68 protein-coding genes (1 of these 68 running past the window's edge) are annotated in these 115,343 nt (G+C 35.7%); 42 read left to right on the forward strand and 26 right to left on the reverse strand.

Annotation, left to right across the window (positions count from 1 at the left end):
• Positions 1-17 precede the first annotated feature (17 nt).
• The 3 genes from IC221_RS10005 to fucP all read right to left on the reverse strand — a co-directional run bounded on the left by IC221_RS10005 (position 18) and on the right by fucP (position 2,435).
• Positions 18-365: a hypothetical protein gene (locus tag IC221_RS10005; protein ID WP_188168839.1), complete on the reverse strand. Its 348-nt coding sequence runs from the start codon at positions 363-365 to the stop codon at positions 18-20.
• A 115-nt stretch (positions 366-480) separates the two neighbouring features.
• A complete protein-coding gene (locus IC221_RS10010; RefSeq protein ID WP_188168840.1) occupies positions 481-1,035 on the reverse strand; it encodes a sugar O-acetyltransferase in 555 nt (184 codons plus the stop codon).
• A 29-nt stretch (positions 1,036-1,064) separates the two neighbouring features.
• Complete coding sequence (gene fucP / locus IC221_RS10015) at positions 1,065-2,435, reverse strand: L-fucose:H+ symporter permease (protein ID WP_188168841.1); 1,371 nt, start codon at positions 2,433-2,435, stop codon at positions 1,065-1,067.
• 443 nt (positions 2,436-2,878) lie between these two features.
• Here fucP and IC221_RS10020 point away from each other — a divergent pair, with 443 nt between their 5' ends.
• Entirely contained in the window at positions 2,879-3,259 is a 381-nt protein-coding gene (locus IC221_RS10020; protein ID WP_188168842.1) for a hypothetical protein, read from the forward strand.
• A gap of 261 nt (positions 3,260-3,520) precedes the next feature.
• Entirely contained in the window at positions 3,521-4,423 is a 903-nt protein-coding gene (locus IC221_RS10025; RefSeq protein WP_188168843.1) for an Rpn family recombination-promoting nuclease/putative transposase, read from the forward strand.
• A gap of 134 nt (positions 4,424-4,557) precedes the next feature.
• On the opposite strand, the gene IC221_RS10030 is transcribed toward IC221_RS10025, so the two are convergent.
• Positions 4,558-4,776 (reverse strand): bestrophin family ion channel, encoded by a 219-nt coding sequence (locus IC221_RS10030; RefSeq protein WP_188168928.1) that lies wholly within the window; start codon positions 4,774-4,776, stop codon positions 4,558-4,560.
• A gap of 136 nt (positions 4,777-4,912) precedes the next feature.
• Positions 4,913-9,028 carry a response regulator gene (locus tag IC221_RS10035; RefSeq protein WP_188168844.1) on the reverse strand — a complete coding sequence of 1,372 codons (4,116 nt, stop codon included), beginning with the start codon at positions 9,026-9,028 and terminating at the stop codon, positions 4,913-4,915.
• Between the two features lie 370 nt (positions 9,029-9,398).
• On the opposite strand from IC221_RS10035, the gene IC221_RS10040 reads away from it, so the two are divergent.
• From IC221_RS10040 to IC221_RS10080, 9 genes are all read left to right on the forward strand, one after another.
• Positions 9,399-12,332, forward strand: coding sequence for a TonB-dependent receptor (locus IC221_RS10040; RefSeq protein WP_188168845.1), 2,934 nt, complete (start codon positions 9,399-9,401; stop codon positions 12,330-12,332).
• Between the two features lie 16 nt (positions 12,333-12,348).
• Positions 12,349-13,776 (forward strand): RagB/SusD family nutrient uptake outer membrane protein, encoded by a 1,428-nt coding sequence (locus tag IC221_RS10045; protein ID WP_188168846.1) that lies wholly within the window; start codon positions 12,349-12,351, stop codon positions 13,774-13,776.
• A gap of 339 nt (positions 13,777-14,115) precedes the next feature.
• Positions 14,116-16,161 (forward strand): family 16 glycosylhydrolase, encoded by a 2,046-nt coding sequence (locus tag IC221_RS10050; protein ID WP_188168847.1) that lies wholly within the window; start codon positions 14,116-14,118, stop codon positions 16,159-16,161.
• A gap of 382 nt (positions 16,162-16,543) precedes the next feature.
• Positions 16,544-18,019 carry a right-handed parallel beta-helix repeat-containing protein gene (locus IC221_RS10055; RefSeq protein ID WP_188168848.1) on the forward strand — a complete coding sequence of 492 codons (1,476 nt, stop codon included), beginning with the start codon at positions 16,544-16,546 and terminating at the stop codon, positions 18,017-18,019.
• Between the two features lie 521 nt (positions 18,020-18,540).
• A complete protein-coding gene (locus IC221_RS10060; protein WP_188168849.1) occupies positions 18,541-21,834 on the forward strand; it encodes a VCBS repeat-containing protein in 3,294 nt (1,097 codons plus the stop codon).
• Between the two features lie 95 nt (positions 21,835-21,929).
• Positions 21,930-24,011 (forward strand): thioredoxin domain-containing protein, encoded by a 2,082-nt coding sequence (locus IC221_RS10065; RefSeq protein ID WP_188168850.1) that lies wholly within the window; start codon positions 21,930-21,932, stop codon positions 24,009-24,011.
• Positions 24,012-24,287: 276 nt separating this feature from the next.
• Positions 24,288-25,475: a glycoside hydrolase family 105 protein gene (locus IC221_RS10070; RefSeq protein ID WP_188168851.1), complete on the forward strand. Its 1,188-nt coding sequence runs from the start codon at positions 24,288-24,290 to the stop codon at positions 25,473-25,475.
• A gap of 55 nt (positions 25,476-25,530) precedes the next feature.
• Complete coding sequence (locus IC221_RS10075) at positions 25,531-26,715, forward strand: glycoside hydrolase family 105 protein (RefSeq protein ID WP_188168852.1); 1,185 nt, start codon at positions 25,531-25,533, stop codon at positions 26,713-26,715.
• A gap of 346 nt (positions 26,716-27,061) precedes the next feature.
• Positions 27,062-28,609 carry a sulfatase gene (locus IC221_RS10080; RefSeq protein ID WP_188168853.1) on the forward strand — a complete coding sequence of 516 codons (1,548 nt, stop codon included), beginning with the start codon at positions 27,062-27,064 and terminating at the stop codon, positions 28,607-28,609.
• A 630-nt stretch (positions 28,610-29,239) separates the two neighbouring features.
• Here the strand turns inward: IC221_RS10080 and IC221_RS10085 are convergent.
• The 7 genes from IC221_RS10085 to IC221_RS10115 all read right to left on the reverse strand — a co-directional run bounded on the left by IC221_RS10085 (position 29,240) and on the right by IC221_RS10115 (position 40,620).
• Positions 29,240-30,169 (reverse strand): bestrophin family protein, encoded by a 930-nt coding sequence (locus IC221_RS10085; protein ID WP_188168854.1) that lies wholly within the window; start codon positions 30,167-30,169, stop codon positions 29,240-29,242.
• Between the two features lie 3 nt (positions 30,170-30,172).
• Positions 30,173-31,834: a response regulator gene (locus IC221_RS10090; RefSeq protein ID WP_188168855.1), complete on the reverse strand. Its 1,662-nt coding sequence runs from the start codon at positions 31,832-31,834 to the stop codon at positions 30,173-30,175.
• A 3-nt stretch (positions 31,835-31,837) separates the two neighbouring features.
• A complete protein-coding gene (locus IC221_RS10095) occupies positions 31,838-33,229 on the reverse strand; it encodes an ATP-binding protein (protein ID WP_188168856.1) in 1,392 nt (463 codons plus the stop codon).
• A gap of 594 nt (positions 33,230-33,823) precedes the next feature.
• Positions 33,824-35,683 (reverse strand): sulfatase-like hydrolase/transferase, encoded by a 1,860-nt coding sequence (locus IC221_RS10100; RefSeq protein WP_188168857.1) that lies wholly within the window; start codon positions 35,681-35,683, stop codon positions 33,824-33,826.
• 595 nt (positions 35,684-36,278) lie between these two features.
• A complete protein-coding gene (locus IC221_RS10105; protein WP_188168858.1) occupies positions 36,279-38,585 on the reverse strand; it encodes an FdhF/YdeP family oxidoreductase in 2,307 nt (768 codons plus the stop codon).
• Between the two features lie 105 nt (positions 38,586-38,690).
• Positions 38,691-39,506, reverse strand: a complete 816-nt coding sequence (locus IC221_RS10110; RefSeq protein WP_188168859.1) for an alpha/beta hydrolase family protein — start codon at positions 39,504-39,506, stop codon at positions 38,691-38,693.
• Positions 39,499-40,620: a Zn-dependent alcohol dehydrogenase gene (locus tag IC221_RS10115; RefSeq protein ID WP_188168860.1), complete on the reverse strand. Its 1,122-nt coding sequence runs from the start codon at positions 40,618-40,620 to the stop codon at positions 39,499-39,501. Before IC221_RS10115 ends, IC221_RS10110 begins: the two co-directional genes overlap by 8 nt.
• A 164-nt stretch (positions 40,621-40,784) precedes the next feature.
• Here IC221_RS10115 and IC221_RS10120 point away from each other — a divergent pair, with 164 nt between their 5' ends.
• Positions 40,785-41,627 (forward strand): AraC family transcriptional regulator, encoded by an 843-nt coding sequence (locus tag IC221_RS10120; RefSeq protein WP_188168861.1) that lies wholly within the window; start codon positions 40,785-40,787, stop codon positions 41,625-41,627.
• Positions 41,628-41,709: 82 nt separating this feature from the next.
• Here IC221_RS10120 and IC221_RS10125 read toward each other — a convergent pair whose 3' ends face one another.
• On the reverse strand, positions 41,710-43,623 hold the full coding sequence (locus IC221_RS10125; RefSeq protein ID WP_188168862.1) for an arylsulfatase: 1,914 nt from the start codon (positions 43,621-43,623) through the stop codon (positions 41,710-41,712).
• Between the two features lie 412 nt (positions 43,624-44,035).
• On the opposite strand from IC221_RS10125, the gene IC221_RS10130 reads away from it, so the two are divergent.
• The 4 genes from IC221_RS10130 to IC221_RS10145 all read left to right on the forward strand — a co-directional run bounded on the left by IC221_RS10130 (position 44,036) and on the right by IC221_RS10145 (position 48,780).
• A complete protein-coding gene (locus IC221_RS10130) occupies positions 44,036-45,652 on the forward strand; it encodes a calcineurin-like phosphoesterase family protein (RefSeq protein WP_188168863.1) in 1,617 nt (538 codons plus the stop codon).
• Positions 45,653-45,970: 318 nt separating this feature from the next.
• On the forward strand, positions 45,971-47,149 hold the full coding sequence (locus IC221_RS10135) for a cytochrome P450 (protein ID WP_188168864.1): 1,179 nt from the start codon (positions 45,971-45,973) through the stop codon (positions 47,147-47,149).
• A 71-nt stretch (positions 47,150-47,220) separates the two neighbouring features.
• Positions 47,221-47,529, forward strand: coding sequence for a 2Fe-2S iron-sulfur cluster-binding protein (locus tag IC221_RS10140; protein ID WP_044210859.1), 309 nt, complete (start codon positions 47,221-47,223; stop codon positions 47,527-47,529).
• Positions 47,530-48,780: an NAD(P)/FAD-dependent oxidoreductase gene (locus IC221_RS10145; RefSeq protein ID WP_188168865.1), complete on the forward strand. Its 1,251-nt coding sequence runs from the start codon at positions 47,530-47,532 to the stop codon at positions 48,778-48,780.
• Positions 48,781-48,880: 100 nt separating this feature from the next.
• Here IC221_RS10145 and IC221_RS10150 read toward each other — a convergent pair whose 3' ends face one another.
• The 11 genes from IC221_RS10150 to IC221_RS10200 all read right to left on the reverse strand — a co-directional run bounded on the left by IC221_RS10150 (position 48,881) and on the right by IC221_RS10200 (position 64,346).
• Positions 48,881-50,626 (reverse strand): hypothetical protein, encoded by a 1,746-nt coding sequence (locus tag IC221_RS10150; RefSeq protein WP_188168866.1) that lies wholly within the window; start codon positions 50,624-50,626, stop codon positions 48,881-48,883.
• On the reverse strand, positions 50,623-52,404 hold the full coding sequence (locus tag IC221_RS10155; protein WP_188168867.1) for an ATP-binding protein: 1,782 nt from the start codon (positions 52,402-52,404) through the stop codon (positions 50,623-50,625). Before IC221_RS10155 ends, IC221_RS10150 begins: the two co-directional genes overlap by 4 nt.
• A 295-nt stretch (positions 52,405-52,699) precedes the next feature.
• Entirely contained in the window at positions 52,700-53,566 is an 867-nt protein-coding gene (locus IC221_RS10160) for an RnfABCDGE type electron transport complex subunit B (protein WP_188168868.1), read from the reverse strand.
• A gap of 522 nt (positions 53,567-54,088) precedes the next feature.
• Positions 54,089-54,946, reverse strand: coding sequence for a ferredoxin-NADP reductase (locus tag IC221_RS10165; protein WP_188168869.1), 858 nt, complete (start codon positions 54,944-54,946; stop codon positions 54,089-54,091).
• A gap of 18 nt (positions 54,947-54,964) precedes the next feature.
• Positions 54,965-55,159: a hypothetical protein gene (locus IC221_RS10170; RefSeq protein WP_156152505.1), complete on the reverse strand. Its 195-nt coding sequence runs from the start codon at positions 55,157-55,159 to the stop codon at positions 54,965-54,967.
• Positions 55,160-55,163: 4 nt separating this feature from the next.
• Positions 55,164-55,745 carry an electron transport complex protein RnfA gene (locus IC221_RS10175; RefSeq protein ID WP_188168870.1) on the reverse strand — a complete coding sequence of 194 codons (582 nt, stop codon included), beginning with the start codon at positions 55,743-55,745 and terminating at the stop codon, positions 55,164-55,166.
• A complete protein-coding gene (rsxE, locus tag IC221_RS10180; RefSeq protein ID WP_188168871.1) occupies positions 55,742-56,380 on the reverse strand; it encodes an electron transport complex subunit RsxE in 639 nt (212 codons plus the stop codon). Before rsxE ends, IC221_RS10175 begins: the two co-directional genes overlap by 4 nt.
• 2 nt (positions 56,381-56,382) lie before the next feature.
• Complete coding sequence (locus IC221_RS10185) at positions 56,383-57,066, reverse strand: FMN-binding protein (protein ID WP_188168872.1); 684 nt, start codon at positions 57,064-57,066, stop codon at positions 56,383-56,385.
• Positions 57,063-58,079 (reverse strand): RnfABCDGE type electron transport complex subunit D, encoded by a 1,017-nt coding sequence (locus tag IC221_RS10190; protein WP_188168873.1) that lies wholly within the window; start codon positions 58,077-58,079, stop codon positions 57,063-57,065. Before IC221_RS10190 ends, IC221_RS10185 begins: the two co-directional genes overlap by 4 nt.
• Complete coding sequence (rsxC, locus tag IC221_RS10195; protein WP_223241351.1) at positions 58,072-59,415, reverse strand: electron transport complex subunit RsxC; 1,344 nt, start codon at positions 59,413-59,415, stop codon at positions 58,072-58,074. Before rsxC ends, IC221_RS10190 begins: the two co-directional genes overlap by 8 nt.
• 17 nt (positions 59,416-59,432) lie before the next feature.
• On the reverse strand, positions 59,433-64,346 hold the full coding sequence (locus IC221_RS10200; RefSeq protein WP_223241352.1) for a 2-oxoacid:acceptor oxidoreductase family protein: 4,914 nt from the start codon (positions 64,344-64,346) through the stop codon (positions 59,433-59,435).
• An 869-nt stretch (positions 64,347-65,215) separates the two neighbouring features.
• Between IC221_RS10200 and IC221_RS10205 the strand changes: the two genes are divergently transcribed.
• The 3 genes from IC221_RS10205 (at position 65,216) to IC221_RS10215 (ending at position 67,060) form a co-directional block, all read left to right on the forward strand.
• The gene (locus tag IC221_RS10205; RefSeq protein WP_188168875.1) at positions 65,216-65,662 is read left to right on the forward strand and encodes a hypothetical protein; all 447 of its coding nucleotides are present in this window, start codon (positions 65,216-65,218) and stop codon (positions 65,660-65,662) included.
• Positions 65,663-66,156: 494 nt separating this feature from the next.
• Entirely contained in the window at positions 66,157-66,594 is a 438-nt protein-coding gene (locus IC221_RS10210) for a GNAT family N-acetyltransferase (protein WP_188168876.1), read from the forward strand.
• A 217-nt stretch (positions 66,595-66,811) separates the two neighbouring features.
• Complete coding sequence (locus IC221_RS10215) at positions 66,812-67,060, forward strand: hypothetical protein (protein WP_044210836.1); 249 nt, start codon at positions 66,812-66,814, stop codon at positions 67,058-67,060.
• Between the two features lie 20 nt (positions 67,061-67,080).
• Here the strand turns inward: IC221_RS10215 and IC221_RS10220 are convergent, their stop codons facing one another.
• On the reverse strand, positions 67,081-67,992 hold the full coding sequence (locus tag IC221_RS10220; protein ID WP_188168877.1) for a family 16 glycosylhydrolase: 912 nt from the start codon (positions 67,990-67,992) through the stop codon (positions 67,081-67,083).
• 195 nt (positions 67,993-68,187) lie between these two features.
• On the opposite strand from IC221_RS10220, the gene IC221_RS10225 reads away from it, so the two are divergent.
• From IC221_RS10225 to IC221_RS10310, 18 genes are all read left to right on the forward strand, one after another.
• Positions 68,188-72,303, forward strand: coding sequence for an ATP-binding protein (locus IC221_RS10225; protein ID WP_188168878.1), 4,116 nt, complete (start codon positions 68,188-68,190; stop codon positions 72,301-72,303).
• A gap of 494 nt (positions 72,304-72,797) precedes the next feature.
• Positions 72,798-73,637 (forward strand): AraC family transcriptional regulator, encoded by an 840-nt coding sequence (locus IC221_RS10230; protein WP_188168879.1) that lies wholly within the window; start codon positions 72,798-72,800, stop codon positions 73,635-73,637.
• Between the two features lie 130 nt (positions 73,638-73,767).
• Positions 73,768-75,174 (forward strand): sulfatase, encoded by a 1,407-nt coding sequence (locus tag IC221_RS10235; protein ID WP_188168880.1) that lies wholly within the window; start codon positions 73,768-73,770, stop codon positions 75,172-75,174.
• The gene (locus tag IC221_RS10240) at positions 75,158-76,657 is read left to right on the forward strand and encodes a family 16 glycosylhydrolase (protein ID WP_188168881.1); all 1,500 of its coding nucleotides are present in this window, start codon (positions 75,158-75,160) and stop codon (positions 76,655-76,657) included. The genes IC221_RS10235 and IC221_RS10240 overlap by 17 nt, the downstream gene beginning before the upstream one ends.
• 93 nt (positions 76,658-76,750) lie before the next feature.
• Positions 76,751-79,996: a glycoside hydrolase family 2 TIM barrel-domain containing protein gene (locus IC221_RS10245; RefSeq protein WP_188168882.1), complete on the forward strand. Its 3,246-nt coding sequence runs from the start codon at positions 76,751-76,753 to the stop codon at positions 79,994-79,996.
• A gap of 859 nt (positions 79,997-80,855) precedes the next feature.
• Positions 80,856-83,942: a TonB-dependent receptor gene (locus IC221_RS10250; RefSeq protein ID WP_188168883.1), complete on the forward strand. Its 3,087-nt coding sequence runs from the start codon at positions 80,856-80,858 to the stop codon at positions 83,940-83,942.
• Between the two features lie 17 nt (positions 83,943-83,959).
• Positions 83,960-85,678, forward strand: a complete 1,719-nt coding sequence (locus IC221_RS10255; protein ID WP_188168884.1) for a RagB/SusD family nutrient uptake outer membrane protein — start codon at positions 83,960-83,962, stop codon at positions 85,676-85,678.
• Positions 85,679-85,699: 21 nt separating this feature from the next.
• Positions 85,700-87,304 carry a hypothetical protein gene (locus IC221_RS10260; RefSeq protein ID WP_188168885.1) on the forward strand — a complete coding sequence of 535 codons (1,605 nt, stop codon included), beginning with the start codon at positions 85,700-85,702 and terminating at the stop codon, positions 87,302-87,304.
• Between the two features lie 374 nt (positions 87,305-87,678).
• Entirely contained in the window at positions 87,679-88,098 is a 420-nt protein-coding gene (locus IC221_RS10265) for an NPCBM/NEW2 domain-containing protein (protein WP_188168886.1), read from the forward strand.
• Positions 88,092-88,709, forward strand: coding sequence for an NPCBM/NEW2 domain-containing protein (locus IC221_RS10270; RefSeq protein ID WP_188168887.1), 618 nt, complete (start codon positions 88,092-88,094; stop codon positions 88,707-88,709). The genes IC221_RS10265 and IC221_RS10270 overlap by 7 nt, the downstream gene beginning before the upstream one ends.
• Before the next feature lie 1,091 nt (positions 88,710-89,800).
• The gene (locus IC221_RS10275; RefSeq protein WP_188168888.1) at positions 89,801-95,995 is read left to right on the forward strand and encodes an NPCBM/NEW2 domain-containing protein; all 6,195 of its coding nucleotides are present in this window, start codon (positions 89,801-89,803) and stop codon (positions 95,993-95,995) included.
• A gap of 390 nt (positions 95,996-96,385) precedes the next feature.
• Positions 96,386-98,692 carry a family 16 glycosylhydrolase gene (locus IC221_RS10280; protein ID WP_188168889.1) on the forward strand — a complete coding sequence of 769 codons (2,307 nt, stop codon included), beginning with the start codon at positions 96,386-96,388 and terminating at the stop codon, positions 98,690-98,692.
• 695 nt (positions 98,693-99,387) lie between these two features.
• Complete coding sequence (locus IC221_RS10285) at positions 99,388-101,415, forward strand: glycoside hydrolase family 127 protein (protein ID WP_188168890.1); 2,028 nt, start codon at positions 99,388-99,390, stop codon at positions 101,413-101,415.
• 63 nt (positions 101,416-101,478) lie between these two features.
• Positions 101,479-102,537, forward strand: a complete 1,059-nt coding sequence (locus IC221_RS10290) for an L-rhamnose/proton symporter RhaT (RefSeq protein ID WP_188168891.1) — start codon at positions 101,479-101,481, stop codon at positions 102,535-102,537.
• A gap of 12 nt (positions 102,538-102,549) precedes the next feature.
• Positions 102,550-103,710, forward strand: coding sequence for a mandelate racemase/muconate lactonizing enzyme family protein (locus tag IC221_RS10295; RefSeq protein ID WP_188168892.1), 1,161 nt, complete (start codon positions 102,550-102,552; stop codon positions 103,708-103,710).
• On the forward strand, positions 103,667-105,130 hold the full coding sequence (locus IC221_RS10300) for an aldehyde dehydrogenase family protein (protein WP_188168893.1): 1,464 nt from the start codon (positions 103,667-103,669) through the stop codon (positions 105,128-105,130). Before IC221_RS10295 ends, IC221_RS10300 begins: the two co-directional genes overlap by 44 nt.
• 2 nt (positions 105,131-105,132) lie before the next feature.
• Positions 105,133-106,092, forward strand: coding sequence for a 2-dehydro-3-deoxygalactonokinase (locus IC221_RS10305; protein ID WP_188168894.1), 960 nt, complete (start codon positions 105,133-105,135; stop codon positions 106,090-106,092).
• Positions 106,085-106,717: a bifunctional 4-hydroxy-2-oxoglutarate aldolase/2-dehydro-3-deoxy-phosphogluconate aldolase gene (locus IC221_RS10310; RefSeq protein WP_367397763.1), complete on the forward strand. Its 633-nt coding sequence runs from the start codon at positions 106,085-106,087 to the stop codon at positions 106,715-106,717. Before IC221_RS10305 ends, IC221_RS10310 begins: the two co-directional genes overlap by 8 nt.
• Before the next feature lie 639 nt (positions 106,718-107,356).
• On the opposite strand, the gene IC221_RS10315 is transcribed toward IC221_RS10310, so the two are convergent.
• Positions 107,357-110,596, reverse strand: coding sequence for a glycoside hydrolase family 2 TIM barrel-domain containing protein (locus IC221_RS10315; RefSeq protein ID WP_188168896.1), 3,240 nt, complete (start codon positions 110,594-110,596; stop codon positions 107,357-107,359).
• A gap of 744 nt (positions 110,597-111,340) precedes the next feature.
• Between IC221_RS10315 and IC221_RS10320 the strand changes: the two genes are divergently transcribed.
• From IC221_RS10320 to IC221_RS10340, 5 genes are all read left to right on the forward strand, one after another.
• Entirely contained in the window at positions 111,341-112,255 is a 915-nt protein-coding gene (locus tag IC221_RS10320; protein ID WP_188168897.1) for an oxidoreductase, read from the forward strand.
• 97 nt (positions 112,256-112,352) lie between these two features.
• Positions 112,353-113,174, forward strand: a complete 822-nt coding sequence (locus IC221_RS10325; RefSeq protein ID WP_188168898.1) for an oxidoreductase — start codon at positions 112,353-112,355, stop codon at positions 113,172-113,174.
• A 207-nt stretch (positions 113,175-113,381) separates the two neighbouring features.
• A complete protein-coding gene (locus IC221_RS10330; protein ID WP_188168899.1) occupies positions 113,382-113,885 on the forward strand; it encodes a hypothetical protein in 504 nt (167 codons plus the stop codon).
• Between the two features lie 10 nt (positions 113,886-113,895).
• Positions 113,896-114,801 (forward strand): AraC family transcriptional regulator, encoded by a 906-nt coding sequence (locus IC221_RS10335; protein ID WP_188168900.1) that lies wholly within the window; start codon positions 113,896-113,898, stop codon positions 114,799-114,801.
• A 213-nt stretch (positions 114,802-115,014) separates the two neighbouring features.
• A protein-coding gene (locus tag IC221_RS10340; RefSeq protein WP_188168901.1) for a DUF1269 domain-containing protein crosses the window boundary here: on the forward strand, positions 115,015-115,343 show its 5' portion. The gene runs 469 nt beyond the window's last position; only the first 329 of its 798 coding nucleotides appear in the window; the start codon lies at positions 115,015-115,017; its stop codon lies off the right edge, out of view.

Genomic DNA, 115,343 nt, shown 5'->3' on the forward strand with positions numbered 1-115,343 from the left:
GTTGACTACTTATGGCTTCAGTATCGAGCAAGTGCTTTTAAAAAAGACGCGTATTCCTCTGACATACGTGTTCCCTTAGCAACTAATTTCCAATCTCTTGAGAGCTTCAAGTGGTTATCTTTCTCAGCCCATCTGCGTCGCTTCACTATTAACTTCACCTTTTTACCCCGAATAGGAAAATCCTCTATAGTCTTAGGGTTATGAAAGCCTCGCTTTTGTAAGTTCAAATGTGAATACTCTACAGGAGGTATATCTTTTTCTTTTAAATAAATTTGTAGTTCTGTTGAACTGTTTGTGTAGTCTTCTATTTCGAAGTAATCTAACATCCCTTCAGGGAAAAACAAGGCTAATAAATCGTCATTCATAGCCGTGCAAAGGTAACAATATTATGGTTTTTGCCCACTTTTTGTTGTTGATCCATATGTATGAGCATGTTTGAATTTTGGATATTAACATGCTCATATGTTATTGTATATAGGATTATTTTAATTTCTTAATTACTCTAGCAGGGCTTCCCACTGCAACTACATTTGGCGGTAAATCTTTGGTGACAACACTATTTGCACCAACTGTTGTACCTTCTCCAATTGTCACTCCGGGCATGACTGTTACACCGGCACCAAGCCAACAATTTTTCTTAATGGTGATTTCTCCCGACCTTCCTAAATGTGGTCGAGTCAGTGGATCCGTGGAATGTGTATCGCCTATGAGATGAACACCCGGTCCTAGCATCACACCATCTTCTAAAGTTACTATTAAGGAGTCTAAAATAAGACAATTGAAGTTCATCGAAACATTTTTTCCACAGTGAATATTAAAGCCATAATCACAGTAAAAACCTGGTTCAATGGCAATACCTTCCTTTACGCTTCCGAATAACTTTTTTAAAAGTTGTACTTTTTGATCCTGTTGTGTTATGCTCAATTTATTAAATTCTTCACAAAGCAAACGGGCATCGTATCGTTGTTTTAGTAATTCCGGATCGTTGAAACAATACAACTCACCACTAAGCATTTTTTCTCTTTCTGTTTTCATTTTAATTGAGGTTTTAATTAGACTAAACTTTATTCTTGAGCTTCTTTTGGTAATTCACCTGTAGCGTCAAATTTTGGTTCATGAATTTTTTGGAGTCGATAACCATAGATAGTAATGACCATAAAACATAGGAGGACTAAAATAAAGGAAGCATTGACGGCGGGAATGCCCCATAATTGTCCTGTGGTATTTCCAATATCTATTAATTTACCTTGTAATGGAGGAAGAAGTGAACCACCTCCGATCACTACTATCATTCCAGCTGAAGCAATTTTTGAATCCGACTTCATACCTGTTAAGGCAGAACCGAAGATGGTAGGCCACATCATAGAAAGGCATCCCGAAATACCGATAAAACTATAAATTCCCCATCTGCCATCTATAAATATGAGCGAAAGCGTAAAACCAATTGCAGTTAGAGCTACAATTTTTAAAAGTTGACCTGATTTGATGTAGTTCAATAAATAAGTAAATAGAAAACGGCAGATACCAAAAGTGATCATAGCATAAATATTATATTGTAAAGCAATTTGCTCTGCTTCTTTTTCGGTCATTCCCTCGTTCATAAATACCCGTACACCATAATGAATAATAAAGGTCCAGCACATCACTTCAGCACCAACATAACAGAACTGAGCCACTACACCTTCCTTGAATCTCGGATTGGCTTTTAACCTTTTAAGCGTAGCCTTAATGTCTAGAGGAGTTTTGCTGTCAAAATGATGAGGCATTTTACTTAAATAGTAAATAACGATGAGTACTACTAATAATCCACCTATGAAAATATAGGGAGAACTTACCACATCTAAATCTGATAATTGGATGCTTTTAAATTGTTCAGGGTTGGTTTCAAACAATACTTTACGAGTAGCCGTATCTACATCGTTGAGTTTTACTTGGATATAATTTTTTGCCGTAAACATTCCGATCAACGAACCAATAGGATAGAAGGATTGAGCGAGGTTTAAACGTTGTGTTGCTTTTCTTGCATCTCCCATGGATAAAATATACGGGCCAGCACTGGTTTCCAGAAAAGATAATCCACAAGTCATGATAAAATAGGAAATGAGGAAAGGATAGAAATCAGCAATCCACGCCGATGGAATAAACAAAAGAGCACCTGAAGCATAAAGTCCTAACCCCAGCATTATACCTGATTTATAAGAGTGTTTTCTGATAAAAATGGCAGCAGGTATTGCTATTGCACAGTAACCTCCATAAAAGCAGAATTGAATCAACGCTCCTTCAAAATTACTGATCAAAAAGATTCTTGAAAACGCGGCGACTAATGGATTGGTAATGTCTGCCGCAAATCCCCACATTGGGAATAAAATAGTCACTAATAGAAATGGAAATATTAATTCTCTAGGAATTAAAGTCTCCTTTTTTTGATTGTTCATAAGGTTTTAAAATTTATTATTGAGTTCAGTTTTTAGTAGCATTGATAAAAAGCGAGTCAGAAATAACTTACCCAAAGGGATAATTTTTTCCATCTCATACATTCTATAAATGCTCCGAGTCACCTTACAATATTAGTAGTAACAGGAGAGATACGAATAGGAAAATTTAAGGATTAAAAGGGTAATAAAAAAGGTGAATTATTTTACACCCTGTATAGTATTTAATATTTCATCTTTAATTATGTATAACAAAATATAAAATTATTTCTTACCTTCGTACAGTTACAAATTATACTTTAAACTGTATGTTTGTTAGTGATTGTCTACTCATTAGGGTATTGTGAATCATAAGTTTTTTTGACTAAAACATAATCTACAATTACTATCCCTTCGGTATGAAATTAAATCGATGGATGTAGTGATTACAACAACAATAAATTAATATGAAAATTATTGGAAATAAATTGAAAAAAGCTGTTTTAATCTATACGGTAATTATTGTAGGAATTTTTGCTGTTATTTTTATTTACAAGTTTGATAATAGTATTAATAATGCAATAGAGGCTAATTATAAAAATGATGGTTTGACAATAAATTTACCTATGTATCCTAAGTTTAAATGGGAAGATAATAATAACAAAAGAGTTATAGTACAATACTATATTAGTGATGGTAATTCAAAATTTTTAAATACTTATTTTCTTGAGATGGAAGATAATCATTGGAGAATTAAATCGATTAACTCTGATTTAATGAAATTAACTTTTAATTCAACAATTGACCTAACATTTGATGACTTTTGGAACGAAAATAATAATGACTAATCTCCTCCGTTATTTCCCCACTGTTCTGGGTGTTAAGCACTAGCGTCACCCAGAACTATAGTAATTGAATAAGTTTTCAACTTATAACCCATATGAAAACTTCTTGGGCAAAAATAGAAATGTTTAGCGATATACTTTTTGTATTAGATTTTGGGTAGGTATTAGAATGCTGTAAGAAAATAGTCAACTATAATTTTCTGATTTAAAACCATAATTATTCTTTTTCTCTTCTTATTTTTGAGGTAAATAAATAGATACAATATGGCCACGTCAAAATATATCAATCCATTTACCGATTTTGGTTTTAAAAAGCTCTTTGGAGAAGAAGACAATAAAGATATCCTTATTGACTTCTTAAATACCGTTTTGCCTGAAGAAGATAAAGTATTTGATTTGACGTATAAATCCACTGAAAAACTATCCGCTCATCAGACGGATAGGAAAGCCATTTTTGATTTGTATTGTGAAAATGAGAAAGGAGAGAAGTTTATCGTGGAGTTACAGCGTGCCCATCAAACCTTTTTCAAAGACCGAACAATTTACTATTCCACTTTTCCCATTCAAGAACAAGCCACCAAAGGTCAACCTGATGGAAAAGGTTGGAAATACGAACTAAAAGCAGTCTATGTGATTAGTTTGATGGATTTCAAATTTGACTTATCAGAAGATTTCCATCATGTGGTAGAATTGAAAAACCAACGTAACGAAATTTTTTACGATAAGTTAAAATTTATCTACCTAGAACTACCAAAATTCAAAAAGTCAGAAAGTGAATTATCGAACCATTTCGATAAATGGATCTACATCTTAAACCGACTAGAAAGTTTTACCGAAGCCCCTGCATTTTACCAAGAGTATATCTTCAAAAAAGTATTTTCTATTACCGAATTTACAGCATTAGACAAAGCAGACCAACTGAGGTATGAAGAGGACTTGAAAATTTTCAGAGATTACTTGAATACGTTAGATACGGCAGTTGAAAAAGGGAGAAAGCAAGGTAAAGAGGAAGGGTTGAAGGAAGGTATGAGAGCAGGAGAGCGAAAGAAAGCGATTGAAACTGCCTCTAACCTCTTAAAACTAGGTTTAGAAGTAGAGCAAATATCAAGAGTAACAGGTTTAAGTATTGACGATGTTGATAAACTGAATAAAAATGATCTAAGCTAGATATTATTTTTCCCTTTCTTAAGGGAGACTTTTAAAATTTAAAAAAGAAAGGAAGAGACAGTACTTAAACCACACTCCTTCCTTCCTAAACTAAAGTTTAAAAGACTTTCTCATACAAGTATCTTCTAGCATTTTTAAGCTTTTTCTTCATCCAACTCAAAAATTTCAAAAACATTGTTTTGAATACTTTTGGCCATATCTCCTGTCGGTAAATTATTACAATCCAGACCAAAAGGGTCTTCAATTTCTTCACCCATGAGTTCAATCCCAATAAAGGCAAACATCACTAACATGACTACCGGAATAGCAAAATAACCCATTTGTGATGTAAGTGCGATGGGATGGGTAATGATAAAGTATAAGTATGAATAAGTTACATTTCAAACTATTTTAGTTATCAACAGACACCCCCACAATCAAAAAGTAGGAGAAAATGTAATTGTTACACCTCAATCCATGATAACCTGAAGAACTTCTTCAGTAATGTCATTAAGAAGCTTCACCGCTGTTTAATGGCACTTCTTTGTTTTTCGCTCGATATTCAGAAGGGGAAATATGATGCACTTTCTTAAAACTTGTTCTGAAGTATTTCAAATCATTATACCCCACTTGATATGCGATATCAGAGATACTTTTATTGGTTTTCAATAATAAGTAGCTCGATTTTTTAATGCGAATATTTCTGATGTAAGCAGTAATTGTTAAACCGGTGAGTGCTTTTAATTTCCTATAGAAGGTTGATTGACTCATTGGGAAACTTTCTTCTATCTGTTTTTTTATTAAATCAGAATCAATGATATTTTCTTCAATGATACGTTGTAATTCATACAAGAATTCTTCATTTTCATCCTTAAGGTCTTCTTCTGGAATAGAAACGATAAACTCGTTACTATAATACTTTTTGAGCTTATCTCTTTTCTCGAAACAGTTGTTAATTTTGGTCTTTAAGATTTGAGCATTGAATGGTTTCTTAATATAATCATCGGCACCCAACTTTAGACCTTGTACTTGAGACTCTTCGTCTGTTTTTGCAGTTAAGAAAATCATTGGAATATGAGAATAATCAAAGTTTTTTTGTAGCTTTTTACAAAGTTCAATACCATCCATTTCAGGCATCATCACATCGGATAAGATAAGGTCGATATCGTTTTTTTGGATGACTTCTATGGCTTCAATACCATTTTGTGATTTATAGATATTGTAATCTTCCACAAGAGTGTCGTACAAGTAATTGATCAAATCAGTGTTATCCTCCACTATGAGAATATTTTTTTGATCTTCTTTCATCGCCACCTCATTAACTGGGGTCTCAGCATCAATATTCTCATTAGACAAATCAATCTTATTAGTCTCTGCTTTTGAAATTACTATGTTGTTCTTATTCTTTTCCATTTGCTGGTAGAATAAATCATCTTTTGGGAAAGAAATTTTAAACGAACTCCCTACACCTTCTGTACTCTCAACTTTCATTTCACCACCATGATAATTCAGTAGTTTAGAAACCAATGATAATCCAATACCTGCTCCTGTATTTTTGATATTATTATTGACTTGGTAAAATCTGTTTGTGATTTTCTCTATAGAATCTTTAGAGATCCCAATGCCTTGATCAGAAACGATAATACAGTAATGATCATCCTCTTGAAAGAAAGTCACTTTTATGGTACTTTCAACCTTACTAAACTTTTGTGCATTCGTAAGCAAGTTATATAAAATCATCTCAATGATGGAAGGGTCATAGTAGACATTAAGTGATTTTGTACTGGTATTGAATTCAAAATTATAATCTGGCGTATTTTTATTATTGAACTCGTTGGTTATTTGTTCACATAGTTGAACAATATTACCCTTGGATAATTGTACCTTAATGGTTTCACTTTCAATCTTTCTAAAGCTGATCAGTTGCTCAGATAAGTACATTAAGCTTTTGACATTTCTTCGCATAAGATCCACTCTATCTATAATACTCTTATCTAAGTTTTGTTTTCGTGAAATATCTTCTAATGGAGCTGAAATCAAGGTTAATGGAGTTCTAAGTTCATGTGATATATTAGTAAAAAACTCCAACTTCAGTTTTGTTAGCTCATTGCCTTTTTCACGTGTTACCTTCTCATACTTTAAGCGTTCCCTCAAGTTGTTATGTGTAAGAAGGGCATTGATAATGATATAGATGACTGAAAATAAAGCTATGAAATAAACAACCTTAGCAAAGGTAGTCTGCCAAATAGTGGGTTTCACTTTTATATTAATATCTCTCAGAATTGTAGATTCATTGATTTTCTTAATTTGTAGTTGATGTGCACCAGGTGTTAAATCATTGATAATAATTGAATTATTTCGTCTAAGTGGTACCCAATTTTTACCATCTACATTTGTAGTATACTCGTATTTTGCGTTTTGATTATTAAAATAGTCAAGATTAGAAAAGTCTATGATGACGGTATGTAAACTACTGTTTAGAGTAATGTTTGTTGCAGTGGTAATATTTTCATCGATCACTATATCACCATCATATTTCTCTCCAATTCTGATAGGAATTCCCTTAGCATCTAAGATGTTTGTAAGTACTAAGTTTTCTTTTTGAGTTGGTGTTTCAAAATTATCAGGATTAAAAAAAGAAAGCCCATTATTACCACCTACCACAGCATAATTATCCTTTTTTATAAAGCAGTTGGTAGAAATATGTTCATTGAGGAAGAAGGTAGGTTCATTGAAAATTATATTTTCTTTGGTTTTAAAATCATACTTATTCACTCCTTCATTTGTACCAATCCAAAGAAAGTTAGTATCTGGTTCAGCATATAAGAAGTTGATAATATTGGAAGAGATACCGTTAGCTGTTGTTAAAAAAGACTCGAATTCTTCTGTTTTAATATTGAAAGAATAAACACCTCTATTGGTTCCAAGTAATAATTGGTCATCAGAAATCTCTATAACAGAATTAATATAAGTAGTCGTAATGGTCTTGATATAAGAAAAGTCTTTTCCTATTTCATACAGTCCGGTATTTGATCCAATATAAATTCTACCATCCGATAATATCTCTAATGATTTGATGGCATTGATTTCACTTGCTATATGACCAGGGAATAATTTTTTATGATCAACAATATCTTGAATTTCTCCTTTATTGTTCGTTGTTATTTTTACGATTCCCTTTCTTTGGGTACAAATAATAAAGGTATTTTTATCAATTTCTTTAATGATGGATATTTTTTTGGCTTTCAAAGGGATTCTCTCAATAAAGTTTTTATTGATATTTTTATACTCATCAATTTTTAAACGATAAAGTCCATTGTCATAATCACAAACCCAAAGATAATTTCGACTATCCAAATGAAGATCCCTAATGTTGGAAACTTTGCTGTAGGGGTAAGGTAAATTCTTGATTCTACTCACGGATTTATCATAGGCATTGACAATATTGATTCCTCCTAATTCTAAACCTACAAAGAAAATATTTCCAGTGGGTTCAATACTTAAAACCCTATTCTTACTAAGAGAGTTTTTATCTAAAAAGTCATGGTGAATATTCCAAATATCAGAGGGAATAGGACGAATTGCATTTATTCCCCCATTTTGTGTTCCTACCCAAATTATTCCAGATTTGGAAGCATATAGGTCTAGAATGATATTATCTTGTAATCCATCAGGTTTGGAAGGATTACTTTTAATATGTCCAATTACCTTATCATTTTCAATGACATAAATGCCATATCCCCATGTCCCAGCCCATAACCTTCCACTTTGATCTATAATTAGAGAGTAGACATCATTTGGAGAAAAGAAATTACTTTTTGAGGGGTTCTCTTCAAATAAGATTTGTTTTACTTTGATTTGTAAACGATCGGAAAGGTCAATTTTGATAATACCGTCTTTCCAAGTAGAACACCAAAACACAAGATTTTTCTTATCAAACTTGATTCTCCTCACATCTAAAGTTTTAAAATCAATTGGTAAGTCGTGTTCAATATCAAATTGTCGCTGAGTCTTTGAGACAGGGTCATAAATTACAATTCCATTTTTATCTCTAGCGATCCAAAATTTACCATCAGGCCCCACTGCAACTTCGTTGAGTTTTCCAGGGATATAATGATTTTCGAATTGACCATTCCCAATGTGTTTATTGATGTAGCTCAGCTTAGATAGAACCCATAGAGATCCATCATGCTCAAAATACTGACTGAACCTTTTACCTAGTAAAGTTGATGTACTATCTAGGGATGGAGAGTAGTAATGTTTGGATGACTTCTTTCTGTAATTATAACTTGTAATGTGGTTTGTACTTCCACTCCATATATTACCGTTTTTATCTGTAAATAACGATAAGGTAGGATTATAGTTAATTGGTTTGTTGTCATAATCAAAAGATTCAAAGTTATTACCGTCATATTTGGAGATACCACTTTTACTCCCGACCCAAAGCATACCAAATTCATCTTCTGTTAAAGATTCTACTCTGTAATCAGCAATCCCATTTGTATTATTAAAATTTTCAATTTGATAATTAAATTCATTTAGTTCGAGTTCCTGCCCTATTGAAAAGAAAGGACAAAGCAGTAAATAAATAGAAGCAAGTGTAAAGATTTTCGTAACCTCGTTCATTCCTCTGTATAATCTTTAATATTCATTTCAATTTCCTATATGCAAAGTAAAGGAATTAGGAGTAAAAAGGTTCAAATGACGAAAAATTACCCTCCTAAAGACTAAAACACCCCCATTTTAACACATCTACTTAAATATTTGTTAACTGTATAAGCTACATTTAACGGAATACTCCTCATGAATTATTTTAAGGTTTCATAACTTTGTAACATAAAGTTTAGATAAAAGGCCTTTATTCTTTTACTTTTCTTAACAATAACTAATCAGCTTATATATAGAGTTGTTTAATTATTCTCTCAAAATCAAACTTTGTAATTGTATGAAAGGAAATGGTTTAAGACAAAGTTTACTTCTGAAAGTAACTTTGTTTATGACAGTCTATCTAGCAAGTATGGCTGCATATGCACAGGTAAGGGTGACTGGTAAAGTAACCTCATCTGAAGATGGACAGCCTGTAATTGGTGTCAATGTAATGTTAAAAGGTACTACAAACCATGGAACGGTAACGAACTTTGAAGGTGTTTTTAATCTTGAAGTTCCATCAGAAGAAAGCGAATTAATTTTTTCATCTATTGGCTTTGTCACTGTAACAAGAACGGCAGGATCTTCTCCTATTAATGTAGTGTTAGATACAGATGCTCAAGCCTTAGAAGAGGTTGTGGTTGTAGGTTATGGAGGAGCTGCTAAAAAATCGGACATCACTGGTGCGATGACAGTAGTGAGTGCTAAAGATTTTGATAAGCAACCTATGATCAATGTGGATCAAGCATTACAAGGTAGAACAACGGGTGTACAAATCACTCAAAATTCAGGTTCTCCTGGTGGTGGATTAAAAATCAGAGTAAGGGGTGCAAACTCTATTACAGGTAGTAATGATCCTCTTGTAGTAGTTGATGGCCTGATTGGTGTAGATATCAATAGTGTAAACCCTTCTGATATCGAAACGATCAACGTATTGAAAGATGCGAGTGCGAGTGCTATTTATGGTAACAGAGCTTCTAATGGTGTAATTCTAATTACAACTAAGAAAGGTAAATCAGGTAAAGCAACAATTGAATTTGGCACTTTCGTAAGTGTGGGTGAGTTGGCGAATAAATTTGATGTTTTATCAGCAAGAGAATATGCAGAGCAAGCCAATGCCAAAGCAATTGGTGGAGGTGGTGAAGCATTATTTACCGAAGAAAGAATTAATGAATTGGTAGAAACATCAGTTGACTATCAAGATGAAGTATTTAGACAAGCAGTAACACAAAATTATCAACTATCAATTAGAGGCGGAAATGAGAATACAAACTACTTTATTTCAGGTAATTACTTAGATCAAGATGGAATTATAATCAATAGTAATTTCAAAAGATACAACTTAAGAACGAATGTAAATTCAAAATTAAGTGAGCGACTTTCATCTGCATTAAATGTCAATTTTATGCGTACTGAAGGTCAAAATAACTTTGATAGAGGTTCTCAAGATGTTGATGTCGTGAAAGGTAGTGTGACATTTGATCCATTAACTCCGGTTAGGGACGAGTTTGGAGCTTATAATGTCTTTTCAAATTCAGGAGCAGGAACAATTCTTAAAAACCCTGTTTTTGTAGCTAACGAATACTTAAATGTAAGAACCGAAAATACATTACAGAGTAGTATCAACTTCGATTATCAAATCATGGAAGGATTGACATTCTCTCTTAATGGTGGTTTAGAATATTCTAGTGTGTTGTCAAAAGGCTTTAGTCCAGAAGATGAAGTAAATCCATTAAACTCGGCAAGTCAAAATAATGATCATTTACTGAGATGGCAGAACAATTTGAGGTTGAGATACAATAAGTCATTTGGAAAGCACAACATTGATGGTATGTTGATTTATGAGCAAAGACAAACGACATTCAATCAAACTTGGGCAAGTGGTACTGGTTTAACTTCTTCGGGTTTAGGTTTTGATAATATCGGTTCATCAGACATTCAAAGAGTAGGATCGAGTTATTCAAGAAGATCATTACGATCAGGTATCGGTAGAGCTGTTTACAACTATGATGAAAGATACTTAGTAACTGCTTCTGCTCGTTTGGATCAAAGTAGTGTATTCCCTAATGAGTCAACAGGTATTTTCCCTTCATTTGCATTAGGTTGGAATATCTCTAACGAATCATTCTTCTCGTTAGACGCTGTTAATAATTTAAGATTAAGAGGTGGCTGGGGTGTTACAGGTAACGAACAGATCCCTACTCGTGCAGCCTTTAATTTCTTAAACGTAGGTACACCTTGGAATCCTAATGGTGGAGCTGTACCAACAGCTACGGTTGGACCTTCTCGTACAGCAGCTAACCCTAACCTTACTTGGGAGAAAACGATACAAACTAATATTGGTGTTGATGTTGGGTTATGGAGTGATTTAGTTCGTCTTTCTGTTGAAGTATACAGCAAAAGAACAGAAGATCTTCTATTACAAACGATCTTGCCAGGTTACACAGGTGTAGGTACGCAATATGTAAATGCAGGTATTGTGGATAACAATGGTTATGAAATTGATTTAGGGATCAACCCAATTAGCACTGATAAAGTGAACTGGGATGTCAACTTTAACTTCTCTCAAAACAAAAACGAAGTAGTAGAATTGGTAGACGGTTTAGAAACGCTATTCTCTAATGTGACGATTGACCAGGTAAACCCTACGATAGTACAAGTAGGTCAGCCTATCGGATCTTTTTATGGATACCAATACCAAGGGGTAGATAGAGAAACAGGAAATGCAATCTATTATGAAAACGAAGATAATGATGATGACCGTGTAATTATTGGTAATCCTTTTCCTGATTTTATCTTCGGTATAAACAACACAGTGACTTTTGGTAATTTTGATTTCAACTTATTCATCCAAGGTGTTCAAGGTGTAGATGTATATAACCGTTTAGCAATGATTTCATTGGGAAGAACTGGTAATGCTCCATATGCCACGAGTAAAGAGGTCTTGAACTCTTGGACACCAGAGCAACCAGATAATGCTTTGCCTTCACAAAACGCTACGAATACGAGACAAGTATCATCAGAGTTTATTGAAGACGCTTCATTTATTCGTATTAAAAACGTAGCACTTGGTTATACATTACCTTCCGTATTATCTGAGAAAGTAAGTTTATCAAAAGTAAGATTTAATGTAAGTGTTCAAAACTTATTGACGTTCACAAGTTATTCAGGATTTGACCCAGAAGTAAGTGCAAACAATTCAGACGATAAGCTAGCGGGTATTGATAATGGTATTACACCTAATCCTAGAGTTTTCTCTTTTGGTTTAAACGCGACATTCTAAATTAAAAATGAATAAAATGAATTTATTTAAAGGATATAGAAAGGCTGTACTTTCAGCTATCTTACTAGGTTCAACAACATTTTCATGTGTACAGCTAGAAGATGATACAGTGGGGACATTAAGTGCTGATAACTTCTACAATAACGAAGCGGACGTACAGAAAGCTGTTTTAGCTACTTATGCTCCACTAGGAGATAGAGTGTTTTCAAACAGTGAAAGATATACTCACTTATGGGGAGGTGATGATAGAACTGCAGTGACGGGTTCAAATAAAGCATTGTTCTTAGAGTATGATCAATTTGATCCTTCTTCTACCAACTGGATGCAGAATAGTACTTGGAAGACGTTTTGGCAAATTGTTTCAGCAGCCAATGCAGTATTAGATAATGAGGATAAGATTAGAAACAATATTCCTCAGGAAGAAGTAGCAAATAGATTAATTGCGGAAGCAAGATATAATAGAGCATTAGCTTATTTTGAACTTGTAAGAGGTTGGGGTAGAATTCCTTTATTAAAATCAAATAATGGAATTACAGGCGCTGAGTCAAGATCAGAGTTTCCAGAAATCTACGATTTAATTATTTCTGATCTAGAATTTGCGAAAGATAAATTACCTAGTGACCGTCCTGCAGATGGAATTTATAGAGCCACTACTTGGACTGCACATGCTTTATTAGCCAATGTCTATTTAACTTCAGCTGGATTCCCATTAAAGAATACAGCCAATTACGCTAAAGCGGCTGAAGCGGCTAAATATGTGATGGATAATGGTGGTTTTGCTATCGATTCTTACGAAAATATTAATAGCAGACCAGAAAATAATTTAATGGCTCAAGGAAATACTGAAGTAATTATTGCTTTCCCTGCTGATGATGCTTTAGGCTGGAACAATGGTAATTTCAATGGACCTGCCATTGACTGGGAAGATAAGAATGTGGAATGGGCTTTCTTCGAGAGTTTTCCAGAAGGAGCTAGAAAAGAAAACACATTTGATTATGATCCTGCAGAACCGGACGTAAGACCAAAATATGGTAGAGATAACAAGAAGTTTGGTGAAACGTGGTTCTTAAAAGGTGATATACACTATTTAAGATATGCAGAGTTATTATTGATCTATGCTGAAGCTCAAATCATGGCTACAGGTAATACTTCAGATCAAAGTGCGATTAATGCCCTGAATGAAGTGAAAACAAGAGCAGGTGTGCCAACGGTAGCAAGTGCTACGCAAGAAGACGTTTTCTGGGAAAGAGGTTGGGAAACTGCCGGAGAATGGTCTAGATGGCATGATATGGTTCGTTTACAATTGATCGAAGAAGTACATGCTTTGAGAGATCCTAGAGATAATGAATTAACACCACTTTTAGGAGTAATTGATGAGGAAAACCCTTTTGCTCCAATTCCAGCGGATGATGTAAACCTAAATCCAAATTTAGGAGACGAATAATGTAAACTAACAAACACTTTACCTAGGTTTTACCGAAGCGTTTTGGAAGGCGATATGGTAAAGCTTAGGTGAAAAATGAGAGACATTGTAAACTGAGTTTTTGATGGTTTATGGTATTTAGAAATTAATACTGAACTAAAAGACATTATTGCTTAACATTTATACCAATGGTTTTTCTACCATTTATTTGGTAGTTCTTCCATTGGACTTTAATGGAAAGTTATAATTCGAGACTTTAAAAAACTTAGTTTTCAATGTTTTATAAGACTGTCATAAATAGGTGTAAATCCTAAAATCTATACCCAATGAAATGAAAATTTACTCTTAAATAACATGAACATGAAATGTTTTAAATTACTTTTAACAACACTAGCATTTTTATATTTCACTAATACTTATGGACAAGGTGATCCTAATATATTAGTTGAATTTTCGGGCTTTGATCCAACTTTTGAATCAGGTCAAACTACCGGATTATGGGGAGGTTCATCTATCTCTTCGAGTCAGGTAAACAGTGGCAGTAATGCAGCCGCATTAGACAACAACTCACAATGGGGTGGAGGCTTAGAAATATTAATCACTGGTCTATCTCCAAACACTAAATATGAGTTGTCAGCAATGGTAAAACATGAACTTTCAAATGGTCAAGGGACTGTTTTTGCCAAAGAGTTTGGAGGACAAGGGGTGTCTACCGCTTTTAGTTCTACTAATTATGAAAAAGTCAGCGTTGAGTTTACAACTGGAAGTTTTAATACTTCAGCAAAAATTGGCGTTTATAATCCTTCTGCAAATGCAGGGTTAATTTACACGGATGATTTAGAGCTTTATGATCTTGGACCAGATTTCTTAGTGAAATTAGATCCAATTGAAGACACCGATTATCATCTGGTTTGGAGTGATGAATTCAATACAGATGGAGCGATTGACACCACAAAGTGGGATCACGAAAGAGGGTTTCAAAGAAATAATGAGGCACAGTATTATCATCCTGATAATCTAATCCAAAAAGATGGTGATCTTGTGATTTCTGCCATTAGAGAGCAATTTGCTAATGAAGATTATGACCCATCATCGTCTGATTATCGCAAAAATAGACAGTATGCGAACTGGACATCAGGAAGTATTTACACAAGAGGAACTTTTGATTTTTTGTATGGACGTGTTGAATGTAGAGCAAAAGTAACCAACCTGACAGGTACATGGCCTGCGATATGGACAGTAGGACAGATTTCGGGAGAACAAACGTATGGTGATTCTCTTGACCTATTAGGTTGTCAAACAAATGAATGGCCAGCAGCAGGGGAGATTGACATTATGGAAAACTATGGAGGTAAAATTCTCGGAAACTATGCAGTAGCGAACAAAAACAGATGGTCAGCGAAGTGGGATGCAAGAGCAGTTGAGGTTTCAAAATTTAATGACCCGAATTGGGCTGATAAATACCATATTTGGACGTTGGATTGGACTGAAGATAAGTTGAGAATTTTTGTAGATGGTGTATTTATCAATGAGATGAGTACTGATGTAGCCAATCATGCAGAAGCTTATGATTGCCCAGGCAAAGCACCATTTAAAAACAGCCCTCAGATGCTTTGGTTGAATCTTGCACTAGGTGGAAATGCAGGTGGGTCTACGGCTAATCTTCCTGACTCTACAGTTTACTTGGTGGATTATATCAGAGTATACCAAAAAGAGACCGATACCAACCTAATCAGTGATGGAGGTTTTGAATCTGGAACATCCAATAATTTATGGGGTGGTAGTACAGTAGTACAAAGTAATACTAACTCTGGTGATTATGCTGTCAAATTAGACAATAATGATTATTGGGGAGGTGGCTACGAAAAGCAAATAACAGGGTTGAAGGAGAATACTACTTATGTTTTTTCTGCGGCAGTGAAATCAACAGCAGGAGGAGAAGGAAGAATAGGTGTGAAAGAGCATGGCGCCGCACAAGCTTACACTACTTTTTCTAATTCGGTTTATAATTTAAAATCAATTGAATTCACAACGGGTGTAGGTGTAACATCAGCAAAAGTATACGTTTATCATCCAAAAAGTGAGGCAGGTTATTTATATGCTGACAATTTGTTCCTTAGAGAAAAAACAACAAGTAATCTGAGAACTAAAGGAGGAAACATAGAGGATGAAATTCAAGACGAGGTGTCGTTTTCAGTGTACCCAAATCCTGTTAGTGATGAGTTGACGGTATTATTTGTTGGTGATGAGGTACATGATTTCAATATCATGTCATTAGAAGGTAAGGTAATTAAAAGCCTAAAATTAAGAAGTAATCAAAAAATTGATGTGAGTACTTTCATTAGAGGGGTGTATATCCTTAATGATTTGACTACACATCAACATAAAAAGTTTATAGTTAAGTAATCAATTGTAAGGAAAGACAATTAGTGGCTTGTATAATTCTTATTTAAAACCTAAGAATTGTACAGGTCATCAATTAAAGTGTGTATTTAAAATATTGCGAACCTTCACTTGCATTGACTAGAGAAAAAAAATGATTATTAAATAGTACAGTTACCTCGTTTATACTAATTAAAATTATCCTTTTCTAAAAAATGTGACTACTCTTTTCGAGTTAATTCTGGTGTAGAAAATAGAACTATTAAATAATGGAACAAAGAAGTAAAAAAATCAAAAAGGAGTTAATAACCCTCATAACGAGTTTTGCAATTACTATAGTGATTGCTCTAATAGTAACAATGTTTTATTAATAAGCCAACTAATATTTAATATCAAATAAATTAAAATGAAGTATTGTATTAAAATTTTATTGATCCTACTGATTCAATCTAAAGTGATGGCAGAGGTCTATTATGTGAGTTATTCCGATGGGAATGATAAAAACAATGGATTGTCTGTAGATCAACCTTTTAAAACATTAGAGAAAGTAAATAACTTAAAGCTATCTCCTGGCGATCAAGTTCTTTTTAAATCCAATAATGTTTGGGAAGGTCAGTTGGAATTAACTCAACTTATGGGGTTGATCACTCAACCAATTATCATCAGTAAATATGGGAAAGGAGAGAGACCATTGATTAATGGAAAAGGGGAAAAAAAGTATACCGTTTTGCTTCAAAACTCAGAATTTGTGACGGTTAAGAACTTGGTGATATCAAATACTGGAAAGAAAAGAGAGGCAAGACGTGTTGGTGTTTTAGTGGAAGCAATAGATTATGGAGAGAGTCATGGCTTACATTTGGATAGCCTCAAAATTCAAAATGTGAATGGGAGTTTAGTAAAAAGAGAAGGTGGTGGAAGTGGTATTTTCTGGAAAAATCACGGTAAAGTAAAGCGTTCTAGATTTGTGGACTTGAAGATCACAAATTGTCATATTTATAATTGTGGAAGAAATGCTATAACAAGTTCTGGTTATGCTGGTAGGTCTAACTGGTACCCTAGCTTAGGAGTGATTATCCGTAATAATTTAATAGAAAAAGTACCAGGTGATGGTATTGTTCCGATTGCTACAGATGGATGTATAATAGAGTACAATGTCATGAGAGATTGTCCTGATATTTTATCACATGAAGAGGCTGCAGCTGGCATCTGGCCTTGGAGTACAGACAATACTTTGATCCAATATAATGAGGTATCAGACCACAAAGCAAAATGGGATGGTCAGGGTTTTGATTCAGATTATAACTCCCGAAATACGATTATTCAATATAACTACAGTCATGATAATTATGGTGGATTCTTATTGGTATGTAATAAAGGCCACGATTTAGGTGGAGATTATAACATAGGAACTGAAAACACCATAGTGAGGTATAACTTGAGTGTGAATGATGGTGTTCGACCTTATCAAACGGAGAGAATGGGGTGGTTTTCACCTGTTATCCATATTACTGGCCCTGTAAGTGATACCAAATTTTATGGAAATGTGATCGTCAAAGAAAAAGTAGCAAATGAAAAGAGCAATCACTTCTTTTATATGGACAATTGGGGTGGACCTTGGCCAATAAATACTCAATTCTTCAATAATGTATTTTACACGACTAACGCCACAAAAGTAAAATACGGAAAGGATATCAATACTTTTTTCAATAATAACTTCTTGTATGGTATTGAAGATCCAGACCTTCAAAAAAGAAATGATTTAATCATCGATGAGAATGTATCCTATATTCTTGATAAAATTTCATCTGATGAGGATAGCAATAAATTTAAAAGGGCGAAAGAAATAATTATTCATTTAAATCAGCCTTATATCAATAATTAAAAAAATAGAAATGTGTGTTTGAATAATAGTCATGGAATTATTAAAGCCATAGAGACGGTTTTCATGGTAATTAAAATAGTGCATGTAAGGACATTGCATTGCAGTGTCCTTACATATTTTTACGTAACGTTAAGTCTCTAGTATTACTTCGCAAAATTAACTACAACTTATCTTTAATGTACTCTAGATTATGGGTAGATGTGGAACAACATTATTAATGTTTCATGTTTACCCACTTTTTCTTCTAAAACTGCGAAAACAACCTCTAATAAGGGTTTTTTGAATAAATTGCACCTTCATTTAGAGAAATATGCCCCATGAATAAGTGACAAACGGCCTACCTTTACATTACTTTCAAAGCTAGTTTAGAAGTACTCAAGTACTATAGTGAAAGTTAGTAAGGTTAATAGAGCAGGGGTGAGTTAAAGAACGGAGTGTAATAAAAAAGTGTGACGAAACAATTTCTTTACTCATCCCCTATTATTATTGAAATGAATATTACTTATTATCTACTTCTTGTTATGAAAAATATCTTCTTCTATCTCTTTATTTTGACACTCACTAACTGTTCAAAGCCCCTAAAGGAACAAGTGAACCATGATAATGGTTTCCATAAATTAGATGGAGCTGACACTGGAATCAATTTTGAAAATAATCTTTCAGAAAGTGATAGTTTGAACTATTTCACTTACCCTTATTTATATATGGGAGGAGGCGTAGCCATTTTTGATTGTAACAATGATGGATTGGAAGACCTTTTTTTGACGGCCAATCAAGTAGAGAATAGGCTTTATTTAAACAAAGGGGAATTAAAATTTGAAGATATTACTTCATCTTCTCAAACAGGTGGGAATATCCAAAAATGGTACAACGGAGTCTCTATTATTGACATTAATAATGATGGTTTTCAAGATATTTATGTAAGTGTTTCAGGTTTAGGAGAAGATCGTAAGAACGAGTTATATATCAATAACGGAGACCTGACTTTTACGGAAAAAGCGGAGCAGTATGGTATAGCAGATAATGGAGATAGCTATCAAGGTTACTTTTTTGATTATGATTTAGATGGAGACCTTGACTTATTAGTGATTAATTATCCTCCAACAGATTTTGATAGATCTCCTGGTTACTATCGTTATAAGATGGATAAGCCAAAACTAGAGGAGTCCAATCATTTTTTCAAAAATGAAAATGGTAAATATGTTGATATCACTGAAGAGTCTGGGTTACTTAATTTTGATTTGACCATCAGTGCAGCCCTTGGAGATTTTAATAATGACGGTTATATAGACATCTATTTGTCCAATGATTTTGCTTCACCTGATTATTTATTTTTAAATCAAAAAGGCGAAAAGTTTATTGATGTACTGAATCAAAGCGTCCAACATACTTCTTTTTATAGTATGGGGTCAGATGTAGTGGACATTAATAACGATGGTTACCTTGACCTAATTCAACTTGATATGAGTCCTGCAGATAACTATCGTTCTAAAGCTAATATGGCAAGTATGAATATTCCACTGTTTTGGGATATCGTAAAGAAAGGGCTTCATTATCAATATATGCACAATGCACTCCAGTTGAACGCTGGAATCAAAGAGGATATTCCAATGTTTAGTGAAGTGTCTCATCTTGCCAATATTCATTCCACAGATTGGAGTTGGGCTTCCTTGTCTTTTGATTATAATAATGATGGATGGAGTGACTTTTTTATTTCGAATGGTGTTCGTAAAGACATCAATAACAGAGATTTTTTTAATGAAGTTCGAAAGTCATTTGCGTATAGTTCTCCCCACCAGAAATTTGAGTATACTAAAAATATGCCTTCTGAGGCGATTCAAAACTATTTATATACGAATCTAGGAAATCTTGATTTTGAAAACAGCAGTGATGAAGCAGGACTCACAGATTTAACCTTTTCCAATGGAGCAAGTTATGGAGACTTGGACAATGATGGAGATTTGGATTTGGTGATCAATAATATTGATAGTCCTACTTTGGTATATGAAAACAAAACCAAGAACCCTTATTTAGAACTAAAACTAAAAAACCATCATGGCATTGGCACCAAGGTGACTTTATATCAAAATGGTAAAAAGCAATATAAAGAACATTACTTGGCAAGAGGCTATTTGTCATCTGTTACTTCTACTTTACATTTTGGGTTGCATCAAGAGGAGACAATAGATAGTGTTGTGATCGAATGGGAAAAAGGCGTTTTTTCTAAATTGACAGATTTAGCCCCAAATCAACTCTTGTCAGTAGATTACAAATCTATTTCTCCTTACAACTCCAAAAATAATGTTTCAAAACAATCATTACTTCAAGAGAAAAACGTATCAGAAATAGGGATCAATTACACTCATATTGAAAACAAATTTGATGATTATTCTAAACAGATTTTACTCCCTCATAAAATGTCTCAATTCGGACCAGCAGCAACAGTTGCTGATTTTAATAATGATGGATTAGACGACATTTATATAGGAGGAGCACATGGTCAAAGCTCATCTTTGTTTTTACAAAAAAATAATGGACTTTTTACGGAAATTTCCAATACGATCTTCCAACAACATCAACATTTTGAAGATGTTTCTTCCATTGCTTTTGATGTGGATAATGACGGAGATCTAGACCTTTTAGTTTTAAGTGGAGGAAATGAATTTGAAGAAAATTCAGAGAATTATCTAGATCGTTTATATCTCAATAACGGGCAAGGAGAGTTTGACTATGATGTTAATCTCTTACCAAGCCATAAAATGAGTGGTGGGATTGTAAAGACTTATGATTATAACAAAGATGGATATACCGATATTTTAATAGGCAATCGTCATCGACCACATCAGTACCCACTTCCTGCTTCTAGTTTGATTTACAAAAATGCAGGCGGAAAATTTATTGATGTTACTCATGAAGTAGCTCCCGATTTAAGAGAAATCGGAATGGTAACGGATGCAGAATGGGTAGATATTAATGAAGATGGGTTGGAAGATTTTATAGTGGTAGGAGAATGGATGGAACCAAAGGTTTTTACTCAAAATGCACGTCAACAATTTGAGCTTACAGAAGGATCAATAGTTGGTTTTGAAGAGATGGCAGGATGGTGGTATTCCATAGAAAAAGTGGATATTGATAATGATGGCGATATGGATTTACTTTTAGGAAATTTGGGCGAAAATTATAAATATAAAGCATCAAATGAGCAACCTTTCAAAGTATTCACAAAAGATTTTGATCAATCAGGTTCACAAGATATTGTGTTGTCCTATTCTCAGGATGGAGATTATTATCCAGTTAGAGGAAAACAATGTTCATCTCAGCAATTACCGGCACTCAAGAAGAAATTTGAGACCTATGATCAATTTGCCAAAAGTGATTTGGAAGAAATTTATAAAGATTTTGATATCGATAATTCATTAGAATACAAAGCCACTACTTTTGCTTCTATACTAATGAAAAATGAGGGAGGAAAGTTTGTTAAATCCAAGTTGCCGAATTATTGTCAAATATCATCCATTAATGATTATTGTGTGATTGATATTAATAATGACGAAAAACAAGACATCATTTATGCAGGTAATATGCTCAATGCAGAAGTGGAAACGACACGAAATGATGCAAGTTATGGAGGTGTTTTATTAGGGAATTCAGAAGGTACATTAGAGTGTTTATATCCTTATGAGTCAGGTCTTTTTGCAAATGGTGAAGTAAAGCAAATATTGCCACTGACTATACAAAATGAGTTACATCTTTTGATCATGAGAAACAATAATACTCCGATACTTTATTTAGTGGGAAAGGAAGAAATTATATAGAAATGTTAATTTAAAGGGTAGGACAACCTAATTGTTCCAAGCAACCATAATTGAAATTAAACTACTAATTTTAAGAACTCATCATCATTCTACTTATGAAATTCTATTCTATATTAATCTCTTTTTTACTTCTAAGTTGCACTAACCTTCAAGATCAGAAGCATGCAAGTACGAGCAATGGGCTGATTTATGAAAGTAGCCCTTATCTGTTACAACATGCACACAACCCCGTGAATTGGCAACCTTGGAAAGACAGTGTGTTAGAACAAGCGGAACAACAAGATAAACTCTTGATTATTAGTATTGGTTACGCTGCTTGCCATTGGTGTCATGTAATGGAACAAGAGTCGTTCGAAGATTCATTAGTAGCAGTTAAAATGAACGATTCATATTTCTCAATAAAGGTAGATCGTGAGGAACGACCTGATATTGATCAAGTGTATATGAATGCCGCACAGTTATTAAATGGTGAAGGGGGCTGGCCTTTAAATATCATTGCATTGCCGGATGGTAAACCCGTTTTTGCAGGTACTTATTTTCCAAAAGAGAAATGGATAAAAGTAATTGAATATTTCTCAGAATTGTACGAAAAAGAACCTCAAAGACTAATAACTCAAGCCGAGAAAATCACACAAGGCATTAATGAAATCGAGCAACCGACTTTCAATAGTGAAAAGGTAATTTTCAATGATTCTCTATTAGCAGATATTAACACTAGGGTATTGAGCCAGATAGATATTATCAATGGAGGTAAAAAAGGCCAACAAAAATTCCCAATGCCCTCACTTTTTGAATATTTACTTACCCAAGATTTCTATCAACCAGATTCCAAGCTTGAAACTTTGATGAAGACGACTCTAGAAGCTATGGCCATAGGAGGAATTTATGATCACTTGGGAGGAGGATTCTCGAGGTATTCTGTAGATGAAAGATGGGAAGTGCCTCATTTTGAAAAAATGTTGTATGACAATGCACAGCTGATTAGTCTTTACAGTCATGCTTATCAGAAATACCATGACCCACTTTATAAAGAGGTTGTCAAAGAAACGATAGCGTTTTGTAATCAAGAACTAAGAGATGAGAGTGGAGCTTATTATTCTTCGATTGATGCAGATAGTGAAGGAGTAGAGGGGAAATATTATGTATGGTCAGAGCATGAAATTGATAGTTTACTTGGTGAGGAAGCCCTATTTTTCAAATCAATGTATGGTATTCATAATGAAGGAAACTTTGAAGGGAAATATGTACTCAACAAAAAAATGACTGCAGAGGAGGTCGCAGAGCTATATCAAAAAGAGCTTCATCTAGTCAAAAGATCGATTACCATCTCAGAGCAATTGCTAAGAGTACATCGAAATAAACGAGTAAAACCAAAAGTAGATGATAAGTCACTTACCTCTTGGAATGCTTTAATGATGATAGGATTGTTAGATGCGTATGCTACGCTTGGAGATTCAACCTATTTAGATGATGCAATTAAAACAGCAAACTATATTCAAAGACATCAAATAAAATCAGAAGGTGAAATACAGAGGAATTTTAAAGATGGAAAATCTTCTATCCATGGTTTTTTAGATGATTATGCTTTTACTGCGTTAGCTTTTATCAAACTTTATGAAAACACTTTTGATGAGTTCTGGCTTTATAAAGCAAACGCAATTAAAGAGTATGTCAATTTACATTTCAGGGATAAAAATTCTCAAATGTATTATTACACTTCTGATCAGAATCAAGAATTGATTGTAAGAAAAATGGACTTGTCAGATAATGTCATTCCATCCTCAAATTCGGCGATGGCTAATGTACTATTGCTATTAGGTCAATACCTCTATTTAGATGAAGATGTACTTCAAGCCAAACAGATGATTGCCAATAGTAAAAACGATTTTAGTGCTTACCCTGCCTTTTACAGTAATTGGCTTAGACTTTATAGTTTGATAGGGCATACTCAATATGAAGTTGCAATTGTTGGTCCAAAGGCAGAAGAAAAAAGGGTAGAAATTGCAAAGCATTATTTACCGAATAAGATTTTACTTGGAGGGAAAGATGAAGGATCATTGAAGTTATTAAAAGGGAAATCTATGGAAGATAGAACCTATATCTTCATTTGTAAGGATAAATCATGTCGTTTGCCATTAACAAGTACTTTTGAAACTTTAAAACAATTGAAATTATAAGTTGTAGGACAAAAAGTAAAGTCAAAATAACCTTAGCCTTTCTATTTTTAGTTATGTAGAGTTTTTTAATATTGAATTGCAAAATATATATTCTATTCTTAGCTAAAATAAATTAAGAAGATAATATGGTGAATTAAGTTTGATTTTAAATTCAGATCAAAACTTAAGTAATGACAAATAATACCCCTGCATTTGAAAGATGTGCCCCTAATTAAGGGTGTTTTTCTCGATAACTTTGAGATAAATAATTTTCAAATGACTATGAAATGGAGTAAAATGATTTTTTTAAAGAACTACATTTATATCACTTTTGCATTTGTGGTAGTTGGACTTGATGCTTATTCACAAGATAAAACTGATGAAAATACGAACCTTTTTAGAATAGCAAATGATGTGGTAGAACAGACTACTTTAACGCTACCATTAAGTGACTCAAATCCTCAACCAAGCCGTTACAATGCATGGATGTATCAAAATTATATGCTTATTGAAGCTATGGATGCACTCTATGAAGCAACAAAAAATGAGAAGTATAAAGAGTATGCCAATTTAAATATCGACTATTTTGCCACTTACCAAGCATCCTTCGGTGATGTGATGACCAATACACCGTCAGGTAAACAAAAATGGTATTCACAACCCACTGAAATGTGGCAGTGTGGAATGATTGCCAAATATCCAGAACGTCAAATTGATAAACCTAATCAAGAATTTGAAAGAGGAATGGAAATATTTGATTCACTGCTTAATAATGTTCCAAGTTTTGATGATGGTACACTAGTGAGAGTGAAAAAACCAAATCTAGGTTTAGGTTTACAAATTGATGATTTATACATGATTGCTCCTTATTGGTGTAGAAAGGCAGTACTAACGAATAAGGTTGAATGGTTAGATCGTGCCATAGAAGAGTCATTGCATTATTATGATTATTTATGGAATGAAGAATCTGAATTGATGAAATGCCTTTGGTTGCAAAATACGGGTTCAGTTTACGGTCACTACTGGGGCCGAGGTAATGGCTGGTATATTCTGGCGATTACAGATTTATTAGAATTCATACCTGAAGACCACCCTAAAAAGGCATTAATAATGGCAGACTATACCCATTTTATGAAAGGAATTATAAAATACCAAGATAAGGATGGGTTATGGCATCAATTACTGGATCATCCTGAAAGCTTTTCTGAATCTTCTTGTTCAGGCATGTTTACCTACTGTATTTTAAAAGGTGTGAATGAAGGTTGGCTTGATCCTGAATTTATGCAATATGGAATAAAAGGATGGCAAGGATTACAGTCTAAAGTAAATTCAGATTTCCAAATTACTGATGTTTGTCCTCCAACAGGTATGAGTGACGATGTCGATTATTACCTTAAACGAGAGCGTATTGTACATGATCAACATGCTATAGGTCCTTATATATTAGCAGGGGCAGAATATTTAAAGGCTACAAAACATCAGTAGAAATAAAAAGTAGATTGAAAACAAGTTTTCTTGATCATCACCAAAATATAAAAAAATGGACTTCCGTAAATTTATGAGTGGCATTTTTGCCATGTTCATTATAGTTGGTATTTTTTCTTTTACAAAAAGAGCGTTCAATGAGAATACTATTCTTTTTAAAATTGCAAATGATGTTATAAAACATACTGCTTTAGAGGAACCAAAGAGTACAAGCACCGCAAAGCTGAGCCGTTATAATGCATGGATGTATCAAAACTTTCTTTTGATGGAAGGTATGGATGCACTTTATGAAGTGACCAAAAAGAAAAAGTATAAAGAATACTCTAATCAAAACATAGATTTTTTTGCTAATTATCAGGCTAAATTTGGAGATGTAATGACCAATACTCCTTCAGGCAAGAATAAATGGTATTCACAACCCACTGAGATGTGGCAATGTGGTATGATTGCCAAATATGCCGAACGCCAATTGGACAATCCAAATCCTGAGTTTGAGAAAGGGATGACAACTTTTGATAATCTACTGAGTAATGCTCCAAGTTTCAAAGACGGTACATTGGTCAGAAAAAAAGACCGTAACCTTGGACTAGGATTACAGATTGATGATCTGTACATGATTACACCTTATTGGTGTCGAAAAGCAAAACTTACAGGAGATGATATATGGCTAAACCGTGCTATTGACGAATCATTGCATTACCATGACTATTTGTGGAATAACGAAACCCAACTAATGAAATGTCTTTGGTTACAAGACAGAGGAGGTACTTATGGTCATTACTGGGGACGTGGAAACGGCTGGTACATTATGGCATTGACAGATTTAATAGAATTTATTCCTATTGATCATCCTAAGAGAAAATTAATATTGGAGAATTACACAAGCTTTATCAAAGGAATTATTAAATACCAAGATGAAGATGGTTTATGGCATCAGTTATTAGATCATCCAGATAGTTTTTCTGAGTCTTCATGTTCAGGCATGTTTACGTATTGTATTTTAAAAGGTGTGAATGAAGGGTGGCTTGATCTTGAATTAAAAAGTTATGGAATAAATGGTTGGAAAGGGTTATTGACTAAAGTGAATTCTGATTTCCAAATTACAGATGTTTGTCCTCCTACTGATATGAGCGAAGATGTAGACTATTATTTAAAACGTGAACATGTTTTACATGATCAACATGCTATTGGTCCTTTTATATTGGCAGGTGCAGCGTATTTAAAAGCTATTGATCTGTAATTTTTCATTCATATTAATATATATAGTTGACTAACGACTCAGCTTCGTTTTGAATTTCCCTGAAAAATGTAATTAATGTTTTCAGGGATTTTTTATGTGCAACAATACTTTGATATACGTAATAAAACTACCCCAAATATTTTTCGATGGAATTATTAAATTGCTATATTAGCAATATAGTTAATTTCGTCCATGATGAATGAGTGTGACTTCTTACTATTTGTGACTTTATTATTTTGTGTGTAAGTATCAGTTATTTGTAATTGAGCAAAAAAGTAGAGCACTTTTGTGATCATGATAATACAAGATTATGCTATAATGTTTTAAAAACTATAGAACTATTGAAATGAAAAAATATCAACTGATAATTTTTATGATTTTGGGCACATTACTTTTAACCTCCGCCCGATTTACAAATGGAAAAGAAAAGAAGCCTAATGTAATTATTATTTATACGGATCAACAGCGATATAATACTATTCAAGCATTAGGAAATCAGTTCATCAAAACACCAAATTTAAACAAGTTGATGCAGGACGGAATTGCTTTTAAAAATTCATTCGTCACCGCACCCGTTTGTACTTCGTCGAGAAGCAGTTTGCATTCTGGAATGTATGTATCAAGTCATAAAACTTATTCTAATCATCACGGTGGAGGAAGACCTCAAACAAATTTGCCATTAGAATTAAAGAAAAATGGGTATCAAACTGCTGTCATTGGTAAAAATCATTCCTTCTTGAACAAACAGGATATTGATGTATTTATTCATACACCACGCTTCAAATCAAAACCGGAAGACAAGCGTTCGGCAATTAAAGCTATGCCATGGGAAGTAGAGGAGGACCCGATGTTTAAGTTAACAGATAGTGCCATCAATTTATTAAAAGAGAATGATGATCCTCAATTCATTTGGTTGTCTTATCTGTATCCACATTCTCCATTTATGTTACCAGAACCTTATTTTTCAATGTATGATACTATTGATATTCCAAAACCAGTAGTGGAAGCCAATGGGTTGAAAGAGGCCAATAAACCTTTCAGACAGCAAATTCATCAGAAAAATAATGATTTACTTTTACCATATGACTTGAAAACAACAATGCGGATGAAGCGTAATTATTATGGTATGATCTCAATGATTGATGCTGAAATAGGTCGTTTAATCTCTTTTTTGAAGAAAGAGAATTTATATGATAATACCATCATCATTTTTACTTCTGATCATGGTGATTATATGGGTGATCATGGATTATACACAAAAAGCCCTGCAATGTATGACTGTCTCGTTAGAGTACCATTGATTATCACTTATCCCCAAAAAGTTGGCGGAAATATCATTTCATCAGAATTGATTTCAAACATTGATCTTATGCCCACAATTTTAGACTTTGTGGATATAGATATTCCATCACAAGTGGAAGGTATAAGCTTTGTAGATTATTTAACCGATGGGAGTGAGAAGCATTTAAGAAAAAATGTAATTGCTGAATATGGCCTTCCCGGTAATAGTATTCATTCATTTGAAGAATTAGAAGCACAAGTACCGAGTTTTCCTGAAAGACCATTCCAATTCTCCAAAGGAGTTCCATGGGAAGCTAATCCAGTTGCTTTAGCAGGGCGTTTTCGTATGCTAAGAACAGAAAATTGGAAACTTGTTTATGATAATGACAAGAATTCAGAATTATATGATTTAGAAAACGACCCTAATGAACTTCATAATTTATATTTTGATGAGAGTTATTCAAGGATTAAAAATAGGCTTATCAAAGCGTTGAAAAAAGAAATGAAAAAGTATAACCTTGATCAATCAGATGCTCTACCAATTTCAACGGAGAATATTGAGAGGTATAATGAGTACATTAGTAAAGATTTGAATGTGATGAAAATGTATTAATCATAGTGTTCATCCCATCAAATATTTGTCATTAAGATCGATAACCATTTTTAAAGTGATATTTTATGTTTTTAGACTGAAATTTCACTTTTTTTATTTTGTAAAGCAGATGGGCTACACTGTAAACTCCAAGTCTTTTTTACAGAGACTCCTGCTATTACACCTCAGTCATTGTAGTGATAGTTGATAACTGAATTCAACATAATTATTTTATTCTTTTTCCAACCCTCTGCCATGACTGATTTTCTTTGATATCATAATACTGATAAGTTGCTTAGAACTTCTTTCCGATTTATAGAGTTTCCCGTATTGGATAAGGCAGATTAGTAGAGGTATGAAGAAGATCTGAAATTTTTAAGCGATTATTTAAATATGGCTGTTTAAAAAAGGAAGAAATAAAGGAGAATGAAAAAACGATTGAAACTGCCTCTAACCTCTTAAAACTAGGTTTAGAAGTAGAGCAAATATCAAGAGTAACAGGTTTAAGTATTGACGATGTTGAAAAACTAAATAAAAATGATCTAAGCTAGATATTATTTTTCCCTTTCATTAGGGAGACTTTTAAAACTTAAAAAAGAAAGGAAAAAGGCAGTACTTAAACCACACTTTTCCTTTCCTAAAAACTAAAGTTTAAAAAACTTTCTCATACAAGTCTCTTTTAGCATTTTGAGCTTTTTCTTCATCCAACTCAAAAATTTCAAAAACATTATTTTGAATACTTTTGGCCATATCTCCTGTTGGTAAATTATTACAATCCAGACCAAAAGGGTCTTCAATTTCTTCACCCATGAGTTCAATTCCAATAAAGGCGAACATTACCAGCATCACTACCGGAATAGCAAAATACCCCATTTGAGGAGTAAGTGCGATGGGTAAAAGTAAACCATAAGTAGTAATGAAAATTTTCATAAATACGGCATAAGAAAACGGAATAGGGGTTTTCTTAATTCTCTCACAAGCTCCAATTATATCCAAAAGTGATTTATGTAAGGGACCATAATTGATCAAGTCAGGATCGGTGATATTACCTTTTCTGTGTTCTTGAACCATGGCACTGTAAATCTCTTGTGTAATTGCATTGGGTACATGACCTCTTTGGTCGTATTTTTTTCGATCCTCTTCCGTCAAATGGATTAAGATTTTAAGGTCTGTTCCTTCTCTCAAATGCTCTACCATAGCATGGCAAAAATTACTGATTCGGACCGCTAGATAAAAGCGTAGAACGTGGTTCTCCTTTGGAAGAATAGTATGAGCATATACTGCGAGATTTCTTGTATTATTGATTAATGCTCCCCATTGTTTTCTACCTTCCCACCATCGGTCATAGGCACTGTTGGTCCTAAAAACCAATAGAATACTGAGGACAATCCCCAACAAGGAAAAGGCAGAACCAATGACACTTTGATCTTTTTCTGGGAAAAACTTAAAATGGAGTAGCCATATTGTAGTGGTATATACCCCAAAAAATAGGACCGCTCTCATTACTTTCACCATGGTCCAGCTTGTTGCAAGATGTTTGATATCTCCAAACCAATTGTCATTCGCTTTGTATATGATCATAGCTTAATACTCACTTAGATATTTGTGTACAAGAGAAATACTCATTGCTCCTTCGCCAACCGCGGAAGCGACTCTATTCATGGCTCCTGATCGTACATCACCTGCAGCAAAAATTCCAGGTACTGAAGTTTCTAACAAGAATGGATCTCGATCTTCTTTCCAGTATTTTTTGAAATCCAACCCGTTCAAATCTCTACCTGTAATGACAAATCCTTTTTCATCTTTGTTGACGTTCTCAGGTAGCCAATCCGTGTAGGGCTTTGCTCCAATGAAGATAAAAACGGCTCTAGCATCATAGGTTTCTTGCTCTTTGGATTTCATATTTTCTATCACCAAAGATTCTAATTTATCTTCCCCGATGCCCTTTACAATTTGAGTGAAAGGTTTGAGGTCAATATTTGGTGTGGCTGCTATTTGATCAATCAAGTATTGTGACATGGTAGAGGAAAGGTCTTCTCTACGAATCAGAATGCTGACCTGTTTCGAAAATTGAGACAGATACATGGCACCTTGGCCTGCTGAATTTCCTCCTCCTACTACAAAAACATGACTGTCTTTACAAGCATTGGCTTCAGTCGTAGCAGCACCATAATATACTCCGGCTCCTGTCAATTCTGGAAGTCCTTCTGTCATTAATTTTCTATAATCAACACCCGTTGTTAATACAACGCTTTTGGTTTTTACTGTTTCCCCACTATCTAAAGTCAGCACCTTATATTTGTCTACAAACTCGATCTTATGAACTGACTTTGGGTTGAGGAATTCAATACCAAAACGGGTAGCTTGGGTGATGGCTCTTCTTGCTAAATCTTGCCCACTCAATCCTTTTGGAAAGCCTAGATAATTCTCAATACGAGAACTTGTACCGGCCTGTCCTCCAGGAGCCTTTTTCTCTATTAAAAGCGTTTTCAATCCTTCAGAACCACCATATACAGCGGCGGCTAATCCGGCAGGACCCGCACCAATAATGACCACATCATATACTTCTTCTTTGGCTTTTTCATGAAAACCTAGATTGGAGGCAAGTTGAGTAGGGGCAGGCTGACGGATGATATTACCATCTTCCATTACCACCACTGGAAGGTCAACGGAAGTAAGATTGTTATTAGCCACTAATTGTTGCGCTTCTTCATCTTTGGTGACGTCTAGCCATTGATAAGGAATAAGATTGGCGGCTAAGAAATCTTTAATGTCATGCGATAATTTTGAAAAAGGATAGCCCATCACTCGAATGCCTTTGAAAGTAGGTTGGAACTTGGCGTGCCATTCCGACAAAATATCGTCAATTACTGGATAGAGTTTTTCCTCCGGCGGATCCCAAGGTTTCAATAAATAATAATCTATTTGAGCGGCATTAATGGATTTAATGGCTGCATCAGTATCGCTATAAGCAGTGAGTAGTACTCTGCCTGCGTTGGGATAAACGGCTTTTACTTTTTCTAAGAAATCAACCCCTTGCATTTCGGGCATTCTTTGATCACTTAAAAAAAGGGCTATTTCATCTCCTTTGTTACGAAGTTCAGTTACTAAATCTAAGGCCTCGTTTGCAGAGTCGGTCGCTAATATTTTGTATTCTTTTTTGTATTGATTTCTCATATCCCTCTTCACGGCTTGAAGCACTTGAGGGTCGTCATCTACAAGTAATAGTATCGGTTTCTTATCCATTATCTATTCTATATTATTATTAATAGGAAGTGTAATTCTAAATTCAGTGTTGCCGGGTTGGCTTGTGACCTTGATAGTACCTTCGTGTTTATCAATGATTTTCTTGGTGATGTCTAAGCCAAGACCTGTACCTTTTCCAATGCCTTTTGTGGTGAAAAAGGGCTCAAAAATTCTACTCCTGATTTCTTCCGGAATACCTTTTCCCGTATCAGAGAGGTAGATTTTTACATTTTCATCATCAAATGAAGTGCGTACACTTATGGTGCCTTTGTCTTCTAAAGCGTCAATGCCGTTGGCTAAAATATTCATCCAAACCTGATTTAATTCGCCTGGCATACCATCTATTTCAGGGAGGTTAGGATCCAATTTCATATCTAACTGATGCCCTTGTTTCTGGATTTTATGTTCTAAAAGTTTGACGGTGGATTGAAGTCCTTCGTGAACATTCATTTTCTGCATATCCTGACTTCTATCCATATAAGAGAAGGATTTGATAGAAGTGATCAATGATGAAATTCTTTCAGACGCCTCGCTGATGTCCTGTACCATTTTTTCTGTAATCAGCTGACTGCCTACCCATTCTAAAGTGGCGGAGAAATTTTGATCTCCCAATTCATCATACATTTCTTCAAGGTCTTCTTCTTGAATTTGAAAGTCGACCAAAGCCCCCACAATATCATCTACATCTTCCATTCCTTTCTCTTCTAGGAAATCCGTAAGGTCATCTTCCAAATTACTTTTTTCCATTAAAGACATTGCTGTTTTAGGAGCGTTTAGTTTTTGATGTAGAAAAGAATTGACATGATCAATTTCATCTTCGTTGACGTTCATAGACATGACGGCTTTGAACCTTTCAGGTACGGAAGAAAGATGTTTTTTCAGTTCTTTACCACTTCGAGCCATAGCACTGGCAGGGTTATTCAACTCATGTGCTAAACCTGCACTCATTTTACCCAATGCCATCAATTTTTCGTTTTGGGTTTGCACTTTCGCAAACTCTCTTACTCTTGTGGTCATCGTATGTACAAGGCATTCTGTCAATTCGTAATTGTGACGAATCATATCCCCTAACAAGTCTCTGTGCAGACGAAAAATAGTACTTTCCCCACATGAATGACAGAGCATTCCAAATTCCTTAATTCTTGAAAAAGGGAGGACACCGGAAACGGTATTCACACCAAATGAATCCACATACTTTTTCCCTTTATCATTAAAAATATAAGTTCTGAATTCACCCTCCAATACTACAAATAGGTATTCAGCAGGATCGCCAGGATGAAACATCGCTTCTTTATTTTGGAACGTTTTGAGTTCTCCATGTTCCACTAACCATTGAAGCTGATCTTCAGGTACGTGTTCAAAAGTGGGGACTTCTTTTAATTTATGAATAGACATAGTTTTTGTTATATCGTACGTTTGGTTTGAAGTGTATTGAGTTATGTCTAATGAAGATAATTGAAATTTTACGAATTATAAATTTAGACCACTGTAAACTCTATTTACATTAACCCTAGTTAAGGTTTGAGCTTACTTTCTATGTTCTACTTCCAAACTTCCTTCTTCTTCATTTTTTCCATTGCTGAAAAAACGAAGCAAAAAAATCTAGGCTTAGAAGTCAAAAGCTAAATTTCATTCCTTTCGCCTCAATGATTTTAAACTCGCTGCGCTCAAACAACAAAATCATTTTTAACGGCTCAATGTATGAAATTTTTCACGCTTTTCCCTTCAAGGCCGGGTTTAGAACTACTAAACTGAAAGAGTAGAAATACCACTGGCACAAATGTTAAGCGATAGCGACATTTGTGTTATAAAGATCTACAGAAATCTCCTGATTTCTATAACTATAAAGTTTCGAAAAGAAGTTTACAATATAATTTGAAGTGTTTCTGAAGTAAAAAAATAACCCACATGTTGAGTGTGGGTTATTGTTACAGAGTGGCTTCTTTGATGATAGTATAGCCTATGTTTTATTTAAATGATCGATGATTTCTATTGCACATCCAATTTATAATCGTGAGCACCTGGAGCATAGTTACTGCGATGAACTTCTGTTCCTATGGCTTTCATGTTTTTACCATAGTTGTCACCACCCCAGTTGATTTCTGCACGCCCATCACCAATCACAATATCAATCAGTTTCTTTTGCATTTGCTTTGCAATTTTTTGATACTTTTTATCAAAAGCAAGGTTGTTTGTCTCGTCAGGATCAACGCTTGTATGATAAAGTGCAGGGTCTAATTCTTTGTAGGAAGCCGTGGTAGCCCATTCCATATCAACACCTCTTTTTGAATGCGGTCTTGTTTTTACAGAGAAGATATAGTCTTTGGTACGGATATAAGCTCTAGGACCAATAGCATGATGACTTTCGCCGATTACATAATCACGAACAGGTGCTTCACCGGAAGCGATTTGCTGTAAATCCAATCCATCCAAATAATGGAATTCCTCATCTTTTACATTACCACCACCAGCAGTGATTAATGTAGGAGCAATGTCTACAAACTCAGTAAAATCAGTGACTACTTTTCCTTTTGGAAACTTCTTTTTGTCTGATGATACAACAATAATAGGATTGTGGGCATCCATTTCCCAAGGCGTATTTTTGGCAATTGATCCATGCTCATTCAGTTTCCAACCGTGATCACCACATACAAATAAGATCAACCAAGGACGATCGTGTTTTTCACTGTACTCGACAAATGCCTTTGTTGCTTTACCAATTAGTTCATCACCATAGGCACAAAAAGCATAGTAATCTTGAATCATTTTCTGTTTTTCCTCATCAGTAAAATCGTCTGAATAGCTTTTATTGACTCTTTTCTTGAAGGCTTTTGCTAACTTTCTGTATTCCTCATCAGTAAGTTCAGGTACTTTATAGGTGTGCTTTTGGAAACGCTCTCTAAACTCAACAGGAGGTAAAACAGGTGTATGCGGAAAATCATAACCAAGGTTACAGAAAATAGGTTTTGAAGTATCTGCACCATCAAAGGTTTTACTACCTACTGAGAAAGTTTTATCTTCATTTTTTAAGAAATCAATAAACGCTGTAGTGTAGAGACCATCACGAGTTTTCCCTGCTGGTTGAGGGCTAACTCCTGCTAAAATTCCTTTACTAAATACAGTTTCAGGTTGTCCCATTTTATTATTGTGCTTATACATTAAATCAAATTTATCATAAGCCTCTTGTGCCATCCCTGCGAACTGAGGATTCTCTTCTTCTAATTGCTTAGAGATATAATAGATTTTCCCATTTTCATCTCTCAAGTAGGCCACTTGCTTTACAGGGTTTTTCAATTTTTGACCCTCTACTTCCGTTAGTTTATAGATTTTGCCCCATTCAGAAAGTCTTTCATCTGAAAAAAGCCTTGCATCAACATCCGTTTCATAGAGATTCTGTTTTAATGCCTTACCATTTTTTAGCTTTCTTACACGCACGCCCAATTTGCCGGTATGCATAGTTTGATACCCTAGCTTCGCCATAGTTTCAGGTAATAACGGGTAAGAGTTGTCAGTACTTTTATTGAAGTACTCAAATTGATAAATACCCGAACGGAAGGGATAACGCCCCAAGTGCATGGATGCTCTTGAAGGGGCACAACCTTGTGCTTGACAGTAAGTATTAATATAAGTCACACCCATTTTAGCGAGTTTGTCTACATTGGGTGACTCTACATAGCCTAGCTTACTGTTTTTTTGTCCATGAATGATTTTGTTGAATGAGCTGATTGCATCATAGCGTTGATCATCCGTTATTATCCACAAAATGTTAGGTTGCTTTTGTGCAAGGATCGTTTTAGTAGTTGAAAAGAAGGCCATTAAGACCAAAATTGAGATTTTGATATTATTCATTTCTTCATCTAGATTAATGATATCACTTTTTAGATAATGTCACATCAAAAAGTGATTGGTATAAGTAGTCAAAAGTTCAGTATCTATATTTTTAAGTAAATACTGAACTTATTAGAATACAACCTAGAAAAAGAAAAGAGAAGTGATGGGGTGACAATGACATTTTCAATAGTCTTGCTTAAAATTCCCCCTATTTTTATAGTATACCTCAACCTAGGGTGAGGTACTCTCATGTTTTTCCTTACACCTTAATTTTATTTTGTAAACTAAATTTCCTTTAACTATTAATCTATTTTTCTACCAGATTTAATAGGGCCTACTTTCAAGTTTCTTTCTCCTTGCTTTTTGTCTTGAAACAAAAAGAAGCAAAAAATTCAAGGCTAAGAAGTCAAAAGCTAAATTTAATTTCCTTCACCTAAATGATTTTAAACTCGCTGCACTCAAACAGGAAAATCATTTTTACGGTTCAGTCCATGAAATTCTTCACGCTTTTCCCTTCTAGGCCGATGGAAGAACTACAAAATGAGAGCATTTGTAATACTAATTTGAAGTGTGAACAACAATAAAATTAAGGCATAGGAAAATTTTTAAAATTCTATTTTTTCACAATGCTCACTCTGACAGATTTACTGATAGGAGTATTGCTTATTGTCGCAAACTGATCATTTGGAATTAAAACATTGGCTTCTGGAAAGTAGGAAGCAAGGTTTCCTTGGGGAATTTCATAAGGAACAATAATGAAGTTTTCGGCTTTACGTTCCACACCATTATAATCACTTTTTAAGTCTACGATCTCGTTAGCCTTTAATCTTAAGTCTTCGATATCTTTTGGATTGATTAAAACCACTCTTCTTTCGTTGAAAATTCCTCTATAGCGATCATCAAGACCGTAGATGGTTGTGTTGTATTGATCATGAGAACGAATGGTCATCATCAAAAATTCTCCTTCCTTTAAATCGTGATCAGGCAGTTGATTGATCGAAAATTTAGCGACTCCGCCTGGTAATTTAGAGAAGTCTCCTCTTCGAGTATGATTCGGTAAATCAAAACCTGATTTTTTACTTCTTTCGGTATAATCTTTAAAACCATCAAACACTTCTGAGATCTTGCTTCTAGTAAAATCATAATCTGTTCCAAGGCGATTCCAAGGAATAGAAAAATCTTCTTTAAAATAGCTTTTGGCTATTCTACTGACAATCTCAGGTTCACTCATCAAGTGCTCCGATGCAGGAGCAATTCTACCGACAGAGCGATGCACTCTTCCCATACTATTTTCAACTGTCACAAATCTTGACTTTCCATCAGATGCATCTTTTTCCGTTCTACCCAATGTAGGAAGGATTAAAGCTGTTTTACCAGTGACAAGATGTGTACGATTGAGTTTTGTACTGACGGAAACAGTTAAATCACAATTCTGAAGTGCTTTAGCGGTATAATTAGTATCAGAGGCGGCAGAAAGGAAATTACCCCCCAACGCCATAAAAACTTTCGCTTTTCCTTCATACATTGCTTTGATACAATGTACAACATCCAACCCTTCTAAAGTAGGAGGTTTAAAGTGGAAAGTTCTTTCAAAAGCAGCATTAAGTTTTGGAGAAACGTGATGTGTAATGCCTACAGTACGGTCTCCTTGCACATTACTATGCCCTCTTACCGGACAAGTTCCTCCACCTTGAACTCCAATACTCCCTTTCAGCAATAACAAATTGACGCACTCACGAATATTATCTACACCGTTTTTGTGTTGCGTCAAACCCATTGCCCAACAAATAATAACTTTTTTCTTTTGTGCTAATAACGTGACAATTGGTTCAACTTCTCCAACCTTTAAACCTGTCTTTTCTATTAATTCAGCTTTGGTATATTGACTTAAATCTTTGAAAAGATTTTCAGTGCCATTAGTGTTTTCTCGAATGAAATCCCAATCAATTACATTTCCCTCTTCTTGTTCTATTTCGATTAATCGTTTCATGATGTACTTTAGAAGAGCCACATCTTGATTAATCTTAATTTGGAGGTAGAAGTCTGAAATAGCGGCTCCATTTCCAACTACTCCTTTTACTTCTTGAGGATTTTTAAAACGAACTAATGCGGCTTCTTTTAATGGATTTACACTCACTACTTTTCCACCTTTTTGTCTACATTTCTCCAAAGCATTTAACATTCTAGGGTGATTAGTTCCGGGATTCTGACCCATCACCATAACGACATCTGCGTATTGAAAGTCTTCTAAAGTAACACTTCCTTTACCGATCCCAAGCGTTTGAAAAAGTCCGGCTCCACTTGATTCATGACACATATTTGAGCAATCGGGCATGTTGTTCGTACCCAATTTTCTTGCAAATAAACCATATAAGAAAGCAGCTTCATTACTAGATCTTCCCGAAGTATAAAATATTGCTTGATTGGGGTTGTCGAGTAATTGCAGATGTTGACCAATAATTTCGAATGCTTCCTCCCATGCAATTGGCGTGTAGTGTGTATCACCTTCTCTCAGAATCATGGGATGTGTGACTCTACCACTTTTTCCTATTTTGAAATCAGACCATTGACTCATTTCTTTGACCGAATACTTTTCAAAGAAAGTAGGTGTTACTCTTTTATTGGTAGCTTCTTCCGCTATGGCTTTTACGCCATTTTCACAAAATTCTCCTAAGTTCGATCGGTGGTCAGGATCAGGCCAAGCACAACCTGGACAGTCTATGCCTTCCTTTTGATTTAGCTTGGATAAGGTGGCAATTGATTTGGCTAATCCCATCTCTCTCATAGCATGTTCCAATGCAATTTTCACGGCAGGTACACCTGCAGCATATTGAGGAGGAGCCGTTAATCGTAAGCCCGTAAATTCGATAGGACCTATTGCTTCCGCTACGGTTTGGAGTTCGTTATTTTTGGTTTCCATTTGAGTGTCGTGAGTGTAATCTATAGTGTTTGAAAAAGTCCATGAAGGGTTCCATGGACTTTTTGCTTAGTAATAATTCAATATATATATAAAAGTAGAAAGTGGCTATTTATTGACTGTTTTTTCAATCTTATCGAAGAACAATAAAGTGTCTTCTAAATGCTCATACCAATATTCCCATTGATGCCCACCTTCAAACTCCTCATATACATGCTCAATATTATTTTCATTGAGTTGTTGATGTAAAACACGGTTGAAAGTGATCAATTCATCTGTATTGCCACAATCAAAACGGAAAGGAGGTAAAGTTTCTTTATGCTGAAGAACGGCAGTTAGTACATCTTCATCTTCACGGCTATCCTGAGCATAACTATCTAGTTTTTCTTCAACAAATAATTCCATTTGTTGGATTTCTGTAATAGAACTATGTCCACTCACCCCGTCATAAAGGTGCCCATATTTAGCACCAATTCTTAATGCTCCAAAACCACCCATAGAGAGTCCTGAAATAAATAAAGTAGAGGCTTCACTGGTTTGTGGAATATTTTCTCTGACTGCTTGTGGTACATCTTCAGCAATCCACTTTTCAAAACTGTAGCCGTGATGATCGTTATAAGCAGATCCGTCCCCCCACAATCCATCGGAAGGCATTGCTAGAATCACCGGTTTTATTTTCCCTTCTTTGATTAACCGGTTAGCTGTAACATGAGCACCACCCATCATTGCCCAAATCCATGCACTTCCGTATACCCCATGAAGAAGAGTGACAATCGGAAGGTCTTTGTGATCCCCTTCAGGAACAAAAACACATATATCACCTCTACCTTTGAGGTTGTCCGTTTTAACAGTGATAAAACGAAGTCCATCCATTTCAAACTTTGGATTGGACAATTCTGTAGTTCTAAATTTTGATTTACTCATGATCGAAAATGATTACACCTTTAGCATTTCTACCCTTTAACATATCATCAAAAGCTTGTTCTAAACTTTCCAATGGATAAGTTCTTGTCACCATTTCATCCAACATTAAGTCTCCTTTTTTATAAAGATTAACCAATTTAGGGAAATCTACCTCAGGTCGGCATTTTCCATAAAGAGGGTTGATATAGATTTTATCCCATTCAAATAGACTCATGTCAATCAAAACTTCTTGTTCAATTCCACTCACCTGAACAGCGGTTCCTGCATTACGGACCATCGCTAAAGGTGCAGCTCCTAAAGCCGGAATGGCAGTACATTCAAAAGCATAATCAGCTCCTTTTCCTCCGTTCATTTCTTTCACTTTTTGAGCGGCTTTTAATAATCCTTTATCGTCTTTATCCGCTAAAATAGTATGTGTAGCACCAAACTGAATTGCCATACGTAAACGTTCTGTGTTGATGTCGATGGCAATGATTTTTTCAGCACCAGAGAGTTTTGCTCCTTGGATCGCATTGAGGCCAACACCTCCTGTTCCTAAAACTACAGCCGTATCACCCGCAGAAATATCAGTAGCATTCACAACAGATCCATATCCTGTCATTACTCCACAACTGATCAAACTTGCAGAAGCCATTGGTATATCTTTATCCACTTTTACACAAGCAGATTCTTTTACTAATGCATATTCTGAAAATGTGCCAAGGTTAAAAGACCTTTCGATAGGTTTTCCATTCCAAAGACTGCCTTCTAAGTGAGAGTGACCAGGGGTATGTCCATTTCCTCCAGCGACAACAGGTGAGTTGGTGTCGCAAATATGTTGATTACCATCTTGGCATTGATCGCATTTCATACATGGAGTTGCCCAGTTTAAAATAACCGAGTCGCCTTCTTGAAGTTTCGTTACATTTGGGCCTGTTTTTACAACTACCCCTGCACCTTCATGCCCCAAAACGATGTCTTTTCCCCAGTGTAAAGAGTCATGATCTGTATGACACAAAGAGGCTGCCAATATTTTAATGATTACTTCATCATCAATTGGATCACCTATTTCAATATTCTCGATCGTAAACGTTCCTTGTCCATGACCGATAGCGGCCTTACATTGTATTCCCATAGTGTAAAAAAGTTTGTGAGTTGAGATAACTTGTGTTGTCGAAAGCAAATCTCTTTTGTTTTAGATGGAATCTTATTCTCTATTTTGATTAAAAAGTTATCTATTTTGTATTTTATATGTCTAATGTGTTATTTTGAGGATTAAAATACATCACTTTTTGATCTATGAAAACATTTTTTGAGAAGGTCGTCACCCAAGACACTTCCAATATCAGAGCCTTTAAATATTCTAATAAAGCCTTTAATACACCTTGGCATGTTCATCCTGAATATGAGCTTACTTTTATTTTAAATAGTGTAGGGAACCGCTATGTGGGGAATAATATTTCAGATTATCAACCGGGGGAATTGGTCTTACTTGGGCCCAACTTACCACACTGTTGGAAAAATGATTTAGAAAGTGAGGATCGAGCAGAATCTTTAGTATTACAATGGTCAAAGGAGGTGATTGCACCCTTGATGGGATTTGATGAAATAAAATCGGTTTTTAATAAAGTAGAAAGAGGCATTATTTTTCATCAACCAGAAAGTATTGATGTGGAGACCAAAATGAATAAAATTATCGCTTCTAAAGGGATTGAACGATATCTTCATTTTGTCAATTTATTAAAGGAAATGGTAAAGTTGGATCAGCGTCAATATTTGGCAGGGGCTTCTTACGCTTATGATGAATCGAGTGCCACCAATGATAGAATCGAGAAAGTGCAGAATTTTATTTCAGATCATTATGATCGAAAAATTAAGCTCTCCGAAATCGCCCAAGAACTCAATATGACAGAACAGTCTTTTTCAAGGTTTTTTAGTAAAGCAATGCAGCGTCCTTTCTTTGTTTTTCTCAACGAATATAGAATTAATAGAGTCAGTAGACTCTTATTGGAAACGGATATGCAAGTGGCGGAAATAGGGTATAGATGTGGTTACGAAAGCCTTCCATTTTTTTATCAGCAATTCAAAAAATTCAAGAATTATAGTCCTTTGGAATTTCGGAAATTGTATAAGAAAATATAAATATTGATAGAGTTAAGAAATAGTAATTAGGACGTTTTTATCGTTAAAATAAGAACGTCCTAATTACTAAAAATACTTTTTCTTAAATTATTCTTTCCAATCCGATAGCAATCACCTTAGCGTTTTCAGGATTATTTTTTCCTGCAACGTCATTTAAAGTAAGATAAATATTTGAATCATTCTTCTTAAGTTGGAGTGATCCCAAATTTGACCTTTTGATCGTTTTTCTAAAAGTAGATTTCAAATCAAAATTTTCCCAATATGCACTTTCTCCTTCTATTAAAGTTCCAAAATCATTTCCCCCGTTATCTTCTAAGTGTGTTACCGAAGTAGATGCATTATTGGTGGATAAAGAGAAGGAGTAATCTTGGAAGTCTTCAATTTCATGGACTAAGAAAATATTGTAAGTGCCTTCAGTGTGAACTTTAATATCATAAGTCGCTTGATCGTCTTTTGCAGACCAATTTTCTATATTATGATTATTATTTTTCAGATTTTGAGATATTGCTGAGGGGCCACAAGTATAAATCTGTGTTGAGGTCCTTCCTTTAAAACCGATTTGGAAAACAGGCATATTATAAGACTTAGAAGCGAGTACACCATCATACCATTTTTCCAATTCTTCTTCCAAAGATTTTGCAATTTCAGGTTTTTCAGCGATTAGATTTTTCGTTTCTCTAGGGTCTGAAATTACATTATAGAGTTCTTTATTATTTTGGTCTTGATTTTGGATAAACTTCCATTCTCCCTTTCTATACGCCAAACCTTGATTTTTAAAAATGAAACTCTCTTTAAATTGAGGGGTTAAGGGCTCACTCGGAGTACTCATATTTTTATCCGCTTTGTCAGTTCCAATATTACCTTTAGGGCTATGACTAGCAAAAACTAATTCACTGTCAGGAACTTCCTTTTTATCAAAAATCGGTGAAAAATCAATACCATCTAATTGCAGTGAATCATGTAAAGGAAGGTTACACATTGCGGCTAAACTAGGGAAAAGATCTTCAATTTTTGTCAACCTATCAATGTGTGTTGATTTCAGTTGGTTGCCAAATTTGATAAATAAAGGTGACTTCACACCATTCTCCCAGTTCGTTCCCTTATTGCCTCTAAAAGCAGAAGGGTTTCTCAATTTCCATTCTTCCTCCGTTAAGCCAAAACGATAACTTTTTGTCCAAGGCCCATTATCACTAAGAAAAACAATAATCGTATTATCAGCTAAACCTTGTTCTTCTACAGTTTGCATGACACGTCCTAGATTTTCATCAAGGTTATCAATCATACCATACAAAAGTGACATTGGCTCAGATAATCCTTTTGCTAGATATTTATCTACATTTTCTTGAGGAGCTCTCCACGGGTTATGTGGTGCCAAATGAGAAATATAAGCAAAGAAAGGCTGATCTTTATTTGATTTAATAAACGAAATGGCCATATCAGTAAGAGCATCCGTAGTATATCCATTCGTATTTACTTCTTGCCCATTTAACAGTCCAGTATTATCAAAATAATTATACAAACAGCTATAATAGGCTTCATCAAAACCTCTGTCCCATGGTAAATAACCATCCGTTTTTCCGCTATGCCATTTTCCCCACATGCCAGTTTTATAACCATTCGATTGGAACACTTGAGAAATCAGCGTTTCATCTAAATTCATATAATCTCTACCACCATGTACTGATGTGACGCCCGTCTTCAAAAAGTTTCTACCGGTTAATAAGGCAGCTCTTGATGGAGCACAAACCGATTGCAAATAAAAATTATCAAATTGAACAGAAGCTTCACCCAAAGCATCGATATTCGGCGTTTCAATCATCGTATTGCCATGAAGGCTTAAATCATCAAAACCTAAATCATCAACTTGTATAAGGATAACATTAGGTGGTTTATTTTCTGTCTCAGGTGAACAAGAGAAGAATAAAAATAAATTTAGAAAAGGGAACAGAAGAAAAAGGTTCTTCTTTCTTGTCGTTAATTTGTAGTCTTGAAACATAATATTTTTGTTAGGTTTTAAATATTTAAAAAAATCAAAAAGTGAGTTTTTAGAGCTATTTAGAATAAAAATTTAAAGTTGTTTTTATTTCGGACATAGTAATACAAAATAAAATTTTTATTGACAGTTTTCCAATCCAAAACATGTTAAAATATACTACTACATTATTGAAAACGAGGATCTAAAAGCGGTTGTTAGAGTCTACCCTTTAAATTTGCAACTTAAAAAATTCATCGATTATAGCTCTTTTGGGATTTAAGAAATTATATAAGAAGATTTAGTCTTGTAACACCGATAATTATCTATCTTTAAACTATTAAATAAAACTCGACTTTTACGAGCAACTATTAGCAAGAAGCAGATTGTGTTTTAATCTAAATAAATAAATTTTGACAATTAACTTAAACAAACAATGAGACATTTTTTTGTATTACTACCGTTATTAATAGTGCTTCAAACCGAAGCTTTTTCCAAAAAACTACCCACCAAAGTCAGCGGATATGTATTCGAAGACATCAATCAAAATGGCGTACTAGACAAAGGCGAACCGCTCGTAGAAGGAGTGGCAGTTTCGAATGGTTTAGAAGTGGTATTGACCAACGAGAAAGGTTTTTATGAATTACCCCTTCAACCGAAACAAACCATTTTTGTAAGCAAACCAAGTGGTTATGAACTAAGAAAGAACAGCTATAACACGATGGCTGATTTTTTACATTTCTACCCTGAACCCACTTCCGAATCGTATGCACCAACCGTGGCACAAAATGCGGAAGTTCCTACACAATTGAATTTCCCTTTAAGAAAAATTGAAGAGCCTAAGACTTTCACAATGGCCATGCTTGGTGATATTCAAGCACGTTATCAGCATCAAGTCAATTATGCCCATGAAGTAGCCGAGGAATTGTATCAATATCCTAATTTGAAAGGTGCAGTGATGTTAGGGGATATGGGTGATGATAACGCCATGATTTTTCCGGCCTTAAATGAGCTTTTTAAACAATTTACAACTACTGTTTATCCGGTGGCAGGGAACCATGATAGAAACTATGATATTGAAGATTTGACAGAAGATTTCAGTGGCTTTAAAAAGTACTATGGACCAGATCAGTATTCTTTTAATATAGGTGATGTGCACTTTATTGCCATCAATAATGTAACGACAATCAAAGGCATTCAATACAAAGATTTTATTCCTAAAAACAGAATGGAATGGATCAAAAATGATTTAGCTACGGTGCCGAAAGAAAAACTAATCGTCTTTTTACAGCATATTCCACTAGGGCATATGATGCAGGAAAGCAGAGATGAATTGATGGAAGTGATCAAGGACTTTCCGAATGTTAAATCATTCTCTGGACACCTTCACTCTATGACCCATTTATATTTACCTTATGGGGAAGATAAAGTTGTACATGATGTAGTAACCGGCGCTGCATGTGGATTATGGTGGGGAGGTGAATTAGACCTCGATGGCATCCCTCATGGTTTGATGGGTTGCGGTTCACCAAAAGGATATTACATTGCTCATTTCAATGGTACTGAAGTTAATATGGAATATAAAGCGTCAGGTAAACCGAAAGAAAAACAAATGAGAATTTGGGTGCATCAACCTGCTAATGAAAAGAATGACCCAACAATTCATATCCCGGAAGGTTTAACTGAAAATCATTTCTTAGCGAATATCTGGGCAGGGTCGATTAAGACGGAAGCTTATGCTCAAATAGATGGAGGAGAATGGCAAAAATTAGAACGAAGAGATAAAATTGTGGATCCAACAGCAAGAAGAATTTTCTTGAGAGATTCCTTAAAAATATCCAATCATAAATCACATATCGGACCTGGCTATCCTAAAAATATCCCATCACATATTTGGGTAGGGGAGTTTCCAGAAGGTTTCAAAGATGGAAGCCACATCATTAAGATAAAGGCTGTTGATCCATCAGGAATGACGTTCGAAGGTCACCGCATCTTTACGAAAGGTAATTTTGATGGTGATTATGAAGAAGTGGATTGGTATAATATGAATTAATTATGGTTTAGTTGTTATTCGACAGCCCATTACCCTTAGTTGACATTGGGATTAGAAGTTTTATTGTTTTTTCTAATCTCGGTGTCAACTTTCTCTTTAATTCTGTTTTTTACCTCTTAAAATCTTCATTTTTATTTAAATAGGATAAAATACATAACTAATTAACGAAAAAACAGAAAGATTCCCCCATTTCAACTCCATTACTTTGTGGTATCACTCAAGCATTAGAAATCATAACTCATAATATAACTTCTAAATTAAATAGGTAAGAATAAGTGCTCTTATGCTTGATTTTTTCACATTCAAACGACACAAAGTATGGAACACTTGAAAGAAGATAAGAAAACCAAACTAAGCGAATTCCCGGATGCATTTGAACAAGCAAGAATTGAAAAAGGGTATGGTGAAATAGATGACCAGAACGATCCTGTTACAATGTTGCTACGCTTGAAGGATGTTCGAAAAACAGCACATAATTGGAAGACATTTATCTCAGGAGCAGAGCCTGGACGTATCGTAGTACCGTCAGAAGTGCATATTAGAGACATTCGTCAAATCCCTTTTGAAGTAGACCCGCCAGAGCATAAATCGTATAGAGATTTGGTAGAGCCTTGGTTCAAAAGACCGTTGGGGGAGGAGTATCAAAAAGTGTTGAAGACGATCATTGATGAATTGATTGATGAAGTTCTCACCATGGATCAATTTGAAGTAGTAGGAGATTTCTCTTTGAAATTACAATCAAGAGCGTTGACGACATTATTAAATGTGCCTTACAAAGAATCTGAGACTTGGATTGATTGGGGAGTACACGTTTTCCGTTCTGAGGATACTGATTTGGATGGAGGAAAAGCCAATATTCTTTTTGATTATTTAGATGAGAAAATTGAGGAAGCGAGTAAGAATCCAGGTGATGATCTTTATTCATTATTACTTTCTGCTGTAGTGGACGGTAAGAAAATGACAAAAGAAGAAGTGAAAGGGGTGATGATCTTAACTTTTGCGGGAGGTAGAGATACAGTGATCAATGCCGTAACGAATTCTATCGCTTACTTCGCAGAGCATCCTAATTCATTAAAAAGAATTGCTCAAGAGCCGGAAATCACGGGTAGAGCAGTGGAAGAATTAGTGCGTTACTTCGCACCGTTGACCCATATGGGAAGAGTGGTAACAGAAGATACGCAGGTGTGTGAGCATGCCATCAAAAATGATTCAAGAGTATCCTTATGTTGGGCTTCAGCCAATAGAGATTCTGCTGCCTTTGAAAATCCAAATGAGGTAGTTTTAGATCGTAAGGTGAACCCTCACGTAAGTTTTGGTTTTAGTACGCATAACTGCCTTGGTGCTACACATGCCCGTCAAATCTTGAAGATTTTATTGACTTCTTTAGCGGAAAAAGTAAAAGATATTGAAATCAAAGACGCGAAAGAAAATATAGAAGAGTGGGGTGAGTTTAACCGTAAAGTAGGGTTTAAAAACATCACTGTAAGTTTTAATTAATACACACCATCATCAGCCCATGACTTAAGTCGTGGGCTGATGATGGGACATCCAATATAACACGAATAGAAATGGCTAAAATAACATTTATAACAAAAGATCAGGAGTCAATTGTAGTAGAAGGAACGGCGGGGTCGGTAATGGAATTGGCGGTACAAAATAATGTAAAAGGAATAGACGGTGATTGCGGAGGAGTATGTTCTTGTGCTACATGTCATGTACAAGTGGATCCTGCTTCTGCTGATAAGTTGGGAGAAGCAAGTGAAATCGAGCAAGATATGTTGGAGTTAGATGATGACGCAAACGAATACAGTCGTTTATGTTGTCAGTTGCAAGTGACTGAAGCATTGGATGGTGTAGTGCTTAATGTTGTGAAGTAAATGGATAATAATAAATGTTGTGTAATCATTGGGGGAAGCCACGGAGGTGTGAATGTGGCTTTCTCCTTGAGAAAAGAAGGGTGGGAAGGAAAGATTGTTGTCGTTGATAAAGACCCCAACTTACCTTATCAGAGACCTCCACTTTCTAAAACTTACCTTACAGTAAAAGATGAAAGTGGCTATATTCCATTGAAGGGAGAACAAGCGTATACGAATGAAGGTATCGAATTACTTTTGGGGCAAGAAGTAACAAAAGTAGATAAAAGTACACAATCTGTTGAACTGAATGATGGAACTGTAATATCGTATGACTTTTTGGTTTTAGCGACAGGAGCTTCACCCATTATTCCACCTATTAAAGGAATTGATAAGGCAAAGCACCTTTTTGTAATGCGTAATATTCAAGACGTAAAAGGTATTCAGGCCGCCTTGGAAAGCGGGGTACAAAAAGTGGCTATTGTAGGTGGAGGATATATTGGTTTAGAGACGGCAGCTTCTTTAAGAAAGTTGGGGTTAGAGGTTATTGTTTTTGAGAGGGAGCAACAATTATTACCCAAGGTCAAAGCTAATGTTCTTTCTGAATTTCTCTTGGAATTGCATCAAAATAATGGGGTTCAAATTGAACTTCAATCAAGTGTTTCTGAGATTAAAAATGAATGTCAAATTCAGACCATTATTACATCAGAAGGTAAGGCATTTGAATGCGATATGATTATTATGGGGGTTGGTGTTTATGTCAATCAAACTATTAGTAATCAATTAGAATTAGATTATAATAATGGTATTACTGTCAATGCATACTGCCAAACATCAGCAGAAAACATTTATGCCGTAGGAGATTGTAATACACATTATAACGCTATTTATGATCAATCCATCCGGTTAGAATCTGTTCAAAATGCCGTAGATCAAGCTAAGATCGTCGCAAAATCCATTACAGGAACTTCAGAGGAATACAACAGCCTTCCTTGGTTTTGGTCTGATCAGTATGATGTGAAATTACAAATTGCAGGTTTAACCATTGACGCAGATAATCATATTATTAGAAAAGAAGACGAGAAGAAATGGTCGATATGGTTTTTCAAAGGAGATCAAATACGATCGGTGTATGCCATCAATAATGCAAAAGCATATGTGGTGGGCATGAAACTGATCCAACAAAATGCTAAACTAGACAAAGAGAAGTTGGTAGACTTGAATGAAAAGCTATCACCTAAAACTCTTTTGATACAAAACGAGATCAATGTGTGATCACAAAGCTTCATTTCACTTTCCTTTAAACAGGTAATAAATAGTTAAGTTAAATAACCTCATGATGTGTGTCATGAGGTTTATTTTTCACTAAGATATTTTAAATTCTAATCCCTTCTATGCTGATATATGTACCAATTTCTGAAGTATTGATATCTATTTTACCATTAATGGTGAACACTCTATTTTTGAGACGTTGAAGTGTGTTTGTGTTTTTAAACTCTAATTCGATATTGTTTTCGAAATAAATATCTACTTGATCATCTTCTGCAAGTAGGCTCAGATGAATAGTCTGATGATGGGGATGTTCTAATGATAGATCTAGAAGAGCTTGTATAATTCTGTAAATCTGATTTTTGATCAGTAAATCAGTTTTAGGTTGTAACGTAGGGATACTTAGGTGAATTTTAGCAGAACTATATTTCTTTTGAAGGCATAAATCTTCAATTACATCATAGAGTGATTCGTTTTCAAAATCAGGAGAAACTAAATAATGACTAATGGATCTTACTTTTGAAATGGTATTGGTGATTGATGATAGTATGGAAGGAGTATCCATATTATCTGCTTTTTGAATTGAATCCAAATTATGATTTATTTCTTCATCAAGTTGAGCTTTGATTTGCTTTCTTTCTTTTTCCTGTCCTTCGATTAATGCTGAGGTATACTTCTGACTGATCTTAAGTTGCTCTTTTTCTAAATCTACTTTCTCCTTGTAAATGATGTACGTTTGATAAAACATTAGGATAAGATAGGCTGTCATATCAAAGGAAATAATGATATGGAAGATATAGCGATTTATTTCTCTTTTCTCAATAAGGTTTGCATTAGGTAATACAGAAAATAAAATAACCGTCATGGTTGTGATGCAGAAAATACCCAAGGCATAGTAAACCATTTTTCTTTTCTCTTTGATACCCAAATAAAGTAAACTGATAATACCAATATCAGATACTGCAATTAAGAGAAAAGCCAAGTTGATAAGGAACTTCTGAGACTCGATCATGAATTCAGTTTCACTGAAAAAGATGGCAATGAAATGGAGAATGATGATCGGTAAGATTGACTTTTCAAAGATCAACCCATATTTCCCTAAACGATTTTTTTGTTGAAATATAATATGACTGTAGAGCTCAAAAGCAACATAGTGATAAGCCCCTGAAATAATCAGAAGTAGGTATTTGGTATGGATGGCAACGCTTAAATTAAAAAGATTGGCAAAGAAACCATATTCCATATCCGGGTAGGAGACGTACAAAATTGCACAAAGTACGTAAATGACAAAAACACGCTTTTTTAGAAATAAACCTCCAATTATACTCAAGAAAACAGTAATCAATATCAATGACCTACAGACTACCTTAATTATTTTCTCTTGATCGTAAACCTTTTGAAAGGTATCACTATTATATATTTTAATACTCTGATTAATAGGCCAGTATTCGTCATAGATTGTAAAGTAAATAGTTACTTCCTGACCTGCTTTAATATTAAAAGGTTTGCCATAACCGTAACTTATGTTTTCGGGAATATTATTATTGGCCCATCCATATTCTTCAGCTGTTATTATATCTTTTTCATCAATGATCCACAATTTCAAACTTTTAACCAAGACACTATTGATCTTTAAAACAAGTTCTTGATTGATTGAACTATGTACGGTTACTTTGAAATAGTGGGTGTCACCATAACCGTAGGTAATGTCTTGGCAGGGAGCATCAGCCAATAAATTATCTTCTTCAATGGCGTTAATATTGCAGATTTCGTAAGTGAAGCTATTATCTGTTTTCGAAACGCAAGAGAAAAGGCAAAGAGTCAATAACAATAAAAAGCAATAATTTTTCATGATAAAGATGTAGTGCTTAGTGCATTGATTTGAGCATTAACAAAGCTAATTTTAGTGCCATTTGGCGTTCTTTCAATAAACATTTTGCCATTCAACTTTTCGATGTTGCTTTTCATGTTTTTGATTCCAGAGCCATTATAATTTTCTTCACTTGCGAATCCAACTCCATCATCCATATAGAAAAGACTGATCTGCTTTTTGGAAGCGTCTTCATTAATTTCAATGAATACATTATCGGCCTGACTATGCTTTAAAGCATTTGAAAGAAGCTCTTGTATGATGCATAGTATTATCTTTTGAACTGCTGGAGAAATAAAAACATTGACACTCACTGAGGCTTGAATATTGAGATGATAGGCTTGATATTGTTTTAGAAATTCTAATAAAATATCATCAAAATTCTTTTGGGTTTTAGGGTTAAGTCCATAAATCATATCATCTAAACTTCTTATAGTATCTGAAAGAATTTCCGATTTATTGACTTTGAAAAGGCCTCCCATTTTATCGATGAGTGCAAGGTTAGCACCAATATGATCATGTAATTCTCGCCCGATCCTATTTTTTTTATCTTCTTGCCCTTCCATTAATGCCAAAGAATAGTTTCTTTGCACATTATTGTACTTATGTAACAATTGTTTTCGGTCCTGAATCAATCGATAATATTTATATAGTATTACACTAATGTAATAGAGTGCATTAAAGGTAAATAAATAAAAGAAGATGGTTCTTGAGATCTCATTTTTTTGGATTATTCCGAAGTTTGCCAAACCTGAAAAAGCCATTATTATCACCCCATTCAGTATAAATGCATAAATTATAGGTTTTACAATTAATAATTTTAGCTTATACCCTTTGTATAAAATATAAGTGATGAAAGAAAAGATAACTGTCATACCTGTACCACACAATAGTACGTAGAGTGTATTAACAATAGGAGATTCTTGAGGGAAAATGAAGAGTCCAATGATACTAGAAAAAGCCATCACCATGAAAAACCTCATCGTTTTAGGGATTCTTTTATCTAAACCTTTACAATTGAAGATAATAGAATAGTAAAAGCAGAAATAAGAAAGGTGATGAAATTGGATAATCACGGCCTGTATAAATTTAGAATTGTAATCATCTGGAATGAGGTTGACTAGGAAACCGTATTCTGCTTCTATAAAAGCTAAACCTGTAAGGGTGGATATGAAATAATATAGAAAAATTATTTTCCTGAAATAGAAGCCTAGAAAAATGCCAATAGATAAGAGTATACCTATTAGTGTACGACAAATTATTTTTACATACCTTTCATATTCAAAGTATTTTTCTAATTCGTTCGGGCTTTTTAGGCTAAAACTATCATTATAAGCAAAACCAAGGTCGTGTAGGCTGTAGATAACCTTTTTCTTTTCACCAGCTTTAAATGCTAAGGGAATAGAGATGCCTTTTGATTTATCTTCAGGAAATTTGTTGACAGTATTTCCATAGTGTAGATGAGTGGAAATAGTATCATTTTCTATCACCCATAATTGAAAATCATAGAAAGTAGATCCATTGAAAAATAGGATTTGTTCTGTGGCTTCCTTTGCTTCTAGATTTATCTCAGCATATTTGATACTCTTGATCAAATAGTGTTGATCGGGAGTAATAGGTACATATGAAGGGAGTGCATCAACTTCAAGTTCATGGGTTTGAACGAGAATTTGATCCGATGATTTTTTACCGTAACATTCTGTGTTAATAGCAATGATGATAAGTAAAAAATAGAAATTAGCTAATATTTTAGTAAGCATAATTTACTACCAATTGTATGATACAAAAAAGTCGATGAAGGTAATTATTGCACACAATTTACAATTAATCTTTGATTAATCTAATGCCAATGAATTTCAAAATTCAATAAATATGATTTTAGGGTCGAATAACACCCTTTTGTTATGTATTTTTTTAGTACGAAAAAAACGTACCAATGACTCAGAAAAATGAGATTGATACGCTTTTGACAAATTTAAAAGCAAATGATTAAAGTCCTAAATAATAAGTGCATAGGACTTTGTTAGTAATAGAGTATTGCTGGTTTAAATACTTTTAGGAAGTTTCCAATCTTCTCTTTCCTTTGCGAATAATCTTTTTACTTTCAGGACCTTTAATGATTCCTTTTTTGTCGTCTAACCAGACAATTGCACCTGTAGGGCAACGTTGAATGGCGTCTTGTGACTTGTGATCTTTAGCGTAATCGATGGCAGGTAAGTTATTGATCATTTGGATCAAGTTGCCTTTTCCATCCACTGCACATTTTCCACATGCTGAACAACCCACTTGACATTCTTCTAACACTGCATCACCATTTTCAAGGTTCTTACAGTTGACCCACAAACGATGACTGATAGGGTGGATAGAGAACAGGCCTTTCGGACATGCTTCTACACAATCACCACAAGCTGTACACTTGTCTACATCGACTACAGGTAGTGAATGTTCATTAAGAGATATTGCATCAAAATCACATGAAACGGCACAATCTCCCAAACCCAAACAACCCCAGAAACAGCCTTTGTCGCCTCCTGAAATTAATGAGGAAGCTTGGCACGTTTTGAGGCCTTCGTATTTTGATCTATTGACCGCAACGTTGGTACCACCACCACAAGCGAGACGAGCCACTTGTTTTTCTTCCTTACCCAAGTCTACACCCAAGTAAGAAGCAATACCCTGCTGACCTTCTTCTGTATTTACTGAACATTTTCCAGGTAATATTTCACCTTTGACAACTGCTTCTGCAAAAGGTTTACACCCTGGAAATCCACAAGCACCACAATTGGCCTGCGGTAGTAGATCGTTGACAACATCAATTCTCGGGTCTTCATAGACGTAGAACTTTTTGTTGGCAACAATCAGCATGATGGCGAGTAGGAGTGTCAGTCCTCCCAAAGCCAAAAGTGCAGTTATTATTGTCATATCTTGTTCTTTTTTTTAGTTAAATAAACAGGCCTTTTTCTCTAAAATACAACTGGTTCAAGTCTTAAGCTGAAAGCGTGACTTGGACCTATATTTGAAAAAAGTCTGTAGACTTTTAGCTCTATTTTTATGTATCTATAAGTCTTCAGACTTATAGAAATTACAAGCACAAGTGACGCTTCGCTGAACACTTGCGCTAGTTCATGGTATTTTATGAAGAAGTCCTTATATGATGTAGTAGCGCCAAAACAAAGTTCTGACGCTACGGACCACCAAGTACACCCCTTAGAGGTGAAAAAAAAGTAAATCTTTTGTATACAAGAGTAGTAATAAACCACCTATCGCAAGTGTTAAGCCGTTAGGCGTCACTTGTGATTTGCCATTGGCGAAGTCTCCCGACTTCGAACGGATTTGAATGGTTTACTTACTTCGAAGTCAGGAGACTTCGTCAATAAACAGTTCCAAGTGACGCTATCGCTTAACACATGAAACATGTACTGCTTGTACAAAATACCCCAGCACTTAGTAAATCACCTCAGCCCACTTTTGACCAGCAATCAACTCTGCCTTACGTACTAACCACGCTTCTTCACTTCCGAGAATTTTAGCAAAAGCCTTGTCTAAATTCTCTTTGATTTTCTCATGACCAGCAACGTAGATATAGGTATTATTTTGATTTAATAACTTCAATACTTCCTCCGCTTTACTTTCAATTGTGGCATCTAACGTGATCGTATCCGACCATTGACCATGAGACGTCACGGCTTGGAATGCTTTGAAAGTAGATTGATCGTAGTATTGTGTCAAGTCATCGTTTTGTTCATTCATGTACAACATTTCCAAACCGCTCTTTGCACCGTAGAACAAGCGAACAGCACCTTTCCAGTCTTTGACGTTTTCATAGATATGCTTTACAAATGCTCTAAATGGAGCGATACCTGTCCCCATACCAATCAAAATCATATTGGCTGATTTGTCTTTCGGTAATTGGAAAGCTAAATCGAAAGGACCAGTGATGATTACTTCATCCAATACCTTTCTACTGCAAAGGAAATTAGAACTTACGCCTTTGTATTGCTCACCATTAAAAGCATCTACGTAGTTACATCTTTTGACCAAAAGTGTGATTCTAGTTTTACCATTTACACGTACTGGAATATCAGATACGCTGTATAATCTATGATGGTATTTTTGACCAAAATCGCCTTCTTTTTCTACTAAAACACCAAAGCTTTGATTGACTTTGCACTCAAAATTAGGATCTTCTACTTCTAAAATAATTTCCCTAACTTCTTCTGCTTTAGCCGGTGATACTCTAATACTAAGAATCACTTTGGTTTTATATGTTGTCTCTGTTTTATAATCTGCTAATGAACTCATATCAATATCTTTTTTAATTTAAACATTCGCTTTTTTGAATTGCTTTTTGCAAACTGCTCCACACGAACAGCTTCCACATTGTGATCTATGCTTCAGCACGTCTTCGTCATTCAGTTCTTCTTTGAAAAGTTGTCCCCAAAGCGATTGAACTACGATCCATGCCACTAAAATGACAACGAGAATTAAGAGTGCTGTGAAATATTTAATTAGCATAGTATTACCCATTTAGTCCTGAAAATCCCATAAATGTGAGTGATAAAATACCACCGATCAACAGCGTTAAAACTGTTCCTTTGACCACATTGGGTACTTCAGCAAATTCCATTTGTTCACGTAATCCGGCCATCAGTAATAGGGCGATTGTAAATCCAGCGCCTGCTCCTAAAGCGTAGAATACACTTTGAAGAAGGTCATACCCTTTGTTGGTTTGGAATAATACAAGACCTAGAATGGCGCAGTTTGTCGTGATCAAGGGTAAGAAAATACCCAACGCTTGGAAGAGTGAAGGACTCATCTTTTTGATGATCATTTCCACCAATTGTACCGTAGAGGCAATCACAACAATGTAGCTGATCAATTGGAGGAAGGGTGCGTCAATCATCACAAGCAAACTATGAATGCCGTATCCACAAACTGCACTTATGAGCATTACGAAGGTCACCGCTCCCCCCATTTTTGTTGCCGTATCTACCTTTCCCGAAACACCAAGGAAAGGACAAATTCCAAGAAAATACGCTAAAACAAAATTATTGATTAGACAGGCATTTAAGAAAATGCCCCATAAAGGTTCGTTGTTCATGATGTTGTCTTTTTAGATTTGAAAATGTTGAAAATCAAAAGCCAAAAAGCTAGTGTAAAGAATCCTCCTGCAGGTAGAATCATCACGATCCAGTCTTGAAACTGATCGGGGAATACCTGAAAACCGAAGAGACTTTTACTACCTAGTAATTCTCTCACCACGCCCAAGCACAAGAGACCAAAAGTGAAACCTACGCCCATACCCAAGGCATCCATAATGGATTTACCAATGGTATTTTTAGAGGCAAATGCTTCCGCTCTACTCAAAATCAAGCAATTCACTACAATCAAGGAGATAAACGCACCCAAGCTTTTGTGTAGCTCTACACTGATGGCTTGGATTACATAATCGATGATTGTTACGAAAGTGGCGATAATTAATATATAAGAGGAAATCCTTACTTGTTTTGGAATAAAATTACGTAATGCGGATATTAAAATATTCGACATCAGTAATACAAAGGCAGTCGCTAAGCCCATCGCTAGGGCGTTGCTTGCCGTGTTGGTTACAGCCAAAACAGGACACATTCCCAAGACCTGTACGAATACAGGGTTCTCTTTCCATAATCCTTTAATAAACTCATCCGTAGATAAGTCTTTCTTTTTCGGAGGTTCTTTTTCCAATACTGTACTCATCGTTATTGTATTTTAAATTCCGAAATATTACGCTGTATAATTGGAAGCATTTCTGAAGTACTTTCATTCAGAATATTTCCAATGGCTCTTGATGAAATAGTAGCACCCGTGATGCCATCTACTTCCCATAAGTTGTTCTTTTCTCCACTTTTTACGGTGGTGACAGAGTTGACCAACTGTGATTTATCAGCATTTAGCTTTACATCCATCGCTTTGAAGTTGGCAAGGAAAATTTCATCTTTTTCGATTTTATCTCCCAAACCTGGCGTCTCTTTACTTTCCAGTACATAGAAACCCACAATCTCTTCTTTCTGAGGATTGTAACCATACAATACCTTGATCACATCAGCATACCCTTGACCAGCTCCTTGAATCGCTAAACCTGCCAATTCACCTTGACCTGTAAACCCTGCATAGACTACCGTTGCTTCTTTTTGGTTTTCAGCTAGAGGTTTGAAATGCCCCTCTTTGTCCAAATAAAAAGCTCTTGTTTTCTCAATGCCTGGAAGTACTTTGAAGATGGCATTTTGCAATGCTTCTTGTTTTAGGAAAGCAATTCTTTCGGCGGTTCCTTCATACGTCAGTACAATCAATAAAGCACACAAGGCTCCTATACCGACCATCGCCGTCAACATCTTCTTGCTATTGGATGTTGGTTGCTCCTGTTGTTCTATAGTTGCACTCATGACTTTTTCTTTTTAGATGTACCGTAAACTCTAGGTTTTAGCCATTGATCCAATTGTGGAGACAATGCGTTGCCGAGTAAGATGGCGTACATTACCCCTTCAGGAAGTCCACCCCAAATGCGGATGACAACAACTAAAATTCCTATAAAAGCACCGTAAACTATGATTCCTTTTGTGGTCAATGGAGATCCTACCATGTCAGTGGCCATAAAACAAGCACCTAACATTAATCCTCCAGAGAATAACATAAACAATGGAGAAGGGTAGAGTTCTGCATTAAACAAATGCAAGGCACCACTTAGAACGATTACTGAAGTCAGAATACTTACCGTAATCTTCCAGTTCGCCATTTTTCTTATCATCAAATAGACACCACCTGCAAGGATCAAAAAGCTACTTGTTTCACCCAATGAACCTCCAATCATACCAAAGGCTAGATCGAAGGAAGGGGTAATATGATGATCGAATTTAAAAGCGGATAATGGTGTTGCTCCCGATGTGATATCGTATACAGGTTCCATAAATGGCAAGGCCAAAACGGATGATGGAATACTTGTAAAACGATCAGCGGATAAAGCATCTGTCCAAGTGGTAATTGCTACAGGGAAAGCCGCTTGTAGAACCGCACGTCCTACTAAAGCAGGATTAAAGACATTGTATCCTAATCCTCCAAAAACAAACTTTCCTAAGCCAATAGCAATGAATCCTCCACAAGCTACCATCCACAACGGAAAGGCAGGAGGGAGGGTCATCCCCAACAGTAAACCTGTGATCACTGCAGAATAATCCGAAGTGGTCACTTTTCTTCCTGAAACTTTACACAAAGCATACTCTGTGATAAGACAAGAAGCAACTGCGGTACCCAAGACCAATAAAGCGGATAAACCAAAAGTGAAAACGGAAAATAAGGCTGCCGGAATTAAGGCATACACAACATTTTTCATTATCACTTGCGTACTATTCCCCTTCACAATGTGGGGAGAAGTACTGATATGTAATGTTTTATTAAGCATGTTGTTTCGCAGATTTTCGTTTTCTAACGATTGATTTTGACAATCTGAAATATTGCACCAGCGGGATATGTGAAGGGCAAACGAATGAACATGAACCACATTCGAAGCAGTCCAATAAATTCTGTTCTTCCGCCATTCTATCATAGGCTTTGAATTTCGCCATCAGACCCATTCTTGATGGATTCAACGATAAAGGACAAGCTTCCACACAAGCACCACATTTGATGCAAGGGTGTTCTTCATTTCTAGAAACCACGTCTTCGTCATTGAAAACTATGATGCCAGAAGTTCCTTTTACAATTGAAATATCAAGGTTGGAAACGGCCATACCCATCATAGGGCCACCCATATACACCTCACTGATGTTGTCACTAATTCCCACTTGATCCAAAACGTAACGTAAAGGAGTTCCCATTGGAATAAGGTAATTTCCTTTGTTTTTCACACCAGGACCAGTGATCGTGACCACTCTTTCTTGGATGCCCCAACCGTGTGGAAGAAGACGTCCAATCTCTGCAGCTGTTGCCACATTGACCACTACAGCACCTACATCAATAGGCAACCCACCAGAGGGAACTTCAACTCCCATAATGGACGTGATCAACATTTTCTCAGCACCTTGAGGATATTTTACCGGAACGACTTTCACTTCGATTGGAAGATCTTCTGGAATAAAACGTTCCAGATGTTCCGCTGCGTCCATTTTGTTGGCTTCAATACCGATGATTGCTTTCGGTGCACCCGTTGCTTTCATCAAGTATTTAATGCCATGAATGACATCCTCAGTCTGTTCTAACATTACTCTATGATCGGTCGTGAGATAAGGCTCACATTCGATACCGTTGATCAAGAGTACTTCACAATTCTTATCATCAGGTACTTTCAATTTGACGTGAGTCGGGAAAGCCGCTCCACCCAAACCAACAATACCTGCATCTTGAATACCTTTCAAAATCTCATCTGCACTTGCCGTCTCTAAATCGAGGGGCATTCCTTCGGCTACTTCTTGACCAGAAAAAGGGAATACCTCCAGGAAGATTCCTGGAGACATTTTTCCTGAGATGGTAGGGACATTCGCAATCTTACGGATGATCCCTGCTGCAGGAGCGTGAATCGGCACTGATACATAGCCCGTAGACTTTGCAAGCAGTTGACCTCTTTCCACTTCCTGACCCTCTCTTACTACAATTTCTGAAGGAGACCCAATGTGCTGTGCCATGGGTATAATTAGCACCGGAGCGAAATCAAATTGACGAATCGGCAGGTGATTGGTCTCTTCTTTGTACTCCGGTGGATGAACCCCATGTTTGAACGTATCCTTATGAATATTCAACATTTTCATAGGTTCAATCTTTAATTAAATTTCTCTCCTCTTTTAATCCATTTTTCCACGTCTTTCTCCGCCATGTTAGCAGGAGTACCAGGGTGAATCACTCCAGCAGTACATTTTTCTGCCGCTTTCACGATGTCTTGGTACGTTCCGCCGTCAGAGTTTTTGACAAAGGCTTTTTTATCTGAATTATAGCTAAATATCTTGCTGTTGATTTTAATACACTCATCGCAAGAAGTACATTCTTCTGTCTCTAGCCATGGTGCGATATAATCCGCATTTTGTTCAGCAGCTGGTGACTCAGGGGATGATGCAGTGTCGGAAGAGGCAGTTGAGTTTACCAAACTGTCCATATTTAAATTACCTCCACCGGCTAATTTCATCAAACCCTGAGCAATGTTTCCAACCACTTCAGCTTTGATTTTCTCTTCGATATTTTCTTCAGGTTGTTCTTTCACACCTGCAAGACCTTTCAGCATGATCCAGAAGTCTCTTCTTTCTTCACAAGACTCCACAATCGGATCAGCCACTAACACTCTATTTAAGTGTTGTTTTCTATCTACAGCCCAGATGAATGGATATTTACCTTCTCTTTCATCTGCGTCCATTTCAAGGTACTCACTGATCACTACCATATCCTCATTCCAAGCATCACGAGGAACTTGTCTGAAGTGCTTTCTGAAACGAGCTTCAGTCAAGGCAAAGTCCGCAAATGTCATATCCAATTCCATTTCCTTCTCTTGCTCATTCTCTAGGTACTTCAATGTATATGAAGGCCAGTTTTTCTCCATATCAGGATTACCTGTCAAGTCGAAGTTCTCTTCAGTCGTTTTACCCATTTCTGGATTATACTTGAAGATTGGATAAGAACGAGACTCTAATGCCAATTTCGCTTGGTGTGCTCCTAAATCATCTGCTACACCGTGCTCCGGCTGACATGTTGTATACAAGTTGAATAAAGCAGGGCGTTTCGCTTGAAGACCATCAATAAATCCTTCGATCATCTGCGTCGTATTCGCCAATGTACCTTGCAATACATATGTATTTCTGTGTGCCATTGCCAATAAACCGATCTCCTTACGAGGCTCTGATTTACCTTTCCAAACCTTACCGTACTGTGCCATATCTGATACTTGACCGATAAAGCCTGATGTACATGCTTGACCACCTGTGTTAGAGTATACTTGCGTATCTACAACGATTACTTTGATTGGTTTACCCGAAGCCATCATTCTTGATAGGTTTTGGAAACCGATATCGTACATAGAACCGTCACCACCAAGTGCCACTACAGGAGGGCAAAGGTGCCACTCATCGTCTGAGAATTGCTCCCAGTTGAAGTAAGTGAAGAAGTCGTCATGTTCTGCTGGATTGTATTCTCCGCTTAATTCCAATTCCGCTTTACGGATTGCTTTGAATCCTTCTGCCATTTTCACCATGTGCCCTTCAAATACACCCATTGCTAATGAGGTAGAATCTTGGAATAAGTGGTTGGCCCAAGGGAATGGATAAGGGTTATAAGGATAAGTACTACCCCAAACTGATGTACAACCTGTGGCGTTACAAATACCCATATTCGAACGACCATCACCCGTTGTGCCTTGTGTATATTTCCATTTCAGTTGCTTCAATTGAGCAATCAGCTGACTTGTATTTCTTAGCCATTCTTGATCAATTGGTTCACTGCCTTTTTCTTCCTCAAATCGGTTGGTGATATCTGCCATTGTCAAATCTTTGTCCTGCATTTCAGTGACAATTTTCGACATCATATCTGTATCATTCAGATTGACAGTACCGACAAGTTTCGTTTGAAGATGTTTCTCCATCTTACCGATCAACTCGTCTAAGTATTTCACATGCTTCTCAACTCTTGGATTCATCAATGATTCCACTGTTGCAGTAAATAAGTGAACTACTGTTTTCTCTGAACAACCTAAACAAGCACCGTCACCTGATGCGAATGCACCGTAAGCGTCCTTGTTCAATAACAATGTTTCTAGAGGTCCGATTTTCTCCTCCAGATCATCAATTCTGTTGTACTTTTCAGGAGTAGTAGGAAGATCTTCCCATAGATCCCACTCACTGCGTAATTTGGCAACAGCACCTTCCGTTTGAATGACCGTCTTAAGGGCGTCATCATTACAAACTTTCACACATTCCATACAACCTTTACAAGTGGCAGGGTTTAATGTGATGCTGAATAGACCACCGCTATTTTTCTGTTTTTTCTCATTCAGATGGTAGTAAGGTCTAGTCAAAGCAAATTTGAAGTCCCCTAGTTCCTCTTTGAACCATCCTAATTCTTCCACTAATTTTGCTTCTGTATCAGGGTTAGCAATTACCTCATCAATTACTTGATGGATTTGCTGATTCACTGAGATTTTCTCATCATTCTCTCCGTTAAATAAACCCCTGATTTGGCTTTCCATCTTACGGATTGCTCTTGGAAGTTCAGTTACTTCGAAATGATTTTTCTTCACTCTCTTCACTACAGTATCTAGTACCGATGAAAGCTCAGAAACTAAACCTGGAAGTGCTGTATCAGGACAAACTGTATAACAGTCACCACAAGCTGTACAATTTTCAGGCACCCATTCCGGATATTCAAAACGAATACCAGTCATGTCTCTGAATAGGGAAGTAGTCGCAGGCATCAAACTTAGACCGATAAATGGATCCGTCAAGTTATCATTACCCATACCTCTTTGGTAGAAGTTACCTGTTTGCTCCCAGAAACGGTGCACATCACTCAATTTCGACTCACTGACAGGACGTTCTTTCAACATTTTCGGCACTGTAACAGTACCCGCATCTTTTTTCTGAGATGTTGTAGTTAATTCCTTATTCGTGATCTCATGAATTTCCGTGAAACCTCTCTTCACCACACGCATGTTGTCATCTACAACACGTTGTCCTTTGGCTCCGAATTTATATTGTAATTGGTCTTCGATGGCTTTCAATAAAGTCTCATCTGTCAGACCTGCTTTTTCTTTTAATGGAGAAGCTGAGAAGAACGCCCCTTGGAAGGCGATACCTTGCATACGAAGCTGTAATTCTGGATCTGTAGCTTCCTCTCTTGCGATCTTAAATCCATCGATATACCAGATATGAATATCGTTTTGGATGATCAGTTTTTGATACTGTTTTGGAATATCAGCCCATACCTCTTCAGGTGTTTCTTTTTCACTTTGAATAATGAAATGACCACCTTTTTTTAAACCTGCTAACGCATTGGTGTGCTTGAATACGTTAGGGTCTGGAGAAAGAACCACATCCACGAAGTAATACTCGCAGTTGATACGAATTGGCTCTGGTGCTGCTGCTAAGTAATAGGTAGTAGGTTGACCTTTTTTCTCCGATCCATATTTAGGGTTGGCTTTGATATCATAACCCAATAGATCGAATAATGTCATGGCTAAGTTCTTACCCGTAGTAATGGCACCCCAACCACCAACGGAGTGGAAACGAACCGTTACCGCACCATCAGGCATTAAGTTAGGATTTTCAGAACCTCTAACTGCCAAGTCTTGAATATTTGGATAAGCCTTTTGGATGCTTTCCTGATATGCTCTTTGTTTTGGTGAAAGTGGATTTTCCTTTAAGAAATCAATCGACAAGTAGAACATCTTCTTCTGAGCACCGTCAGGCAACATGTTTTCTACTGCACCAATAATTCCTTCAGGTTGTAAATCTCTACTACCCATACCAAATGATCCCGAGTACAATACAGGGAAATCTTCTGGCTTCGTATAGCTTGCCAACGTAGGATAAGGAACATTCTTACGGTGTGCACCATTCTCAATACACTTCGTCACTACAGATCTGATCTCTCTCATGATCGGAAGATCTTCTGCTAATGGCTGATCCAAACGTTCTAATACAACTACACCTTTTCTTCCCTTCAAGATATGACCCAACATATCGGCAGGGAATGGTCTAAACATCACTAAATCAACTACACCAATCTTAAGACCTCTTGTTTCTCTTAAGTAATCAACTACCACTTCTGCCGAAGAAACTACACTGCCTTGACCTAAGATCAAGTAATCCGCATCTTCAATTTTGTAAGTCATTACTCTTTCATACAGACGACCCGTCAATTCAGAAAAATCTTTGAATGCCTGGTCTGTAATTTCTTGAATATGATCAAAGAAGAATGGACGCTGTGCTGCAACACTCTGCATATAAGCATCTTGGTTTTGTACCAAACCTGCCATCAATGGATTATCAACATCCCAGATTTCAGGAATTCTTCTTCTTTGGTCTCCATAAATCAGGCGTTGTGCCTCAGTAGGAGTATCTATAATATCATCCGGACGACCTAAGTACTCTTTGATCAACTCTCTCTCTGGAAGATTCATTGACTCAATAAGGTGAGTCGTCAAGAAACCATCCTGAGCGATGATACCAGGAGTCAGTGCCAGCTCGGCAATTTTATGGGAAATAATATTTAAATCAGCAACGTGTTGTGCCTTTTTGGCAAACAACTGGAAGAATCCAGTATCGTCTACTGCATGGTAATCATCGTGTCCTGCATGTACATTCAGTGTAGACTTTGTCATGGCACGAGCACCGATGTTCAATACATAAGTTAAACGCTTACCTACAGCGGCATAAAGAGATTCATGCATGTAAGCGATACCTTGTCCAGAAGAGAAGTTGGTGGCACGCTGCCCTGTCATTGACAGACCTGCCGTTACAGCTGCTGCTGCATGTTCACCTTCTGGTTCTATAAATATTAAGGGTTTGTCTGAAATGTTCAAATGTCCTCTGGCAGCTTCTTCTGCCCAATATTCACCCATTTGAGTAGATGGGGTAATCGGATACGCACCAGCTGCATCCGTAGACTCTCTTTCACACATGATGGCAACTGTATTACCATCCATTGCTACACGCTTTCCAGGGTATTTCGCTTTAGAAGATTTGTGGTCCTTCATCGTCGTTGATTTAGTCTTAATTGTATATTTTTTCGTTTTCTTTAGGGTGTACACATCCATCCTCAAAAAGTGATTTTTTTGAAGTCAATAAGAAAGTGTTGGTGGTATATTCCACTTTCTATGCTTTAAAGAATATGCACACGATGAACCTTAGTTCTGTAAGAGGAAAATCCTCAGAATATTAAAGGTGTTCCAAGTAGTAGTTGTTTTTCTATAGGCTTAACGTAAGTAATAGGCCAAATAACTTTGACATAGAACTCATTATCCTTTAAGAGTAACCTTAATGATTAATGCACTCTAATTGGCAGAAGATGGCTTACTTCAATTATTTAAATAGGACTGCCATAAGAGTTGGTAAGAACGGATCTTCAATTCATACTTTGCTTTTCTATGAAGATTTTGGATTGGTTACGGCTCAAAAGTTAGTGCTAAGACATCCCTTTTATGGAACACTTTTTATCAATTGTATACATCTAGAGTTATAGAAACGCTAATGTGGCTTTAAATTGATCATCATTGCATTGGTGGTTATTGGTCCTCAGAACATGTTCAAAATCAATTGAAAATGCCCTTAATTACTTTTCATTCACTAATGTAGGTTAACACGATGGGTTGCGACATGATCGTCCTCAATAGAAAACATGACGAAAGTCAGTTTTGTGATAAAAAAATGCATTTATGACACTTCTAGCCTATTTTTTATGACTTATGTTATTTAATTATAAATGTCGTTATAACACTAATTTAAAATTAATACAAATAAGATTAAACGTGTCTGAAATACACTAAATAGCGAAATTTCGCCTTGCTTTCATCATAATACTTTTTAAATTGCAGTATGCTTACTTCACCAACAAACGCAATACCCGATGATACGAAACCAATCACACCAAAAAGAGATTCAGGAATTACTTCGTTTCTGTAAAAATGCTCAAAATAATGTAGAGCAGTATCTTCGTACAGATAGTTACTACAATAGAAGTATGATGCTAATTACGTTTGAACATTTGTTTATTCATCTTGAAGATTATCTTGTTGATACTTTTCAAGAATTTGAAAGGCAAAGTTATGTGGACTGTACGCCTTCTACAATGCCTGTCTATGATTATGATGGGAAGTTGTTTACGTTGGAATGTGCATCGGAGTGGGTAGGCTGTAAGATCTTTGGAGATGCTGAGGAGATTGAACAATTATTGATACATAATGATATTGTAGATTGGAAGATTGTTCAAAACAACTTGAGAAAAACAAGAGCATTGGTAAAAGGTCTACGCCAAGATAAAAACAAAATGCCGACAAAAAGAAACAGAATATAAATTGCATTTTTTTGAAATTAAAATTTTAGGAAGCCACCTTAGATGTTAAGGTGGTTTTTTATTTGCATGAATATTTATTACTCCGTAAACTCAACTTTCGAATATTTATGATATTTAGAAATCAGGAGATTTCTGATGATCTGTAGGACACGAATGACGCTAAAGCTTAACATTCGTGACAGTGGTCATTTTATTTCATTTGTATGGTAGTGCTTCCATCATCGGCCTTGAAGGGAAAAGCGTCAAGAATTTCATGAAGTGAGCCGTTAGAAATGATTTTTCTGTTTGAGCTTTAGCGAGTTTAAAATCATTTAGGCGAGAGGAATGGAATTTAGCTTTTGACTTCTAAGCCTAGATTTTTTGCTTCGTTTTTCATCAATGGAAAAATGAAGAAGAAAGAAGCTTGAAAGTAGGCCCTATAAAAGCTTATAGAAAGATCGATTAAAAGTTAACGGTAATTTAGTTTACAATGTACTAAGCTTTCCAATATTTAGATGAACTTAAGATATATCAATAACACTCAACAGACCTTTTACAATGAGGCAAAAAAAATTCGTGTCAAATGCTTTTTTGAAGGGCTTGAAAATGCAGATTACTTCATAAATGATCCATTTGAACAAGATGGTTTTCATTTGGTTTGCCTGAACGATCAAGAAAAAGTGATTGGAACGGGCAGGTTAAATATCGTAGATAAAATGGGTGTTATTTCTCAGATGGCAATTGCTCCTGAAAATCAAAATCAAGGAATTGGTAAAATAATTTTGAATGAGCTGATTGAGAAGGGTAAATTGTTAGATGTTGATCAAATTAAATTAAGTGCAAGATTGACTGCTCAGTCATTTTACGTAAAAAAAGGATTTGAACCTTTAGGTCATGTTTATCCTTCTCAAAAAACAGGAATTATGCATATCGATATGATTTTGATGCTTTAGATGAACTTAGTGTTAAAATGCATTTCAACCGGTTTAAAAGTTTGATTTGGTGATGATTGTCATCAAAAAAATATCAAGGTTTGGATATATTGCATAAGCTTTAAAAATCCAATTACGAATGAAAACTAACTAAAGTTTTCACCTTAATAACCCCTACTAAAACAGTTCCGCTTACATATATGGGATGTAAGTAATCACACATAAAACTTTTACTCAAATGTATAATTCAAATCTGAAAGTCAAAAAACTATTAATTGGCCTATGCCTTAACGAAGGAAGAACTATCGAAGAAGTTGCACAACACTTAGGTTTATCCTCTAACCAAGACGAAATCAAAGAAATTGTGGATATCCTAGAAGATGAAGGATTGATTCAAAACACATGTTTAGGGTACAAAAACACAACAACAGAACTTACCGCGAAAGGTTCTAAAGAAGCTTCGACCTTATTGGAAGTCGCCTATTAGAAAAGAAATTTAAACTGCCCTTAGTTTTTCACTAAAGGGCTTTTTTTGTGGTTCTCTTTTCTCCAGATTCGTATGTATTCAATCACAAATAAGGAGGGAAGTTCATTTTCTTTTGGTAACCCGTATTCCTTAGCCAAACTAGCATTTACCCATATTTCGAATGGCTCTTTTGAAATTGGCCAGTCGATTTCAAATTGTGTATTCTTCATAGAATATATCTCTTGGCCATCCAAGAATAATTTTAAGTAGTGCCTTCCCCATTCAAAACCGTAAATATGAAAAGCATTGGTGAGGTTTCCTTTATTCAGTAAAGGAATGCTCAATAGCTTTGTACGGTGTAAAGGGGAAGTGGAGTTGATGGAATAATAACTAAAAAGAAATGGAGTTCTCTCCATATATTGGTAAAAACGAGGTCTTCCTACAATATCAAATAGGTGAAGTTCAAACAATGAATTTCGAATACCAAAACTACTTTTAATGCTTGAGTTAGCAACCTTTGCTTTGATCTCTATGTAGCCTTCCTTGATTTTATTTTTGCTGACTATACCTCCAGTAGTCACATTCTCATATATTTTTCCGTTATATTTTTCTTTCGAAAACTCGGAGTTCGGTTGCCATTTGGAAGAAATAATCAGTTGTTCTTTGGACAGTTGAATGTTCTTGCTAAAAAATTGCGATGGAGCATCTCCTTTCCAGAGATGATAATTATTGTTACTTCCTTGCACAAACCATTTTGCAGTATCTATTATCCCATTTTGAAATTCATCACTGTTTCGGTCATCTAAAGTCCATTCATTGGCGGTAGGGTGTATGGAATAAGGGACAATTTTTTGATATTCATCCTCTATTCCAACATTTGCTTTTTGTGGTAATTGCTTTTGGCAAGAAATCATTAAAATAAGTAGTACCGCTATGTTAAAAAATTGCTGCATGTTATATACCTATACATTTGAGATAATTTTGGACTAATTTAACCGCATTTTTCGTCATTCAATTCCTTGAAATTACCAAGTTTCTTACCTTCAATTATCTTCTTTCTATAAGTATTGGTAGAATTATTCAAGACTGCCTATCTTTAGATAACCTTGTTGTAATGAAATAATACACCATCATTTTTTTATCATAGAATGAACTATCAGTTTTACTTTTTTAATACCTCAGGAAGATTCTATTTAGTATTCTTGTTTTGTTTCATCAATAGCTTTTTTGTTCAGGCAAATAATGTAGAAATCAATATCACCAAGCAATTGACTTACAAAGAAGGGTTGTCTCACTTTGGTGTAACTTCTTTGGAATTGGATAAAAATGGTTTGCTTTGGGTAGGGACGTTCAAGGGGTTAAATATTTATGATGGTTATGAGTTTAAAAGCTATTATTACCAAGACACGCCGGCTCTTTTAAGCAACCGAATCACGACTCTTTATAAAGACCATCAAAACAATATTCTGGTCGGAACAGAAAAGGGACTCTCGATATACAGAGAACATCTCGACAAGTTTGACTCATTATTTTTAACGGAGAATGTGATTAAGAGGAGAGAAGCTACATCCATTACAGATATAGTGGAAACGAGTGATTATATCGTTTGTAACACCTCCAATGGTTGGTTGATTGTGATGGATAAAGAGAATTATGAGGTGATAGATCAACTTTTTACATTACCTCAATACAGCAATAACTTCAAAGCCTTTCATATTTCTAATTTTGTAGAGAATCAACTTTTAATCGCTTCTAACAGAGGGCTATTGACCTATGATATTGATAAAAAAGCCTTTCGAAATAACAGTTACGAACATTTCAACTATTGTGTAGATGTTACTTTTGATGGTCACAAAACAATCTATGCCTTAAGTTATACAGATGTTTACATTTATCACTATGACAAGCAATCAAATACGATAAAGTACGTGACAACGATTCTTAAAGATGAATATTTTTCTGAAGTAGAAATAGGATTAAATGGAGAATTGTGGTTGTTGAAAAATAACAATACTATAGCACTTATTACCGAACCTAATTATTACAAAAACATCCATCAAAATATCATTTATTATAATTTCATGGATGATTTTACCCGTTTAAGCAGTATTAAATTGAGTAAGTATGGAGGGTGGTTAGGAAGTTTTAATCAAGGTGTTTTTCAAATCAAAACGGATAAACCTTTCTTTCAATATACAGGTTTGAAGGAGAAATATAAGGAAAATAAATCAAGTCAAGTCATCAATATTGTACCTTATGCAACAAATAAAGTTTATGTGACTCTCAATGCAAATGACAATGAATTATTTGATTTGAATGATTTGTCTATCAAAAATATAAAACATCCCAAGATAAATAATCAGTTGATCTCTAAAGTTTTAGTAGATAAACATAATAGTATTTGGGGCGGAAGTAGGAGGAAAGGAATATTTCGTAAAAAGAATATCAATGCAAATTGGGAACAGCTTAAAATAAAAAACAATCCAGATTTTATATTTGAAGGGGCTCAGACAATTATTGAGGATGGTCATGGAGATATTTGGTTGGCAGGGTTGAATGCACTTTATAAGTTTTGTTTGGATAATAAAGGAGAAATTAAAAAAGTAGATCAGCTCAATCAATTGGACAATTTGGAGTATGATACCAATTTAGGAATTAATGTAATGTATTATGATGAGCTGGAAGATTGCATTTGGATCGGAACAAATGGAAATGGACTATATCAAGTTTTATTGAATGAAAAGCATACACTCACTGCTCAGGATTGTAGAAAAGTAAAGATGTCGGCTTCATGCCCATTACAAGGTTCTATAATTACATGTATCAAAAGATTACCCAATCAAGAACTTTGGGTTGGTGTTTTGGAAGGTGGTATTTCTAAGGTGTCGAAAGATGGAGATGCCTATTGCTTTGAGACATTTACAGAAAAAGATGGCTTGGATGATAATGATGTGATGACTTTTGAGTTTGATGTATTCAATCGATTATGGATTGCTACTAATAAAGGAATCAATCAGTTTGACCCCGCTACCAAAACCTTCGTCAATTATACTACCAGTGATGGTATCGTTCCTGCATCTTTTGAGGTGGTGTCTACTAAACTGCAAAATGGTTTGATGGTCTTTGGTGGCAATAATGGGTTATGCTATTTTGATCCCAATCAGATTTCGACCAAAATTGATGATCCAGCATTATTATTCGGCGAATTGAGAATTCACAATAAGAAAATAGAAGTAGAGGAGAAAGAGGGGGCAGTGTTGACCAAAGTTTTGAATGAAACCTCTAAAATAACACTTGACCATGATCAGAATTCACTGTCATTTGAGTTGATTTCTTTGCATTATGAAAATGCGAATACCTATGGTTTGAGGTACAGGTTGCTTCCTAAAGAAGAGAATTGGAATACGATCACCTCCAATAATAAAATCGCTTCCTACAATTTATTGCCGGCGGGTGAATATACTTTTGAAGTACAGGCTTCTAATTCCAAAAATGAATGGTCAGAAAGTCGGACCATTAAAATACAAATCCGTGAAGCTTGGTGGAAAACACTTTGGGCGAAAGTGATTTATCTCTGTTTATTTTTGATTGGAATCATTATCGTAATGGTCGTAATCATTCGAATTAAATCATTGAGCTATAAATTAAAACTAGAGCATTTAGAAAAAAATAAATTGAAAGACCTGGATGCTGCACGTTTGAAGCTATTTATGAATATCTCTCATGAATTCAGAACACCACTCACTTTGATCAATGGCCCCATAGCCTTATTGAAGAGCATGTTTGAAAACAATCAGGATGCTTTTGAGCATATTGATTTGGTACAAAGGCAGTCGAAGAAAATGTTACAGCTAGTGGATCAAGTTCATGAAATTAGAAAAGCGGATCAAAATCTGTTGAAACTAAAAAAGAGGCATTTCGATTTTACCCACCTTATTACTGATGTAAAGAAAGATTTTGATAAACTGGCTGAAAATTCTAAAAAGACGTTGAAACTCATTGGTACTGATCATCAATTAATGGTGGATGCGGATGAAAGTAAGTTGGAAATCGTGATCAACAACCTTCTTAATAATGCTTTTAAATTCACGGAGGCAGAAGATACAATTACTATTGCCTATGATTGTAAAGGAGGAACATTGATTTTGAGTGTGGAAGATACTGGACGAGGTATCTCAGAAGAAAATCAAAAAAATATTTTTAAGAGATTCTATCAGTCAGATAATAAAGACATATACACTGCGGGATCAGGTATTGGTTTGGAGCTTTCTAAAATGATTATCGACTTGCATGGTGGGGCAGTTAAAGTTGATAGTGAAATGGGGAAAGGAACTAAATTTACCATTGAATTGCCTGTTGATGTAATTGTAAAAGAAGAATTAAGTGATATAAAGGTCGAAGAATCCATCAAAGAAGAATCTCATGATCAACGCCAAAGAACTTTAACCGAAATGGTAGATATTTCTTTCCTTACCAAAGGAAGTAATTCTAAAAACAGTTTGATCTATTATGTAGAAGACAATGTAGATCTGAGAAACTTTGTATCCAATATTCTTTCCCAACATTATAAAGTTAAAACGTTTGATCATGGAAAAGCATGTGTGGAGGCATTGGAGAAAGAATGGCCTGATCTAATATTAAGTGATATTCTGATGCCCGTTATGAATGGTTTAGAGCTTTGTGAAATTGTAAAAGGAAACGTAAAGACGAGCCACTTACCCATTGTTTTATTGACCTCAAAATCCTCAAGCGATGAAAAAGTAGAAGGAATGAACGTGGGTGCAGATGCGTACCTGACAAAGCCTTTTGAGATCAAACAGGTCGTAGCCACAATTGAGAATATACTCAAGAGTAGAAAAGTACTTCAAGATAGATTTCAAATGGAAGTACCACTTCCAATCAAAAGAAAAGAACTCTCTGATTCCGATCAAAAGTTCTTGGAAGACTTTACCAATTTGCTCAACGAAAACTTATCCAATGAAAACATAGATCTTCAAGAGTTTTCTAAGGAGTTATTAATGAGTAGAAGTCAATTCTTCAGAAAGATCAAAAGCATTACCAATTCAACACCTAATGATATTATCAGGACTTTTAAATTAAAAAAAGCAGCGGAGTTATTACTGATCAAAGAAAACACAGTAAATGATGTAGTGATAATGACCGGATTCAAAAACAGGACACACTTTAGTAAATTATTTAAAGATCACTTTGGTGTTAGCCCAGGAAAATACGCCAGTGAAACGAATGATCAACTGTCCAAGTAATACAAAACAACCCTTCAGAACTATCAGTGGATAGTTTAAGATAATGTTATTAGTATCAAAGTAACCTTCCTTCTTTTAAGAGGGAAGGTTTGATTTTTTATAGGGTAAAATAATGAAGCTGTTATTATGGTTCCCTTAGAGAATAATTCCTGTTCTGAGTACTTACAAGTACATTTCAAGCCATTATTTATAAAACCTGTAAAATCAATGTCGTTTTTAGTCTCATGGATGTAAAACTGCGTATTTGATAGTGAAAATGCTGTTTTGAGACGCAAAATGACACTAAAAACAACAAATTTGACACGCCTTCAGATCACAATTCAAGGAATAAGTGTGAATTTTACGATGTCAACAATGGAGAATTAATCTATAACAAAGTTGAATGATCTATCTGACATTTTTTACACTAACTGTACCTCTTATAATACTACGGTAGGTACAACATGAAATGAATTATTAACGCTCTCTTGATTGAGAATTTAATTATCTGAATTATGAAATTGGTTTTTAAAGACACTGAATCGAAAGAAAATAAGGCTATCACAGTTTCTCAAAGAACAACACCTTGTTACGACACACTATGGCACTATCACCAACAGTATGAACTGATCTACATTCAAAAAGGAAGCGGTCTTCGATTTGTAGGAGATGACGTGACTTCTTTTTCGGCTGGAGATCTTGTAATTGTTGGGCCTTACTTGCCACACCTATGGCGCAATGATGAAGGGCAAGATGATGTAAGCATTTTAGTAATGAAGTTTGATAAAAACTTTATGGGACAAGGTACTTTTGATAAACCTATTTTCTCCAAAATCAAAGACCTTTTAGAAAAATCAAAATTCGGAGTTTCATTCTCTAATGACCTAGGCTTGTCGTTAGAAGATGAATTAATAGGGTGCCTTGATCAGTCAACGGCAGAACAATCTATATTTTTATTAAGCTTGTTGAATCGTTTGGCGAATGATAGTGAAATGAAAAAACTATCTACTTCAGATATGAGACAACAAGGTGATACAAGTTCTGATAGAATTGATAGAGTGTTAAAATACATTTCAGACAACTACGAAAAAGACATTGATCTTCAAGAGATCGCTGATATAGCATGTTTAACGTCGAATTCTTTCTGTAGATTCTTTAAAAAGGTGACGAATAAATCTTTTAAACAGTATTTGAATGAGGTGAGAATTAGAAACGCCAGCAGACTTTTGGTGCAAGAAAATTATCAGATCTCAGACGTTTGTTATGAGGTGGGTTTTAATTCGATTACCAATTTCAATAAACAATTTAAAATGATCATTGGTAAGACACCAAGAGAATTTAGAATGGCCATTTAAGAGTATTATTTAGTAGGGTAATTTTGAGTAACCTTTGGCTAATTATAACGAAAGAATCGAAGATTATATGATATAATTTTACATTAAGTTCAAAGACAAAATATTTTTTACAAGCAATACCTATTTAGTTATGAAAGGGATAGTATACCTTCTGATTTTTTTAATTCCATGTTTTCAACTTTTCGCTCAAAAAGGAAAAAACAAAACTAAGAAACCTAATATCATATTATTTTTTACGGATGATGGAGGGTATGCTGATTTTGGTTTTCAGGGTAGTAAAGAGATCAAAACACCACAATTGGATAAGTTAGCCAAATCAGGTTTAGTGTTTTCACAAGGCTATGTTACTGCTTCTGTTTGTGGACCTTCAAGAGCTGGATTGATTACTGGTCAATACCAGCAAAAGTTTGGTTATGAAGAGAACAATGTACCAGGTTATATGAGTGAATCTTCGAAGCTTTTGGACGTGGATATGGGATTGCCTACAGATATTATGACAATGGGTGATTACATGAAAGAACTAGGGTATGCGACTGCTTTTTATGGTAAATGGCACTTAGGAGATGCAGATAAATTCCACCCTACAAAACGAGGTTTTGATGAGTTTTATGGGTTTAGAGGGGGAGATAGAAGCTATTTTGCTTATGAGAAATTTCCTCACCCAGATAAGAGGATGGAAAGAAACTTCAACAATTTTGAGGAGCCCAATAAATATGCAACAGATGTTTTTGCAGAAGAAACAATCAAGTTTATTGAAAAGCATCAAGATGAGCCGTTCTTTATTTTCCTTTCTTATAATGCGGTGCATACACCAATTGAAACAACGGAGGAGGATTTGGCTTTATTTCCTGAGTTAGAAGGAAGAAGAAAAGAGTTGGCCGCCATGACTTGGGCCATGGATAGAGCTTCAGGAAATGTATTGCAGAAATTAGAAGAGTTAGGGTTGGATGATAATACATTGATTGTATTTACGAATGACAATGGAGGTCCATCAGATAAAAATGGATCGATCAATTTGCCGTTAGCTGGTACAAAATCCAATCATTTAGAAGGGGGTATTCGAGTACCATTTACAATGACATGGAAAGGGCAGATTTCAAAGAAATCAAGATTTGATTTCCCAGTAAGTACATTTGATTTACTTCCTACTTTCTACGCTGCTGGTGGTGGTGATGTTTCAAAATTAAAAGATGTAGATGGTGTGGACTTAATGCCTTATATCAAAGGTGATAAAAAGGGAAGACCCCATGAAACATTGTTCTGGAAAAAAGAAACAAGAGCAGCAGTAAGAAGTGGAGATTGGAAATTGATCCGTTATTCTGATCGCCCGGCAGAGCTTTATAATATTGAAAAGGATGAGTCTGAGTTGAATAACTTGGCTTACCAAGAAACGGATAAGGTAAAAGAACTTTTTAAACTATTGTATGAGTGGGAATTGACATTGGAGAGACCGTTATGGCAACTGAAAAGACAGTTTGAAAAGTATGATAACGATAGAATGGACAAATATAAACTAGGTAATGAACAAAATAACTAAACTAATACAGCTGTTATTTTTAGCAGCTGTATTTACAAACAACGCTTTAGCACAAACACCCGTTTCTCACCCAGATTTAGTATGGGAGAAAGAAGAAACACACTCAGATGAATTTGAATCATTAGATACTGACAAGTGGGAAAATGACCCTAATGATTGGGGCGTTTGGTCATGGGAACCGTCACTAGCTTATGTAGAAAATAATGAATTAAGAATCAGAATGATTCAGGAGACGCATAGACGCAATACGAACTATGGTCAGAATGAAGAATTATATCATAAATCGGGCATTATCAGAAATAATCAAACCATTACTTATGGTTATTTTGAAGCAAAGATTAAAGGAGCCGATCGTTTTCCTGGAGTAAGCCCTGCTTTCTGGTTGTATAGTATCAACCAACCTGACCCAACGGAAGATGGACAAGCAAAGTATAGTGAGATTGATGTTGTGGAATTGACCCAAAAAGAATGGGACTTTGATAAAAATGAGTGGGAAGGTCCAGAAGCAATTGATATGAACTTACATGCTGTTGCAAGAGAAAACGGAGAGTTGATTCAGATCAGACCACACGGCAAACCCGAAATTGCTCAAAATAAATGGTATGCAGATTTTGATCCAAGAGATGACTATCACACGTATGGAGTTTTGAGTAGAGTGGATTCAATTTTTTGGTACGTAGATGGTATTGAGAGAGGTCGCAAAGAAAATCTATACTGGCATTTACCGATGCACATTACAGTGTCTATGGGCTTAAGAAATCCATTTGTAAAATATGTTGACGGTGTTCGTTATCCAGTAGCAGATTCTACTACAACAGTAGGTTTCCCTACAGAAATGGCTTGTCAATATGTTAGAGTTTGGAAAGCAGCTTCTCAAATTCAAGCTTATGCAAAAGAATATGAAAACGTTGAATTTGGGAAGAATAACGGCTTGAATTTTAACTGTTACTTTGATGCAGGAAGTGGTTTCAAATCGACATCAAATATGGATGTGGAATTGGTAGAAATGAACGCATCAGGCGAAATTGTAAAAGTGGCAGCTACTTCCCAAGCCTCAATTAATGGTAAAGCGGCAGGACAAGCTTCAGCATTTTTTAATCTGCAAGGTGTTTCTAATTCGGCACAGTTAGAGGCTGGTCATTATTATGAAATTCATGCACGTTTTACTTCATCAAAAGAAAATCAAACGGTAGAGTTAACACCGCTTAAAAATATTCTAATAGTGGACGAGGTGACTTCAATTGATCAAGGATTAGGAAGTACGATCGAAATCTTCCCTAATCCTGCATTGGAGTCGATCAACATCAAAGGTCTACAGAGTGCAACAAATATCTCGATTCATAGCATTTCTGGAAATGTGATGTTGGAAAAAGAGATTGCACCTCAAGAGAGTATTGATATCAGTGAATGGACAAATGGTGTGTATATCATAAAAGTTAGTCACAATAATGTTGTTACAACAAAGCGTTTTGTGAAACTCTAACGCTCACCATTCTAAAATCACGAGTAAAGTTGTGAAATGATGGTATCAAATATCGCTTAAATACGGTATATAATTCTAAAGAGACTTATCGTAATGCATAAAAAAATCATTTTTATTTCAATACTTTTATTTTCAACACTGTCTTCTTTTGCACAAAAGGACTGGGAAAATGAACATGTATTTGAAATCAATAAATTAGATCCAAGAGTAGCCTCTTACTCTTATCCATCTGTTGAAAAAGCATTGGAAGGAGATAGAGTGCAATCAAGATTTATTTCATTAAATGGAAAGTGGCAATTCGAGTTTGTTCCAAAAGAGGAACTGCGTTCACAAGATTTTATGAAAGCGGATTTTGATGCTTCTCAATGGGATCAAATACAAGTGCCCTCTAACTGGGAAATGCTAGGTTATGGTCAACCTATTTATACGAATATCACGTATCCATTTACACCAAATATTTTGGATACAACTTTGGTATACAATTGGAAAGGTCCCCAACCTCCGCTTCCTCCCAAAATATATAGAGACAACCCCGTTGGTTCTTACCTCAAAGAGTTTGAAATTCCTACTTCATGGAAGGAAGATCAATCCATTATTCTTCACTTTGGTGGAGTAACATCAGCCTTTTACCTATGGGTAAACGGTGAGAAAGTCGGTTACAGTCAAGGAAGCTGTTTAGCAGCTGAGTTTGACGTGACTGATTATGTTCAAGCCGGAAAAAATAAGTTAGCTGTTCAAGTTTTCCGTTATAGTGACGGAAGTTATTTGGAAGATCAAGACATGTGGCGATTGAGTGGTATTCATAGAGATGTGATGTTGATTGCTCAACCAAAGATTGCCCTCAATGATTTCTATGTAAAAACAGATTTCAATGATGATCGTTCAAAAGTAAAACTACGAATTAGACCTAGCTTATGGATGGAAGGTGATGTGAAAAAATTACCCCAATTAAAGCTAAAAGGAATGCTTTATGATGATGAAAACAAAGCCGTTCTTGAGAAAGAAATGCAGGTTTCACTTCAAAAAGTATACGAACAGAGATGGCCTCCTAGAGATATGCCTAAGTTTGGTTTATTGGAAGCTGCTTTTGAAAACCCTAAACTTTGGTCAGCAGAAACACCTCATCTGTATCAATTGGTGTTGTGGATTGAAGATCAAAAAGGAAATGTAGTAGAAGCTAGAGCCCATACTTTGGGTTTCAGAACGATTGAATTTGATGAAAACAATGCTTTATTAGTGAATGGAACTCCGATTAAAATCATGGGAGTCAACAGACACGATCATCATCCGACCAAAGGAAAGGCGATCAGTAGAGTAGATATGGAAGAAGAGATTCAATTGTTGAAACAATATAACTTCAACGCGGTTCGTACCTCTCACTATCCAAACGATCCTTATTTTTTAGAGTTATGCAATAAGTATGGTTTGTACGTGATGGATGAAGCCAACATTGAGTGTCATCACTTGGGAAGTTATATTCCAAACCAACCTTCTTGGGTTGCAGCTATGATGAGTAGAGTTACAAGAATGGTGGAAAGAGACAAGAATCAACCTTGTGTGATCTCATGGTCATTGGGTAACGAATCTGGTACAGGGCCAGCTTTTGCAGCAGCGGCATCTTGGGTAAAAGATTTTGATCCTACACGCTTTGTTCATTATGAAGGAGCACAGGGCAATCCAAGTCACCCGGATTACAAAGAAGGTGATAACGTGGGGTATACTTCTCAAAATTGGGAATCAATGGCCAATCCTTATGATGCGTTTTATGTGGATGTAGTAAGTAGAATGTATCCTAATTTTGCTCAGGTGGTACATCTTTCAAAGAATGAAAATATCACGCGTCCTATCGTTTTGTGTGAATATATGCATGCAATGGGAAATTCGATGGGTGGTCTAGGTGAATACTGGGATTACATCAGAGCAACACCAAATGTGATGGGTGGTTTTATTTGGGATTTCAGGGATCAAGGTTTGGTCCATAAAAATAATAAAGGAGAACAATTTTATGCTTACGGAGGTGATTTTGGTGATTTACCAAATGATCAAAACTTTTGTATCAATGGTGTCTTTGCTCCTGATTTATCTCCCAATCCTCATGCTTATGAAGCAAAATATGTATTCCAACCTGTAGCGATTATTTGGTCTGACAAAGACCAACAAGTATTGGATATCAAAAATAGATTTTCATTTACGAACCTTTCCAACTACACTTTTGAATATACAATCCAAGAGGAAGGAAAAGTGATACAACGCGGACAACTTCCAACGGTCAATTGCGATCCATTATCACACACTCAATTATCATTATCAATGGAAAATGTAGAGTGGAATAATCATAAAGATTATTGGATTACGGTAGAGATGAAAGAAGGGAAGGACCAATTGTGGTGTAAGAAAGGAAGTGTTGTAGCGTATGAACAATTACTTTTAAAAGCAGGATCAAAAGCCGTTGTAAATCAGTCAAAGCCAGAGAAGATCGAGTTGACCAAAACGACTTCAGAGTACTTGTTTCAAGGTGGTCAAAGTAGTATCGCTATTGATGCGACAACCGGAGATCTTAAAACATTTACTTATAATGGAAAAGACCTGTTGAGCAAGCCATTACAACTCAACTTCTGGAGACCTTCTGTCGATAATGATGTGAGAGGTATTAGTGCACGTCCTATCGGAAAGTCTACCAACTTTTGGAAAAACATTGAGCGTCGATGGACTGATGTGAAAGTGAAGTCCAAAAAAGTGGATGGCAAGACTTTTAAAATAGAAGTAGAGAAAGTTTTAAAAGATAGCGTTGAGGTGGTGGTGACATATACCATTACAGGTCAAAAAATTGACGTTGATGCAGAAGTTACGAGGTTATGTGATGTACCAAACCTTATTGCATTTGGTGTTCAATTTGGTATTCCAAAGTCATATAATGAGGTAGAATATTATGGTAATGGCCCTTTTGAATCGTATGCAGATAGAAAGAGAAGTAGTTTGATGGATGTTTATACGATGGGCACCAAAGACCTCTATTATCCTTATATCAAACCTCAGGAGACGGGAAATAGAACCGATACCAAATGGTTTAAAGTAAGTGGTAAAGAAGGACAGTGGATGTTAGAAGCTGAGAGTACATTCGATTTTTCGATATGGCCTTATTCTTCTAGTAAAATCAAAAATGCCAAGCATCAGTATGAATTGGTAGAAGACGATTACTTCACGGTCAATATTCTTGCTGAACAGGCAGGTTTGGGTGGCACATTATCAGTGACTCAACCCCAATTTAGAATGGACAAAAAGACGTATAGATTAGGATTTAGTATTCATGGTGAATACATGAAAAATGATTTTAAGTAGTTTAATATATATAAATAGTGTAATCAACCCTTAGTTAAAAGCGATCAATTCATTGAAAGTCATAATTGTAGACATAGACTTTCGATGTACCTATGATAGATTTTGATGTAAAATTTCATTTCATTTCATTGTGACTAACTCCTAAGTAACTTTTACTTAGGAGTTTTTTATTACATTAAAATGACTTTGTAAACTGTAAACTAAGATCTTGTTATTTTTTATGTGAATAATAAATGGTTCGAGAGGACGTAGCAATGCAATATTCCTACAGCACTGCACTCATGAAATTCTTCATACTTTTCCCTTCAAGGCCATGGGGAAGCATTACCAAACGGATTGGGTAGAAAGTCCACTGGCGCGAATGTTAAGCGTAAGTGTCATTCGTGTCCTACAGATCAGCAAAAATCTCCTGATTTCTAAATATTAAAAATATTCGAAAACTTAGTTTACAATGTACTTCATTAAGTCATGGAGCTTCTCCTTAAACCTCAGATTCTTGCATATTAGGTAACAAAACAGGAATAATTAGGATAAAAACGTTGGGTAAATAAGGTTTATAGATAACATTTTTTAGCGTTTTAAACTTAAAATTTACCCCAGAGAGGCACTTTTTTACCCTAAAAACTATCGAATTCTAACCAAAACTAACTCCTTTTTACCCTCTCTTCTTAAGATGTTAAAAAAGTGTAAGTAAAGGGTAATTATTACACATAAGCTCTCTCAAGTCTTAAGTAATATTGTAATGTAAGATAGCAACGTTCGTCTACATTAATTTTTTTCAGAGAAAGCGTGGTTCAGCTCACTCTTTCAACATCTGTTCATTAATCATAAAGTTATGTTATTCTTAAGTAAACTTAGTATGAATCGGAAAGTGATACCAAAAGCAGGGTTTATAACCTTCTTCTTAATGATTTTTTATACAACTATTTCTCTTGCTCAAGAAGTTGTTGTTTCAGGTAAAGTGACAGATAATGGTCAGCCACTCCCTGGTGTAAATGTATTGGTGAAAGGTACAGCAAAAGGTACTGTAACCGATTTTGATGGTAACTTTAGTATCAATGTTCTTAAAGAAGATGTTCTAGTATTTAACTATATCGGTTATGTACCTCAAGAGCACGCAGTAGGAACAACTACTAATTTCGATATCAGCTTAAAGGAAGATCTAGAATTACTAGATGAGGTAGTAGTAGTAGGTTATGGTACTCAAAAGAAAAAGGAAGTTACGGGTGCTGTAAATAACGTGGGCTCTGAAGCACTTGAGAAAATGCCAACTCCAGATTTAGGAACAGCATTACAAGGTCAAGTTGCCGGTGTTAACGTTCAAGCATCAAGTGGTGCTCCAGGTGCTTCTGCTAACATCCAAATTAGAGGTGTAGGTTCAATTACAGGTTCAACGGAGCCACTATATGTAGTGGATGGTATTCCTTACCAAAGCAACCCTAATATTGCACCTTCGCAAATCAAATCGGTTGATATCTTGAAAGATGGTGCATCAGCAGCGATCTACGGTGTAAGAGCATCAAACGGTGTAATTTTGATCACTACAAAAACAGGTGATCCAGGAAAAGTAAGAGTAGATTTCACTGCATGGGGTGGTGTTCAAAACATTACATCAGGTACGCCATTGATGGATACACACCAACAGTTCTACTATGATCAGTTAAGAGCGGATGCAACAGGTATTCCTTCTTCAGTATTATCAGAAAACCCAAGAGCTTTAGAAAATAATTCAGACTTTATTGGAGCGATTCAAAATGACAACGCAGCGATTCAAAATTATGAATTAAACGTAGCTTCAGGTAAAGGCGATTTACAAATCAACGCCAACGTTAACTACTTCAACCAAGAAGGTATTATTATCAACTCTGGTTATGATCGTTTAGCAACTCGTTTAACAGGTTCGATGAATAAGAACAAGTTCAAGATGTTTGCTTCAGTTGGTTTCCAAAACGAAAACACAAACAGTGAGCCTTGGGCAATTTATGAAAGAGCAATTACACAAAGACCATGGAGTACTCCTTTAGAGGAATTACCAACAAACGGTGATATTGTTCAGATTCCAGATCAAAACGAAATTACTTACAGTTATTTATCAGGAATCATGTCCAATACAGATGAGACAAACACGAAGAGATTTAATATTGCATTAAGTGCTTCTTACGAAATCTTAAAAGGTTTAACTTACCAAGTAAGAGCAGGTAGTAACTTCTTAAACTCAACTAGAGATCGTTTCCAACCAAAATATACTATTATTGATGCAGGAGGTAATTATGTACCTGCAGCTTCTAGACCACAAGCAAGATCAAACGAAGACTATACATGGAATGAAAGATATACTTTAGAAAATATTTTGACTTATAATAAGTCGTTCGGTAAGCATAACTTAAACTTCACTGGTACTTACTCATTAGAGCAGTACACTAACAGAACTACAGGTCTTTTAATGGCATTTGCTGAAAATGGTAATAACGATATCAGAGTACCAGGTGCAGCGGTATCGATCTCAAATCCAGTAGGTCAAATTCAAGAAACAGCATTAGTAGGTATGATGGGTAGATTGCAATATAGCTACGACAGTAAGTACTTACTTTCAGTATCACTAAGAAGAGATGGTACTTCGCAGTTCAGAACTGACAACAGATTTGATGTCTTCCCAGGTGTTTCATTAGGTTGGAACGTAGACCAAGAAGATTTCTGGAATGTTGATTTTATCAGCGGATTAAAACTAAGAGCATCATATGCAGAGTTGGGTAACAATAGAGTAGGTTCTAACCCTTACATCGCTTCTCCAGTGATTGAGCAAGGTGTTAACTACTTATACGGTTACAACCAAGAGTTAACTCCAGGTTTAGCTCAAAGAAGATTTGCTAACCCTAATATCTCATGGGAAACTGCCATTGCACAAAACATTGGTATTGACGTAACAATGTGGAATGATCGTGTTCAGTTTACTGCAGATGTTTACAGAAACCAAAAGCAAAACATGATTCTTGGTCAGCAACTACCATTATCAGCAGGTGCTAACGTAACAAGAGAGAACAACGAAGTAGAAATCTACAGAACGTTCACATTGAATGCGGGTGATATGACCAACACGGGTCTTGAATTAGCACTAAATTATAAGAACCAAACAGAATATGGTTTAAACTATAATATTGGGTTGACATTTACGAAAAACGTGAATGAGGTAACGAACCTAAATGGAGTACAAAGAGGTTATGCAGGTGGTCGTCCATCATTAACAATGGGTTCAATGGATTACACTACGTTTATGGCAGTAGGTCATGAGGCAGCATCGTTCTTCTTAGTACAAACAGACGGTATCATCAGAACAGATGAGGAGTTGAAGGAATACCAAGAAACAATCAATCCTACTGCTCGATTAGGTGATGTAAGATATGTAGATCAAGATGGAGACGGTGAAATCACTGACAATGATAGAGTATACGCTGGATCAGGAATGCCTGATTTTGAATCAGGGATTATCGCTTCATTAGGGTACAAAGGATTTGATTTCTTCATCCAAGGTTACTATTCACACGGTGCTAAGATTTACAATGGATCAAGACTTTTTGCATACGCTCAGAGTAGACACACTGATTTAGTTGGAATGTGGAGCCCACAAAACCCAACATCTGATATTCCATTAGTGACTTATTCGCAAAGTGAAAACGTGAGATCTCAATCTGACCTTTGGTTAGAAGACGGTACTTACTTCAGAATTAGAACAATCACTTTAGGTTATGATCTAAGCAGAGTAATCGGACAAGAAACAGGGATTTCAAAAGCAAGAGTATATGTATCAGCAGTGAACCCGTTCACTTTTACAAAATACAGAGGTTATGACCCTGAAGTAGGTGGTGAGAACCTTGCAATGAGAGGTGTAGATAGAGGTAACTACCCTGTATCAAGACAGTTCTTAATTGGTGCTCAAATTAGTTTTTAATTTAAAAAAGTATCACAATGAATGCTTTAAAAAAGATATTAGTCGTAAAATTACTAGCAGGGTTGTTCTTTATGACATCGTGTAATCATGATGACTTTCTAACCAGAAAGAATCCTAACGCTATTACAGAACCAACATTCTGGAAAACAGAAGCAGATGCTGAAGCCGCTTTGACAACAGTTTATGCAGCATTACAATTTCAATCTGTAAGTGGAGGCCACTTGACTTACGAAATGATTAGAAGTGATTTAGGTGGAACAAATGACTGGGTAAGACACTTCCCTTACACTGAATTAGTAATTCCTGATAACAGTACACCTGTATTTAACAAGTGGGCAGAATGTTACAATGGTATTTTCAGAGCCAATCAGGTGATTGACAATGTGCCAACAATTGAAGAAATTTCTGAGGAAAGAAAAGAAGAGATTTTATCTCAAGCACGTTTCTTAAGAGCCTTCTTCTACTTTGAAGTAGCACATACTTTTGGTGGAGGTGTAATTAAAACTTCTTCTAAAATTACAGATCACAATGTACCATTCTCAACAATCGTAGAGGTAACAGGTCAAGTAATTATCCCAGATTTGCAATATGCTATCGAGCATCTTCCATTAACAAGACCGGAGTCTGACTTAGGTAGAGCAACTTGGGGTATGGCTACTACATTACTTGGAAAAGTATACCTATACAACAAAGAATGGTCAAATGCAGCTGTTGAATTCAAAAAGGTAATTGACTCAGGACTTTATCAGTTGTCTTCTAACTATGCAGAAAACTTCAGACATGATGTGATTTACAATTCAGAGTCTATTATGGAAGTACCTTTTGATGGTTCTATCAACTCTGGAGCTCAAGATGCAAGTATTGTTGACGATGGAGGAAACGTATCAGGTGGTGAGTCTACAAAGTTAGCACGTTGGTATGGTCCTTATTCACTAGGTGGATGGCAAGGTATGATGCCTACATATTGGGCACATGAATTATTAGTGGCCGATTCAGTAGCAGGTTCAGATGCTCATTCATCAAGATACACTGCAACATTAGCAGGTCGTGATGCAGAGGGGTTATATTACAACAAAACAGCAGCAGACTTAAAAGCAGAAGTAGGTAGAAGATGGGGTAACGGTGAGTCGTCATACGTGAAAAAGTATGCAAACTGGTACCACATGGATACAGAGAATATTGAAAACAGATCTTCTATCAACTACAAGCACATGAGATTGTCAGATGTTTACTTAATGTATGCAGAGGCGGTATTAGAAGCATCAAGCGATTTGAATACGGCGATTGAATACATTGATAAAGTAAGATCTCGTGCAGGAGTTGTAACTATTCAAGACTATATCAGTAACGACGGTGGTATTCCTCAGTTACACATCTCTCAAGATTTATATGGTGCTCATCCAATTGTACCAGCTACATTGGAAAACATCAGAACTCACCTTCGTATGGTAGAGCGTCCAACAGAGTTAGCGTTCGAAAATACAAGATGGAGAGATTTAGTAAGATGGGGTATGGTAAAAGATGTTTTCACAAGCCATCACAATGATGAGGTTTTAAGAATCGAAAACTTCGAAAAATTACAAGATGAAAATGAGGTAGTACCTATTCTTCCTCCACTTTATATCGAAGGTCGTATTCGTCCTGACTTTGTAAACAACTGGAGTTTCTACAGTCCAGATCAGCACGATTACTTCCCAATTCCAGCAGCTGAAGTTCAAGCTAACGAAGCAATTTAATAGAGATCAATCATGATAAATATGAAATATATAAAATTATTCATTATCTCATCACTAGCCTTTTTATTGGGGGCTTGTGGTGAAGAGATGAACAATCCAACAGTGCTAACACCAAGCCATAGCGTGGTGAGAGTATCACAAGTGGGCAATGATAATGTCATCAATATTAATCAACACATTGATTTTGCAGATGTGTCTCAAGGTGTTGAAACTAGACAATGGATTTTCCCAGATTCAAATGTAACAGTGGAAGGTAACCCTCAAGACGCTCAAGTGAGAGGTACTTTCCATAAGGAAGGAACTTGGGAAGTGACATTAAGTCAAGTATTCCAAGAAAATGCTTTTGTAGGTTCTGAAACAGTTCCGAGAGAGACAAACGAAATTGATACAACGATTGTAGTAACTGTAATGCCTGCAGTGAAACTCAACAGCATCAAAGCAAATTTATTATTGTCTGATGGTACATTGGGTGATGAAATTTCAATGGAACCAACAACTCCAACAGAGATTCCTTTCGGTAGTATATTACGATTTACTTATGATGCAACAGGTAATCCTACATTGATTCAAGGAGAGTTACACGGTGCAGAATTAGTAGCTGAAGATGCTAATGCTAACACATTTGATGTGAAATATGTAACATTGGATAAAGTATACAGCTTTGCTCCTGTATTCGTGAGACAAAGACCAATGAGTTCAGATACTTTGGTAGTTGTAGATTTCGTGAAATGTGTTCGTTCAGATGAGCCATTACTTTTAGAGCGAGTAACGACTGATGCAAGCAAGAAAATCAACTTAGTGTACTCAAGAGGTTTAAATGCCAACTCTCCAAAAGCTTCAGATTATAGCGTAACACTTACTACAGCAAAAGATGAAGTATTGACTCCTGAAGTTACTGCTGCTTATGTAAGCCCTGACAATGCAAGTTTCCTTGTTCTTGAAATCGGTGATGAATTGGTATACAGTAATGATGAAGTAACGGTTACTTACACTGGAAACTCATTAGAATCACAAGATGCAGCAATTGCTGATAAGTTCACTGATGAAGTATTAGTTGGTTCTGAAGAAGATGTATTAAAATCATCAGGTTTCGACTATAGCTATGAGAACAGTGCAATGGTTTACAGAGGTGCAGATCCTGCATGGTTAGGAAATGTTGTTCCAGATCTCTTAGAGCAATCTACAGAAGAAGTTTCAGAAGGAAGTCATAGTTTGAAGGTTACAATTCCTGCAGGTACAGCAGATCGTCCAGTGAAGCCATCGGCAATCCAAACTTACTTAAATGGAGCATTACATAAGTTTGATTTCACTGAAAACGAAAACAACAAATTAAGATTAGAATTCGACATCTTTATTGTTAACAATGGTGGAGAAAGACACCCAGGTGCCACGTTCGATACGAACATCCGTTTCCACTTAAGTAACAAAGGTTCTGACTGGCAAGAAGTAGCTCACGGTTATGCTAATGCAGAAGAAGGAAAGTGGTTAACATTCTCGAATGTAATTGATGTGAAAAACGTAATCAGTGAATATAACTTGATTATGAAGATAGTGAATACTGGTAGTGAGCCAACGACAGTATACATTGATAACCTTCGATTGAAGAGATATTACCCAAGACCTTAATTTAAAGAGAGGTTTGTAAGTAAATAGGGATGGAGTTTTGCAATGAAAATTGTAAAACTTCATCCTTTTTGTTTTTGAGATTTTATGGGAAGCCGCAGTTGTACTATTACCACTGCGGTTTTTTCGGTTATAAAGATGAAGAGCATAAAAAGCAGAGATAATGATACAAAATCGTATAAATGACGCTTAAAATGTGCTATATCAGCGTTGAATGTCAAATATATTATAAATAATGAAAGATTATTTTCAATTGAAATGTGACCTAATGCATAATTTTGTTCAACAACTCTAGAGAAAAGTTCTTTTAAAAAATCAGATAGAATAGACAGTAAACTAATTCTGATTTTGGTTACTTATATTTAATGACAAGTGAAATGAAAATTCAAAAGAAAATATTATTGGCAGCAGCAAGCGTTGCATTTAGTTTAAATACTTTTGCTCAAGCACCTACTACAGAAGAGGCTCCGGTGCAAGTGATCGAAGGTGAAAAAGTATATTTAAGAGTAGCAGATTTGGCAATATCTTCAGAGTCTTTTTGGAGAATTCATGAGAATAAGTCGGTTTCAGGCGAGAAGATGTCAATGAGAGGTCAGGAATATTCGAAAGGTTTAGGAGTACACGCACCTTCTAAACTAGTTTATGCAGTTCCATCAAAAGCCGAAATGTTCTATGTAGTACCTGGCGCAGATGCAGCACATAATGGTAAAATTTCAATGAAAATTTTTGTAGATGGAAAATTTTTGCTACTGGAAAGATTCATAGTAAACAAAAAAGCTATTCACCAAAGATGTTAGCTTTTGAGGTGAAAGGAGCAACAAGCCTTGAGTTAATTGTCGATGATTTAGGAGAAAAAGGTGGTGATCATGCCAACTGGGCCGATGCATTTTTTGTTGAAGGTAAAAAAGAAAATGCAGTAAAAGACCCTGAGTACGCTAAAGTATTCAAGAAATCATTGATGGATGATGAACTTTCAGGTGATAAAGAATATTTATCAGCTGCAAAAGCATCAATGGTAGACTCTTATTGGAGAGTAATGGATGATAAATCAATTGATGGTGGAACAATCAGCATTGGTGGAAAAAAATTCAATCATGGTATTGGAGTTCATGCACCTTCAAAACTGAAATTCCCAGTTGCATCTAACTATAAATCATTTGTGGTTACTCCAGGTGGTAATGATTCTAACGCTGGCAAAATCATCATGAAAATCTTAATAGATGGAAAAGAGGTTTATAACAGTGGCGAAATCGGAGATAGAGGAGCTCAAAAAGTAGAACAATTAGTTTTAGATGTAAAAGGAAAGAAAGAGTTGACATTATTAGTAGTTGATGCTGATGGAAACCAAGGAGGCGACCATGCAAGCTGGGGTGGCGCATACTTCTTATTGTCAGGTGGTGCGAAGTAATCAATAGTTTTATTGATAAAATGTATATTGAAAGAGTCTACAAATGCTTTTGTAGACTTTTTTATTTTGAACAAATTCTATCCCTTAACGTGTGGCTATGCCGATTAAGTACATATTAATTTAATTTTCGAATAGTTATACTATTTAGAAATCGGGAGATTTATGCTGATCTGTAAGAGACGAATGACGCAAACGCTTAACATTCACGCCAGTGGATTCTCTACCCATTTCATTTGGTAGTACTTTCCTCGGCCTTGAAGGAAAAAGTGTTAAGAATTTTATGGATTGAGTCGTTAAAAGTAATTTTTTTGTTTGAGTGTAGCGAGTTTAGTAAGAATAAAGTAGAACTTCCATTAAAGGCAGCTACGCTATATTATTCTTTTGAAAATTATGCTGAAATAGAGCTTTATTATAGCGAGAAACTCCCTGTTTATCCTTTCAAAGTAGCAATTAAACCTTCATTGTAATATGTGCATCATGGGTTTAGTGCGGTTAGAAATCATAAGATCTCTGATCATCTGAGGGATACAAATATCACAATCGCTCAAGAAATTGATAAATGATAAAGCTTTGATTCAGTTTCAGTTTTAATTGATTTTGATAAATAAGGACAAAGTTCTGAAGGATAAGAGAAAAGGAAAGAAGGATTTAGTACATCTTTCCTTTTTTATTCTGTAAACTATCATGCGAGTTCACGTATTCAACAAAAACTAACACTATGATGTGAATTAGACTATTTATTAGCACTAAACTGTAAGTTTTTGAACTACAATTGCTTTTATTTTTAATGTTAGATAAAGGCAAACAAAAGAAAAACGAGTGTTAATACAATTGTATTTTTTATCCAAACTTTATAATTAGTTGAAATGAACTAAACAGTTAAGCATTAGTGAATTATAAGAAGTGATTTTTTAGGAGTAAGCATAAATGCTTTAAACAATGAAAATCGATATCAATGTTGACCTTACTCCTGATACTTCAAATAATGAAAAAGTAGGATGCCCTGTAGATTACTTATACCGAGAGCTTTTTGTGCTTTTTACTGAAAAGTAAACCTTCAACTTTTTTATGCATTTATTTACACAAGTGAAATGAACAATCTGAAACAATTACTTTTTTTCCTACTGGCTTTCCTTATCGGGAGTTCAGTATGGGCACAACAAACCCCGGATCTTCTCTGGGTAGATTTTGATCCTGATGCTGGCTTAGTAAAAGATGGTACAACAGGTGAAACAAAAGAAGATATTATTTCTGAAACCACAGAAAACGGCATCTATTATAAGGAGTCTTACATTCATGTATCAATTCTTGGTCAGGAATTTAGAGTCTTTACCAAATATGCAGTAAAAGAAGAATTGCGTAATTCTGGTACAGCACCAGCACTTCTTGATGTACATGGATGGATGGGTCAGCCTACCGTAGACATGGACTATGTAAATGAAGGATGGGCTGTTTTAGCTCATGATTATTGTGGTAAAACGGGGACTAGAGCCAATTATACAGAATACCCAGAGGAATTCAAATATGGAATCATTGATGAAAATGAGGGTGGATACAGAGTGAAAAATGGTTTGCCAAACGGTGATTTTATTACTGATCCAAAACAAACAGATGATTATTTATGGTATGCTATTCAAAGAATTGCATTAAGCCATTTATTAGACCAACCGGCAGTCGATGCGACTAAAGTAGGTGCAAAAGGGTACTCTTACGGTGGTACTTTGATGTGGAACTTGGGAATGGATGAAAGAATTAAGGCTTTCGTATCCTATTTTGGGATTGGTTATCTTGAATACTGGAGAACGAATAGTGTTTGGTTATATAACAATCCTTATGTTGAACCCGATAAAGATGCAGGACAAGAGTTATATCTTGAAAGCATTGCTCCTCAAGCCCATGCCCCTTACATCAAAGCAGCATCTTTATGGTTAAGTGGAACAAATGATCATCATGGAGGTCACGAAAGAAGTGAGATGATGTTTGATGGTTTCCAAAGTGATGTGCCTTGGGATTTTGCATTACAAGCAAGAGGACATCATAATACGGATAAATTAGGCGATGATGCTAAAATCTGGTTACAGAAACATGTTTTGGGTGACGATCATTTCTGGCCGGTGAGACCAACTTCAGAAATTACTTTAGATGCTGAAGGTGTACCTGAGTACACAATCACACCTAATGATGTAGATAAAATTAAATCTGTAAATATTTATTACGCCGTAAAGAATCCTGTAAGTTATACAAGAATTTGGAGAGATGCTGAAGCGATCAGAGTTGGAGACGAATGGGTAGCATCACTTCCTGTTTTTGATGTCAACGATTACGTTTTCGGATTTGCCAATATTGAGTACGAAGGTGATATTGTTATTTCTGGTGATTTTGAAGCTGAAATTCCAATACAATTAGGAAATAATGCAGTAGCGACGGATGTACCTTCGGATGATGTTGAAAATTCATGGACAAACTCAGCTTACATTGAAGGTGTAGGTAACTTACCTGCCATCAGACCCATTGATAATAATGGAATGACGAATGAAATCTTTACCGATCCAAAATATCAAGCACCTGCTGGGGCAGATTTCCACTTTTTATTTTACTGTACACAAGCTCAAAACTTAAAAGTAATTGTCAATGATCAGTATGAATATGATTTAGCAATTACAACTTCTAATGATTGGCAACAAACATTTATAGAAGCAAGCAACGTATTAAGTCAACATGATAGTTCTCCTTTGGGTGAGTGGTCTAACGCTACAAAGATTGAGATTGTTCCTCAAGACGGTGAAGACATTACAAAAGTCATCTTCTCTAACTTTTCATGGGAAGCCAAAAATATTGACGAATTACTTGAAGCAGCTCAAATTCAAGGCAAGCGATTATATTTAACTTCAGCAAATATTGCGGAGTCGGATTCTTATTGGAGAATTAGAGACGATTTACCAGTAGCTGATACTTATACTGATGGATCACCTGCTACTTCTTTAACTTTAGGTGGTGAAGAATATGAAAGAGGCTTAGGGGTACATGCATTATCCACAATTTCTTATGCGATTAAAGAAGGTTATGAGAAATTTTATGTAATTCCCGCTGCATCTGAAACAAACGGAGGATTAATAGAAATGAAAATCTTCTTAGATGATGTGGAGGTGTATACTACTGGAGAAATCAAATCATCAACTCAGTCACCAAGTAGAGTGGAGTTAGATGTAAAAGACGCTAGTAAATTGACGTTATACGTAGGTGATGGCGGTAATGGAATTGGTGGAGATCATGCCAATTGGTTAGACGCTTTCTTTACTGTAAACGATAGAGTGGATGTTGAAAACCCTCACATTACAGACGCAACAGATGTTTCTCTTTATACTATTCAAGTAGGAAGTAAATACTTAGATGGTGTTACAAAAGAGGTGAAAAACTATATTCACAAATCAGCTTCAGGTAGTAGTCTACCAATTGTGGCAGCAACACCAAATAATAAAAATGCTGAAGTAGTTGTAGAGCAGGCCAATGAATTTGGTGAAGAAGCTATCATCACAGTAACTTCTGCAGATGGAAGCAAAACAGAAACGTACAAGGTTCTTTTATCAAGTGTATCTGATGCTACATTATCTACTCTTGAAGTAAATGGAATGGAAGTTCCTAATTTCGATGCAGAAGTAACAGACTATACTGTTTATATATCAGAAGAAACTTCTGGAATTCCTCAATTGACAGCCACTTTAACGAACGAGCAATCATCTGTTTTTGAGCTTACTCAAGCTACAACATTCCCTGGTAAAGCTACTGTAAAAGTGGTTTCTGAAGATGAAACAACTGAATTAATCTATACTGTCAATATTCTGAAATCAAAGAACATCTATCTAACAGCTGAAACAGTATTTGAAGCAGAGACTTTCCAAGATGTTATTAAAAATGATGTAGCTTACAGCGATCAACCTTTTGATTTTGGAGGAGATCATCAATTTGAAAAAGGAATAGGCGTACACGCTAATTCTAATATCACATACACAATTAAAGAAGGTTATACTACATTTTCTGTAGTTCCTGCTTCAACGAATTCAGGAAATGTTACTTTGAGTATTCATTTAGATGATAAAGAGGTATACAGCAGCGGTGAAATCAATAAAAACAACCAAACGCTTGAAAGAGTTATTTTAGATGTTACAGGAGCGAACATTTTAAGATTAGTCGTTGATAATTCTGATGATGACCTAGGAGGTGATCATGCCGCTTGGGTAGATGCTCATTTTGTGGCTGATGCTATGTTTGAAACCGAACCAGCTCATATTACTAGACCAACGGATGCAACATTATATTCTATCATGGCAGGAGAAGACTACTTGATGAATGTGAAAGAAGGTGCTAAAGAATTGATTTATAAAGTAGATGGAAATAACATTCCTGAGGTTATAGCAAAAGCCAATAACAAACAAGCTACGGTAGAAGTAACACAGTCAACTGATATTTACGATCCAGCCGTGATCAAAGTAACATCAGCCGATGGTACAGTAACAGAAACTTATAATGTTAGATTTACAAATACATCTTTAGCAACACTTTTAAACTTAAAGGTTGATGGAATAACAGTTGCAGGTTTTAGCCCTGATGTAACGGAATACACTTTATCAATACCACAAGGTGTTTCTTCAATACCTCAAATAGCTGCCACTCCTTCGAATGTAGATGTATCAACATTTGAAGTGACACAAGCACAAGATATTTTTGGAGAAGCTATGGTGAAAGTAATATCGGAAGATGCTACTTCAGAAATGAACTATAAAGTAAATTTTGTTGAAGGTACAAAGGTTTTCTTAACAGCAGAGTCTGTTTTAGAAGCTGATACTTATGCCAACAGAATTAACAACGGGACGGATTTTGACGGAGGTGAATTTATTATTGATGAAGTAAAATATGATCATGGTATTGGTGTACATGCCCCATCAACAATCACTTACGCGATTAAAGAAGGCTATGAAACATTTTCAGTAATTCCTACTGCTTCTAAATCTAATTCTGGTCGTTTAAAAATGATCATTTTATTAGATGGAGAGGAAGTTTATAATACCGGAGAAATCAGATCCACTACTCAAATCCCTGAGTTGTTAAAATTAGATGTGAAAGAACACAATAAACTAACATTGATTATTGATGAATCTGATGGAACGATAGCAGGTGATCATGCCAATTGGGTAGATGCGCATTTTGTTGCAGAAGCCGAATTCGAAACAGATCCATTTCACATTACAAAACCAGATGATGTATCTCTTTATTCTCTAAAAGTAGGAGATCAATTCTTAGGAAAAGGTAAAGTGGAGCAAGAGGAATTTGTCTATAAAGTAGTTCCTGAAACTGATCTTCCAAAAGTGTCTGTTCTAGCCAATAATAAAGAAGCAGTTTTGAATATTACTGAATCTGACAATGTAGATGCACCAACACTGATTGAAGTAACTTCAGCTGACGGAAATGTTACAAAAACGTATGCTATTACATGGATGAATATTTCATCTGATGCAACATTATCTGACCTTTCGGTAGATGAAACCACTGTTCCAGAATTTGCTGCCGATAAGACAGAATATACAGTTCTTTACCCTTTTGGAACAACAGAGATTCCAGTTTTATCAGCGGAAGTTTCAAATGAATTTGCATCATTAGAATACACTCAGGCGACAACAATGCCAGGTGTCGCAAAAGTGGATGTGATGGCTGAAGATGGTACAACTGAAGTGACTTATACCGTAAATTATGTTGTAGAGGATCCATCAACAGATGCAAGTTTATCCGTCTTAAAGGTTGATGATGTAGCTTTAGAAGGTTTTGATGCTTCAACATTAGACTATACAGTTACCTATGCATATGGAACAGAAGGTTCACCGAAGTTATCAGCAGAAACTACTGATAGTAATGCGACCTTTGAAATCATGGATTCAGATATTGAGGGTTCAGCGACAGTAGTAGTAACCGCTCAAGATGGAACAACTGAAGTAACTTACACTGTAAATTATGTATGGTCCGCTCCATCAACAGATGCAAGTTTATCCGTCTTAAAGGTTGATGATGTAGCTTTAGAAGGTTTTGATGCTTCAACATTAGACTATACAATTACTTATGCATACGGTACAACAGGTTCACCGAAGTTAACGGCAGAGACAACAGATAGTAATGCGACCTTTGAAATCATGGATTCAGATATTGAAGGTTCAGCAACAGTAGTGGTAACTGCTCAAGATGGTACAACTGAAGTAACGTATACTGTAAATTATGTATGGTCCGCTCCATCAACAGATGCAAGTTTATCCGTCTTAAAGGTTGATGATGTTGCTTTAGAAGGTTTTGATGCTTCAACATTAGAATATACAATTACTTATGCATATGGAACAGAGGGTTCACCGAAGTTATCAGCAGAAACTACTGATAGTAATGCGACCTTTGAAATCATTGATTCAGATATTGAGGGTTCAGCGACAGTAGTAGTAACCGCTCAAGATGGAACAACTGAAGTAACTTACACTGTAAATTATGTATGGTCCGCTCCATCAACAGATGCAAGTTTATCCGTCTTAAAGGTTGATGATGTAGCTTTAGAAGGTTTTGATGCTTCAACATTAGACTATACAATTACTTATGCATACGGTACAACAGGTTCACCGAAGTTAACGGCAGAGACAACAGATAGTAATGCGACCTTTGAAATCATTGATTCAGATATTGAAGGTTCAGCAACAGTAGTGGTAACTGCTCAAGATGGTACAACCGAAGTAACGTATACTGTAAATTATGTATGGTCAGCTCCATCAACAGATGCATCACTAAGTGAAATTGCTTTAGATGGTGTTCTCTTAGAAGGATTCTCAAGCGATCAATTCTCATATACTGTGGCTACAGCTGAACTTCCAACAGCTACAGCAGTAACTACAGACGAAAATGCAATCGCAGTGATAACACCTGTAGATTCGTTTGGTGGAGTGATAGAAATTGTGGTAACTGCCCAAGATGGTATTACAAAACAAACTTATACTATTACTGTGACACAATCGACTCCAACATCTGTAGAAGATCTCACAGCGAAAGTGAACGTGTTTACCTTCAATAAGAACTTAGTTGTTAATTCAGAAGAAATTCTTGATGGAAGTGTACTTCAAGTGATCAATATTAACGGTCAACTTATCCATAAGCAATCGCTAAGTGGATTTAAAGCAGAAGTAGCTAACCTACCTCAAGGAGTATTAATAATTTTAGTTGGAAATGAGGACGGAATTTTAAGAAAGAAAGTCGTTATAGAATAAAATATATAACACTAACCAGAATCGAAATGAGGGGTATCATAGAATGGTACCTCTTATTTTTTTGTCTAAGGTATACTATAGTTGATGAGGACATTTTACGAAACTGTCTCTATAGCATTGATTTTTGTTTCATTTTTATGTTAATACCAAAGTAAAGAAGTAGGAAGTTTAAACGTAGATCTTATGAATGCTTGTAGAAAGACCAATTAGAGGTGAACGAAATGTAGTTTACAGTGTATTAAGAGCCATGTTAAAAACTTACCATAAAGGGGTAATTATTAAGAAGTTGATCATTGGGCAAGTATCTATCTTGAGGCGTAATAAATTTATAACTAAATGCATAAGATGATGCCAGCTTGTCGATGTGCATTTACAACCTCAGTTTAAATAATGGAACATTTACTATTAAACTATTCCAGAACTACAAAACTACTACTCTCATTTGTGCTCCTTTCACTTTACGCTAAAAGTGTGTTTGCACAGCAACCTACTACCACTTCCAACCCTGCTGATGTATGGGAAATTCGCTGGAGTGCTTCCGACGAATTCAATGGTAACACGCCCGATTGGTCCAAATGGATCAAGACTGGAAATCTTCCTAACACTACGGCTTGGAAATGGGACAATAACAACAATGTGAAAATTGAAAATGGAGTAGCCGCTTTGACCATGCGTCAAAACCCTAACAACGCTTCTGATGGAGGTACTTATTTTAAGTCGGGTATCTTGAAGTCGTATCAAACTTTTACTTATGGTTACTATGAAGCCAAAATTAAAGGAGCTGATATTGGTGAAGGAGTTTGTCCGTCATTCTGGCTTTTTTCCAACTTCGATTATTCTGTAGGCAATGGCAAAACGGTGTACAGTGAAATTGATGTGGTGGAACTTCAACAATTTGATTGGTATGAAGGACATCAAGATGACATCTACGACATGGATCATAACCTTCATGCGGTTGTGATGCAAAACGGATCAGGTGTTTGGAGACGACCAAAACAACACCCTGATGAGCAATTAAACAAATTTAGAGCTCCTTGGGATCCCACAAAAGATTATCATATCTATGGATGTGAAGTGAATGAAAACGAAATTATTTGGTACGTTGATGGTGTTGAAGTGGCAAGAAAGCCAAACACCTATTGGTACCGACCAATGAACGTTACGCTGTCATTAGGTTTAAGAAAACCTTTTGTAGAGTTCTACAACAACAGAAACAACGCAGTAAACCCTGAAACCGATCCTGAAGCAAAAGCACAGTTACCCGGGATGCCAACGACGATGTATGTTGAATACGTAAGAGTTTGGGAAAAAGCATCTTCAACAGCGCCTCCCTCGGTGGGAGTAGGGGAAATCGGAAACCCTAGTTTTGAAGACGGCGATCTTTCTTATTGGTCTGCAAGTATTGGTTTGCAGGAAGTGGTATCTAACAATAAGACTTCAGGTAATTATGGTGCTAAAATTACAAATGGTAACGTGGCACAAGTGATTACTTTAGCAGCAAATACTACTTATACAATCTCTGTAGATGGTAAAGTAGGCTCCAATGGTACAAGTGCATTTTTAGGAATTACAAATGCTATTACTGGAAACTTCATTACCAACCAGGAATTTACATCTACTACATTTAGCAACAAGAGTATTACGATTACTACAGGTTCATCAGAAGAGAGGTATAGAGTTTGGTACTACTCGACTGGAGAAGCTTATTGTGATAATTTTACGATTGGAACAGGCGGTACACCTCCTGCCGATGTACCTGTAAATGGTGTTTCTCTAAACAAAAGCACCTCTACGATTGGAGTGGGTGAGTCTGTACAATTAAATGCATCAGTATCTCCTTCTAATGCCACTGATAAAACAGTAACTTGGTCTACTGCAAATGGTTCCGTTGCTTCTGTAAATAATGGAAACGTAACGGGCGTTGGTGCCGGAACAACTAAGATTACAGCAACAACAAGAGATGGAAATTTTAAAGCTGTTTGCACAATTACAGTAACCACTGGAAGCAGTGTAGGAGGTGGAAATTTACCCACTGCTGGTAGCGTAATTTGGTTACAAACACTTTCAGATGATTACGTGACTGTCAACACTTCACAAGGAACTGCACTTCAAGCTACAAAATCATCGGTTTCTAGTTTGGAAGAGTTTACAGTGTTGGATGCAAACGGTTATTATGCTTTAAAATCTGTAGCTACAGGAAAGTATGTAACAGTAGCTTCTGATAATTCAATCAAATGTGGAGCAACGGGTATTTATGAAAGACAAAAATTCACTTTTGAATTAACATCAGATGGATATTTGATCTTGAAAGGAAAGATTAATGGAAAGTTCATCAGTACTAATAGTTCAAAAGCTTTGATAGCGAACCAATCGAATGCTTCTGGAGCAACAAAATTTAGCTGGGAAAATGGTTCTTCTTCAAGAGTCAATACAATTCAGCAAACAAGCTTTGAGCAAGAAATAAAGATTTATCCTAACCCTTACAAGTTTGGTAATTTATACATCAATCTTGGTGAAGTGCGAAGTGGTACGCTTCGAGTTTTTGATATAGGCGGAAAAGAATTTATAAATAAAACATTCAAAGGAATCGACGAAATAGTTCTTAAACAAGATGAATTGATGAACCACAATGGTTTATTAATTTTCCAAATAGTAACAAAAGACGGCACTGCTACAACACGGACAATTTGTAATTAACACACTACTAAAGGCTGGCATTCTTGTCAGCCTTTTTTCATTCATATATTCTATAAATAGTTGATTTACTATTAAGTACATTGTAAACTAAACTTTCGAATATTTGCAGCATTTAGAAATCAGGAGATTTCTGATGATCGTGAAGGACACGAATGACGCTAACACTTAACATTCGCTCCAGTGGGCTTTCTACCCAATTCATTTGCTACTTCTTCCCTCGGCCTTGAAGGGAAAAGCGTTAATAATTTCATGGATTGAGCCGTTAAGAATGATTTTCTTGTTCGAGCAAAGCGAGTTTAAAATCATTTAGGTGAGAGGAATGAAATTTAGCTTTTGACTTCTAAGCCTAGATTTTTTGCTTCGTTTTTCATCAATGGAAAAATGAAGAAGAAGGAAACTTGAAAGTAGGACATAAAAGCTTGCAGAATAATTGATTAAAAGTCTGCGGTAATTTAGTTTACAATTTATTAAGTATCCGTTTAAGAGAGTTGTTATCTGTAATTGTTAAAACAGTTCTCAATTCTCTTTACCTCCAATCACTTATGCTAATTTTTTACCGAGAATGGATAATTTTTAAGAATTCATTCAAAACCCTTCTCTCTAATTTTACATTATGATCAAATCCTATTGATAAGGAACTACATAGGTTTTGGTCATGCAAGCTAATTACTCAAAAGTTTAAGACGATATATTAAATGAAAAAATTATTTATAATGGCTTGTGCTGCCCTGATGACTCAGGTAGGTGTAGCACAGGAGAGAGGCGTTTTAGGGCAAGCAAATACCCCTAATGTAGCATTGAAAAGTATCAATTTAGGAGATTGTAAGTGGACAGAAGGTTTCTGGGCAGATAAATTTGAAGTGGCAGAAACGAATATGGTACCTTACATGGGAGAAGTGTTGACTGGTGATGTGGGACACGCTTTGAATAACTTCAAAATTGCGGCAGGGATGAAAGAAGGGAAGCATCAAGGTATGCATTGGCATGATGGTGACTTCTATAAGTGGATTGAAGCAGCAATGTATGTGTACGCTCAAAACGATGACAAAACTTTATTAGAAGAGATCGATGGTTATATCAAGATCATCGGTGAGGCACAAGAAGATGACGGGTATATTCAGACCCAAGTACAGTTAAGATCAAATGTAGACCGTTATGAAAACCGTAAGTATCATGAGATGTACAACACGGGACACTTATTAACGTCTGCATGTATACATCATAGAGTTACTGGTCAATCAAACTTCTTGGATATCGCAGTAAAGCATGCTGATTTCCTTTATAAGACATTTAATACAGATAATCCTCGTTATGGTCGTTTTGGTTTTAACCAAACTCAAATCATGGGATTGGTGGAGATGTATAGAACTACTGGGAATAAAAACTATTTAGACCTAGCGGAACGTTTCATCAATAACAGAGGAAAATATGAAGTAGAAGAAACTTCAGAAACGGAAGGTTACCCTATCGGTGATATGGTGCAGGAGAGAGTGGCATTGCGTGATGCAGATGAAGCAGTAGGTCACGCTGTATTAGCATTGTATTACTATGCTGGTGCTGCTGATGTAGCTTCAGAAACAGGTGAACAAGCTTTAGTAGATGCATTGGATAGGTTATGGGATAATGTTACGAATAAGAAGATGTATGTTACTGGTGCAGTAGGACAAGCGCATTATGGAGCATCAACGAACCGAGATAAGATTGAAGAAGGTTTCATTGATGCTTACATGATGCCAAATATGACAGCCTACAATGAAACATGTGCCAACGTTTGTAACTCAATGTTCTCTTACAGAATGTTAGGCTTACATGGTGAGTCAAAATATGCAGATATCATGGAGTTGGTATTGTATAACAGTGGTTTATCAGGTATTTCTTTAGAAGGTAAAGATTACTTTTATTCGAATCCTTTAAGAATGGTGCACGGTTCAAGAGATTACTCTAAACACAACACTGAAACACCTGTTAGAGAGCCTTACTTAGAGTGTTTCTGCTGTCCTCCAAACATTGTTCGTACCATTGCGAAGTCAGCTAACTGGGCTTATAGTTTATCAAAAGACGGTCTTGCAGTAAACCTTTATGGTAGCAATAGATTGGAAACGAAACTACAAGATGGATCAACAATTATTTTGAACCAAGTAACAAATTATCCTTGGGAAGGAACGGTAAATATTACGGTAGAAAAAGCAAAGAAACAAGCTTTTGATGTGATGTTGAGAATACCAAAATGGGCTGTAGGGTCTTCTGTAAAAGTAAACAACGAAGCGGTAGATGTAAAAGTAGTAGAAGGAGAGTTTGCTACGATTAATAGAAAATGGAAGAAAGGTGATATCATCACTTTAGATATGCCAATGGAAGTACAATTGGTGGAAGCAAATCCTTTAATCGAGGAAGCAAGAAACCAAGTAGCGGTAAAAAGAGGACCAATCGTGTATTGTGTTGAAACACCTGATTTACCGAAAGGCACAAAAATATTAGATGTTTATTTTAAAGGTGGAGCACCACTAAAAGTGAACTATGATAAAGATCTTTTAGGAGGTGTGGCAACTGTAGAAGCACCAATATTGATCAGAAAAGATCAAACAAAAGAGGACATGTATTCAACAGTAGATGTTCCAAAGTTTGATGAGTCTTCTATTCAACTCGTTCCTTATTTTACATGGAACAACAGAGGGAAAGCAGAGATGACAGTATTCATGCCAGTGATTTGGAATAATTTATAAAAGCACAATAAGCAAGGAGAGTTGATCTCCTTGCTTTTCTAGCCTTAATAAACGAATTATAGAATGGACTTATTCGCAATTTTATTAATATTATGTGCCAGTTTCTTTCAAGGGACTTTTGGTCTTGGAATGAAACACATTGCTCCTTTAAAATGGGAGAATTGGTGGTTGGTACATGCCACTACAGCCATGATTATTTTACCCATGGGTTGGGCTTTATTGGTAGAGTCTAATACTTTTTCAATCATAGGTGAGGTTGATCAATCTGTCATTTTTATGGCCATGCTTTTCGGTTTCTTGTGGGGTATTGGAGGAATTCTTTTTGGAGTGAGTGTAGAATATACAGGCGTAAGTATTACGTATGGTATTGTGATGGGCTTGGCCGCTTCAATGGGCTCTTTAGTACCGCTTTTCCAAATGGAAACTTTACCTGAAAACATGCCTTTGGTCTTGAGTGGTGTAGGATTACTCTTAGTAGGTGTTAGCATTACAGCAGTAGCTGGTGTGAAAAGAGACAAAGCTCAGAACAATGTTTTAGACGCCGAACAAGATTTTGAAGAAGATGGAGATGTTTTGGTCGCAAAACCTGCCGTTGCAGTTCAGCCTAAAAAATCCATCAAAACAGGAGTATTGATCGCAGTGACAAGTGGTGTTCTTTCTGCTTTATTAAATGTTGGTTTTACCAATGCATTACCCGTAGCAGACAATGCGGTGAAGAACTATGGCACAAACCCAACAGACGCAAGTTTAGTGGCATGGGTAGTTGTGCTGATCGGAGCTTACTTGATGAATTTTGGTTTTGCAATGTTCAAACTTGTTCAAAACAATTCATGGGGTGGATTTAAAGTACAAGGTAGCTCAAAAGCCTATTTATGGTCAATTTTGGCCGGTGTCTTTTGGTTTGGTGCCTTGGGTATTTATGGACAAGGAGCTGCATTGATGGGAGATCTTGGGCCTGTATTGGGTTGGCCTATGATGTTAGGTATCTCTTTGATCATCAGTAATGTTTGGGGATATAGATCTGGGGAATGGAAAGGAGCCTCTTCCTCATTTAAAATCTTATTAGGAGGCTTAGTAGTATTAATATTTGCGATTTGCCTTTTGGGCTATGCAAATGCATAAATAGAATAGAAAATGAAAATCGTAGATATAACACCTTACGTATTATCCCAAGAATTAGAAACACCATTTTATTTTTCCCAATGGCATTACGCCTCAAGAAAAATATGCTTGGTGAAAATCACTCTTGAAGATGGTACTTACGGTTGGGGAGAAGGTTATGGTCCTGCTGATATGATCAAGACAGGGATTGATTTTCTAAAAGGTTTCATCATCGGTGAAAACGTTTTAGAAAACGAGAAAATCTGGCAGATCATGTACCTCAGAACATTGGATTTTGGTAGAAGTGGTATTTTTAATGCAGCGATCAGTGCCATTGATGTAGCTTGTTGGGATTGTAAAGGAAAAGTGTTGCAGCAGCCTGTTTCAGTGCTGTTAGGAGGAGTGAAAAACCCTATTATACATCCTTATGCAACAGGTTTTTATTTTACTGATTCTCCAACGTTAGAGGAGGATTTGATCAAAGAAGCCAATTATTATAAAGAGCATGGATTCAAAGCGGCTAAAATGAAAGTCGGTTTGGGTATTGAAAAAGATGTTCATTATGTCAATCTATTAAAAAATGCGTTGGGTGATGATGTCAAACTCATGATAGATTCCAATCACGCTTACAACTATAGAGAGGCATTAGAATTATGTAAAAAAATAGAGCACCTTAATATTGGATGGTTTGAGGAACCTGTTCACCCTGAGGATTTTAATGGTTATCGTTCACTTCGTGAAAATACAACTATTCCAATTGCAGGAGGAGAGTGCGAATACTTGAAACATGGTTTTAAACGACTCTTTGAAAATGACAGTGTAGATATTGCTCAGCCAGATATTTGCGCTACCGGCGGACTGACAGAAGTAAAGAGAATTGCCACTTTAGCACAAAGTTATCATAAAGATATCGTACCACATTCATGGGGAACTTGGGTTGCCATTAGTGCGGCTATTCATTTTGTGGCCAATCTGGATCAAAATCCAGGCAGAATGTTTAGAAATGCCCCAATGATTGAATTGGACAGAACAGAAAACCCATTGAGAGATGATGTAATAGAGCATCAAATTGAAGTCATCAATGGAGAAATAAAAGTACCTGAATTACCAGGTCTAGGAATTGAAGTAAACCAAAAATATCTAAATAAATATGGAGACAATAGTTCAAAACAAAGCCTTGAAGTTTGGCAGTAAAAAGTTATATATCAACGGAGAATTTGTAAATGGAGCTACTAACGCAACTACTTTTGCAACTTGTCCTCATGATCAACAGCCAATTTGTGAAGTAGCACAGGCAACAAAAGAAGATACAGAATTTGCGTTACAATCTGCACATGAAGGATTCTTGATATGGTCAAAGTTACCATTGGAAGAACGTTTGGATTGGATTGATAAACTACGCAATAAAATTATAGAAAATGGGGACCTTTTAAGAGAAGCTGTTTGTCATGAAATGGGCAAAACATGGGATGCTTCAGTGGAGGACCTTACAAGTATTACGGATTCATTAGCATTTTACAGTCATGAAATGAGAGTGAAATCGGAGTTTGAAATCGAGGATCGTCAAGGAACGCATACGCATAGAATGGTCTACCAACCTTTAGGTGTAGTGACGGCTTTTCTAGCTTGGAATTTCCCTTTACTGAACCTTGGTTTTAAACTTGGACCTGCACTAGCAGCAGGAAACTCAATTATCATTAAAGCCTCAGAATCTTCATGCATTTCTTCTTTAATGATTGCCGAATTTGCCCACCAAATCAACTTCCCTAAGGGAGTGATTACAGTATTGTGTGGTAACCGTCAAAATGTAGGTATTCCATTGTGTGAGAGTACTATACCGAAGTTGGTAACCATGATTGGTTCTACTTTTACAGCTCAGAAATTGATTGAGCAATCGGTGAAAACTTCCATCAAAAGATATTCAATGGAATGTGGTGGTAATGCTCCATTTATCCTTTTTGAAGACGGAAATATGGAGGATGCATTAGGAATCACTAAGGCCATCAAATTTGGCGGAAACGCAGGTCAAGTATGTGTGGCTCCTAACCGTTTTTACATCCACGAAAGTGTATATGATCAGTTCCTTTTACAATTGGTTGAAGCAGCGAAAGGTACCAAATTAGGTTTCTTCAAAGAGCAAGGTATCAATATGGGACCTTTGGCGAATGCTGCTCAAATTGAATCGGTTTCAAGCTTTGTCAACCAATGTGTGGAACAAGGAGGAAAGATCCTTACAGGAGGTAAAAAAGTAGAAGGAGAAGGCTGCTATTTTGAGCCAACAGTGATTGAATTAGACAATCGCAGAGCAGACATTCTTCAGCATGAAGTATTTGGTCCTGTATGTGTCATCATGAAGTTCTCTACGCTGGAGGAAGTTCTTGAATACGCCAATGACTCTACTGCAGGTTTGGCTTCTTATGTTTTCTCAGAAAATGAGGAAATCTTAGAAACTGTAGCAATGGCATTGGAATTTGGAGAGGTGCAACAGAATGGAGTAAAATACGATATCAATCTTCCACACCTTGGTGTAAAGAATAGTGGTATCAGCATGGACTGTTCGAAGTTTGCATTGGATGACTATTTGGTTTTAAAACGTATCAGTAAAAAAATATAATCATGAGCTTACCCAAGACATTTATAAGCTGTGATTGGGGTACTTCCAATTTTAGGTTGAGAGTGATTGATACTTCTACATTGGAAGTGATTAAAGAATTTTCTTCAAGTGAAGGCGTAAAGGAAGTGTATCAAAATTATATTGCTCAACAGGAGTTGGATAAACACACTTTCTATGCAAATTTCCTAAAAGAGAAATTGAAGGAAGTAACAGATCTAGCAGAAAAAACAATTATAGTCGCTTCTGGTATGGTGTCTTCTTCAATGGGTATGTATGAGTTAGATTATACCTCAATGCCTTTTTCTTCAACTGGAGATGAGCTATTCAGTAAAATGGTCACTATCTCTGAGGACCTTTCTCTTTTGATTATCTCTGGTGTGAAACAAGGGGATAATGTGATGAGAGGAGAGGAAATTCAAGCTCTTGGTTTAACAGCCTATTTGGAAGGAGTTGAAGCAGGCGTGTTATTACTACCTGGAACGCATAGTAAACACCTAACATTTAAGGAGAATACTTTTCACCTATTTGACACCTATATGACAGGAGAAATGTTCGATATGTTGAGTAAGCATAGTATCCTTTCTAATTCCATTGCAAAAGGACCTTTAATTGAAAACACTGAGAAGGCTTTTAGAGAAGGGGTAAGAAAAGCAATGGTTGAAGGGGTCAGTAAAAACTTATTTAAAGTTCGAGCGAAGTCACTTTTAGAGAATAGAGATAAAGTAGAAAGCTATTACTATCTCAGTGGATTACTGATTGGAGATGAACTTTCTTACTTGAAAGAACAAGACCAAAAAGTAGTTGTTGCAGCATCAGGCTTACTTAACTGCCTTTATCAGATGGCGTTGGAAGAAGTGATTCATGACCGTGAAAGGTTACTCTTTTTTGATGAAAATATTCTTGAAAAAGCATTATTAACTGGACAGAAAAAAATATTAGAACAACAACATGAGTGTGTGTAAGATAAAGGAGTTTTCATGGACGCAATTTCATGAAACTCCTATTGTGGGGATTCTAAGAGGTATAGATGAAACCACTTTAAATCGAATTATACCGATCTATATTCAAGCAGGTTTAAGTACTATTGAGGTGACACTCAATACACCTAATGCTTTGGAGTTTATTCAAGAACTTATAGCATTATACCCTGATTTAAATGTAGGAGCTGGAACGGTTTGTAATGAGTCTGACTTGGAAAAGGCATTGGAAGCAGGTTCACAATTTATTGTGACTCCAATTGTAGATCAAGCGGTCATTTCGAAATGTAAAAAGCTTGGAGTACCAATTTTTGTAGGTGCTTTGACTCCAACAGAGATTTATACAGCTTGGAAATCAGGAGCTTCTGCAGTGAAAATATTTCCATGTTCACAATTCGGTGCAAACTATATCAAAGATATCAAAGCACCTTTAAATGAAATCAAAGTATTACCTACTGGAGGAGTGGATAGTAATAATATACAATCATTTTTCAAAGCAGGTGCTTACGGTGTTGGTATGGGAGGCTCTTTGTTTCCGAAAGATTTACTTGCCGAGGGGCAAGAAGAAAAGTTACTTTCTCATTTCATGAAATTGAAGAGTACTTTTTAATAGGAATTCAGAGTGAAGAAAATATTTGTGATGCGATAAAAGCAATTGGGCTATTCGGGCTCTTTTTGTCTAAATGCAGTCTTTTGATTTATGATTATATTCATTTTGAATATGCCATAGTCTGGTGATCAAAGGCTGTTTTACAAGAAGATGCTAGTATAGCCCTATTTTTTACATTTTTCCTAATCAGTAAAATGTTCTTCTACTACCTGAGATGCGCTAATTCTCCAATTATCGATAAGAACATAAAGAAAAGATATATTAACTTCTTATAGATCTTTTCTTTATGTTTTTATAGGGTCTACTTCCAAGCTTCCTTCTTTTTCTTTTGTCTTGAAACAAAAACAAGCAAAAAAATCAAGGGTTAGAAGTCAAAAGCTAAATTCCATTCCTCTCGCCTCAATGATTTTTTTGTTTGAGCTTTAGCGAGTTTGAAGATCATTTTTTACGGCTCTCTCCATGAAATTCTTGAGGCTTTTCCCTTCAAGGCCGAGGGATTTACTTCGAAATGATTGTTTGATTACAGATCAAAAGAAACGTGTTTTATAATTACCTACTAAAATGCAGTTATGTAGGGTAGTTGCATTGTAACGTCCTCGCGAACACTTAGAACATTAGGTATATCCCTTCAGCGTTTGCTTAATTGACCTGTTTATTATCTGTTTTACCACCAATAATACAACTAAAACGATACTCACCAGATTTCATCAAAAACTGATTTTGTATATGAGTTAAAGTTCCTCCGATGGCTGCTTGTCTTAAGCCGATATTTAAAGTATAAAAATCATCTTCAATCAACTTATATTGATGCGATGCCTTTCTAATTTTTGAAGCAGAATAGGGCCATACAGAAAACTCGATAGACGGTTCCCCTTGTACAAATAATTCAGATGAATTCTTACTTGTAAATTTCACCCAATCTGTATTGGTTCTATTACCATTTTCTTGAGGTTTTACATATGCATAATACAAATCATCTGTTTTGAGTGTATACAAACGTTTTTGACCACTTCTGTTTCTATCGATGTAATTTCCAGAAGGACCATTCCCATAAAAAGCAGTTTGATTTAGGTTTTTATTGATCCCCATTGTCAACCCAAAATTAATAAGGTCAGGTAAGTCGCTATTCGCATTCAGATGCATATCAATTTTCACCCCTTCGTTTGTGACGATATAAGTAAGCTTTAGATCCACTTGATCTTCCATTGTATGATGAACATTCACCTCTACATTACCTCCTTTCAATTGATTTGATGTAACTTTTGTAGACCATTTTTTATCTATACCTTTCCAAAATTTACTTGATTGACGCATGGAGTAAGCAGATGATCCTGTCATATCATTGTCTGTCAATGGTCGCCAAAAGTTTACCTTAAGTGGTTGCTTTAAAAATTCTTCATTTTTTATTTGATAAGAAATTAACTCTCCATTTTTCTTAGAAAAAACAACATTTACTTTTTCATTTTTAACGATTAATTGATCCTCCTTTTCTTCAATTTCAAATTGACTTTTTGATGATTTTTTGCCAATTTTTACTATTGATTGATGATTGGTCTGATAGACAAGTTGAGTGCTACCTACTTCACTTCCCGCTTTACACCAAAGCCTATCTTTTTTCTCTAGCACTTTGATATTAATGAGATATTCTGCATCCGATTTGATGAGTTTCTTTTTGATAGGAAGTGTATATGTAGATTCCTCTCCTGCTAATATATTGATTTGATCTAATTCTGTAGTCTGAACTTCCACACCATTTTCTAGCAGCTCAAATACAAATTGATAATCACTCAATGACGAATCATGGAATCTGTTTTTGATTTTCACTCTTCCATTTTCTTTAGCATCCCACATAATTTCGAAAGGCTGAAAAACATATTTCATTTCGTAAGCATGAGGATGAGGGGTTAGATCTGATGCAAAAACACCATTCATACAGAAATTTTTATTATTTGGAACATCACCAAAATCACCACCATAGGCATAATACGTTTCCCCTTTATTATTTTTGGAGACTAAACCTTGGTCTCTAAAATCCCAGATAAAACCTCCTATCGTGTTTGGTGTCGCTCTAATATAATCCCAGTATTCTCCAAGTCCTCCCATAGAATTACCCATTGCATGCATATACTCACACATCACAATTGGTCTATTTATATAAGGGCTTTTTGACATGTTGATCACTTGATCTAAATTAGGATACATTCTACTCACAACATCCACATATGGAGGATCTGTTGGATTTGCCATTTCTGGAGATCTACCAATATCGAAACCTTCTTTATATTTTGGATGTGTAGGGTCTCCTTGTGCACCTTCGTAATGTATAAAACGTGAAGGATCAAAATCTTTTATCCAAGCCGCGGCAGCTGCAAACGCAGGTCCTGTTCCTGCCTCATTTCCGAGTGACCAAGAGATAATACTCGGATTATTTTTATCTCTTTCCACCATTCGATACACTCTACTCATTAAAGGAGCAATCCAAGAAGTTTGATTTGGAATATACCCTCCTAAATGATGTGTTTCTACATTGGCTTCGGCCATTACATACAAACCATATTTATTACATAATTCTAAGAAATAAGGATCATTCGGGTAGTGAGAGGTTCTAACAGCATTAATGTTGAAGCGTTTCATCATTTTCACTTCTTCTTCCATATCCTTTCGTGTTATGGCCTTACCTCTAACAGGATGATGATCATGACGATTAACTCCCATTATTTTTGTAGGAACATTATTGATTAATAGTGCTTGATTTTTATCAAAAACCACTTTAATAAAACCTACTTTTTCGCTTCTAGATTCTATTAACTCATCATTCTGATCATACAGCGATACGACTAAAGTATAAAGGTTAGGGTGTTCAGATGACCATAACTTTGGTTTACTCAATGTGGCTTTCAGACTAGGAATGATTGGAAGATCTCTTTGAGGCCAACGAACATTTACGACATCATCAGCAGAAACATCTGATAGGTTTGTCACTAACTCTTTTCCGTTATCATCAAATAGTTTACCTTTTATTGTGAAATCTTTTAGCTGAATATGTTCAGATGATTTCCACATTTCGGGTTCCACTTTTAGAGTTGCCTCCGATAAATCATCATTTAAAATTGTTCTTACCCTAAAATCAGTGATAGATATTTTAGGTTGAGCCATGATCATTACTTCTCTATGGATACCGGCTAATCGCCACATATCTTGATCTTCAAGATAACTGCCATCGCTGTATTTAAATACTTGAACAGCCACTCTGTTTTTACCTTTCACAAGGTATTGTGTGATATCAAATTCTGCGGCTAATCGACTTCCTTGACTGTAGCCTACTTCTTCTCCGTTTATCCACACATAGAATGCAGATGTTACTCCTCCAAAATGTAAAATGATATCATCTCCATCCCAATCTTCTGGAACTTCAAAATCTCTATAATATGATCCAACTGGGTTGTCTCTATAAATAAAAGGAGGTATCGGAGGTCTTGGTCCTCTCCAATCATATTTTGCTAATTTACCTTCTAAAATATGTGGGGTAAAAGGATAAACTATGTTGGTATAAATTGGTTGTCCATACCCTTTTAGTTCCCAATTCGAGGGCACTTCGATATCTTTAAAATCACTGCTTTTGAACTCTTTTTTATAAAATTCTAAAGGACGATTTTTATCATCATCCACATAATTAAATTTCCAAGTGCCATTTAGCATCATCAATTTACTCTTCGTTCTGTCCAAAGTTTTGGCGTATTGTTCTGAAGTGTAAGAATAAGAGGGTACTCGTGCATCTAGTTTATTCCTTTCATATACTTCTTCATTCTCCCAAATATTTTGAGAAAAGGTATGTATCGAAAGGGTCATTAAGATAATGGTTTGAATTATTACTTTCATTTCATCTATCAGGTTAGTTCTGTTTATTGAAGATTATGTTACATCAAATGAGTAACTGCTCAATCAAAAATAATTAATAGTGAAACCTCTTCTTAGTTTACATTTATTATTCAGACCAATGTTCAGATATAACCCCGTATTCTAAGATAATATTCACCTGCTGTCTATATTTTGTTCAGTCGGGATTTTGTTTAAAACTCATATTTTAAAGTAAGTACTAACACAGTGTAGGGACTGCAAATCAATATGAATTGATTTCAGTAGAAAGAATAAGAACCTCAGCTAAAATTGAAGGTAAGTCCTTTTCATTATTAACTTCTGAAGTAGTAAGACCTTACGAATAATTGAAGAAGTATTAGTGTGGAATAGCTACATTTATATTGAAGGTCTTTTTGTGACTAATTTTAAATACACCTACAGTCTATTAGACTTGGAAGAGCATGCCCGCTTGAAAACGCTTTCGAAAGCTCGTTGAAAAATTCTATCAGTCAGCCGTATGAGTGAAAACTTCACGTACGGTGTGATGTAGGGGTGCTGATCACTCAAGCTGACTCACCACCAATATTTACAATAGAGTTATTTTCTCTTCGCTTGTGAAATCGAAAATTTCATCGAAAAGTTAATTCTGTAAATCGTATACAACTATCAGTAAATCGTCTTTAGTTGCATCTATGCTTTCACTCTACTTTTGTTACATCAAAGTTTAATGAATGAACATTTTGAAAAGAATAAAAGTTTAAGACGATGAAACGAGTAACACTATTTTTGGTAGCCATATTCACAATGGCAAGTGTAATTTTAAATGCACAGGACAAACAAGTAGTTTTAATCACAGGCACTGCATCCGGCTTTGGTAAAGCAACTGCCGAGAAATTAATTGAAAAAGGCTACATTGTTTATGGTGGTGATATCCAGGTAGAAGAAAATAAATATCTTGACAAAATTGGTGGACATGCCTTGGTTATGGATGTAACAAAAGAAGATCAGGTAAAAGCCGGTGTGCAAAAGGTAATTGATGAGCAAGGACGTATTGACGTGTTAATTAACAATGCTGGTTATGGTTCGTATGCAACCATTGAAAACATTGGCATGGATGAACTTAATTATCAGTTTGATGTAAATGTTTTTGGCTATGCACGTCTGCAACAAGCCGTTTTACCTCACATGCGTAAACAAAAATCTGGACGAATAATTAATGTATCATCAGTAGTTGGCGAGGTTTCAACACCAATGTTAGGCTGGTATGCTGCAACAAAACATGCTATTGAAGCCATGAGCGATGCATTACGTATGGAAGTAAAGCACTTAAATATCGATGTAGTAAAAATTCAACCTGGAGCAGTTAAAACGGGATTTGATGCAGTAGCTTTTGCCAAAATGGAGGCTTCTTACATTCCTGAAGATTACGAAGAATTAGCTGACGATTTTAAAACATATATGGTTGATTCTTACACAAAAGTTGAAGGACCAAGAGGTACTGCTGATTTTATTGTGAAAGCAGTTGAAGCAAAAAAAGCAAAAACGCAATACCGTACGACTGCCGACGCACGCTTGCTAATGAAAATTAAAGATTGGCGCTCAGAAAAAGCCTTTGATAAAATGATGAGCAAGCAATTGAAAAAAGGAGCAGATAAAGTAAGAAAGAATGCTGAGAAGTAAAATGTATATAACTATCAGTAAATCGTATTAAGTACTGACTTATAGATAGATGTAAATTTGAATTATGATAAATTTATAATATAAAAAACTATCCATCATGAGTAAAAAAGTAGTATTAATAACAGGAGCAAGTTCAGGATTCGGGAAATTTACAGCACTTGAACTAATAAAAAAAGGTTACGTAGTATATGGTGCGGCTCGCCGTATTGAACATATGAAAGAATTAGAAACTACAGGAGGTTTTGCCATTAAAATGGATGTAACCAGTGATGAATCTGTTGAAGCTGGTGTTCAGCAAATAATTAAAGAACAAGGACAAATTGATGCATTGGTTAATAATGCCGGATTTGGTTCTTATGGTTTTGTTGAAACAACCAACATTGACCACATGAAACGTATGTTTGAAGTTAATGTTTGGGGAACAGTGCGGGTTTCGCAATATGTATTGCCTCACATGCGTAAACAAGGGAAAGGTAGTATCGTAAATCTTAGTTCAATTGTAGGTAAAGTAAGTACAGCATTCTTAGGCTTTTATGCAGCATCAAAACACGCAGTTGAAGCACTTTCAGATGCAATGAGACAAGAGGTTGGTCGATTTGGTATTAATGTGTCAATAATTGAACCTGGAGCATTTAGTACCGGTTTTGATGGAGTTGTACTTGATGAATTGAAACTGATAAAGGCAGGGGAAGCCTACCAACCAATCCTTGACAGCTTCATTCCATACTTTAAAAAAATGTATGAAAATGCACCAACACCAGAGCCAGTTGTTAAAGCTATTATTTCTGCAATTGAAAAATCTAAACCTAAAACGCGCTATTCAGTTGGGGTGGATGCAAAAGGTGGCATAATGATGAAAGGTATGTTAGGAGATCGTACCTTCGATAATATCATGCTTGGACAAATGAAAATGAAATAGAGTTCACCAAAACGGTGGATTTATATTATAATATTATGAAACCAATAAACAAATTTCAATTCTAAATGGAAATTTGTTGCCCATTTCTGATTTTTAAAGAAGGACATAATAGAAACTTCTTTACTATGAGAACAACAAATAAAGACAAAGTTGTATTTTAAGAAGCATTTTTGTTTCAATATTAAGTATATTTTAATAGATAAAAATATGAATATTTTACAATCACTCGAAACATATGTATCTGCTCAGAAATGGGTGGGTACAAATTTTATAATTCTTGGTGCAATTTTGATTGCAGTGTCAAGTGTAGTTGCTCTATTCGTTACAAAATCACCATTGGCAACAGGTATGAAATGGGGATCATTAGTTTGCGGTCTATTAATTATCGCAGGAGGAATCAGTTATAGTAGTTTCAATAAGAAAATACTATATAAAGGAGAATCACTTTTTAATAAAAGTAAAATCGAATTTGTTCAGTATGAGCATGAACGGATGGAAAAAGTAGATAATGGTTTTTTAACATATCAATTAGTTTTTGCTGCATTTGTTGTAGCCTCTTTAGTTGTAATACTATTTGTAAAAGCCCCATTGCTAAAAGGAATTGCTTTTGCAGTAGCAATTTTATTTATAGGACAGCTAATTATTGAAGGTTTTTCTCACGCATCGATAGAGAAATATACAAATGAACTGAGACAGGAAGTTCAAAAATAAGGAGGTAGACATGGACGAAATTATAAAAATAGATAACATCTCAACGTTGTATGAGATGATTGGACGGGGAAAACCAAAACATCCATTGGTAGGCATACTTGATTTCTCAAAAATTGACCACAAAGACTATGGCAATGTTAAAGTTTCTATGGGATTTTATCAGATAATGCTAAAAAACCTTTGTCCTGGAGCATTACGATATGGGCGTAAGTATTACGATTTTCAGGAAGGTACTTTAACTTTCATGGCTCCAAATCAAGTTTTTGAACTGGAAAACCCAGACGAAACAAAAGATGTTTACGGGTGGTCATTGATTTTTCATCCTGATTTAATTCATGGCACAACGCTAAGTTCTAAAATGAAGGAATATAATTTCTTCTCATACGACACATATGAAGCACTACATTTGTCGGATTTGGAAAAACAGAAATTAAGTGACATTATTAAGGACATTGAACTCGAACTTGAAAATAATATTGACAAACATAGTAAAACGCTTATAGTTTCTGCCATTGAGTTATTACTGAACTATTGCAATCGCTATTACGACCGTCAATTTATAACACGTACCGAAATCAACAAAGATGTAATTAGTAAATTTGAAGCTCTTCTTGATGAATACTTCAATGCAGAAAATTTATCAGAAATAGGGATACCTTCAATAAAATATTTTGCTGAGAAGTTACATTTTTCTCCAAATTACCTCAGTGATTTATTAAAAAAAGAAACTGGTAAAAACGGGACAGAGCATATTCAATATCATATCATTGAATTAGCAAAGGATAAACTGTTAAGTTCTACTGTATCTGTTAGTGAAATAGCTTACAATTTAGGATTTGAATATCCGCAATATTTTAGTAAGATGTTTAAGAAGAAAACAGGAATGACTCCAGCAGAATATCGTAATTTTAATTAATCCGTTGCACACAGCCAAGCACATTTGTAATTGGCATTAGCCGACTCGCAACCTAACATTACAAAAGAGCTTGTCTGTTTTTACTTGTTTTTTGCGACCCTAAAAACTATGTTTTTGAACAACAGAACTGCGACTAAGCTGATTATTGATTCGGAAGGAAAAGATGAATGTGATTTGAAGATCAAAACATTTCTAATGTAAAGAATAAAGAAAATGAATAAATTAATTGTTTCTGTCTTTGACAATCAATCAAAAGCTTTTGAAGGTCTATCTGCTATAAAGGAGTTAAATACCAATGGAGATATAAGTTTATATGCATCGACCGTGATCAGTAAAAATGACGAAGGAGAAATTACAGTAAACGAAAGTTCTGATCAAGGCCCAATAGGTGCAGGGGTAGGCATGTTAACTGGAGCTTTTATTGGTTTGTTTGGAGGCCCTATTGGAATGGTAGCAGGAGCAATGGCAGGTTCACTAGGAGGTCTAATTTATGACTTTGATAAAGCAGGAGTTGATACCATTTTTATAGAAAAAGTATCAGA

This window comes from Flammeovirga sp. EKP202, assembly GCF_014534745.1.
GTDB lineage: Bacteria > Bacteroidota > Bacteroidia > Cytophagales > Flammeovirgaceae > Flammeovirga.

What these genes read in the sequence shown, in the direction of transcription:
- IC221_RS10005 (WP_188168839.1), bottom strand. Translation starts at nt 365, where the DNA reads ATGAATGACGATTTATTAGCCTTGTTTTTCCCTGAAGGGATGTTAGAT.
- IC221_RS10010 (WP_188168840.1), bottom strand. Translation starts at nt 1,035, where the DNA reads ATGAAAACAGAAAGAGAAAAAATGCTTAGTGGTGAGTTGTATTGTTTC.
- fucP (WP_188168841.1), bottom strand. Translation starts at nt 2,435, where the DNA reads ATGAACAATCAAAAAAAGGAGACTTTAATTCCTAGAGAATTAATATTT.
- IC221_RS10020 (WP_188168842.1), top strand. Translation starts at nt 2,879, where the DNA reads ATGAAAATTATTGGAAATAAATTGAAAAAAGCTGTTTTAATCTATACG.
- IC221_RS10025 (WP_188168843.1), top strand. Translation starts at nt 3,521, where the DNA reads ATGGCCACGTCAAAATATATCAATCCATTTACCGATTTTGGTTTTAAA.
- IC221_RS10035 (WP_188168844.1), bottom strand. Translation starts at nt 9,028, where the DNA reads ATGAACGAGGTTACGAAAATCTTTACACTTGCTTCTATTTATTTACTG.
- IC221_RS10040 (WP_188168845.1), top strand. Translation starts at nt 9,399, where the DNA reads ATGACAGTCTATCTAGCAAGTATGGCTGCATATGCACAGGTAAGGGTG.
- IC221_RS10045 (WP_188168846.1), top strand. Translation starts at nt 12,349, where the DNA reads ATGAATTTATTTAAAGGATATAGAAAGGCTGTACTTTCAGCTATCTTA.
- IC221_RS10050 (WP_188168847.1), top strand. Translation starts at nt 14,116, where the DNA reads ATGAAATGTTTTAAATTACTTTTAACAACACTAGCATTTTTATATTTC.
- IC221_RS10055 (WP_188168848.1), top strand. Translation starts at nt 16,544, where the DNA reads ATGAAGTATTGTATTAAAATTTTATTGATCCTACTGATTCAATCTAAA.
- IC221_RS10060 (WP_188168849.1), top strand. Translation starts at nt 18,541, where the DNA reads ATGAAAAATATCTTCTTCTATCTCTTTATTTTGACACTCACTAACTGT.
- IC221_RS10065 (WP_188168850.1), top strand. Translation starts at nt 21,930, where the DNA reads ATGAAATTCTATTCTATATTAATCTCTTTTTTACTTCTAAGTTGCACT.
- IC221_RS10070 (WP_188168851.1), top strand. Translation starts at nt 24,288, where the DNA reads ATGATTTTTTTAAAGAACTACATTTATATCACTTTTGCATTTGTGGTA.
- IC221_RS10075 (WP_188168852.1), top strand. Translation starts at nt 25,531, where the DNA reads ATGGACTTCCGTAAATTTATGAGTGGCATTTTTGCCATGTTCATTATA.
- IC221_RS10080 (WP_188168853.1), top strand. Translation starts at nt 27,062, where the DNA reads ATGAAAAAATATCAACTGATAATTTTTATGATTTTGGGCACATTACTT.
- IC221_RS10085 (WP_188168854.1), bottom strand. Translation starts at nt 30,169, where the DNA reads ATGATCATATACAAAGCGAATGACAATTGGTTTGGAGATATCAAACAT.
- IC221_RS10090 (WP_188168855.1), bottom strand. Translation starts at nt 31,834, where the DNA reads ATGGATAAGAAACCGATACTATTACTTGTAGATGACGACCCTCAAGTG.
- IC221_RS10095 (WP_188168856.1), bottom strand. Translation starts at nt 33,229, where the DNA reads ATGTCTATTCATAAATTAAAAGAAGTCCCCACTTTTGAACACGTACCT.
- IC221_RS10100 (WP_188168857.1), bottom strand. Translation starts at nt 35,683, where the DNA reads ATGAATAATATCAAAATCTCAATTTTGGTCTTAATGGCCTTCTTTTCA.
- IC221_RS10105 (WP_188168858.1), bottom strand. Translation starts at nt 38,585, where the DNA reads ATGGAAACCAAAAATAACGAACTCCAAACCGTAGCGGAAGCAATAGGT.
- IC221_RS10110 (WP_188168859.1), bottom strand. Translation starts at nt 39,506, where the DNA reads ATGAGTAAATCAAAATTTAGAACTACAGAATTGTCCAATCCAAAGTTT.
- IC221_RS10115 (WP_188168860.1), bottom strand. Translation starts at nt 40,620, where the DNA reads ATGGGAATACAATGTAAGGCCGCTATCGGTCATGGACAAGGAACGTTT.
- IC221_RS10120 (WP_188168861.1), top strand. Translation starts at nt 40,785, where the DNA reads ATGAAAACATTTTTTGAGAAGGTCGTCACCCAAGACACTTCCAATATC.
- IC221_RS10125 (WP_188168862.1), bottom strand. Translation starts at nt 43,623, where the DNA reads ATGTTTCAAGACTACAAATTAACGACAAGAAAGAAGAACCTTTTTCTT.
- IC221_RS10130 (WP_188168863.1), top strand. Translation starts at nt 44,036, where the DNA reads ATGAGACATTTTTTTGTATTACTACCGTTATTAATAGTGCTTCAAACC.
- IC221_RS10135 (WP_188168864.1), top strand. Translation starts at nt 45,971, where the DNA reads ATGGAACACTTGAAAGAAGATAAGAAAACCAAACTAAGCGAATTCCCG.
- IC221_RS10140 (WP_044210859.1), top strand. Translation starts at nt 47,221, where the DNA reads ATGGCTAAAATAACATTTATAACAAAAGATCAGGAGTCAATTGTAGTA.
- IC221_RS10145 (WP_188168865.1), top strand. Translation starts at nt 47,530, where the DNA reads ATGGATAATAATAAATGTTGTGTAATCATTGGGGGAAGCCACGGAGGT.
- IC221_RS10150 (WP_188168866.1), bottom strand. Translation starts at nt 50,626, where the DNA reads ATGAAAAATTATTGCTTTTTATTGTTATTGACTCTTTGCCTTTTCTCT.
- IC221_RS10155 (WP_188168867.1), bottom strand. Translation starts at nt 52,404, where the DNA reads ATGCTTACTAAAATATTAGCTAATTTCTATTTTTTACTTATCATCATT.
- IC221_RS10160 (WP_188168868.1), bottom strand. Translation starts at nt 53,566, where the DNA reads ATGACAATAATAACTGCACTTTTGGCTTTGGGAGGACTGACACTCCTA.
- IC221_RS10165 (WP_188168869.1), bottom strand. Translation starts at nt 54,946, where the DNA reads ATGAGTTCATTAGCAGATTATAAAACAGAGACAACATATAAAACCAAA.
- IC221_RS10170 (WP_156152505.1), bottom strand. Translation starts at nt 55,159, where the DNA reads ATGCTAATTAAATATTTCACAGCACTCTTAATTCTCGTTGTCATTTTA.
- IC221_RS10175 (WP_188168870.1), bottom strand. Translation starts at nt 55,745, where the DNA reads ATGAACAACGAACCTTTATGGGGCATTTTCTTAAATGCCTGTCTAATC.
- rsxE (WP_188168871.1), bottom strand. Translation starts at nt 56,380, where the DNA reads ATGAGTACAGTATTGGAAAAAGAACCTCCGAAAAAGAAAGACTTATCT.
- IC221_RS10185 (WP_188168872.1), bottom strand. Translation starts at nt 57,066, where the DNA reads ATGAGTGCAACTATAGAACAACAGGAGCAACCAACATCCAATAGCAAG.
- IC221_RS10190 (WP_188168873.1), bottom strand. Translation starts at nt 58,079, where the DNA reads ATGCTTAATAAAACATTACATATCAGTACTTCTCCCCACATTGTGAAG.
- rsxC (WP_223241351.1), bottom strand. Translation starts at nt 59,415, where the DNA reads ATGTTGAATATTCATAAGGATACGTTCAAACATGGGGTTCATCCACCG.
- IC221_RS10200 (WP_223241352.1), bottom strand. Translation starts at nt 64,346, where the DNA reads ATGAAGGACCACAAATCTTCTAAAGCGAAATACCCTGGAAAGCGTGTA.
- IC221_RS10205 (WP_188168875.1), top strand. Translation starts at nt 65,216, where the DNA reads ATGATACGAAACCAATCACACCAAAAAGAGATTCAGGAATTACTTCGT.
- IC221_RS10210 (WP_188168876.1), top strand. Translation starts at nt 66,157, where the DNA reads ATGAACTTAAGATATATCAATAACACTCAACAGACCTTTTACAATGAG.
- IC221_RS10215 (WP_044210836.1), top strand. Translation starts at nt 66,812, where the DNA reads ATGTATAATTCAAATCTGAAAGTCAAAAAACTATTAATTGGCCTATGC.
- IC221_RS10220 (WP_188168877.1), bottom strand. Translation starts at nt 67,992, where the DNA reads ATGCAGCAATTTTTTAACATAGCGGTACTACTTATTTTAATGATTTCT.
- IC221_RS10225 (WP_188168878.1), top strand. Translation starts at nt 68,188, where the DNA reads ATGAACTATCAGTTTTACTTTTTTAATACCTCAGGAAGATTCTATTTA.
- IC221_RS10230 (WP_188168879.1), top strand. Translation starts at nt 72,798, where the DNA reads ATGAAATTGGTTTTTAAAGACACTGAATCGAAAGAAAATAAGGCTATC.
- IC221_RS10235 (WP_188168880.1), top strand. Translation starts at nt 73,768, where the DNA reads ATGAAAGGGATAGTATACCTTCTGATTTTTTTAATTCCATGTTTTCAA.
- IC221_RS10240 (WP_188168881.1), top strand. Translation starts at nt 75,158, where the DNA reads ATGAACAAAATAACTAAACTAATACAGCTGTTATTTTTAGCAGCTGTA.
- IC221_RS10245 (WP_188168882.1), top strand. Translation starts at nt 76,751, where the DNA reads ATGCATAAAAAAATCATTTTTATTTCAATACTTTTATTTTCAACACTG.
- IC221_RS10250 (WP_188168883.1), top strand. Translation starts at nt 80,856, where the DNA reads ATGAATCGGAAAGTGATACCAAAAGCAGGGTTTATAACCTTCTTCTTA.
- IC221_RS10255 (WP_188168884.1), top strand. Translation starts at nt 83,960, where the DNA reads ATGAATGCTTTAAAAAAGATATTAGTCGTAAAATTACTAGCAGGGTTG.
- IC221_RS10260 (WP_188168885.1), top strand. Translation starts at nt 85,700, where the DNA reads ATGAAATATATAAAATTATTCATTATCTCATCACTAGCCTTTTTATTG.
- IC221_RS10265 (WP_188168886.1), top strand. Translation starts at nt 87,679, where the DNA reads ATGAAAATTCAAAAGAAAATATTATTGGCAGCAGCAAGCGTTGCATTT.
- IC221_RS10270 (WP_188168887.1), top strand. Translation starts at nt 88,092, where the DNA reads ATGTTAGCTTTTGAGGTGAAAGGAGCAACAAGCCTTGAGTTAATTGTC.
- IC221_RS10275 (WP_188168888.1), top strand. Translation starts at nt 89,801, where the DNA reads ATGAACAATCTGAAACAATTACTTTTTTTCCTACTGGCTTTCCTTATC.
- IC221_RS10280 (WP_188168889.1), top strand. Translation starts at nt 96,386, where the DNA reads ATGGAACATTTACTATTAAACTATTCCAGAACTACAAAACTACTACTC.
- IC221_RS10285 (WP_188168890.1), top strand. Translation starts at nt 99,388, where the DNA reads ATGAAAAAATTATTTATAATGGCTTGTGCTGCCCTGATGACTCAGGTA.
- IC221_RS10290 (WP_188168891.1), top strand. Translation starts at nt 101,479, where the DNA reads ATGGACTTATTCGCAATTTTATTAATATTATGTGCCAGTTTCTTTCAA.
- IC221_RS10295 (WP_188168892.1), top strand. Translation starts at nt 102,550, where the DNA reads ATGAAAATCGTAGATATAACACCTTACGTATTATCCCAAGAATTAGAA.
- IC221_RS10300 (WP_188168893.1), top strand. Translation starts at nt 103,667, where the DNA reads ATGGAGACAATAGTTCAAAACAAAGCCTTGAAGTTTGGCAGTAAAAAG.
- IC221_RS10305 (WP_188168894.1), top strand. Translation starts at nt 105,133, where the DNA reads ATGAGCTTACCCAAGACATTTATAAGCTGTGATTGGGGTACTTCCAAT.
- IC221_RS10315 (WP_188168896.1), bottom strand. Translation starts at nt 110,596, where the DNA reads ATGAAAGTAATAATTCAAACCATTATCTTAATGACCCTTTCGATACAT.
- IC221_RS10320 (WP_188168897.1), top strand. Translation starts at nt 111,341, where the DNA reads ATGAAACGAGTAACACTATTTTTGGTAGCCATATTCACAATGGCAAGT.
- IC221_RS10325 (WP_188168898.1), top strand. Translation starts at nt 112,353, where the DNA reads ATGAGTAAAAAAGTAGTATTAATAACAGGAGCAAGTTCAGGATTCGGG.
- IC221_RS10330 (WP_188168899.1), top strand. Translation starts at nt 113,382, where the DNA reads ATGAATATTTTACAATCACTCGAAACATATGTATCTGCTCAGAAATGG.
- IC221_RS10335 (WP_188168900.1), top strand. Translation starts at nt 113,896, where the DNA reads ATGGACGAAATTATAAAAATAGATAACATCTCAACGTTGTATGAGATG.